83 protein-coding genes, 15 pseudogenes and 2 riboswitches (2 of these 100 cut by a window edge) are annotated in these 115,343 nt (G+C 43.8%); of the genes and pseudogenes, 60 read left to right on the forward strand and 38 right to left on the reverse strand.

Annotated elements, in window-relative coordinates:
• Positions 1-16: the 3' end of a tyrosine-type recombinase/integrase gene (locus CS022_RS03880; RefSeq protein ID WP_235869240.1), read on the forward strand. Its footprint begins 632 nt before the window's first position; the window shows 16 of its 648 coding nt (coding positions 633-648); the start codon falls outside the window, past its left edge; its stop codon occupies positions 14-16.
• Between the two features lie 87 nt (positions 17-103).
• Here CS022_RS03880 and CS022_RS25870 read toward each other — a convergent pair whose 3' ends face one another.
• A complete protein-coding gene (locus CS022_RS25870) occupies positions 104-250 on the reverse strand; it encodes a hypothetical protein (protein ID WP_235869241.1) in 147 nt (48 codons plus the stop codon).
• 517 nt (positions 251-767) lie between these two features.
• Between CS022_RS25870 and CS022_RS03885 the strand changes: the two genes are divergently transcribed.
• Both CS022_RS03885 and CS022_RS03890 read left to right on the forward strand, forming a co-directional pair.
• On the forward strand, positions 768-2,129 hold the full coding sequence (locus tag CS022_RS03885) for a hypothetical protein (protein ID WP_129121185.1): 1,362 nt from the start codon (positions 768-770) through the stop codon (positions 2,127-2,129).
• Positions 2,130-2,410: 281 nt separating this feature from the next.
• Positions 2,411-3,094, forward strand: coding sequence for a hypothetical protein (locus CS022_RS03890; protein WP_129121186.1), 684 nt, complete (start codon positions 2,411-2,413; stop codon positions 3,092-3,094).
• Positions 3,095-3,466: 372 nt separating this feature from the next.
• Here CS022_RS03890 and CS022_RS03895 read toward each other — a convergent pair.
• Positions 3,467-3,676, reverse strand: a pseudogene (locus tag CS022_RS03895) (DDE-type integrase/transposase/recombinase); the annotation flags it as partial.
• Positions 3,677-3,842: 166 nt separating this feature from the next.
• Between CS022_RS03895 and CS022_RS03900 the strand changes: the two are divergent.
• The 5 genes from CS022_RS03900 to CS022_RS03920 all read left to right on the forward strand — a co-directional run bounded on the left by CS022_RS03900 (position 3,843) and on the right by CS022_RS03920 (position 8,230).
• Positions 3,843-4,265: a DinB family protein gene (locus CS022_RS03900; protein WP_129121187.1), complete on the forward strand. Its 423-nt coding sequence runs from the start codon at positions 3,843-3,845 to the stop codon at positions 4,263-4,265.
• Between the two features lie 218 nt (positions 4,266-4,483).
• A complete protein-coding gene (locus CS022_RS03905; protein WP_129121188.1) occupies positions 4,484-4,960 on the forward strand; it encodes a hypothetical protein in 477 nt (158 codons plus the stop codon).
• Positions 4,961-5,115: 155 nt separating this feature from the next.
• Positions 5,116-6,171, forward strand: a complete 1,056-nt coding sequence (locus tag CS022_RS03910; RefSeq protein ID WP_408057210.1) for an MBL fold metallo-hydrolase — start codon at positions 5,116-5,118, stop codon at positions 6,169-6,171.
• 145 nt (positions 6,172-6,316) lie between these two features.
• Positions 6,317-6,694 carry a GNAT family N-acetyltransferase gene (locus tag CS022_RS03915; RefSeq protein WP_129121189.1) on the forward strand — a complete coding sequence of 126 codons (378 nt, stop codon included), beginning with the start codon at positions 6,317-6,319 and terminating at the stop codon, positions 6,692-6,694.
• 198 nt (positions 6,695-6,892) lie between these two features.
• A complete protein-coding gene (locus CS022_RS03920) occupies positions 6,893-8,230 on the forward strand; it encodes an MATE family efflux transporter (protein WP_129121190.1) in 1,338 nt (445 codons plus the stop codon).
• Between the two features lie 50 nt (positions 8,231-8,280).
• Here the strand turns inward: CS022_RS03920 and CS022_RS03925 are convergent, their stop codons facing one another.
• Positions 8,281-9,066: a siderophore-interacting protein gene (locus tag CS022_RS03925; protein ID WP_129121191.1), complete on the reverse strand. Its 786-nt coding sequence runs from the start codon at positions 9,064-9,066 to the stop codon at positions 8,281-8,283.
• 261 nt (positions 9,067-9,327) lie between these two features.
• On the opposite strand from CS022_RS03925, the gene CS022_RS03930 reads away from it, so the two are divergent.
• Both CS022_RS03930 and CS022_RS03935 read left to right on the forward strand, forming a co-directional pair.
• Entirely contained in the window at positions 9,328-10,116 is a 789-nt protein-coding gene (locus CS022_RS03930; protein WP_161569555.1) for a hypothetical protein, read from the forward strand.
• Positions 10,117-10,241: 125 nt separating this feature from the next.
• Positions 10,242-11,084 carry a TauD/TfdA dioxygenase family protein gene (locus tag CS022_RS03935; protein ID WP_201746203.1) on the forward strand — a complete coding sequence of 281 codons (843 nt, stop codon included), beginning with the start codon at positions 10,242-10,244 and terminating at the stop codon, positions 11,082-11,084.
• 25 nt (positions 11,085-11,109) lie between these two features.
• On the opposite strand, the gene CS022_RS03940 is transcribed toward CS022_RS03935, so the two are convergent.
• On the reverse strand, positions 11,110-11,685 hold the full coding sequence (locus tag CS022_RS03940) for a nucleotidyltransferase family protein (protein WP_201746204.1): 576 nt from the start codon (positions 11,683-11,685) through the stop codon (positions 11,110-11,112).
• 619 nt (positions 11,686-12,304) lie between these two features.
• Between CS022_RS03940 and CS022_RS03945 the strand changes: the two are divergent.
• The 7 genes and pseudogenes from CS022_RS03945 to CS022_RS03975 all read left to right on the forward strand — a co-directional run bounded on the left by CS022_RS03945 (position 12,305) and on the right by CS022_RS03975 (position 19,333).
• Positions 12,305-13,671 (forward strand): annotated as a pseudogene (locus tag CS022_RS03945) (peptide ABC transporter substrate-binding protein).
• A 9-nt stretch (positions 13,672-13,680) separates the two neighbouring features.
• A pseudogene (locus tag CS022_RS27615) lies at positions 13,681-14,627 on the forward strand (ABC transporter ATP-binding protein).
• An 11-nt stretch (positions 14,628-14,638) separates the two neighbouring features.
• Positions 14,639-15,658 (forward strand): ABC transporter ATP-binding protein, encoded by a 1,020-nt coding sequence (locus CS022_RS03955; protein ID WP_129121194.1) that lies wholly within the window; start codon positions 14,639-14,641, stop codon positions 15,656-15,658.
• Entirely contained in the window at positions 15,655-16,623 is a 969-nt protein-coding gene (locus tag CS022_RS03960; protein WP_129121195.1) for an ABC transporter permease, read from the forward strand. The genes CS022_RS03955 and CS022_RS03960 overlap by 4 nt, the downstream gene beginning before the upstream one ends.
• Complete coding sequence (locus CS022_RS03965) at positions 16,620-17,564, forward strand: ABC transporter permease (protein ID WP_129121196.1); 945 nt, start codon at positions 16,620-16,622, stop codon at positions 17,562-17,564. Before CS022_RS03960 ends, CS022_RS03965 begins: the two co-directional genes overlap by 4 nt.
• Before the next feature lie 164 nt (positions 17,565-17,728).
• Positions 17,729-18,505 (forward strand): class II glutamine amidotransferase, encoded by a 777-nt coding sequence (locus tag CS022_RS03970; RefSeq protein WP_129121197.1) that lies wholly within the window; start codon positions 17,729-17,731, stop codon positions 18,503-18,505.
• Between the two features lie 195 nt (positions 18,506-18,700).
• Positions 18,701-19,333, forward strand: coding sequence for a 2OG-Fe dioxygenase family protein (locus CS022_RS03975; RefSeq protein WP_129121198.1), 633 nt, complete (start codon positions 18,701-18,703; stop codon positions 19,331-19,333).
• A 56-nt stretch (positions 19,334-19,389) separates the two neighbouring features.
• Here CS022_RS03975 and CS022_RS03980 read toward each other — a convergent pair whose 3' ends face one another.
• The 3 genes and pseudogenes from CS022_RS03980 to CS022_RS27620 all read right to left on the reverse strand — a co-directional run bounded on the left by CS022_RS03980 (position 19,390) and on the right by CS022_RS27620 (position 23,720).
• Complete coding sequence (locus tag CS022_RS03980) at positions 19,390-20,661, reverse strand: hypothetical protein (protein ID WP_129121199.1); 1,272 nt, start codon at positions 20,659-20,661, stop codon at positions 19,390-19,392.
• Positions 20,662-20,847: 186 nt separating this feature from the next.
• Positions 20,848-21,534 carry a TSCPD domain-containing protein gene (locus tag CS022_RS03985; protein ID WP_129121200.1) on the reverse strand — a complete coding sequence of 229 codons (687 nt, stop codon included), beginning with the start codon at positions 21,532-21,534 and terminating at the stop codon, positions 20,848-20,850.
• A 31-nt stretch (positions 21,535-21,565) separates the two neighbouring features.
• Positions 21,566-23,720, reverse strand: a pseudogene (locus CS022_RS27620) (adenosylcobalamin-dependent ribonucleoside-diphosphate reductase).
• A 743-nt stretch (positions 23,721-24,463) separates the two neighbouring features.
• Here CS022_RS27620 and CS022_RS03995 point away from each other — a divergent pair.
• Positions 24,464-25,135: an HAD family hydrolase gene (locus tag CS022_RS03995; protein ID WP_129121201.1), complete on the forward strand. Its 672-nt coding sequence runs from the start codon at positions 24,464-24,466 to the stop codon at positions 25,133-25,135.
• A gap of 71 nt (positions 25,136-25,206) precedes the next feature.
• On the opposite strand, the gene CS022_RS04000 is transcribed toward CS022_RS03995, so the two are convergent.
• On the reverse strand, positions 25,207-26,586 hold the full coding sequence (locus CS022_RS04000; protein ID WP_129121202.1) for an alanine/glycine:cation symporter family protein: 1,380 nt from the start codon (positions 26,584-26,586) through the stop codon (positions 25,207-25,209).
• 74 nt (positions 26,587-26,660) lie between these two features.
• Positions 26,661-26,741, reverse strand: a riboswitch (glycine riboswitch).
• Between the two features lie 2 nt (positions 26,742-26,743).
• Positions 26,744-26,829: riboswitch (glycine riboswitch) on the reverse strand.
• 266 nt (positions 26,830-27,095) lie between these two features.
• Here CS022_RS04000 and CS022_RS04005 point away from each other — a divergent pair.
• The 4 genes from CS022_RS04005 (at position 27,096) to CS022_RS04020 (ending at position 30,981) form a co-directional block, all read left to right on the forward strand.
• Positions 27,096-28,232 carry a J domain-containing protein gene (locus tag CS022_RS04005; protein WP_129121203.1) on the forward strand — a complete coding sequence of 379 codons (1,137 nt, stop codon included), beginning with the start codon at positions 27,096-27,098 and terminating at the stop codon, positions 28,230-28,232.
• 81 nt (positions 28,233-28,313) lie between these two features.
• Positions 28,314-29,459, forward strand: coding sequence for an amidase family protein (locus CS022_RS04010; protein ID WP_129121204.1), 1,146 nt, complete (start codon positions 28,314-28,316; stop codon positions 29,457-29,459).
• A gap of 615 nt (positions 29,460-30,074) precedes the next feature.
• Positions 30,075-30,320 (forward strand): Rho-binding antiterminator, encoded by a 246-nt coding sequence (locus tag CS022_RS04015; RefSeq protein ID WP_129121205.1) that lies wholly within the window; start codon positions 30,075-30,077, stop codon positions 30,318-30,320.
• Between the two features lie 85 nt (positions 30,321-30,405).
• On the forward strand, positions 30,406-30,981 hold the full coding sequence (locus CS022_RS04020) for a gamma-glutamylcyclotransferase family protein (RefSeq protein ID WP_129121206.1): 576 nt from the start codon (positions 30,406-30,408) through the stop codon (positions 30,979-30,981).
• Positions 30,982-31,044: 63 nt separating this feature from the next.
• Here CS022_RS04020 and CS022_RS04025 read toward each other — a convergent pair whose 3' ends face one another.
• Entirely contained in the window at positions 31,045-32,067 is a 1,023-nt protein-coding gene (locus CS022_RS04025; RefSeq protein WP_129121207.1) for an OmpA family protein, read from the reverse strand.
• Positions 32,068-32,370: 303 nt separating this feature from the next.
• Positions 32,371-33,059: pseudogene (locus CS022_RS04030) on the reverse strand (DUF2786 domain-containing protein).
• 291 nt (positions 33,060-33,350) lie between these two features.
• Here CS022_RS04030 and CS022_RS04035 point away from each other — a divergent pair.
• The 3 genes and pseudogenes from CS022_RS04035 to CS022_RS04045 all read left to right on the forward strand — a co-directional run bounded on the left by CS022_RS04035 (position 33,351) and on the right by CS022_RS04045 (position 37,145).
• On the forward strand, positions 33,351-34,280 hold the full coding sequence (locus CS022_RS04035) for a DMT family transporter (protein ID WP_129121208.1): 930 nt from the start codon (positions 33,351-33,353) through the stop codon (positions 34,278-34,280).
• Positions 34,281-34,387: 107 nt separating this feature from the next.
• Positions 34,388-36,750: pseudogene (locus tag CS022_RS04040) on the forward strand (DNA polymerase II).
• Positions 36,751-36,881: 131 nt separating this feature from the next.
• Entirely contained in the window at positions 36,882-37,145 is a 264-nt protein-coding gene (locus CS022_RS04045; RefSeq protein WP_129121209.1) for a DUF1289 domain-containing protein, read from the forward strand.
• Positions 37,146-37,236: 91 nt separating this feature from the next.
• On the opposite strand, the gene rplY is transcribed toward CS022_RS04045, so the two are convergent.
• On the reverse strand, positions 37,237-37,515 hold the full coding sequence (gene rplY / locus CS022_RS04050) for a 50S ribosomal protein L25 (RefSeq protein ID WP_129121210.1): 279 nt from the start codon (positions 37,513-37,515) through the stop codon (positions 37,237-37,239).
• A 266-nt stretch (positions 37,516-37,781) separates the two neighbouring features.
• Here rplY and CS022_RS04055 point away from each other — a divergent pair, with 266 nt between their 5' ends.
• Entirely contained in the window at positions 37,782-38,189 is a 408-nt protein-coding gene (locus CS022_RS04055) for a hypothetical protein (protein ID WP_201746205.1), read from the forward strand.
• Positions 38,190-38,206: 17 nt separating this feature from the next.
• Here the strand turns inward: CS022_RS04055 and CS022_RS04060 are convergent.
• Both CS022_RS04060 and CS022_RS04065 read right to left on the reverse strand, forming a co-directional pair.
• A pseudogene (locus tag CS022_RS04060) lies at positions 38,207-39,930 on the reverse strand (DEAD/DEAH box helicase family protein).
• A 97-nt stretch (positions 39,931-40,027) separates the two neighbouring features.
• Positions 40,028-40,495 carry a GNAT family N-acetyltransferase gene (locus tag CS022_RS04065; protein ID WP_129121211.1) on the reverse strand — a complete coding sequence of 156 codons (468 nt, stop codon included), beginning with the start codon at positions 40,493-40,495 and terminating at the stop codon, positions 40,028-40,030.
• A gap of 437 nt (positions 40,496-40,932) precedes the next feature.
• On the opposite strand from CS022_RS04065, the gene rsuA reads away from it, so the two are divergent.
• The 9 genes and pseudogenes from rsuA (at position 40,933) to CS022_RS04110 (ending at position 50,007) form a co-directional block, all read left to right on the forward strand.
• Positions 40,933-41,637: a 16S rRNA pseudouridine(516) synthase RsuA gene (gene rsuA / locus CS022_RS04070; RefSeq protein WP_129121212.1), complete on the forward strand. Its 705-nt coding sequence runs from the start codon at positions 40,933-40,935 to the stop codon at positions 41,635-41,637.
• Positions 41,638-41,815: 178 nt separating this feature from the next.
• Positions 41,816-43,018: a Bcr/CflA family multidrug efflux MFS transporter gene (locus CS022_RS04075; protein ID WP_129121213.1), complete on the forward strand. Its 1,203-nt coding sequence runs from the start codon at positions 41,816-41,818 to the stop codon at positions 43,016-43,018.
• Between the two features lie 4 nt (positions 43,019-43,022).
• Entirely contained in the window at positions 43,023-43,676 is a 654-nt protein-coding gene (locus CS022_RS04080; RefSeq protein WP_129121214.1) for a DUF2913 family protein, read from the forward strand.
• A 217-nt stretch (positions 43,677-43,893) separates the two neighbouring features.
• Positions 43,894-44,564: pseudogene (locus CS022_RS04085) on the forward strand (ABC transporter ATP-binding protein).
• On the forward strand, positions 44,545-46,998 hold the full coding sequence (locus tag CS022_RS04090; protein WP_129121215.1) for an ABC transporter permease: 2,454 nt from the start codon (positions 44,545-44,547) through the stop codon (positions 46,996-46,998). Before CS022_RS04085 ends, CS022_RS04090 begins: the two are co-directional and overlap by 20 nt.
• Positions 46,998-48,101, forward strand: a complete 1,104-nt coding sequence (locus CS022_RS04095) for a lipocalin-like domain-containing protein (RefSeq protein WP_129121216.1) — start codon at positions 46,998-47,000, stop codon at positions 48,099-48,101. The genes CS022_RS04090 and CS022_RS04095 overlap by 1 nt, the downstream gene beginning before the upstream one ends.
• 345 nt (positions 48,102-48,446) lie before the next feature.
• Positions 48,447-49,319 carry an aldo/keto reductase gene (locus CS022_RS04100; protein ID WP_129121217.1) on the forward strand — a complete coding sequence of 291 codons (873 nt, stop codon included), beginning with the start codon at positions 48,447-48,449 and terminating at the stop codon, positions 49,317-49,319.
• Between the two features lie 114 nt (positions 49,320-49,433).
• A complete protein-coding gene (locus tag CS022_RS04105; RefSeq protein WP_129121218.1) occupies positions 49,434-49,757 on the forward strand; it encodes a hypothetical protein in 324 nt (107 codons plus the stop codon).
• A 13-nt stretch (positions 49,758-49,770) separates the two neighbouring features.
• Entirely contained in the window at positions 49,771-50,007 is a 237-nt protein-coding gene (locus CS022_RS04110) for a putative periplasmic lipoprotein (protein WP_129121219.1), read from the forward strand.
• Positions 50,008-50,283: 276 nt separating this feature from the next.
• Here the strand turns inward: CS022_RS04110 and CS022_RS04115 are convergent, their stop codons facing one another.
• The 9 genes from CS022_RS04115 to CS022_RS04160 all read right to left on the reverse strand — a co-directional run bounded on the left by CS022_RS04115 (position 50,284) and on the right by CS022_RS04160 (position 61,412).
• On the reverse strand, positions 50,284-51,378 hold the full coding sequence (locus tag CS022_RS04115; protein ID WP_129121220.1) for an extracellular catalytic domain type 2 short-chain-length polyhydroxyalkanoate depolymerase: 1,095 nt from the start codon (positions 51,376-51,378) through the stop codon (positions 50,284-50,286).
• Between the two features lie 781 nt (positions 51,379-52,159).
• The gene (locus CS022_RS04120; RefSeq protein WP_129121221.1) at positions 52,160-53,026 is read right to left on the reverse strand and encodes a patatin-like phospholipase family protein; all 867 of its coding nucleotides are present in this window, start codon (positions 53,024-53,026) and stop codon (positions 52,160-52,162) included.
• Between the two features lie 1,061 nt (positions 53,027-54,087).
• Positions 54,088-54,396, reverse strand: a complete 309-nt coding sequence (locus CS022_RS04130) for a helix-turn-helix transcriptional regulator (RefSeq protein ID WP_129121223.1) — start codon at positions 54,394-54,396, stop codon at positions 54,088-54,090.
• A 2-nt stretch (positions 54,397-54,398) separates the two neighbouring features.
• The gene (locus CS022_RS04135) at positions 54,399-54,824 is read right to left on the reverse strand and encodes a hypothetical protein (RefSeq protein WP_129121224.1); all 426 of its coding nucleotides are present in this window, start codon (positions 54,822-54,824) and stop codon (positions 54,399-54,401) included.
• 153 nt (positions 54,825-54,977) lie between these two features.
• A complete protein-coding gene (locus CS022_RS04140) occupies positions 54,978-55,712 on the reverse strand; it encodes a LytR/AlgR family response regulator transcription factor (protein WP_129121225.1) in 735 nt (244 codons plus the stop codon).
• A 1-nt stretch (position 55,713) separates the two neighbouring features.
• Positions 55,714-56,718 (reverse strand): sensor histidine kinase, encoded by a 1,005-nt coding sequence (locus tag CS022_RS04145; protein WP_129121226.1) that lies wholly within the window; start codon positions 56,716-56,718, stop codon positions 55,714-55,716.
• Between the two features lie 255 nt (positions 56,719-56,973).
• Positions 56,974-58,887 (reverse strand): amidohydrolase family protein, encoded by a 1,914-nt coding sequence (locus CS022_RS04150; RefSeq protein WP_129121227.1) that lies wholly within the window; start codon positions 58,885-58,887, stop codon positions 56,974-56,976.
• A gap of 212 nt (positions 58,888-59,099) precedes the next feature.
• Positions 59,100-60,077: a hypothetical protein gene (locus CS022_RS04155; RefSeq protein WP_145964502.1), complete on the reverse strand. Its 978-nt coding sequence runs from the start codon at positions 60,075-60,077 to the stop codon at positions 59,100-59,102.
• A 3-nt stretch (positions 60,078-60,080) separates the two neighbouring features.
• Positions 60,081-61,412: a sphingomyelin phosphodiesterase gene (locus CS022_RS04160; RefSeq protein ID WP_129121229.1), complete on the reverse strand. Its 1,332-nt coding sequence runs from the start codon at positions 61,410-61,412 to the stop codon at positions 60,081-60,083.
• A 757-nt stretch (positions 61,413-62,169) separates the two neighbouring features.
• Between CS022_RS04160 and CS022_RS27975 the strand changes: the two are divergent.
• The 3 genes and pseudogenes from CS022_RS27975 to CS022_RS04170 form a co-directional block, all read left to right on the forward strand.
• A pseudogene (locus CS022_RS27975) lies at positions 62,170-63,258 on the forward strand (PKD domain-containing protein); the annotation flags it as partial.
• 63 nt (positions 63,259-63,321) lie between these two features.
• Entirely contained in the window at positions 63,322-63,906 is a 585-nt protein-coding gene (locus tag CS022_RS27980) for a PPC domain-containing protein (RefSeq protein ID WP_408057211.1), read from the forward strand.
• A gap of 388 nt (positions 63,907-64,294) precedes the next feature.
• Positions 64,295-64,576 (forward strand): hypothetical protein, encoded by a 282-nt coding sequence (locus CS022_RS04170; protein WP_129121230.1) that lies wholly within the window; start codon positions 64,295-64,297, stop codon positions 64,574-64,576.
• A gap of 277 nt (positions 64,577-64,853) precedes the next feature.
• Here CS022_RS04170 and CS022_RS04175 read toward each other — a convergent pair whose 3' ends face one another.
• The gene (locus tag CS022_RS04175; protein WP_129121231.1) at positions 64,854-65,153 is read right to left on the reverse strand and encodes a hypothetical protein; all 300 of its coding nucleotides are present in this window, start codon (positions 65,151-65,153) and stop codon (positions 64,854-64,856) included.
• A 934-nt stretch (positions 65,154-66,087) separates the two neighbouring features.
• Between CS022_RS04175 and CS022_RS04185 the strand changes: the two are divergent.
• The 5 genes and pseudogenes from CS022_RS04185 (at position 66,088) to CS022_RS27990 (ending at position 71,405) form a co-directional block, all read left to right on the forward strand.
• A pseudogene (locus CS022_RS04185) lies at positions 66,088-66,518 on the forward strand (CIA30 family protein).
• A gap of 182 nt (positions 66,519-66,700) precedes the next feature.
• Positions 66,701-67,771, forward strand: coding sequence for a DUF418 domain-containing protein (locus CS022_RS04190; RefSeq protein ID WP_161569558.1), 1,071 nt, complete (start codon positions 66,701-66,703; stop codon positions 67,769-67,771).
• A 332-nt stretch (positions 67,772-68,103) separates the two neighbouring features.
• Positions 68,104-68,886, forward strand: coding sequence for a hypothetical protein (locus CS022_RS04195; protein WP_129121235.1), 783 nt, complete (start codon positions 68,104-68,106; stop codon positions 68,884-68,886).
• 372 nt (positions 68,887-69,258) lie between these two features.
• Positions 69,259-71,048, forward strand: a pseudogene (locus tag CS022_RS27985) (M4 family metallopeptidase); the annotation flags it as partial.
• Positions 71,037-71,405 (forward strand): proprotein convertase P-domain-containing protein, encoded by a 369-nt coding sequence (locus CS022_RS27990; RefSeq protein ID WP_408057212.1) that lies wholly within the window; start codon positions 71,037-71,039, stop codon positions 71,403-71,405. The pseudogene CS022_RS27985 and the gene CS022_RS27990, both read left to right, overlap by 12 nt.
• 37 nt (positions 71,406-71,442) lie before the next feature.
• Here CS022_RS27990 and CS022_RS04205 read toward each other — a convergent pair whose 3' ends face one another.
• Positions 71,443-71,595: a DUF2256 domain-containing protein gene (locus CS022_RS04205; protein ID WP_129121236.1), complete on the reverse strand. Its 153-nt coding sequence runs from the start codon at positions 71,593-71,595 to the stop codon at positions 71,443-71,445.
• Between the two features lie 254 nt (positions 71,596-71,849).
• Here CS022_RS04205 and CS022_RS04210 point away from each other — a divergent pair, with 254 nt between their 5' ends.
• From CS022_RS04210 to CS022_RS27150, 4 genes and pseudogenes are all read left to right on the forward strand, one after another.
• Positions 71,850-72,587: a MipA/OmpV family protein gene (locus CS022_RS04210; protein WP_129121237.1), complete on the forward strand. Its 738-nt coding sequence runs from the start codon at positions 71,850-71,852 to the stop codon at positions 72,585-72,587.
• Between the two features lie 486 nt (positions 72,588-73,073).
• Positions 73,074-74,216, forward strand: a complete 1,143-nt coding sequence (locus tag CS022_RS04215) for an efflux RND transporter periplasmic adaptor subunit (protein ID WP_129121238.1) — start codon at positions 73,074-73,076, stop codon at positions 74,214-74,216.
• Positions 74,217-74,306: 90 nt separating this feature from the next.
• A pseudogene (locus CS022_RS04220) lies at positions 74,307-76,877 on the forward strand (efflux RND transporter permease subunit).
• Complete coding sequence (locus CS022_RS27150; RefSeq protein ID WP_268967861.1) at positions 76,805-77,368, forward strand: efflux RND transporter permease subunit; 564 nt, start codon at positions 76,805-76,807, stop codon at positions 77,366-77,368. Before CS022_RS04220 ends, CS022_RS27150 begins: the two are co-directional and overlap by 73 nt.
• Before the next feature lie 30 nt (positions 77,369-77,398).
• Here CS022_RS27150 and CS022_RS04225 read toward each other — a convergent pair whose 3' ends face one another.
• Both CS022_RS04225 and CS022_RS04230 read right to left on the reverse strand, forming a co-directional pair.
• Complete coding sequence (locus CS022_RS04225) at positions 77,399-78,085, reverse strand: DUF3334 family protein (protein WP_129121239.1); 687 nt, start codon at positions 78,083-78,085, stop codon at positions 77,399-77,401.
• 134 nt (positions 78,086-78,219) lie between these two features.
• Positions 78,220-81,438 carry an ATP-binding protein gene (locus CS022_RS04230; protein ID WP_129121240.1) on the reverse strand — a complete coding sequence of 1,073 codons (3,219 nt, stop codon included), beginning with the start codon at positions 81,436-81,438 and terminating at the stop codon, positions 78,220-78,222.
• A 304-nt stretch (positions 81,439-81,742) separates the two neighbouring features.
• On the opposite strand from CS022_RS04230, the gene CS022_RS04235 reads away from it, so the two are divergent.
• From CS022_RS04235 to nagK, 3 genes and pseudogenes are all read left to right on the forward strand, one after another.
• Entirely contained in the window at positions 81,743-82,087 is a 345-nt protein-coding gene (locus tag CS022_RS04235) for a DUF3802 family protein (RefSeq protein WP_129121241.1), read from the forward strand.
• 75 nt (positions 82,088-82,162) lie between these two features.
• A complete protein-coding gene (locus tag CS022_RS04240) occupies positions 82,163-82,900 on the forward strand; it encodes a tRNA-uridine aminocarboxypropyltransferase (protein ID WP_129121242.1) in 738 nt (245 codons plus the stop codon).
• A gap of 136 nt (positions 82,901-83,036) precedes the next feature.
• A pseudogene (nagK, locus tag CS022_RS04245) lies at positions 83,037-83,941 on the forward strand (N-acetylglucosamine kinase).
• A gap of 117 nt (positions 83,942-84,058) precedes the next feature.
• Here the strand turns inward: nagK and CS022_RS04250 are convergent.
• Entirely contained in the window at positions 84,059-85,156 is a 1,098-nt protein-coding gene (locus CS022_RS04250) for a ketoacyl-ACP synthase III (RefSeq protein WP_201746206.1), read from the reverse strand.
• A gap of 298 nt (positions 85,157-85,454) precedes the next feature.
• Positions 85,455-86,111, reverse strand: a complete 657-nt coding sequence (locus tag CS022_RS04255) for a SanA/YdcF family protein (RefSeq protein WP_129121244.1) — start codon at positions 86,109-86,111, stop codon at positions 85,455-85,457.
• 411 nt (positions 86,112-86,522) lie between these two features.
• Here CS022_RS04255 and yiaA point away from each other — a divergent pair, with 411 nt between their 5' ends.
• On the forward strand, positions 86,523-87,017 hold the full coding sequence (gene yiaA / locus CS022_RS04260) for an inner membrane protein YiaA (RefSeq protein WP_129121245.1): 495 nt from the start codon (positions 86,523-86,525) through the stop codon (positions 87,015-87,017).
• A gap of 73 nt (positions 87,018-87,090) precedes the next feature.
• On the opposite strand, the gene CS022_RS04265 is transcribed toward yiaA, so the two are convergent.
• Positions 87,091-88,782: an NAD-dependent malic enzyme gene (locus CS022_RS04265; protein ID WP_129121246.1), complete on the reverse strand. Its 1,692-nt coding sequence runs from the start codon at positions 88,780-88,782 to the stop codon at positions 87,091-87,093.
• Positions 88,783-89,253: 471 nt separating this feature from the next.
• Between CS022_RS04265 and CS022_RS04270 the strand changes: the two genes are divergently transcribed.
• Positions 89,254-91,419 carry a helicase-related protein gene (locus CS022_RS04270; protein ID WP_235869249.1) on the forward strand — a complete coding sequence of 722 codons (2,166 nt, stop codon included), beginning with the start codon at positions 89,254-89,256 and terminating at the stop codon, positions 91,417-91,419.
• 61 nt (positions 91,420-91,480) lie between these two features.
• On the opposite strand, the gene CS022_RS04275 is transcribed toward CS022_RS04270, so the two are convergent.
• From CS022_RS04275 to CS022_RS04285, 3 genes and pseudogenes are all read right to left on the reverse strand, one after another.
• The gene (locus CS022_RS04275; RefSeq protein WP_129121247.1) at positions 91,481-91,963 is read right to left on the reverse strand and encodes a YajQ family cyclic di-GMP-binding protein; all 483 of its coding nucleotides are present in this window, start codon (positions 91,961-91,963) and stop codon (positions 91,481-91,483) included.
• Between the two features lie 48 nt (positions 91,964-92,011).
• The gene (locus CS022_RS04280) at positions 92,012-93,082 is read right to left on the reverse strand and encodes a 3-deoxy-7-phosphoheptulonate synthase (protein ID WP_129121248.1); all 1,071 of its coding nucleotides are present in this window, start codon (positions 93,080-93,082) and stop codon (positions 92,012-92,014) included.
• A gap of 266 nt (positions 93,083-93,348) precedes the next feature.
• Positions 93,349-94,817, reverse strand: a pseudogene (locus CS022_RS04285) (protein adenylyltransferase SelO).
• Between the two features lie 183 nt (positions 94,818-95,000).
• Between CS022_RS04285 and CS022_RS04290 the strand changes: the two are divergent.
• Positions 95,001-95,837, forward strand: a complete 837-nt coding sequence (locus CS022_RS04290) for a CvfB family protein (protein ID WP_129121249.1) — start codon at positions 95,001-95,003, stop codon at positions 95,835-95,837.
• Between the two features lie 320 nt (positions 95,838-96,157).
• Here CS022_RS04290 and rsmF read toward each other — a convergent pair.
• The 5 genes and pseudogenes from rsmF to CS022_RS04315 form a co-directional block, all read right to left on the reverse strand.
• Positions 96,158-97,584 (reverse strand): annotated as a pseudogene (gene rsmF / locus CS022_RS04295) (16S rRNA (cytosine(1407)-C(5))-methyltransferase RsmF).
• 172 nt (positions 97,585-97,756) lie between these two features.
• Positions 97,757-100,153: a hypothetical protein gene (locus tag CS022_RS04300; protein WP_129121250.1), complete on the reverse strand. Its 2,397-nt coding sequence runs from the start codon at positions 100,151-100,153 to the stop codon at positions 97,757-97,759.
• A 36-nt stretch (positions 100,154-100,189) separates the two neighbouring features.
• Complete coding sequence (locus CS022_RS04305; RefSeq protein ID WP_129121251.1) at positions 100,190-102,814, reverse strand: MlaD family protein; 2,625 nt, start codon at positions 102,812-102,814, stop codon at positions 100,190-100,192.
• Positions 102,804-104,012, reverse strand: a complete 1,209-nt coding sequence (locus CS022_RS04310) for a paraquat-inducible protein A (RefSeq protein ID WP_129121252.1) — start codon at positions 104,010-104,012, stop codon at positions 102,804-102,806. The genes CS022_RS04305 and CS022_RS04310 overlap by 11 nt, the downstream gene beginning before the upstream one ends.
• 10 nt (positions 104,013-104,022) lie before the next feature.
• Positions 104,023-105,825: an ABC transporter ATP-binding protein gene (locus CS022_RS04315; RefSeq protein ID WP_129121253.1), complete on the reverse strand. Its 1,803-nt coding sequence runs from the start codon at positions 105,823-105,825 to the stop codon at positions 104,023-104,025.
• Positions 105,826-105,904: 79 nt separating this feature from the next.
• Between CS022_RS04315 and CS022_RS04320 the strand changes: the two genes are divergently transcribed.
• The 4 genes from CS022_RS04320 (at position 105,905) to CS022_RS04335 (ending at position 109,981) form a co-directional block, all read left to right on the forward strand.
• A complete protein-coding gene (locus tag CS022_RS04320) occupies positions 105,905-106,369 on the forward strand; it encodes a GAF domain-containing protein (RefSeq protein ID WP_129121254.1) in 465 nt (154 codons plus the stop codon).
• Positions 106,370-106,478: 109 nt separating this feature from the next.
• Complete coding sequence (proQ, locus tag CS022_RS04325) at positions 106,479-107,126, forward strand: RNA chaperone ProQ (RefSeq protein ID WP_129121255.1); 648 nt, start codon at positions 106,479-106,481, stop codon at positions 107,124-107,126.
• A gap of 17 nt (positions 107,127-107,143) precedes the next feature.
• Positions 107,144-109,147 carry a carboxy terminal-processing peptidase gene (gene prc, locus CS022_RS04330; protein WP_129121256.1) on the forward strand — a complete coding sequence of 668 codons (2,004 nt, stop codon included), beginning with the start codon at positions 107,144-107,146 and terminating at the stop codon, positions 109,145-109,147.
• Between the two features lie 171 nt (positions 109,148-109,318).
• On the forward strand, positions 109,319-109,981 hold the full coding sequence (locus CS022_RS04335) for a hypothetical protein (RefSeq protein ID WP_129121257.1): 663 nt from the start codon (positions 109,319-109,321) through the stop codon (positions 109,979-109,981).
• A 55-nt stretch (positions 109,982-110,036) separates the two neighbouring features.
• Here the strand turns inward: CS022_RS04335 and pncB are convergent, their stop codons facing one another.
• Complete coding sequence (gene pncB, locus CS022_RS04340; protein WP_129121258.1) at positions 110,037-111,218, reverse strand: nicotinate phosphoribosyltransferase; 1,182 nt, start codon at positions 111,216-111,218, stop codon at positions 110,037-110,039.
• Positions 111,219-111,791: 573 nt separating this feature from the next.
• Here pncB and pepN point away from each other — a divergent pair.
• The 3 genes from pepN to CS022_RS04355 all read left to right on the forward strand — a co-directional run.
• Positions 111,792-114,398 (forward strand): aminopeptidase N, encoded by a 2,607-nt coding sequence (gene pepN, locus CS022_RS04345; RefSeq protein ID WP_129121259.1) that lies wholly within the window; start codon positions 111,792-111,794, stop codon positions 114,396-114,398.
• A 70-nt stretch (positions 114,399-114,468) separates the two neighbouring features.
• Positions 114,469-114,696: a DUF2835 domain-containing protein gene (locus CS022_RS04350; RefSeq protein ID WP_129121354.1), complete on the forward strand. Its 228-nt coding sequence runs from the start codon at positions 114,469-114,471 to the stop codon at positions 114,694-114,696.
• A gap of 158 nt (positions 114,697-114,854) precedes the next feature.
• Positions 114,855-115,343, forward strand: partial view of an NAD-glutamate dehydrogenase gene (locus CS022_RS04355; protein ID WP_129121260.1) — the beginning only. The gene runs 4,329 nt beyond the window's last position; only the first 489 of its 4,818 coding nucleotides appear in the window; the start codon lies at positions 114,855-114,857; its stop codon lies beyond the right edge, outside the window.

A 115,343-nucleotide genomic window follows, 5' to 3' on the forward strand; every position in this document is an offset into this window, starting at 1 on the left:
ATTAATGATGGCTTGAGATGACTATTTGTTCCCCGGCCAAAACTTCAATATTCCTATCACTATCTCTGGCGCCAATCGATATATCCGAAGAATAAGAGAGTCACTAGATATAGAGGATTGGCGCACCCATGATTTCCGCCGCCCATACCTGAGAATAACTCAGCGGCTTGTGCCCACGCGACGCCATCACTGGCACCGCCGCCAAGACTGAACAGACCAACCCAATACCTATACCAACAAACGTTTTCATCGTTTTTCCTTTTCCTTGATAAATAAAACAACCACCTGAGGGTGGTTAACAGAAATCTAGACATTTACCGCCCAAGGATACGTCACAAAGTGTGAAGTGTTAATTGCAGTTTGTAATTATTTATTGTGTGTTTAGTAGCTGTTTTTGCAGGTTTTTATGGGTAGATGATAGTCAGCATGTTCTGGGATGAGGTTTTCGAGTGATGTACGGTTTATTGGTGTAATGATGTGTAATTAACTAGGCATTGATTTGGGTTAATAGTTAAGGCGTCTTCAGACAAAACAAAGGGAACTGACATGAGCGAAGCAGTTTGATTATGGGGTAATTGAACGCTTTGTAAAAAGCAATAGCCACCCATCAGTTGGTTTCATTCTTGCTAGCTCCAGATATTTTCCGCCAACAGATGACGAGATTACCCTGTATCTATTGAGTTTCACATTGCGTTGTAAAGGTCAATCTACGTGAACCGAAAGATTATCATCATTGGATAAAACACTAGGAAATGAGGAACAAAAAATTGGGACAAGATACATCTGAAAAACAATCCAAGAAGTTTAACTTTACTTATGTTCCCGTTGTAGCCAATGGAGCTGCACTAAAAAATGACGCCGTAAAGGCTGTTCATGAAGCATATAAAAATGGTGGAGACTCTACATCTAAACTTCATAATCTAGTCAAAAACTCGAAGAATGACCTGAGTGATCTGCTAACCGTTATGCGAAAGGGTAATGATCAAGACTGGATTGACGGTGAGGTAGATGGAATGCCTGCCCGCTACATACAAGATGGGGATTGTTATTGCTCGTTTGTTACCTCTAAATTAGATGATGAATTGGCTAAAGTCGTTGGTGCAGACAAGGTTCACCATAATCGCGTTATTCACGTACAGTTTTCTTCTAGTTCTGGGCTTACTTGGTACCAGAAGTACCTTATTGAGGGTGGAGTTGACCTTGGTCTCAGTATTGCCGCAGAAAAATTACTGTTAGCCGGCGCCAAAATGTTTATTAATAAAATGAGTCGTTTGTTTGCTAATGATCGGATTCAACCTGGCATGCGAGAAATTGAACTCCAAAATATCGTACACGAAGATTTACATGCGCCACAGGGCTTAGAGGCAATTGAGCCCGATCAAGGGGCTTTACAGGATTTGTATCAAGAACTCGATGTTGCGGGAATTGAAATTGAGTTTGATTTAGAAGAAACGTTGATGGCTCAACTATTAAATGGTGCTGCATTTGGTGGAGAGCTAATAGTCGTAGCGGTTATAGCAATTGTAATTGATCTTTTAATCAATCAGCTATTTAAAGAATACCACTTTAGTTTTGAAGTTTATAATATTACTTCGAAACCTCTGACTGATCTTGGTTTCCCATATATGGATAACGTTGATAAATCAGCAGCAAAAGGCACATCTACAAATGTACTTGGACCTGCAACCATAGGAAATCCTCAGTGCTCTCCGATACCAGGATTTAAGACTAATGAACCTATTATTTCTATCGCTTCATATTATATGGTGAACGATAGTACCTTTTTTGAAGGATTAGGTATGATTTTTAATGCTAACTTGGATATTAAAAATATCAGTAATGTGTGTGCTGTTGCTGATATTCCTAGATTTTCCGACAACTCGATTTCAGCTCTATTTAACGTAGATAAGGAAAAATTTGAAAGCACATATAAACATCAAGAGGGAGCTAATAAGGTTCTCAGAGTCGAAAAAAATTGTGATGATTTTTCAGTTGTTATGACAATGAGTAAATTGTCTGGTGCTGATGAAAACAGCTATTGCTCGAATCTTTTTATCACTGATAACAACACAATGAATGATCTTCTTGCATACATAGAGAAGACCGAGGAAAAAGAACCCGTCACTTAACATTTTAGAGTTTTTTAGGTTTATAGAAAAGCCTTGCTTTTGGCCGGGGCTTGTTTGTTTGAGACACTTAGCCAACCTATACCGTGTTAGAGCTCTCCTAGAATGTTCGGAGCGTCTTCACTATTAGGTATATAAATCTATCTGGATAGTAATGTGAAGCAACCACACTGATTTTGATTTCATCTTTTTTCGACTCAAACCAATTTAATGAATTGAAATTATTAATAAATTGAGATTTATGTGTATGTTCAACGGTTGAGATTTTACTGCAAAGAGAATATATGACCAAGTTACTAAAAGTTGATAGCGCGATCCTCCTAGCCATCATAACTGTCTTTTTTTACCTTGTTGGTACCACTGGCTACCACGGGTATATTAACTCGATGGGGTTAGAATCGAGCCTGCTAGAAAAAAGCTATCGTGAGATTTTATATAAAGGATTATTGATATTTTTAGATTCATATATGGACCTTAATAACTACATCTATATATTAACCGCAGTTATTATATCAATGTTATTTATCCATGGAATGGCGTTGAAATATCTAAGTTCTCTTAAATTAAAATACTTTAATTTTTCAAAAGAAGCTGGGAAAAATACGATTTATGAAGGTGGAAAAAATGTTTTAAATACGGTTTTTCCTATTCTAATTGTATCTCTTTTAGTAGTGTTACTATTTTCTTACTTAGTCCATGTACATAAGGTAAATAACTTTAGTGCCAAGAGTACGATTAGTAACCATATCGATAATAGCTTTGAAAAACCAAGGCAGATTAATATTAAATTAGATGGAAAGAAACGGAAGATGACTCTTCTAGTTTGTGGCTCTAGTAATTGTGCTGCTATTGAAAATGATACTAATATAATATTTTATTTTCCAACAAGTATAGAGTTTAATCATATCCATGGACCAGAAATACTAAGCTACAAAATTGCAGCTGTTGATAAAGATGTAACCGAGTAAATTTACTACTTATCTTAATTTTATAAGCCCCAGCTAAAAGCTGGGGCTATCTTACAATTCATTTATATATTGCTATTTTTTAGTTTGTCTTCCAATGCCCTGTCCTCCAAGGAAACACACAATCGCAAGAAATATTTTTTCCGCCATAGATTAATTTTCTTTGTGGACGGCATAAAAGACTAAAAGTAAGATTACAATAACGATGTTAATTGAATAGTTGACAGTGGGTACATCCGCCAGTCACATGATATTACCAGAATAAGAGTAATGAGATTAAGATTAATCAATTACTTCCTCAATTTACATTGATATGGGCTAGTCAACCGAACTGAGTTGAATCCAAAAAATAGGTTAGACTCGCTCCCAATCTATTGGCGAGCGACGCCAAATTGCCATCAACAGAGCATCCAGAGCCAATTCTTTCGTTATTCGGCTTTTCATCGACCAACCAATCACACGCCTTCAGAACAAATCAATGACAATGGCCAGATATAATCAGCCTCCATACGTCATAATGTACGTTATGTCTGTTACCCATGACTGATTAGACTCTATAAGATTGAACGTCCGTGCCAGCTTATTGAAGGCTATTCACCTTTTTTAATCGTGTCAGTATCAGAGAACTCGACTCAAAACCAAATCTAGGTGTCACTCGTAAAGTGTCATCCAACTACCAATAATATCTCGTCGATTACTGTGTTATCACGCATGATTTGATTGATATTAAGAGATGCATTGAGATGTAAGAATGAGAGATACAGTCGTTAAAAACATCCGCCAAAGATTTAGAAGTTACTCCTTGTTGTTTGAACAAATTGCAGAGGACTCTCTGACGTTGCAATTGCCTGTTGCTATGAGCAAATCGGTTGGTGAGCACATGTGGTGTATCGTTGGCGCGAGGGAAAGTTATACTCGGGCTTTGCTGAATGGTAAATGGGATGGTTTTGCCTGCTCACTCAAATCAGATTCCAATTACTCAGAGATCAAAAAGGCATTAGACGATTCGTCACGCAGTTTCGATGATGCTCTTGCAGCAGTAAAGGTATGGACAGAAGAACGAGATGACTTACTCGTCCACTTACTCGAACATGAAACCATGCACGAAGGACAACTCATTCGACATCTTTACGCTTTGGGAGAAACTGTTCCATCTTCGATCAAGTGGGCATAGGTGAATGATTGGCTTTTCCCATGTTTCGTTCGTCCATCAACAACCCATTCATCAAAGTGAAATTTAGAGGCATATCTCAACTTATTGCTTCCAACCTTTGACACTAAAGACTCATATCCGCGCAAAAAGTATTATGGTTGGTACCTAAAACCCTACGCACTCAAGTTTATATAGCTAGGTGTGGCCGGATGTTTCTCTTTACTCTATAGGTACACCAAATGAAACTTGCAGGAATTTTGCTTTCCACGGCTATGGGGCTCGGTGCCTTTTCCGGCTCTGCCGCCGCGACAGAACACAACTTCGGATTGGGGATGGGTTCTAACTTCAACGGTGTTGGTGCGTATTATGGCATGAATGTGTCAGATGCGATGGTTTACGCATCAGCGGGTTGTTTGGCATTGGTTCAAACATCAGGTAACGACTTTAATTCGGATTGCGGAGTGGGTGCTGGCTATTTGAATACCGCACTTCTTTTCCCCGGTGAAGGAAAACACGCTGTCGGTGTCCATGTTGGTTCAGGTTATAACACGGTTAATGACGACAGTGAGTTTCAAGTCTTCGTTGCACCACAATATGTCTATTACGTTAATGGGCAGAACAAACCGGGTGCTCAGTTCGGAGGCTCAGTCATGCTGGCTGAAACTGACGGAGATATCGTTGAATCTCTAATGTTGAATATGGGTTATCAATTCTAACAGCGTCTATCTTTGTGAACTCATAGAAAGCCTCACTTTGTGAGGTTTTTTTCTTCTTGTCTCCTCGACTATCTTATTCGCATCTTTGATTAATTCCTTTCTGTTTAATTGCGATAACCTTAGCGTCTAATGGAATGAAGAATACGCATTGGATGATGAAAATAAATTTGTGGCTATCACCTTGGCCAATGATGTCATGTGCATTGATGCTATTGACTGCCTGTTCAGCGAATACGTCAGATCAGAGGCAATACCCGGATGTTTTTATAAACACTGAATATGTAGAAAGACCGGGTGCTGGTTCGCTTCTCGCTGTTGCTAAAGACTACTTGTCTTCTGAACGTTTACGCCCCGAACCCATAAAACCTCTTCCCGTTCAGACAATCACAGCCGATCAGTTAACGGTAGAAAAACAGAATGTTGTGTACCGAATCGGTCACTCTACGTTGTTGCTAAAACTTGATGGGCAGTTAATCCTTACCGATCCCATGTTCAGCGAACGCGCATCGCCTTCCCAATGGGTTGGGCCAAAGCGTTTTCATCCCGTACCCATTCGTCCCGAGGACTTACCTCCCATTGATGTTGTCGTGATCAGTCATGATCATTATGACCATCTTGACCAAGGTTCCGTCGAAGCGCTTGCTGATAAAACTGCGGTGTTTTTAGTGCCATTAAAAGTCAAGCCTTACCTCGTCGAGTGGGGGGTGAGGCCGGATAAAATCATTGAGCTGAACTGGTGGGAATCGGTATCAGTTAAAAACACTGAATTTGTGCTGACGCCAGCGCAACACTTTTCGGGCAGGGGCGTGCTTAAAAAAGACAACACGCTTTGGGGGAGTTGGGTCATGCTCGGTGAAAATGCAAGGGTTTTCTTCAGTGGTGACTCTGGCTACTTTGGCGGCTTCAAAAGGATCGGAAAAAAATATGGTCCATTTGATCTGACGCTAATTGAAACAGGTGCTTACAATAGTCGTTGGCCTTTTGTTCATATGTTTCCTGAACAAAGCGTACAGGCGCATATTGACCTCAATGGTAAGGTCATGATGCCGATTCATAATTGTACATTTGATCTCTCTACACATGATTGGAATGAACCATTGTTAAAAGCTTTCCAAAGCAGTAAGAAGAGAGATGTAACCATGGTAGCGCCGCAGATGGGCGAGCGACTTGTCATTGGCGAAGCCCCACCGATATCAAGCTGGTGGAAATAACAGACATCAAACTTCGCAATTGATTTGGCTTATTAGCTAACTAATGCGCCATAAATATTGCGAAAGAAACTTGATTTCAATGCTAATTACTCTCAGGCCGTGACTATTTCGTGTACTGTGAAGTAAACACCTACTCGTCATAATCATGAACCAAAACATAATAAAACTGAACCACAGAAATCATTCTGTTGCGTCCGACATTCTCGAGCTCTCACTTCAGTCATATCGTATTGAATGTGACTTGTTGGGGTTAGAAACATTCCCTCCGCTCAATGAATCAACTGATGACATTGAGAAAAGTGAAGGAATTTTCTGGGGCCTCTACGTTGAAAATACGTTAGTGGCAGTACTAGAAATATCCACTCTTGTATTGGAGCGCAATACAAATGCCAAAAACATTGATCGTTTAGTGGTATCGCCTGAACACTTCCGTCGTGGGTTTGGTCAGGCTATGCTCAGGTTCTGCTGCGGAGCGCGAGGCGTCTATTCTGTGTCAACGGGGAGGGTAATCTTCCTGCAGTGAGGCTTTACGAGAACTATGGGTTTGCATTGCAATCAAAACGTCAGTTGTCCGCCAATCTCACCATTTCCACTTTCCAAAAAGTGGTGGCATAAAAAAACGTTAAAGTAGCAAGAATTATCAATTATTTATGACCGAATAATGATAGCTTTTATTACGTTTGATTCTGTTTCTGTAAAAATGAGCGGTGAGAGAGAGTAAATGGATGCTTCAGGTTCAACGTTATCTAAATTTTTAAAAACTGCAATTCCTATTATCATTGGTACCTTGATTGTCGGTATTAACAATGTTGCTGACGGTATTTTTATCAGTCGATGGGTCGGCCCAACTGCGATGGGGGCAGTAACTGTTGTTCTACCTCTTCAACTTCTTATCGCAGCCATTGCAACAATGCTCTCAGCAGGAATGGCTGCAGCAATGAGCAAGCTGATCGGGCAAACAAACCTAAAACAAGCAGGAGAGACTGCGGGCCATACCATTCAATTTGGTATAGTGTTTTCGATCATATTCACTGTCGCTGGGATGTTTTTTCTCCCTGAAGTCCTCACTGCTATGTCAATCGAACCTGTGTTCTATGATTTTGCTGTTGAATATGCCAAACCGATCTTAATTGCTTCATCAGTTTTCTTTTTATTGCCAATATTGGCTGACTTTTATCGCGCTGAGGGTAAGGTGCAAATAATGATGATGATCCTTTTGTCATCGTCATTACTAAATATCTTGTTCAACTTCCTTTTTGTCACTGTTCTTGGCTGGGGTGTAACAGGTGCATCCTATGCAACGATCATCGCGGGTCTTATATCATCACTGATTGCTTTGGCTATGTATATGCGTGGCAAAGCAAACACCCAAATCCTTTTTTCATTTAACGTATTCGCATGGCCTGCGATTATGTTTTTAGGTTTCCCAACCTTGGTTGCGCAGATTGGGGTTGCCATTCAAACGTTCTTGGTGAATACGCAATTCTTACAATACGGCCACGAGAACTGGGTCATTGCTTACGGTGTGATCGGCCGATTATCTGTATTCATGATTCTCCCTGTTGTAGCAATGCTGATCGCTTTTCAAACCTTGTGCGGGTTCAGCCTTGGTGCAAAGCAATACGATGAGGTGAAAGCATTGATCAAAGTCGCCTTCTGCACCATGACAGTTTTTGCGTCGGGTTCAACCATACTGGTACTGTTCTTTCCTGAAGCATTAATGCGGCTGTTCATTGAGGAGGAGGCGCTGATTCAATACGGTGTCGACTTTGTTCATTATTGTATCTGGGGGCTTCCACTAATTGGGGTTGGCATGTTGGCGACAGGCTTCTACCAAGCAAATGGGCAGGCGAGGATGGCTACATTTTTCAGTAGTCTCCGGGTAATTTGCTTGTTTGTTCCACTTTCTCTGATACTGCCGGAATTGTTAGGTTTGAAAGGTGTATTTATCGCCATTGTGGCGGCGGATGTGATTGCTGCGGTGCTTACTATTGTAATTGTCCAATATCAGTATAAAAAGTATGTATCTAATTCACTCGACGTCGCTGTCGTTAGCTAACCATCATAGTAAAGCGGCTTGACCATAGTCATGGTCAAGCCAATGTTTCATTAGGCGTCTGCTAATGCTTTTTGGTCTTCCATATCCTGTCGCTTGATGACTTTATGGCCGTCTTCAGTGACACCACTTTTCCAATAGCTACTGATATAGATATTGTTTCTATCTACATCCTTCTCGTTTCTGAAGTAGTTTCTTAGGTCTCTCATGTCATCAAATTCGCAAGCTGTCCAGACGGACACTGTCCCTTCAAGCCATGGCATTGACCGAACTTGTTCAGAGAGATACTGTCCTTCTGTAAGCCAAACAACGGTCATACCATCTGGAGCAGAAAGCGGCTGAATATCTTCCTCTGTTAATACCTTTATTACCGCAAACCCCTTTGCATTTTTGGGTAACTGCTTAATCTTGGCCGTAAGTGCCGGTAAAGCGGTCATGTCGGCGGCGAGTGCGAACCAGTCGGCTTCGAGGTTTAAGCTCTGAATTAAGCCTGGACCAGCGATATTGATGGTTTCACCCGCTCTTACATTTTGCGCCCAACGCGCTGCGAATCCACAGCTGTGATCATCAATTTCATGACGGACAAAATCGACGTCTATTTGTCCTTGATTCTTGTTATACGACCGAATCGTGTAGGTACGCATAACAGGCCTTTGCTCTGCCTGTATGCATTCGCTGATATCCGTTCCACCTTGCTTATTGAACAGAAACTTTATATAGCCACCCTCACAATCGTCGGGAAAAGAGACAAGATCTTCACCGCGTAACGTTACGCGGTGCATGTTTGGTGTGATGGTGTCATTTGAAATAACAGTAACTTCTGAATAGTACTTCGACATAGATAAATTCTTGCAAATGATAATTATTATCAAAATACTATCAAAAATAATTGATTCGGGGTAGCCAATGAGATGTTTTTGGACTTTCCTCATTGTGATAACCGGACAGGGTCACATTCTAGACCCAATGTGTATTTCACTCTCGATGGCTTGATGTGCATGGTGGCATTAAACAAATTGTTAAATGGTATGTTTTCAGTGGAAATTTGCAGGAGATCAGGTTCGCAGTTAAATCAATAGAATAAAGCGATATGAAGGTAGATGGATAAAAAACTGCCTACTATATTCAACAGGCTGCCGTACGATTATTACAGAAATATGTTTCGGTTTTTACTGCGTTATTTATACGCCTTTAAAACAACACTTCCTTATGCTTTAGCCAATTGGCTTTTGGGGTTACATATGAAAAGACATCTTGTTCTCGCTTCCGCTCCCATTTTCTTTGTGCTGTCACAACCTGCTTTCGCCCTTGAGTCTAAAGCGGGATGGGAGGTATCTCTTGGGTTGGGTTATGTGCATAACGCGAAAGAGAAGATTGAAATTGAGAGAGAGGGTAAATCAAACATTATTTTCTCCGATGCAAAGTTTAAATCGACCGCATTAGAAGTCCCAATTTATTACTCATTAAAAGCAGGAAGGTGGGATAACTCATCAGCGTTTGAAGTTGAGTTCATTCACAACAAGCTTTTTATTGCACCTGAAAACTTAAGTCATGGGGTGAATCACTTTGAGATCAGTCATGGGTTTAATTTGGTGTATGTGAACTATGCTGTCGAAATGAACAACTGGATCGCAAGAGGTGGTGTGGGGCCTGTAATAGCCAGTCCGACTATATCGATTGATGGCGTTGAATCCAGTGAAGATTATCAGCTTGCTGGTATAACGACCCAGTTTGGCCTAGAGCGAGAGTTGCTGGCAGTTGACAGTTTTTCCTTGGGTGTCGAAGGCAAGGTTTCCTATTCATACACCAAACTGGACCTAGATGATGGTTCAGTGACGGTACCAAACACCGCCCTTCATCTTTTATTTAACCTGAAATACATGCTGTGATGTCAACATGATGCTCTTTCCATAGGTAGAGAGCATCACTATTCGATGTTGAAATTATTTCTGTGTTTGTCTTTCTGTTATCTTTAGCTCATCAAAAAACTAAGCGGTTAGCCTTGAGGATACATGTGATTAGCATAACCCCTTTGACAACTCACATTGGTGCTGAGATATCTGGTATTAAATTAACAGATGTGAATCATGATCAATTTACCCAAATCTACGCTGCATTCCTCAAATATAAAGTGATTTTTTTTAGAGATCAGTCTTTGACGCCAGAGCAGCAACTTGTATTTGCTGCACGGTTTGGAGAAATCGAAAAGCCTCATCCATTCTTTCCTCATGCTGAAGGCGCACCTCAGGTAAGTGTTATTGAGACGACGAGAGGAAACCCTCCGGGAGAAAGCTTTTGGCATACCGATATGACTTGGCAAAAATCCCCACCGAAATGTTCTATTTTGTACGGAGAAATTATTCCACCTGAGGGCGGAGATACAATTTGGGCGTCAATGGAGGCTGCGTTTGAACATTTATCTTTTGAGATGCAGCAAAAGCTTCTCGGACAACTTGCTACACACGGCCTTCATGCGTTTGAAGGGAGTCGCTATGATGATATTGATGCAGAGGGCAAGAGCAGTGTGGTTGAGAAATCAAAATCAATCGAATCAGTGCTGCACCCATTGATATCAAAGCACCCAGAAACTGGCCTGCTCAGTTTATATATAAACGAGCAATTTACGCTCAAGATTGAAGGAACGAACGAAACAAAGGACAGTAAACTGCTTAGCGATCTTTTCAGTCACGCGAGAAATCAAAAGTTTCAAGTCAGATTTAGCTGGCAAAAAGGCAGTGTAGCGATTTGGGATAACCGATGCACACAGCACTTTGCCGTCACAGATTACGGCGATACACCGCGTCGTCTTCATCGAGTGACAGTGATTGGTGATGAAATTTTTCCTCCTCAAGGATAATTTCTTCTGATGAAGTTTTTTGCTGCTAGTCCTTGAACACTAATTTTGGCCATTTTTTAAACCAACCTTTATCAGCAGCACGATTTTTCGCTGTATTTAGTTCGGGATGCTTACTATTGATGGTTACTGTTGTGTTGACTAATAGTGGGAGTGCAAACGGCGAAATGATTTCAATTTCTTGACGATGATTGATTTTAGCTCCTATTGCTGTTTCAACCTCAGGCCAGTAGCTCATCGCATCTACAACAGAGTGATAAGGTTTTACACCAATTTTCTTATGCATTCTGGCTTGGTTTTTCACCGACCAAGGGTGGTTACTCATAGAGCGCAAGACATGTTCAAAATCGCGGTCTCTCTCTTCGGATATTACGCCAGCGTCATAGTAAATTAAGTCAATGTCTTCCAGTGCTGAGGCGTATTCAAATCCATGCAGTGTATCCCAAATGAGATTTCTGACAAATCCTGCAGCAAGACACCATTGCGGTAAATCGAGTTTGGCAGCCGTTCTGAGTGCATGCATTCTTTCATCATCATTATGAAGCCAGCGTGTCAGTTTTTCTTCTAATGCTAAAGTTGTATTCAAATCTCGGTGTTCCATCATGCTATTTACCTACACTTTTTAAACATATTCTCGGTTAATTATTCACCAAGCCAGAATAAATAGGGCCTGTAGGGCTTTTTCTATGTGACGTTAAACCTCTTGAAATCACAATGAAATCATTTCAATTTTTTGGAGCAACTTCATGGTTTCATTTGATACTATATGAAGTCGCACCGATTTCTGACCTATTCCCACTCGACAATCCTCGTAATCTTTAAGATAACAACTGGGTAACATTTGCTGTGGCTGCGGTTGGATACGCACCCACAGAGCAAACCAACATGTTCATCTATTAAAACAACGGGAATAAAACCCGCACAATAGGGAAGTGAAAATGAAAAAAACTTTGATTGCATTAGCGATGGCTGCGCCACTGGCTATGGGTAGCGCTGCGGCGATGGCTGATACGCTGAAAATCGGTATGTCACAGTACCCAGAAAATCTGCATCCAACTTTGAACAACAGTGTGGCAGGTACTTATGTTCTTTCCTCAGTTTTACGAAGCGGTGTTGTATTCAACCCGGAGTGGGCACATGAGTGTCTTGCGTGTTTAGACGTTCCTACTTTCGAGAATGGGTTAGCTGAGCGTGTGAAAGTAAATGGTAAAGATGGCGTCAAAATGACTGTCACATTGCCAGATGATCTCTACTGGGGCGATGGCACACCTGTCACATCTAAAGATGCTGTTCTGGCGAGCGAGATTGCTAAAGATGCACGTGTACAGGGTAACCCGGGTGTATCTAACGCGAAGAAAGTGGAAAAAGTTGTTGTTCTCGATGAGAAGCGTTTCGAAGTTTACATGAACGTTGTTGATTACCAATACAGCACTTACGTGCCTGGGCTAATTCCTGATCATGTTGAGGGTGAACTTTATCGTAATGACCCGACTAGCTATCACAAAACGAGTAAATATCTAACTGCTCCAACCACTGCTGGATTGTATAATGGCCCATACATCCTAAAAGATGTTCAAACGGGTACTTTGGTAAAAGCAGTTAAGAACCCTCATTGGAAAGGCAAACAGTCAGACTTTGACGACTTGTTGTTTAAGATCGTAACTGATACATCTGCATTGGAAGCAAACCTACTTTCTGGTTCTGTTGATTACATCGCGGGTGAAATTGGCTTGACGCTTGACCAAGCATTGCAGTTCGAGAAGCGTCATGGCAGCAAATACAACGTTGTACACCAACCAGGTTTATTGTACGAGCACCTTGACACGAACCTAAGTAACGAACACTTGGCTATAAAGGAAGTGCGTAAAGCGCTAATGCATGCATGAACCGAGAAGAGTTGGTTGAGCAACTCTTCGGTGGTCAACAGCCTGTTGCTCACAGTAGCGCGAGTCCACTTGATGTGGTTTACACTGATGATGTGGCAAAATACGACTACAACCCAGAAAAAGCAAAAGAGTTGCTAAGTAAAGCTGGCTACAGTCTTAAAGGCGGTAAGATGGTCAACAAAGAGGGCAAAGCCCTCGAGTTTGACCTGATGACAACTGCTGGCAACAAGACCCGCGAACTTGTTCAGCAAGTTCTTCAATCACAATGGAAAAAAGTCGGTATTACCGCAAATATCAAGAACCAAACAGCGCGTGTATTCTTCGGTGAGACCCTGCCGAATGGTGACCACAACGGTTTAGCTATGTTCGCTTGGGCTTCATCACCTGAGAGCAATCCGAAGTATATGGTTCACTCAGTAAATATCCCATCTGAGGCCAATGGTAAGAGTGGTGGTAACTACTCTGGTTATAACAACCCTGTCATGGATAAACTGACTGTGCAGATCGAAACAGAGCTGGATGCTGAGAAGCGTGCTGAGCTGTTCGCCGAAGTGCAGAAAATCTATGCAGACGACCTACCAGTACTGCCACTTTACTTCCGTTCTAACAGTTACGTGATGCCAAAATGGCTGAAGGGTGTACAACCTACTGGCCACCAGTTTGCCTCTACAAACTGGGTAGAAAACTGGACGTCTAAGAAGTAAGGACAGTTCATGCAAAAGACGATTTTAGATGTACGTCGTTTACGGGTAGCCTTTCGGGGCTACCCTGCGGTTAACGATATTAGCTACCAGATCAAGCAAGGTGAGATCCTGGGAATCGTCGGTGAGTCAGGCTGCGGTAAAAGCCTGACTGCACTCACGACAATGGGATTACAGCCAAACGTAATGCAAGCCAGCGGTGAAGTCATCTTCGATGGCAAAAACCTGCTTGAAAATACTGAAAAGCAATGGCAGAAAGTTCGCGGCGAAGGCATTGCCATGATCTTCCAGGAGCCGATGACTGCATTAAACCCGGTAACTACTGTCGGTGAACAGGTTGCCGAAATGTTTGAACTTCATCAGGGTTGCAATAAGAAAGAGGCTGCAGAAAAAGCCATCGAAATGCTTAATGTGGTGCACATTCCTGACCCTGTTCGTCGTGCCAAAGCCTATCCTCACGAACTTTCTGGCGGTATGCGCCAACGTGTTGTCATTGCCATGGCTCTGGCGTGTAAGCTTCTCTTATCATCGCAGATGAACCTACAACGGCTTTAGATGTGACTGTTCAGGCGCAGGTACTCGACCTGCTCGAAGAGTTACGTGAAACCACAGGAACTGCTATTCAATTTATCAGCCACAACCTTGGTGTTGTTTCTCAGTTGGCTGAAAATGTAGTTGTTATGTATGCGGGACGTGTGGTTGAAAGAGCGACCGCTGAAGAGCTTTTTGCTAACCCACAGCATCCATATACCATTGGACTTCTTGGCACGCTGCCTCGGATAGGAATGCCTCGTGGAGCGCTACCTTCCATACCCGGCGCTGTGCCACCTCTTGATCAACGTGGTTCGGGTTGCCCGTTTGCTGACCGATGCACCAGAGCAACGCCGACCTGTATGGCAGAAATGCCCGAAGAAGTGGAACTGAGTGCAGTCCACAGTGTCGCCTGTCACCACCCTTGAGGATATCGTCTATGACACTAGTGAAATTAACAAACGTCTGCCAACGATACCCCGTAGGCAAAAAAGACTTTTTTGGCAAATCAACTCAGACGCTTCATGCAGTAAAAGATGTTTCTCTGACGATTGATGAAGCAGAGACTGTGGCTGTGGTGGGTGAATCCGGTTGTGGGAAGTCCACCTTAGGCCGAATTGTGTCGTTACTTGAGTCACCAAAAGACGGCGAATTGGAAATTGCAGGCGTTGACCCTCGAACATTATCAAAAAATGAACTCAAAGAACTCAGGAAGAAGCTTGGTCTTGTGTTTCAGGACCCGTTCTCAGCGTTAAACCCAAGAATGCCAATCTCTCAATTGGTTGCCGAGCCACTGGAAGTGTATAACATAGGCACCCAAGCTCAGCGTCAAGCCAAAGTGCTTGAATGCCTCAAAGCAGTTGGTTTGAGCGAAGATGCCCTTGACCGATATCCTCATGAATTCTCGGGTGGTCAACGTCAGCGTATTTGTATTGCCCGAGCACTTGTTCTTGACCCTAAGTTAATCATTGCAGATGAACCGCTGTCCGCTTTGGACGTCTCTGTGCAAAGCCAGATACTTAATTTATTTACCGAACTGAAACAAACACGAAATCTATCGTTCTTCTTTATTAGTCACGACATGGCGGTCGTTGATTATCTCGCTGACACTATAGTGGTTATGTATCTTGGCCAGGTGGTTGAAAGCGCACCTCGTACCGAGTTCTTCACTAATCCAGCTCACCCCTACAGCAGAGCATTGCTAAATGCAGTGCCGGAAGTAGGGACAGGTCGTCGCAAAAAGGGCCTAGCTCTCCAGGGCGATGTACCCAGCCCAATTAATCCTCCAGCGGGTTGTCCATTTAATCCCCGTTGCTCAAAAGCAACTGACCTTTGTCGTACCGAGAAGCCTGCCAGTGCTCCGGTTTCAGAAAGTAATTCGCATACTGTAAGTTGCCATTTTCCTGAGGTTGCAGCGCATACAGAAGTAACTGTTGACCGGGAGGTTGTTACACAATGATATTTTTACTTCACAGAACGCTTCACAGCCTTCTGATTTTGTTTCTGGTTATGTTCTGTACTTACGCATTGATGGGGTTAATGCCGGGTGACCCGATTGATTTAATGATAAGTTCGAATCCTGATATTAAACCCGAGGACATTGCACGTCTAAAAGCTCAACTGGGTCTCGATCAGCCAATTCTGGTGAGATTCTGGCATTGGTTTATCAATGGACTCCAAGGAGATTTCGGATACTCTCGCTTCTACTATCAGCCGGCAATCGATGTAATACTACCAGCAGCTTGGAATACCATTAAGCTGGTTGGTCTTTCTACTATTATTGCGATTCTTTTGGGTATTCCATTCGGCATTATTGCAGCTCTTAGGCCGAAATCTTTCCTAGACTATTTTACGAGCTTTATTGCATTTCTTGGCTTTTCGATACCCGCATTTTGGATGGGTTTGATGTTGATGCTGGTCTTTTCTGTGAGCTTCGGACTATTGCCTGCGGGCGGAACAGGAGCTGGAGAAGGTGACGACAGCTTCTGGTTTGCAGCAAAGCACTACATCTTACCCGCAACGACACTGTCTATTATTAGTATTGCTTCTATTTCACGTTACATGCGTGCTAGTACTATTGATGTACTGAGACAAGATTATGTTCGCACGGCAATCGCCAAAGGTGCATCAAAAAGCCGTGTTATCAGAAAACATGTGCTCAAGAATGCCTTAATTCCTGTTGTTACCATCATTGCTTTGGACTTTGGTACCGTCCTCGGCGGTGCTGTCCTTACGGAGACACTTTTCTCATGGCCAGGTATGGGGAAAGTGCTGCTTGATTCAATTAACGGTAGTGATTACAACGTCGCTTTATTGTGTATTATCGTTTTAACGATCAACATGTTACTAGGGAACCTCTTAGCCGATGTTGCATACAGCAAACTTGACCCACGTATCGATCTAACAAAAGGAGCTTCAGCATGACGACGATAACAAGTGCATCGGCGGCCACTGAGCAACCCAAGTCGAAGAAGGCGTTGACCCCAAGGCAATTGATGTTTAATCGCCTCCTCCAACATAAAGTTGGTGTTGCGGGTGGGATATTCATTTTATTTTTACTGATCATTTGCGTCTCAGCACCATTATTTTCTTCTTTTTTAGGTAATGATGCTTTTGAGGTAAGTTTCTTTAGCCGTTATGAACCTGCAGGGGCTGAGTTTTGGCTAGGGGCAGACGAATTGGGGCGGGATGTATTTTTAAGGTTGCTCTATGCGGGGCAAATTTCTCTTGGCTTTGCTGTCGTCACAGCCTTATTTATGTCGATAATTGGTACCACGATAGGTATCTGTGCTGGCTATTTTGGTGGTAAAACCGACTCAGTACTGATGCGTTTTGCTGATTTTGTGCTTTCACTACCTGGTCTGCCTGTACTCATTGTTTTATCAGCTATCGATCCGGAAAAACTGGGTGTGCCTGCTGACATCGCCCGTAGTGATTTTTTCGCAGTAGCTAAGTTAACAATTATTTTCTGTATCCTTGGCTGGCCTCAGACTGCTCGCCTTGTTCGTGCTGGTACGCTTTCGGTCCGAGAACGTGAATATGTAAAAGCAGCTGTCGGTTACGGCGCTTCGTCGGTAACTATTATTTTTAGACATGTTTTACCTAACGTTATTTCGCCTGTGATTGTCGCAACGACAATGGGGGTGGGTGGCGTTATTCTGGGTGAAGCAGCACTTTCTTTTTTAGGTATGGGTATTCAGCCTCCAACCCCATCATGGGGAAATATGCTGAATAACGCGAAAGAGACCATTTGGCAAGCTCCTGGTTTGGCGATTTACCCGGGTATAGCAATTACCATGACAGTTATGGCAATAAACTTCTTTGGTGATGCGCTCCAAGACGCAATTGATCCAAAGAGCCAGTAATCACTGAAACTTAAGTGATTTCAAAGCCACCCATGCGGGTGGCTTTTTTGTTTCTGTTGCTTTGGCATGCATTGCTCTGTGTAGGAAATGAAATAGAGAGTTTGTTATTACTTTGTGATAGTTTGGAGAAATTAATTTTTCGAATAGATAATGGATTAGTAACTATGTGTCGCTGGATGAGCTATATCGGTAAATCTGTCTTTCTAGATGAGCTTTTATATCAGCCAGCACATAGTTTGGTCAGTCAAAGTAAAGATGCAGTAAAAGCTGTCACAACAGTTAATGCTGATGGGTTTGGTCTTGCTTGGTATGGTGAAAAAGCGACACCAGCCACTTACCATGAAATTCTCCCCGCATGGGCTGATAAAAACCTTAAGTCGATTGCTGAGCACACGCGATCAGCCTGTTTTTTGGGCCACGTTAGAGCATCCACTGGTGCGACAACTTCCAGAGAAAACTGCCACCCATTTACATGGTCAAAATGGTCTTTTATGCACAATGGGCAAATCCCACACTTTGATACTTTGCGTATGGGATTAGAAAGACAACTTAAGGAAGAATGGTATCTATTAAGGCGTGGAACAACAGACAGCGAATTACTGTTTCTGCTTTTATTGCAAAACGGGCTTGATGCCAATCCGAGACAAGCCATGGTCGAAACATTGAGCATTGTTGAGCAAGCGATGGCCTCAAAAAACATAGATGAACCTTTCAAAGCCTGTATTGCCTTGTCTAATGGCAATAAAATATTCGGCGTGCGTTATTCCAGCGATAGCAAACCACCAACACTTTTCTATAAAACAACGCCTGATGCAGTTGTAATGGCTTCTGAGCCGTTTGATGAAAACCGCTCGGGTTGGCGAAGTGTATCCCCTCAATCCTTTTTAGAGATTTCAGAGAGTGATGTGAAGGTCACCGCTTTATCAGACCTCAATGACTAGGTGTTAAATCACAGTTTTTATCCTGCTTACATACTTCTAATATGACGTTATCCAGTGATTCATTCTGTTTTTGTCAAATTGATAGCTTTAACAATATGGTGAACCTTGGTCAGTCCAACAGATGCTACTAATCTTTTTATTAATACAAAGAGGTTTCATTTTGTAACCTCTGATTGATGTGAAGAGGAGATGCATATGTCCCAAGCCGACTATATGATGCAGCTTTGTCATATCAGTGAACAAAGCGTGAGAGAACTCGAACCATCCTTTGCGCAATTGCCAACCACACCTTATGCAGACGGACAATACAGACTGAGGCGCTATTCGGTCGTTCGTTGTCACCATGATGAGCTGGAGCATCTTGCTCATAAGTCGTTTTGCCAATCTGAAAACATTAATCACCATCAGGGAGGCGTTGTAAGAAATTTTGAAGAATTAGAAGAGGGTGTTATTGGCTCGACGGGGCTTTTTGAGCTTTGTCAGCTCTTCAAAGAGCATAATGAGCTCAATGACGATAATCCAATTGAAATCCATCAGATGCGCGTCATTACCTTTGATGAAATCACGCCTGTTTCTCCTGAGGGTATTCATCAGGATGGATTCGATCATATCGCCATCGCGTCGATAGACAGGGCAAATGTGCAGGGAGGAGAAATTCTTGTTTATAAAGACAAGACGGAAAGGCCATTTTTTACCTTAGCCCTTGATGATGGTGACGTCGCTTTATTGGATGACCACCAACTTTGGCACAATGCTAACCCCATAAGACCAATGGACCCAAGACACCAAGGTCATATCGACCTGTTTGTTTTGACGGCCAAACACTGAATCAAAAAGGGCATCGTGATGATGCCATTTTGTCGCTTGGCCAGTCAGTTGTGAAATTAATTAATCGCTAAGTCTACCTTCAGTTGATCAACCTCGTTAGCCAGTTGCTGGTTGTCGAAGTACTCTTGTTGAGATTTTCCGCTATACAGCGTCGTTGTCTTTGAAAATTTATCTACGGAGGTTTCGAGCGCTCGAACTCCGTTATCAACGAAGTTTTTCTGGCCTATCTCAGTGATAGGTTGACCCGTTAGGTCGTAATATTGTGTCTTGCTGTTTTCGGATTTAATAGGATCACAGTACGCTGCCCCCATATCACCGCTTTCACGAATGCTGTTAAAGGTATTTTGTGGCAGATGATCGGATTTGTTTCCGGTCCCCACAGTACACCAGCTAACTTTAGTACCCACTCCGTCGACAAATGCTGACACCATGTTCACGGCATAGTAGGTCGTTTCTTTGTCTTCCGGGCTTTTACCGTATGCTGAAATGATATTACCACCGACTATTTGGTAATTATGATTATCCAAGACGCCTTCGGAGAAATAGCTTTTAGATAGGTGTTGCCAATCTTTGTTGTTTTCTCCAGTTGATTGGTAGATGTCATCAACCAAATCAACTGACTTAACATCTTCAGTCTTGAAGCTGCGAAGCTTGTGATTGTAAACGAGCCCACCTTTTGTCGATGACTTTGTCATGCCTGCTACTTCATTGTTCTTGGTGTCATTTTGCCAACCAGTATATTTAACCCTGTTGAACTGAATACCGTCATCGTCTTTAGCGCTGAAAGCCAGACGAAGGTTGACTATGCCATTTTTTTCCCTCTCAACAGAATCATAATGAGTACCCGTTCTTGAATCACAGTCGTAATTGTTGGCTTTGTAGTAAAAGTGTGAAATCCAATCTTTAGCTTCAACCCCGTTTTGATTCACAAACCCGTCTGCGCCACTAATACCCTTAGCATACCGGAATTGCTCAATGAGTTGTTGGGATAAATATTTTGAATACTCTTGCTCTTTGTCCGCATCATAGCCATTTGCGGTAACATTCGTTAGGTGCATGTATGCAATACAGGTATTCATGTTGTCTTGACCAAAGAAGTTATGATCCTGATTGTCGATGTTGCCCCGCGCGTCAGCGGGGTCTTCATATGCCGGATAACTGTCGATAGCGTTAAGCGATTTTTGCGTATTCGCTACCGTCCCCTTTAATGGTGTTAGCGACATTTTGGGCACTGCTGGTATGTCAGTTTTTTGTGTTGGAGATGAGTCTCCACCCCCACCGCATCCAACAAGACTGACGATGATTGATGTTAATAAAATCTTTTTCATTGAATTAACCTATAAAATACACTGTTCAAAATTTGTGCGCATCTTATAGAAAGAACCTGATAAAATCAAACGCTGTTCATAATAATTTTTTAATAAGTTGCTAAGTGAATGTTGTAAAAAGAAGTATTTAGTAAATTGTTGGGGAAGAAGAAGCCAGTCGGTAACGACTGGCTAGAAAAACGCCGTTTAACCGCACTTAGAATCGCCGCAGTTCAGGCAGGTTTGGCAGCCGTCTTTAACAATCACTGATTTGTTATGGCACTTATTACACAGGGTTGCGCTGGGCGGGAAACCCGTGTTTTGAGCTTTTTCGTCAGAAGCTTTAGCGTCACTTTCTGCGCGTTTGGCCTGAAGAAATGCCTTTTGATGTTCATCCATTTCCGGATTTTTTAGCATCCCAATTTCCATCAAGTGCTGCTCGATAACGTTACCAATCTCGGCGATAAGCGAGGGGACATATTTGCCGTTATTCCAGTAACCACCTTTTGGGTCAAAAACCGAGCGTAGTTCTTCAACAAGAAAAGCGATATCGCCACCTTTGCGAAAAACAGCAGAGATGATGCGGGTCAGTGCAACAATCCACTGGTAGTGCTCGAGGCTCTTGCTGTTTATGAAAATTTCAAATGGTCGGCGGACTTCATGTTCGTTGCCCTCATTCAATATCACGTCATTGATGGTTATAAACAGTGAATGCTCTGAAACATGTTCAGGGGTTTTCAATTTGTAGGTTGTGCCCATGAGTTTTTCAGGACGCTGCATCGCATCGTGCATAGTCTCAATGTCTGGTTGCGGTAGCTCGACCAGTTCGACGGGAGCTTGCTCTTTACTCTTAACTTTGTAGGCAACAATTTTACTTTCAATTTTACGTGTCATTTTCGTCACTTCTATGCTGACAGCCGCTCTATTAGAACTTGCCGTAGTAACCTTCTTTTAGTGCGTCATACAGGTTAGCTGCTGTGTGCTCTTCACCATCATATTCCACTTTTTCGTTGCCTTTGGCTTCGAACGTAGAGCCGTCCTCAAGGGTAAAGACGTAAGTGGTATTTTCGAGATCTTCTTCTTTCACCAAGACACCTTGAAACACTTCCGGGTTAAATCGGAACGTTGTGCAGCCTTTCAGGCCTTTGTCGTATGCATCATATAAATGTCTTTGAAGTTCTCAAACGGGAAATCAGTAGGGACGTTTGCCGTCTTTGAAATAGAAGAATCTATCCAACGCTGAGCAGCGGCCTGAACTTCAACATGCTGACTTGGCGTAATATCATCGGCGGTGATGAAATACTCGGGTAGCTGCTCATCTTTGTCTGTGCTGTAAGGCATCGCTTTTTGATTGACCAGTTCACGGTAAGCCAGTAATTCAAAACTGAATACATCAACACTTTCTTTAGACTTCTTGCCTTCTTTGATGACATTGCGCGTGTAATGGTGTGCGAAGCTTGGTTCGATACCGTTACTCGCGTTGTTGGCAAGCGAGAGTGAAATTGTACCCGTTGGCGCAATAGAGCTGTGGTGTGTGAAACGAGCACCAACTTGTGCCAGCTTCTCGACCAGTTCGGGGTTAACCTCCGCGATTTGCTGCATGTAACGACTATATTTTGCATGCAACGCTTTACCCTTCACTTTATCACCAAGTTTGATTCCGTCTTTGGCCATTTCTGGTCGCTGACGGAGCATTTTGGCAGTGATTGTGTATTCCTGCTCAAGTGCGGGTGCGACGCCTTTTTCTTCAGCTAATTGCAGTGCCTGTTCCCAACCGGTAAGTGCCATTTCCTGTGCAACTTGTTCTGTGAAAGCAACAGAAGCAGGACTACCATATTTATGACGAAGCATGGTTAACGTTGAACCTAGGCCAAGGAAACCCATGCCGTGACGGCGCTTGTTTTGGATTTCCCCACGTTGCTTCTCGAGTGGAAGCTGATTAATTTCAACTACGTTATCCAACATACGAGTGAATACAGAGACAACCTTGCGGTACATCTCCCAGTCAAAGCGCGCTTTTTCGGTGAAAGGGTCGCGAACAAATTTTGTCAAATTCACAGAGCCTAATAAACAAGCGCCATAAGGGGGTAGAGGCTGCTCGCCACAGGGGTTTGTGGCACGAATGTCTTCACAGAACCAGTTGTTGTTCATCTGATTAACTTTATCAATCAAGATAAACCCAGGCTCAGCATAATCGTATGTGGAGGTCATGATGATATTCCACAAATTACGCGCTTGCATGGTGCGGTATACCTTACACGCAACACGGCCTTGATCATCTTCAACCAAGCCCTCTTTAACTGGCCAGTCGGCCCAAACAATGTCTTGGGCAGTTGCAAAATCAAGGTTATCTTGCTTCGACTCTTTTGCTGTCACAGGGAAGATGAGTTTCCATTCCTCGTCTTGTTTGACGGCTTCAATGAATTCTTCTGTGATCAGAAGAGACAGGTTGAATTGTCGCAGACGGCCATCTTCACGCTTTGCTCGGATAAACTCCATAACATCAGGATGGCGAATATCCATGGTACCATCTGTGCGCCACGTCGACCGCCAGCCGATGAGACGGTAAAGCACATCTTGTCATAGATATCCATGAAAGAGAGTGGGCCAGACGTATACGCACCAGCACCTGAAACGAATGCTCCACGCGGACGTAGGGTTGAGAAATCATAGCCAATTCCACAGCCAGCCTTCAGCGTTAAGCCTGCTTCATGCACTTTTCCAAGAATGTCATCCATCGAATCTTCGATGCTTCCGCTCACTGTGCAGTTGATTGTGGATGTAGCGGGTTTGTGCTCGAACGCGCCTGCATTGGAGGTGATACGGCCAGCTGGAATCGCACCATTCCTGAGTGCCCACAGGAATTCCTGATACCATTTTGATTGGTCCGATTTTTTTTCAAGATCAGCAAGGGCACGAGCCACACGCTTGAAGGTGTCATCAAGTGTCGAATCGACGGCGTCACCGTGTTTTGTCTTCAATCGATATTTGCTATCCCAAATCTCCATTGACGTATCCTGATAGGGAATGTTTAACGCGTCAGAATATTTGATATCTGCTGTTGACTGGGTTCTGGCCATTATGAATTGCACCTCATGTAATGCCGTCTGGAAAGTGAAAAATTCCAGATACTCGCGAAGGGCGCAGATCAAACCACTATATCTTGTGATCTTCAAGTCTTGACACCCGCCTTTGACACACAAAACTTTGTACTGATTTCTGAACTGTTATTGCTGTATATCGGGGGTTTAAACTATGTAAACGAAATGAATCAGCGAGTTTTCTATTTGTTCCACTAGGCAGTTAAGAAATGAAATTAAAACTCGGTCAGGATGACATGCTGTTGGTCTATCACCTAGTAAGATTGCAGCTGTATTGGTGACGAATGCAAGGATAAGACCCGTCTATAAATATGAGACACAAACCACGATGCTATGGGCTTACTTGAACGCCAGCTGATAAACTCATGTTTGCTTTCAAACAAAGTGTTTGACTCTTGCTCATGATTTTTTATTCACGAGCGACCTGCTCATTTGTCTTAGCGACAAGAAGCTGAAGTGCAATTAAACAAATTATCAACTTATTGTTGTTAGATAGGGGCGATGGCTCACAGGTCTCTTACTTAGTGGGCTTTCATGTGAAGAAACTGTGCCTTGTCACGGTGCCGTAACTTTGAGACGACTACAATTATGAAGTTTAGATATTAAGATGAACCGGCTCGTAGGGATTGACGAGCTGATCGATGGATCGACAAGCGTATTACAAGCGCATATCAAATCAGCTTTCAGGGCTGGAGAAATAGAGATTTGAGGACAGAGCGCTGATGAATTTATTCATGTTAGATGTCGACGGGACATTAATTGATAGTGTTGACTTTGACGCGGAGTGTTTCCGCAGTGCCGTTGAGGAAGTCATGGGCATTAAACTGGCCGATAATTGGTCAGAGTTTAAAAACATTACTGATATTGGCATTTTAGAGGAGCTGATTGAAGTAAACGGCATGCGTGCAGATCGTATGCGGATCATTCGAGACGTTAAGTCTACGTTTTTGAAAAACCTCCGAGAGCATATCGCACACCCCGAAAATGAAATCGTTGCAACGAATGGGGCGATTGGATTTGTCAATGACATGAAAAACAACCCGAATGTGGTGTTGGCGATTGCCACTGGCGGATGGGAAGAATCTGCAAAGCTGAAATTGAAAGCGGCGGGTTTTGATATATCGGGCGTTGTTTTCTCATCATGTTCAGATGCTATGACGCGAAGTGAGATAATGGCGTTGGCGGCGTTTCGTGCAAAGCAAGACACTGGTGTTACCTTTGACCGACGAGTGTATTTCGGCGATGGTGAGTGGGATAAAATGGCGACTAACACACTTGGATATGAGTTTGTTGCGGTGGGTGAAAACGTAAAGCACTTCACCCAGATACCCAACTTTGTCCACTATGAGGCGATTTTCGGTAAGCTTGGTATATCTGAGATGCTTAATGTCTGACAAAATATCGTCAAACACAAAAAAGCCGCCATTGTGGGCGGCTTTTTTGTGTTTGTTGGCTAATACAAGACTCACACCGATGAGCAACTACGCTGCGATAGTGTCAGGCGTCGTTGTTCAAAAAAGAGTGTGGTCTCGTCTGCGACAACATGTCGAAGCAAAATAAGCCCAATCAGATTAGGTACAGCCATCAGTCCATTGACGATATCAGCCAGTAACCAAATAACATCAAGGTGAAGAAATGCGCCGGAAAAAACCAGACCGATAAAGAACATTCGATAGGGCTTAATTGCGCGTATCCCCCATAAATACTGAACGCATTGCTCCCCATAAAAATTCCAACCCAGAATCGTCGTAAACGCGAAAAATACCAGTCCTACGGTGACGACTATTGGTGCGAAATCTGATGCTAAACCCTGTGAGAATGCTGCAGTTGTCATCGCTGCGCCTTCTGAGTTACCAGACCAGACACCAGTAAGAATGAGCGCAAGCCCTGTCATCGAGCATATTATGATGGTATCGAGAAAGGTTCCCACCATCGATACCAGACCTTGCTCAACGCATGAGTCGGTTTTTGCAGATGCAGCGGCCATAGGTGCACTGCCAAGCCCTGACTCATTTGAAAATACGCCTCGGGCAATGCCAGACTGAATGGCGAGCATCATGCTTGCGCCAACAAAGCCACCTGTTGCTGCCGTTCCTGTAAAGGCGGAAGTAACGATTAATGTGATTGCTTTAGGAATTTCTTCGCTGAAGTTCAATAGGATAATTGCGCATGCTGATACATAGAGGATTGTCATAGCCGGAACAACTTTGCTCGCGACAGATGAAATAGATTTGATGCCTCCCATTGTTACGGCAGCAACAAGTATGGTTAACAATATTGCGACAGTCAGGGGCGGTAGATTCAATGTCAGCTGACTGGCTTCAGATATAGCATTGACTTGTGGAAAGGTACCAATACCGAAACATGCTACGCAGATAGTGAAAAAAGCGAACGTTTTTGCTAGAAGTGGCTTCTGCGCGCCTTTCTCTAAATACACCATCGGCCCCCCGATATAGCTGTCATCTGACGTTTTTTCACGAAACTTAACGGCCAGAAGACACTCAGCATATTTGGTTGCCATACCGAATAGTGCAGCAATCCACATCCAAAACAATGCGCCGGGACCACCTAGTTTAATGGCTGTTGCGACACCTACAATGTTACCCGTGCCTATTGTGGCTGATAATGCGGTACAAAGAGCTGCAAAACTGGAAACGTCACCGTTTTCATTCCCCCCGCGGTCTTTAGAAAACAGATAGCGGAGCGCCAACGGTAATTTAAATATCTGTATGAGGCCCAGTCTGCATGAGAAATAAATACCGGATCCGACCAGTAAAATGAGAAGTGGTGGTCCCCAAACCAAACGGTCTGCAGCCTCAAGAATTGAAAGTAGAGTGTGATTCATTTATCCCCCTTTAAACATCAAAGGCGGAGATTAGTCGGGAGTGACTGTCAAGCGCAGTATAAACACGATTATCTCCTCTGTCCTTTTGCCTGAGAGTTTCACCGGGTAATCCCGCTTGCTCCTTCGGCGCCCGATTTAACGGATCTCTCCAGAGGCTCCTCCAACAACAGTCCATACAAAAGTGCCTGAAAGATTTACTTCGTCGGCGGATGGCGAAGGCCATCACTCTCCTGCTGTCTTCACGGGAACATCAAAATGGATGGACATCATATTTACTTGAAATATTAATGCAATAAAATCGTAGAAAAAAAGGCATAAAAACTATGTACAGAATCAGAGTGCTCGAGTACGCTCCAATCCGTGATGATTATGATCAAATATAATGATTTATTTAGGTTTTTCGTTAATGGCTACAAAAAAGTTTCAACCAATTTGTCTATGATTAAAGTCAGCACTCCACTGAATGTCATCAATGCTTCATCACCTCTTTGAGAAAAAACGACAGAATCATGACCACCTATCACGAATTGCTCGGAACTTCTGAAGAAGATTCAGCCAGAAACATAAAGCAACGTTATCGGTTGTTATCAGCCCGCCTTCACCCTGATAAGGGGGGATCCAAGGCGATGATGCAATTGTTAAGCTTTGCCTATGAAAAAGTGCAAAGTGGTTTTGGTAATGACAGCATGGAAATGTTGAGAGTCGACTTCGCCAGTGAGCAGCATTTGAAGTCAATGACCATAGAACTTGCACGCCTCAAACGAGAACTCGAGGGCCTGCGTTCTGAGAATCAAAGTCTCAAGCGTGATGGTAGAAAAGCTGAAAATAACTCGAGCAATGGTTCTGAAGCTGTCGAACGGCTTAATCGTGAACTTGCTCAGGCGCGTGTCGAGTTGAGTGTGCTTAAGGAGCACCGACAAAAATTACGCACTGAGAAAGATGGTGCTGATAAGGAAATTACGCGGTTAACCCAAGAGTTACATCGCGCACTGACAAATAACGAGTTATTGGAAACAGAGTTGACTGAAGCCGGTGTGAAGAATCAAATTGGACTTCTTCACTGGGCGAGAAAGTTTTGGTTTCCTGCCTTTTTTATCTTGTTCCTCATGGCGTTTACATCAGTCATCATTAGCCTTACAACATCTCATCTCACCAGCAATAACGAGTTTTCGCCAGACTCTGGGGCCCAGAAGTCGGAGGCTCAACATCAGAAATTATCCGAGGAGAGGGTGAGTGCGTCAGACGATAATCAAAAGCTTGCAAAAACCAAGAGTGGAGCCGATGCAGTTTTGGTTCCCGTTCCTGACTTTTCAAATGTTGATGTGAAGTACTGGACATTGATTCATGATAAGGCACTGGAAAAGCCTTATATCGCGCTGTCTAATCTTGAGGGCTCAGTGGTTGTGCTTGATTGCGATGAAAAGTTCCGCCTCTATCTCTACGAAGAAGCAAAACCCGTCAAGCTGTCAGCCAATCTTGAATTCAGCCACGAAGCTGATGACTATTTTGTTTACGATATTCGATATGGCAATGGGACGAACCTTGAGCAGTGGCGACAGGATCGTGCACAGATTATCCTGAATCAACGTTTTGCAGGCCTTGGTTTCACCACCACTCTTTTGGAACTGAAAGCATTCTGCTCTTAATCATTTCTTTGAACCCAATCACCTTTTAAGTATTACACTGATAACAAACACAATTAAATTGCGTGGATCAGTGAGGGGAAGATGATTGGTGATAATTTTCTGGTTGCGGCCTTTGAACGGCAAGATGTACCAAATGGGATTTTCTCCAAGCAGAAAATGGTTGTTTCAGACCACATAAATGTCAGAGAGCACGTGTCGGGGATAGGTATTCCTGCATGGTCAGAAAATGCGCAAAAATCTGATGTTGATGCTTCAATTGTTACCCAACTGATGGCTTCTGGCATGGTGATGATCGGTAAGGGGCAGGTCGATGATTTTGGTGTCAGTATCAGCGGTAAGAATGCCTTTTACAGTGATCTGAGAAACCCGATTAACAGAAAATGCCGCGTAGGTGGTGCTTCTAGTGGCATCGCTGTCGCTGTCGCAAGCGGCAAAGCGACATTAGGCGTGGGAAACGCAAGTAATGGTGGTGTTACTGTCCCCGCCGCATATTGCAACTTGTACGGTTATCGACCGACACCAGGGATGTTAGATATGTTGGGTGTTAAGCCACTTAGTGCGACGTTTGATTCCGTTGGGTTCATGTCGAAATCCATACCCCTTTTACAACAAGTTTTCGAGAAATGCTCTGGCCCACGCCAGATGTTAGCCTTGTCCGGCATTCAATATGCAACGAATCTATTCAAAAGTTTATTGACAGAGGAACAGCAAAACAAGGTTTCGGAAAAGCTGACATCTGTGAACTGTCCACTTGAAGAGAACACATCGCTTTCAAAGATTTTACTCACGCAGTCAGCACAGATTCATGCAGTGATCATGGGTAGAGAAGTCGAAATGGAGTATGGAGAGTGGTTGGATAGCCACAAGCCATCGCTAGATGAAGAGACACAACAGTATCTCGACAGTATTCGTGGCTTTGATTTTAAGGAGCTCGTGGAGGCGAAAAAGAAAAAGGCAGTATTCAGTGAGACATTATGCAGCATCTTTAAATCTGGTGAACTTTTGATGGTCCCGACAATGCCGGGTACAGCACCGCCAAGGACAGGTGATTTGGCTGAAAGTTATTTTCAGAATCAAAAGCGATTGATTGCAATTGGAGAAGTTGCAGGTCTTCCACAATTAACTATCCCTTTTTTACAAATCGATGAGTTTCCGTTTGGTATCTCGTTGCTCGCACAACCAAACGAAGACAAATTGTTATTTGATGCTGCAATGAGGTGGTTTTGATCTATGGGAATTGCATAGTTAAATAAAACGGACCTTTATTCTGAGCAGTACCTGTAATTTTGTGATGTTGCGCATATTTTATACAGAGAGGGAAGTCGGTTTATTTGCACAATTAAGACTACAAAATTCTCTGCAACGTCAAGAAAAAATTAAAAAAACAGTAATATTGTAATAAGTTACTGTTTTTATTTGGTTATTTCCCGTTTACCACTAAGCTGACCTATCAACAGAAACTGTGGATAACTCGTTGAATTAGTCATTGAGTGAGGCAGTTAAGTGACTGAATAATCGAAGATTATCGCATTGATAAGACGTTAAAAGCTTCGAACCTTGAATATCAATGCGAGATGTTAATGGCATATTACGTTGTTTTGGTCAGGTTGTTTCTGTTTTAGCCAGCCTTATTGAGGGTAACCGCCAACGTGTAAAAACTGTGTGGGCTGCACCTGCATGGCTAATAATTTTAATGCGCTGTCAATGCCTCGTTTCAAAGGGTGCTAACGCAGATAGTTGTCATAGATTCAAGACTTGAGTTCGCTCGTTGTCGTTGCATATTGTGAGCTGTTTTTTACTCACCTAATGTAACGAGATAAGTTGTTACGATAGGAGCATTTTATGATTAACTGTGACGTTCACGATATTGTCGAAGTGGCATGTGTTTATAAAATTAAGGTAGAACTTTCACTCAGTGGCGGAAAGCAGATAATAGGTGTCGCTACAGATACCAAGGTCACCGATGAAAAGCGAGAGTATATGGTTATAAACTCGGGCAAGCAGTTAGTAGACATAGAGATGGACAGTATAAATAAAATGAAAGCTGTAGAAGTTAATCCCCATTTTGATGAGGTTGAATTTACTTAATCGATATATAGCGAAAATACAGCCAGCGACGCTAAGATCCTATGTTATTGTTAACTGGTAAGTATTGACAAGGATGTTGTGTTGTATGTCAGAAGAACAGATCGGTTGTTATGTATTTGGTTATGGGAGTTTGATTAATTCAGCATCTCGCGCATTGACCGGGCAGACCAGTAAAGCGGTGCCTGTTTACGTCGAAGGTTTGATTCGTCATTGGGGGTATACAGGATCACCTGTTATGTCTCATTTGGTTGTCGAAGTCGGAGAGGGAAGGTGTAATGGTGTGCTAATCGGAATGTCAGCATTGACCCTAAATGAATTCGATATCCGCGAGAAAGGGTACCAGCGCATTAAGCTTTCTCCCGATCAAATTAAGACGCTTGACGCAGATACAGTGATAGATCAACCCGTATACGTCTACGTGACATCTGAAATTTCTCCGCCGTCCTCTCGATATCCGATTGCGAAGAGCTACATTGATACAGTCATCGCAGGTTGCCTAGAATTTGGTGAGGAGTTTGCATCAGCATTTGTGGATTTGACTGAGGGATGGCGATGTCCCTGTGCTGATGACAGGCTTAGCCCATTATATTCACGTGTTGCCGGTGTTGACGATCAGGTTATGTCACGAGTAGATCAAATCCTTGGGTCTCAACTGCCCTAGAGTAACAAAAACCTGAAATTAAAAAACCGCCAATTTCGGCGGTTTTTTAATGCGTAAACGGGTTTACTTTACGTCTTCTTCATACGAAAACTCAGGCGATGTAATTTCTACACGTCTGTTTTTCGCTCGACCTTGAGCAGTATCGTTAGATGCTACTGGATCGGCTTCACCTTTACCTACAACGGTAATTCGATTTGGATCAATCCCGTTAGAAGTGAAGTATTCGGCGACTGTAGTTGCACGCTTCTCAGAAAGTTTCTGGTTAAAACTAGCTTTACCTGTGCTATCTGTGTAGCCAGTAATCGTAATAGTTGACTCGGCAAACGTTTGAAGGCGACGAAGTAGTGGTAGTAGCTCGTCAAGCGCGTTTTTAGAGAGTGAAGAGCTGCTGGTTTTGAACATTTCAACACCGGATGCTGAACTCAGTACAACGCGCTTTTTCTTAATTTCTGGTTTCTTCGGTGGTTCTGGTTTTTTGATTGGTGCAACAACAACCGGCTGAGGTGCTGGTGGCTCTTCCGTTGTTCTTCCAAAGTGTACCGTCATACCGAGATTTACAAAGTGATTATCAACACCGCGGAAGTAATCATCCGTCAGGTCTCTCATCAATTGGTATTCCAATCGAAGGTTGATAAGATCGGTTAGCTGACGGTCATAACCTAGAGCAGCAAGTAACGATGTGCCTTCCTGATCAGCGCCTGAGCCGCCATTCCAATCCCAGCGGCTCACACCCACTTTGGCATAAACATCGCTGACATCATTAATTGGGAAATCTAGTTTAGGGGCAAGTGTAATAGCGGATAATTTGCCGTCTGATTTTACTGCGCCTGCTGTGGTGTTAAATCCAGTTTTGAAACTACCCAAAATATCATAAGACCCTTCAACAGATAATCTGTCATCGAATCCATAACCTAAAAGTAAACCTGCACCCACTTTTTTATCTTTGCAAGGAAGACCAGAAATACAGGCGTCGTCGAGCATAGACATGCCAACCCTTGGCCCGAGATAAAACCCTTCACTGTCGGCAATCGTTGACAGTGGAGTCATAGCGAGAGCCAAGCTCAGGCTAATTACCGATTTATTCATCAATGTTTCTCCGTTTTAATAGCGTGAGATGCCTGCTCTGAAATTTTATTGCATGCGCAAGAAACTATTACAATGATAGCAACTTCCTGAAAAAAAGCTCAGAGCAGCCGTAAAGCTATGTCTTTTCTATCCCATCTACAAGTCGAGTTACTGACAAGGGTTGTTTTTTAACAGAAAAACACTCGCCCTGAGACGAGTGTTTCAGATGTAATAGCAACTTTTTGATTCAAGCGTTGTCGGAGGGGGCTTTTGAGCTTCCGAAGAATGTTTGGTAAATCGTTAATTATGTTAGCAGAAGTTAAATTAACCGATCCTTTTGACGTCTTTGGTGCCAGAAACTGGCCTACTGACAGAGACTTGCCGGCCTTTTTTCATTCCTTTTTCATAGTCGTCCGTGATCGCACCCATAGCTTCTTTCAACTGTTTCTTAAATGTTTCACGGTCTATGTTTTTGAATTCGTTATCAATGTAGTTCTTGATCTTCTTATCAGAGCCTTCATCGTTTGCAATGTTTGGTAATTTTTCCAATGCACCTTCAAGCCAACCGATAGTGTAAGATCTAACACGCCTCGCTAGCTCGCTTTGTGATGTCCCAGACCCAGCAAAGCTGTTTCGAAACTGACCAACATTTTCGTTCATTTCACGATAAACGATATCAAACGCAAATGCGGCAAAAATGGCTTTATCAGCATCACCAATAAATTCGGCAATTTTTAAGCTTTATGATTGATCAAGACACATTCAACGCCAAAACGGCTATTAATACCACGAATTATCTTTAGAATTGCGTCACTTATACTCGAGGGAAGTAAGGTTTCAGAGCGGGTTTTTCCCATGCTGATAAAATCAATATCGTCTTGATCAAGACCATATTTCTTCATCAACCTTTGTGCCATTTTGATAGCCTGAGCAGCTTCATTGATATTGGCAGAATTACCAAGTTCCAAACACTTAGCAATTTTTTTCAAGGCTTTACGTTTAGCTTCTGACATCTATATTCCCAAGAAAAATTCAGGGGGAACATTTTACCCCCAATACTAAAAATTACAAAGCCTGTAGGTTAAACAATACAGCGATGGAAGCGAAAAATTACTGATATAGCGTGTTGTGGTTGGAGCATTTGCAAGATGGGAATTGCGCAATATCTCCAAACTAAACTCACGATGTCTCAATCCTTTGAGTATATGATGATGCGTATTTATTTATAAATTAGTGAATAGAAAATTGTTCGGGTCGGTCAATTAAGTGGGACAATAAAAATATTATTAGTAAGGATACAAATTATGTTTGGGGAAGTAGGCTGGCAACTCAAAAAATTTTTTATGGCATTGCTGGCTTTGGTTTTTTTCGCCGCAAACTCAGTTCTTTGTCGGATGGCTCTTACTGACGAGGCTATAGATCCAGCGACCTTTACATCAATTCGGTTGGTTGCTGGCGCATTAGTTTTGTATGTCATCTTACTTTTCTTCCCTGTCGCAGAAGGAGGTGGTGCTGCAGTTGCGAACCACCAATCTGGACGACGAAACATCTTTCAGTCACCTGTAGAATCGTGGCTCGCTGCCGCTATGCTGTTTTTATACGCATCATCGTTTTCCTTCGCATATATGTATCTTGATACTGCGCTGGGAGCGCTGATCCTATTTACTTTTGTTCAGCTAACCATGCTTACATATGGCCATTATCGAGAAGGCGGGATTACAGGCCTCGAAATTATTGGAGTCCTGATATCAATAAGTGGCCTGGGCTACCTTGTGTCTCCCGGCATTCAGTCTCCTGATCCTCGAGGAATTGTGCTAATGGCCGTGTCAGGAATAGCTTGGGGCGGCTATAGCATACTAGGCAAAAAGACCTCAGACAGTCAGGTTTCTTCAAGTAGCATTAATTTTCGTCTGAGTCTGGCTTTTGTTCTTCCTATGTTTTTGCTTTGTCTTCCAGCAATGAAAATGACGATGGAAGGGATCTTTCTCGCGATTGTGTCCGGAGCGTTGGCGTCAGCGGTTGGGTACGTTATCTGGTATTGGGTCGTAAAGCAGTTTAAGGCTGCACAGTCTGGCGTGATGCAATTGTTGGTACCAATTTTTGCTGCGGTTGCGGGCTACATGTTGATGGACGAAATGATCAGTCAGCGTTTAATGATTGCGGCTTCAGTCATCTTGTTAGGTATCTTGGCTACCTTTCTCGGTAAACGCCAAGTGAAGGAGTCGTTGGAATGATTCGCTTCATTTGCAGGCATTAAGCCGTTCAAAGCACCTAAATTCATAGTAACTCAGTACATATTTTCATAAACTTAGTACGTTAACTATTGAGTTTTGAGGTTGTTTTGTCGTTTGAAAAAGGCTTTGTCATTAGTCGTCACAGCAGAGATTTGGGTCGAGTCACCGAAATCGTACTGTGGCTTCAGACCGACGTGGGACCTGTAAAGCTTGTCGTCACTGGAGAAAAGCCCGTCTTTTTTGTCCCATCGATAGATACAGATGCAGCGCTGGATACGCTAAGTCATATCAATATCTACCCTGAACGAAAACAACTCGAGTTATGTGATTTTGCTTATCAGGCTGTCACTGCTTTGTACTTTTCGACGATTGGAGACGCGCAGCGGGCGTCCAGACATTTGATCAGTGAAGGCTTTGATCCGTTTGAAGCTGATGTGCGTTTGACTGACCGCTTCCTTATGGAACGATTTGTCTGCGGGGGAGTGATGTTTGCTGGCGAAAGAGTGGTTAAAAATGGCTTTACAGAAATACGTAACACCAAGATTAAGGCCGCTGATTATCAAACGTCCCTGACCCGTGTGTCGCTTGATATTGAGTGTTCAGAAAAAGGCGTTTTATATTCTATAGGCTTGGATAGCCTAATGGATAGCCGTGTAATTATGATCGGCAAACCGCCTGAAGATACCTCAGAACTTTCATGGATTGAATGGGTAGAGTCTGAAACTGCATTGTTGAAAGCGTTGTGCCGTTGGTTTGCTACTTACGACCCTGATGTTGTCGTAGGTTGGAGTGTAATTGATTTTGATTTTCGTCTGCTAATGAAACGGTCAGCCGTTAATCGCGTCCCACTGACGTTAGGGCGAGGTAAAGAGAAAGCACATTGGCGTGATAGTAATACGGGTAGGCAAGGTTTCATAACGATTCCAGGTAGAGTCGTTATTGATGGTATTGATGCGCTTAAAACGGCCACCTATAACTTCAGTTCATGGTCCCTCGAATCTGTCTCTCAGCAAATGTTCGGAGAAGGAAAAGCGATTGACAACCCTCACGATAGAATGGCCTCAATCAATCGTATGTTTGCTGAGGATAAACCTGCGCTTGCGAAATATAACCTGCAAGACTGTGTTTTGGTCAATCGAATTTTCGATGAAACCAATTTACTGGATTTTTTAGTTCAAAGAACGCGATTAACGGGTATCGAGCTTGATAAAGTGGGTGGCTCAGTCGCTGCGTTTACCAACCTCTACCTCCCGAGACTGCATCGCGCAGGCTACGTTGCACCGACACTTGCGAGTGAGAATTGGATAGCCAGCCCTGGCGGTTATGTAATGGACAGTAAACCCGGGATATATGACTCCGTGGTTGTACTCGATTTTAAGTCTCTTTACCCCTCTATTATTCGTACATTTCTGATAGACCCATTAGGCTTATTGAGGGCCTCAAATCTGAGGAGGACGGAGAGGCCGTTCCGGGATTTAGAGGAGGGGTTTTCCATCGCACGAAACATTTCCTCCCAGCCATGATTGAAGACTTGTGGCGAGCAAGAGATGAGGCTAAGCGTCAGGGAGAAAAGGCGTTTTCGCAGGCGATAAAGATCATTATGAACTCCTTTTATGGTGTGTTGGGTTCCTCAGGATGTCGCTTCTTTGATCATCGCTTGGCATCTTCCATCACAATGCGTGGCCACGAAATCATGAAAAAAACCCGAGAGCTGATTGAGAGCAGAGGCTATGAGGTCATATATGGCGATACGGATTCAACGTTCGTTTCTTTCGGCAGAGCATACTCGCAAGAAGAAGCTGACGAGGTCGGCGCAGAACTTTCAGAGTTCATAAATGGCTGGTGGGAAGAGCATCTGAAAAGAGATTTTCAATTAGATTCGGCGCTCGAAATAGAGTACGAAACACATTACCGTCAGTTTTTAATGCCAAAAATTCGCGGTCAGGATACAGGCAGTAAAAAAAGATACGCTGGCTTAATAGATAAGGATGGCAAGCGTGAAATTATCTTTAAAGGGCTTGAGACAGTAAGAACGGACTGGACACTGTTGGCACAGGAGTTTCAGCAAACCCTATATAAAAAAGTCTTTGATAAAGAAGATATCGACGAGTATGTTCGCCAAATGGTGGAGGACACGCTCAATGGGCACATGGATGACAAGCTGGTCTATCGCAAGCGTCTCCGTAGAAAGCTGGATGAATATCAAAAGAACGTACCTCCACACGTTAGAGCAGCACGGAAAGCAGACGAGATCAATAAAAGACTCGGTCGACAGTTACAGTATCAAAAGGGTGGCTGGATTGAGTATGTTATTACACTCCAAGGCCCAGAGCCGAAAGAGGGCCTTGAAAGTGGTATCGACTATCAGCACTACGTTGATAAGCAACTTAAGCCAATAGCTGACGGCATTCTTCCTTTTATCGGGAAAGACTTCGCTTCTTTATCCTTGCCACAGCTGGGGCTCTTTTGAACACACGAAAATGGTTGAAAGAAGCATTAGCGTGAGTTGGGATAGCGAGTGATTTAGCTTTTTCCGCCAATTTGCATTGCTTTCTTCTTAAATTGTGGCTTGAATGAAATTAAGAGGACGAAGGAGTACGTGTGGAGCAGTTAGATTTTTTCGATGTTCCCAGCCCATGTGTGGGAGTTTGTCAGGTCAACAATAAAGGCTACTGTAAAGGATGCTTTCGCAGTCGCGACGAAAGATTTCATTGGAATGACTTCAACAATGACCAGCGACGACATGTTGTTAGGCTTTGCCGCCAGCGCTATAACCGAATTTTGAGATCGAAACAGGCCAAACAAAACGCCATTAAAGTTGTTGAAGAAGTGTCACCGCAACAATCGTTGTTTGATGATCTCTGAATAGTTTTAATGACTACATATAAAAAAAGCGCCCTTGGGCGCTTTTTTTATTCAGACACAAAAGTGTTGAATGAATTGGTGTCAAACGCAATTAGATGCGGATAAAGTCCATGTGCATAACTTTTGGCTTGAACGGGTGACGTTGAATGTCCTGAGGCTTCACGTTCACTTCTTTGCCATCGATAACCAGAGTGATCGCATCGTAGAAACCAGGCTTGTCCATCTGGTTGATCACTGCGCTGTGGTCCAGAGCGATTGCAACTGCTGCTTCTTTACCGCCGTATACTACAGCTGGGAATTGTTCAGCGTGACGCAGGCGGCGGCTCGCACCCTTACCCTGCTCAGTACGTACTACTGCTTCGAATTTCATAATCAATACTCTTAAAGTAGAGTTAAAAACAAGTACCAAATTTAGCGACCTAACTCGGTACCACACAAATTGAGCGCGGATACTAACATCAGTATTTTTGAATGACAAGTATATTGAGGCTCTGCGTCTGTTTTTTACTTACAAAGCATTTGTTTGGCGTAAAAGTGTCCAACTTTATTACGCTTTTCTTCCTAAACCTGTTACATCAGTCTTTGCTGCGTTTAGGCGAGAATACTGCGGATAGTGCGTCCGAGAGAGTCTAAACCGTGGCAAAAACAAAAGTCTGGCTATTTCGCCTTGATCACATGTATCGGTATTCACACCCGGAATTTGAAGGTGTCATTTTCAAAAACGACTGGTTAATGATTAAGGACACGACGCTAACGATTAACGCTGGCTATGCATGGGACGGAGCAACGCCAAAGTGGCAGCCGTTTGGTCTGTTTACTGTCGGCACGCCAGATGGTGCTTTGAGATTCAACCTACCTTGGACGTATCAGGCAACACTGGTTCATGACGCGTTAACGCAATTTAGGGACACATTGCCTCTCTCAAAGCGACAAGTAACCCAAATTTTTGATGACCAGTTGTACGAGCTTAAATGGCCACTTCGAAAGCTTTATGTCTGGGCCGTTGATAGATTTGGACCACAAGACTTTGCGGGCGATAGATGACGTTGTTATTGTGTTTCCTACGTCACGTCGAAAATCTTGTCGCGGATTGCCCAGAACCTGCCATTCTTTCTTGCGACCACAAAATCAGGTTGCCGCAATCGATGCTCGGACTTCACCACTTTTGATGGTGCAGTGTCGGTGAATGGACGGTGACGATCAACGAGGTGTAGATTGATAAATTTGGCTAAAAAGTCTTTCTTCTGGCGTTGTGTTGCCAATTGCCATACTTCGTGTACTTCAGCGCCTTCATTACCAGTATAAGTCACTTTAAGTTGTGGTTTTCCGTGCTTATTTTTCCCGGCCGTTAATGACATATCTGTGCAGGCAAGGATGAGCGCGTCTTTCAGTTTTAGCGCATCTCGAAGTTTTTTATCTGGATCGACCAACGTATGGTCGCATTGGTGGCATCTCCGCGCTGCAATATCGTTATCGGCTCCGCATTCGTCACAAAACTTTGCTCTGAAGCGGTATCCGCAGATCTCCCGCTCTCCGTCCTGTTCGAAGAAACCCTGACAGCGTCTTCCGTAATGTTCAATCAGAAAGCCATTGTCGTCCAATTTCCCCCAAAAGTTATTGTTAAATCCACAGCCAGGGCAGGGTACGGTGACAATTTCGCTGTCACTGTCGGGCTTGGGTTCACCTATTTCGGGTTGATACAGATCGTAGACGTTGCCAGCGTAGTCGAGGATAAGGCAGTCTTCTTTGCCAGGCGACAACCTGAGCCCGCGACCAGCGATTTGTTGATAAAGGCTGATAGACTCTGTGGGCCTTAAAATGGCAATTAAATCTACATGTGGTGCATCAAACCCTGTGGTCAACACAGAGACATTGACTAGATATTTTATTTTCCGCTGCTTAAAGCTCTGGATTATTCTATCGCGCTCATCTTGTGGTGTGTCACCAATCACCAAAGCTGATTCCTTTTCGGGCAACAGCGCCAAGATTTCCTGCGCATGCCTGACTGTTGCTGCAAACACCATGACGCCTTGTCGGTCTTTAGCGTAATTTAAAACCTGCTCAGTGATTTGAGGCGTTGCGCGTGGAGCATTCGCAATGACTTTATCGAGTTCCGCTTCTTTATAATGCCCGGAAGACGAGGCCTTTAGCGCTGAAAAGTCATAGCTGAGTACTGGTGCGTCGAGCAGTTTTGCTTCAGTCAGAAAGCCTTCATCGAGTAAATAGCGAATCGGAAGTTCAAAAATACAATCGTGGAAAAATCTGGGCTGCTCGCTTCTCACTCTGCCTGCAGTATGGAATTGATAAATCCATCCCATACCAAGCCGGTAAGGGGTTGCAGTCAGCCCTAGTACTTTTATTCCACCATTGACCTCTTGCAAATGAGAGATGACCTTTCGATAACTGCTGTCTTTGTCATCCGGTACGCGATGACACTCATCAATGACCAAAAGTGAAAACTTCTCTTTGAAGGCATCGAGGTTTCTTACCACTGACTGCACGGAGGCAAACACCACTTTGTGATGGCTTTCTTTGCGGCCTAAACCGGCGGAGAATATGCCTGCCTCTAAGCCATATCCCTCATACTTTTCGTGATTCTGTTCAACGAGTTCTTTTACATGGGCCAAGACCAATACACGACCACGAGCCAGTTTTGCTAACTCAGCGATGACAAGGCTCTTCCTGCTCCCGTGGGCAATACGGCGACTGCGGGACGGTGGTGTTGACGGAAATAATGAACAACAGCTTTGACAGCATCGGACTGATAAGGGCGAAGGGTATACATAATTGATTTATCAAAAGGCAGCGCAAAGGCTGCCAAGTTTATCTTTCCAGGGGCTTTCTTACCAACAATAATGCTAACGAATTATTGGCTGGGGGCACTAAGAATTGATGCGTTTTGACATAATGCAATGCTGCCGACGAGGTATATAATTGAACTGCTCGTAAAATTCTCTGGCACCACCGTTGCCGATATTCACCTCAAGTACAATCGCGTTGCAATTTTTCTGTTTTACTTGTTCTTCAAGCATAGGTAACACGTGAGAGCCGACGCCTTGTCGCCGCCAGTCTTTGTTGAGAAATATTTGATCGATAACTGCTATCAATCCACCAAATTCAATGCTGAAACTGTAGCAAATGACGACGAAACCAGCGATATCTTCGTGTCCATCTTGATTGACATGGACCAGAAAAACGTCGCCATGCGTAGGGGTATTGATCAAGTATTCAAATGCTTTCTGGGAATGCTCAGGGTTGAAAGCAAGTACTTCATGGTCATGCTGCTCTTGCGCTAGTTTTATTAGTGAGTGCATGGTGTCCACAGAAGGCCGTTTCAAAGAAATATTCATAAACTATTCCTGCTAATAAGTTTAGATGTCAGATATGTGCAAAGTGCACAGAAAATATGACTTCCTGTCAAAACTTCAAGTAAATCTGACATTCATAAGTTATAGAAACTTGATTGCTGTACTGCAAGATTGCGAACCATTTCTTTCGTTTCACTCACTATCCAAAATCGCTAATTGTGACCTAAATTTCATATGGTTAGTTATTGAGCAATCGAGTGCTGTGCTTTTAACGTAAGATTCTCTCTCATCCAGAGATATAAGAGCAACACATAGTGAATTAGTTTCAATACCCCATGTAAATATGAGGTTGATCTAGTAAATGTTACGTCTTCATGCATCGAAAGAGCGTTCTTTACAGCGGCGATATTATTGATTCAGTCTGCCTATTTGAAATTTTATGTATATAATGCCGCGTCAATTTTACATGCGGAAACACAATGATAAGACTGGATAAATTTCTCTGCGAAACGCTGGGCGTGACAAGAAAACAGGCGGGTAAGGTATTAAAAGAAGAGCGAGTCTGCGTTGACGGAGCTCCGGTAAAAAATGGTGCGCTGAAAATTCAGAATGATGCTGACGTCGAGTTTGATGGTATGCCACTCACGTTAAGCGGACCAAAGTATTTTATGATGAACAAGCCGACAGGCTATGTTTGTTCTCATGATGATGCTTTCAATCCAACTATCTTTGTTCTGCTTGATGAGATTGGCGCAGAAAAACTGCATATTGCTGGTCGACTTGACGGTGATACAACGGGCCTTTTACTGCTGACCGATGATGGTCAATGGTCTCACAGAGTGACATCGCCAAAACATAAATGCGATAAAACCTATCGAGTCTGGTTGGCAGACGCAGTGAGCCAAGACACTCAGAGTCAGTTCATAGAAGGGGTGCAGCTCAGAGGCGAGAAAGATTTAACCTTGCCCGCCCAGATGGAAAAAGTCGCAGATGATGAAGTGTTGTTAACAATCCATGAAGGAAAATACCACCAAGTAAAACGCATGTTTGCCGCTGTTGGAAACAAGGTTGTGGGCCTACACAGAGAGCAAGTGGGAGATTTGATTCTTGATCCTGATTTGGAGCCGGGCGAATACCGACCATTGACTGAAGAAGAAATCGCTTCATTTCTGCCTAAAAATTAGCTATTTCGGTGCTTTTTGACGGCAAGTGTAAAATATGTGTTTACAATTTCACTTTACAGGCCGTCATCTTACCCATCGAGAAACGTATTCTTTCCTAATTGGAATTAATGGCGTGTTAACATCCTTATGAGTCAGTAGTGAGAGATAACTCACGTCTTTTGTCATTATAAGGGTAGTCATGACAACGAAAACGTTAAATCAACCGATGGAGCAGTTCAGCACGCTTCTTATCATCATTCTTGGGTCTTTGGCTGCTATCACACCCTTGGCTATTGATATGTATTTGCCTGCCATGCCGGACATCGCCAATGATTTGGGCGTAATGTCCGGTTCGGTTCAGGGTACTTTGGCGTCTTACACCGCCGGATTTGCGGTCGGCCAGCTTGTACACGGACCGCTTTCAGACAGCTACGGCAGACGCAAGATCATGCTTGGTGGTGTCTTCCTGTTTATGGTGGGTGCAATATTCTGTGCCATGACAGAAAGCATTGAGCAACTCACCATTGTTAGGACAATTCAAGGCTTTGCAGGTGCAGCGGCGGCTGTTGTCGTTCAGGCATTGGTTCGAGACCTTTTTGATCGTGAACAATTTTCACGAACCATGTCATTTATTACATTGGTAATGACGGTAGCGCCTTTGGTCGCACCTATGCTGGGTGGTCATTTATCGGTTTGGTTTGGCTGGCGTTCTATTTTCTGGGTACTGGCCGGATTTGCGTTGTTTGTCATTGTCATGGTGGCAATATTTATTCCTGAAACACTGAAGCCTGAAGCACGTAGGTCACTAAATTTTAAAAGTGTTATGCGCAATTATGGCAGCCTACTTTCCAATCGTGCTGTTCTCGGATATTTGTTGTGCTCGGGCTTCTCGTTTGCAGGTATGTTTGCTTTTCTTACGGCAGGTTCATTTGTCTACATTACCTACTACGGATTAAGTCCTGACGATTTTGGCTATGTATTTGGTCTGAACGTTGTTTGTCTGATTATTATGACCATGGTTAATGGCAAGTTTGTCACACGTATGGGATGTCAGGCGATGTTGCAGTTTGGCCTTGGTGTTCAGCTTTTTGCGGGTATTATTTTGCTGGCGGCGCAGTTTCTGGAGCTGGGTTTCTGGGGAACGGCAATTCCGGTAATGATGTTTGTTGGCGGTATTTCAATGGTTGCAAGTAACATCTCCGCGAGTGTGATGTCCGAATACCCGGAAATAGCTGGTACGGCTGCGTCATTAATGGGGACAATGCGTTTTGGAGTGGGTACAATCATCGGCCTTATTTTGTCCCTGATCGCAGTTGACTCTCCTTGGCCAATGGTGCTTGCCATCACAGCATGTAGTGTCTTGTCATCGGGTTTTTATTGGTTCCTAGCAAGAAACTCTTAATCGAATGAACTACGTTGAGGAAATTCAGCGCCTCGTAGATACGGCGCTGAATGAATTAGAAAAAGCCATTAGCGAAAAAAAAATCCAATCAGGGCCTGTGAGCGAAGAAGCCTTTCTGTGCCGTTGGATTGCACAAGCTATTAAGAAGCAACGATTTGGCAACATCGTTGCGCGAGAAATGACAACCTGGTTACAACAGGGACGGAGCATGGGTAAACATGCGAACGTTAAAGGGCATTTACTGCATATTCAAAATGTTTATCAGCACTTTTTTCCGGATGGTGAGCCGCCAGCACCAGTTACTCATCGTCAATTTGAAGAACTTATCGCGAGTTTAGACAATGAAGAATGGATGGTTCATACCGAGTATGAAATTAACCGTAAAGTACGGGTGATTTCTGATGGTTTGTATTCGTTCGCAGTCTGCAGTGAAACTATGGTGAAGGCATTCGACGGGCGAGGCGTGTTGGTCAAACCGCTGAGTCTTTTTGTTCGATGCCCTGAACCAATGTTCGTTAAGCTAGCCACAAAGCAGAACCTGTTGGTATCTAAAGTCTCTGATTACAAATCGATTGTTAAATATCACGCTGAGTATATGCTTTGGCCTGAGAATCGTGCGACCTGTCTCGCAGTTCTCCCCGAAGAGATGAAAGTGTGATTAAAATCGCATAAAATCCCCACCTAATATAAGCCGCCTAGTATACCTAGCTGGCTTTCTTGCTAGATATCTCAAACCGTGATGGAAAATCACCTCTACAAAGTGTAAAAATTAGAACACTAGCATGTCATCTAGAGGTTGCAACAATGAGCAAGGAATGCCAAACGTCGACCCTAGGTTGAAATCAACGCCATCAAAAGCAAATACAGAGGACGTCATGTTAAAGCTGGCCCGCCTTTGCAAAGGGTATCAGGATGGAGAGGAGTACCATTCTGTCTTGCAAGGAACCACATTTGAATGCCAAAGGGGCGACAAAATTGCGTTGATGGGTGAGAGCGGTTCTGGCAAAAGTACCCTACTCAATCTGATCGGCGGTCTCGATTTTGCCGATAGCGGTGAGATATGGATTGATAACCAGTCAATGCATGATTTATCAGAGCGAGCCCGAACCCGCTTTCGTCGCAAAAATATCGGGTTTATTTTCCAACAATTTAACCTCTTACCCACACTGACCATTAACGACAACATTCGCTTTTCACGACAACTCAAGGGACTAGCTGAAAATGATGCGCTATGGCGAAAGATCATTTCTGCGCTTGATCTTCGCCCTCTCCTCAGTCGTTACCCGGAAGAAATTTCCGGTGGGCAACAGCAAAGAGCAGCAATCGCACGTGCGCTGTATATGGAGCCTAAACTGCTGCTGGCAGATGAGCCGACAGGCAGCTTGATGAACGAAATGCTGATGTTGTCATGAGCTTGCTTCTGTCACTGACTGAATCATTAAATGCCACTTTGGTTGTGGTAACACACAGTCCGGTAGTCGCAGAGAACTTTGACACCAAATATCTCTTGCAAGGCGGTACATTGAATGTTCGGCACAGTAGCTAAAGCACTGTGGGGGCATTATCGCCGCCACCCGATGCAAATTATCCTTGTGCTTCTTGGACTGACTCTTGGCGTTGCTTTGCTGGTGGGGGTAATGTCAATCAATGAACACGCGCAACAAAGCTATAAACGCGGCGAGCGAATGTTCTCCAATCCGTTCCCTTACGTTCTTCATCCTATTAACCGCGGCGACAGGATCAGTGAAGACTTCTATATTTCGTTGCGATTGCAAGGCTTTAAACAGTGCGTACCCGTCGACTCCATTGAGGTGATGACCAAAGAGGGAAGGGATATGCGTCTTACTGGATTGGATTATATTGCTTTTCTCAACCTCGACAGCTTCCAGAAAAACGGCCCTCGTCTGTTCGACCTCAATCGTGGAAATGACACGATTTGGGTGAGCCATGAGCTTGCTAATCACTTTAGCTGGCAGCAAGGCGAGTACATCCAGCTGATTAATGGACAGAGAATAGGCCCGCTTGAGTTAATGAGCGAAGATAGCCTGACCTCTGGAATACGATTGTTTACAGACATTTCAGTACTTAGAAAGTTGAGCCCACACAGTGGGTTTAGCCAGATATATTGCGGCAAGCTTTCTGAGGAAGAAAGACAACAGATTAAGCATCAGGCTCAGAATGGAGTGACCCTGTCACGCACTGAGTCTGCAGAATTGGCACCCCTTACTCGAGCATTCCACCTAAATTTATTGGCTATGGGACTGCTTGCCTTTGTTGTGGGCTTATTTATTTTTTATCAGGCGATATCTCTGTCGTTAACGCAAAGGCAACCACTAGTAGGTACCTTACGCCAGCTTGGGGTTTACCGTTCTGTCTTGGCTTGGGTCATTATTGTAGAAATGGCGCTTCTACTGATTGTTGGGCTTGGCCTCGGTAATGTGATTGGCGTCTTTCTTGCCAGCAAACTGCTACCGACGGTAGCGACCACGCTCAATGATCTTTATGGCGCCAATATCTCTTTAGCGATGCATTGGCAGTGGGAGTGGGGCGCATATAGCTTGCTTTTAGCTCTCTCAGGCATTGGCCTCGCGTCGTTTTGGCCTTCATTAAGGTTGTTACGCACTGAGCCTTCGAGGCTAGCCAAATCAGTGTATGTCGTCGGCTCTTTGTTTACGGAGTTTAAGTGGCAAGCATTACTGGCATTTGTTCTCCTTTGTGTCACGTTGGTCATTAATGTTCTGCCAGAAAGTCTTGAACAGGGATTTTTGCTGGTTGGGTTAACACTACTTTGCGGAGGCCTATCTCTACCATTTTTCATGGGTAAATCCTTCCAGTTTTTTGCTCGCTTCACACGTTCAGCCAAGCTAACGTGGTTCTTTTCTGACGCATCGGCAAGCCTCAGCTTCCGCGGTATTGCTGCTATGGCATTCATGATGGCAATTGCAGTCAATATCGGTATGGAGACAATGATCGGTAGCTTTAGACATGCCACGGAATCTTGGCTCGAAAAGCGTCTGGTTGCTGATGTATACGTACGTTCTGAAAAAGCCAAAATGCGTGAGTTGAATTTATGGATGAAATCTCAACCTGAAATTTATAAGAGCTGGGTGACGTGGAAGAACGAACTTGAGTACGGTGACGGTGCAATAGAGGTGGTATCTCTAGGTACAAGTATAGAAGAGCGAGAGTCTCTGGTGTTAAAGGATCGACAGGCAGACTTCTGGACTGTGTTTCATACCGAAAAGTCGCTGCTTATCAGCGAGTCTTTGGCGCAGAGACTAGACGTTAATGTGGGCAGTAATATCGAATTACCTCCTCCTTTTGGTCCGGGCTGGCAGGTCAGTGGTATTTATTTGGATTACGGTAATCCGCGTGGTCAGGTAATGGTATCTGTTCGCTCCAAACTGATACCTTGGATCTCTAATGGCAGTGGAGACTTTGCCATTCTGTTCAAAGAGGGCATTGAGCCTGATGAGGTTATTGCACGCATGCAAAAAACCTTTGATTTACGTGATAACCAGATAAAACATCAACACGATATCCTTGAACGTGCCATGGTGATATTTGACCGCACTTTCTCCGTCACAAATACCTTGAGTACATTAACTCTCATCATCGCCTTATGTGGCCTGTTTTTCGCAACACTTGCAACTGAATTCTCCCGGCAACGGCAATACGCATTGCTCAGATTCTTAGGTATTTCCGGTCGTAACCTTGCCTTCCTTGGAGGCGGTCAGCTGGCGGTCATCGGATTGTTCTCTGCGTTGTTTGCTCTACCGCTTGGTCTTCTTATTTCCGAATTATTACTTAATGTGGTTATCAAATATTCCTTTGGCTGGACGATGTCTCTGACGTACTTTTTGTCATCCTACGCGATAACACTCGTCGCAACGATTATTACGCTGTTAGCGGCTGGTGCTTGGCCAGTCTGGCGGCTCATCAAACGGTCAGCGGTATCGTCGATGCGTGAGGCATTGTAGTGAAATTTAGTTTTTCCGATCTAAAACGTTTAATGATTGGTGTGGTGTTCAGCCTTTCGGTTATTCTGCTGATTTTGCTTATCCGCTCGTTCGAGCCGCCTAAAACAAATCAAATTGCCAGTTTACTTTCCAGTTCCTCTGCAGAGGGATTTTCTGCTGTTACGCCGGGTTACGTAATGACTTTCCCCGATGATTTTGGCGCACATCCATCATTTCGGCATGAATGGTGGTATGTCACGGCAAATCTCAAAGATGAAAGTGGCAACAGATATGGAATACAGTGGACCTTGTTTCGCTATGCGTCATCACCAGACACTGGTGAAAGGTGGAACAGCAATCAGGTCTACATGGCACATTCAGTGTTGACCACTGAAAAAGAGGTCTATGCCTTTGAGCGCTATGGCCGTGGGGGGATCGGACAAGCAGGAACACAGGCTAAACCGTTTGCGATTTGGCTTGATGATTGGCGTATGCAATCTGAGAGTGAGCAGCCATTTCCAGCAGCAGTAACAGCAGGGGAAGATGACGTCAGCTACCGATTATCACTCACACAAACACTGCCGCCCGTTCTCAATGGTGACAAAGGGTATAGCAAGAAGCATGTGGACGACTTTGCATCTTACTATTTCAGTGTGCCAAGGATAAACATTAAGGGAACCATCAATATCGGAGGTCAATCCGTTGATGTCTCTGGCTTAGGTTGGTTTGATCGTGAATGGGGAACACGAGAAATGTCACCTTCACAAAGAGGGTGGAGCTGGTTCTCAATGCATTTGGATGACGGCAGCTCGTTAATGATTGCTGAATTGAGGGGAGAACCTGACAATTTTGCGTTCGGAACCTACATATCATCGAATAGCGACGTTTCAATACTGGGGACGGAAGATATTCTGTTGACGCCAGTAACCTACAGAAAGGTCAAAAAAGACAAGCATGTTCCACTCACTTGGAAGATAACACTCAAAAACCTTGATAAACAATGGGAAGTTCGAGCACTCAATCACCAGAATTGGCTGGATTTCTACTTTCCATATTGGGAGGGGCCAACGGTTATCTCTGGTAGTAGCACAGGGACAGGCTTTATGGAGCTAACTGGATACTGAATGAGTTAACCGTTTAAAATTTAAAGTGAATTTAATGTAATTCAGAGCACTATATTGGAATTATTATTCTGTACGGTATCCAATCAAGCGTTCCAATGATCACAATTCTGAATACTGACACAGGCTTGGCCATATCTCTTCAACACCCTCAAAAAACTCATAAGGCCTATATTTTAGCGCCTGATGTCGTATGCGTCGGTAAAATCAGCATTAACCTCCGCCGGACAATGTAAGCTTGAACACTTATCCTGAATATGCCCAAGTTTGTATTCGAGCCCCTGACGACTAGCTTTAATCTATGTCAGAAATGGGCTTGTTAAAGATAACCTCAGCAAGGAGCGTTCAATGTTGCCGATAGTGCTTGGAACTGCCAAATTCGATACATTTCAAGACAAAGAGTCCAGCTTCCGATTACTTGACACATTTGTTGAGGCAGGAGGCCGACGTGTTGATACTGCAAATAACTATGCTTGCTGGCACCCAGAGGGCCATGGTGGTGAGAGCGAGTCATTGATTGGTGAGTGGCAGACTGAGCGTGGAAGAGACAATATTGAGATTATGACCAAAATTGGTGCGCTTCCTCTTGATGGACTGACATATCAACACCTTGATGGTCTCTCCGCCAGCAACATTAATGCGTCTGTTGATGGATGCTTAAATCGTTTGAGAACAGACTTTATCGATGTGTTGTATGCACATGTCGATGATAAAAGCACGTCGCTGGAAGAAAGTTGGATGGCGTTGTCAAACTTGGTCAAACAGGGGGTTGTAGGGCAGTTAGGGATATCAAACTATTCCGCAGAACGGGTAATCGAACTTGAGAACCTGATTAATGAGAAAGATCTCGTGCCTTTCAAGTTTGCTCAATACCGTTATAGTCTGATCAGCCCAAACTACGATCGAGACTTCGCCCCTCAGATACTGCTCAATGAAAAGCTGAATGATGTGCTCCACCAATCAGCATTTAACCCCGAAATTCTTACCTATTCAGCCCTGCTAGATGGACATCTTGAAGATGATCCTGACGAGCTGCCATCAGACTACGATAATTTGCTAAATAGTATTATGGTTGAAGAGTTGCAAGCTGAAGCTCAGCAGCTCAATGTCTCTGTTGCTGCACTGATTTTAAAAACAATTAGTGATTATGGGTACACACCGATTACAGTCTCATCAAAACCAGAGCGTATGTTAGACAATCTCGCACTATTTAAAATTTAAGGCTGATTTTGAGCTCAATTGGATGCGGTTTTATTAATCGTATGATAGTGTTCAATGCCATAATGAAAGTGCAGAAACTTCTGTATATCATCAAATTGAGACAGGGCTAATATAATGAAAAATGTACTGATGTCTCTGGCTGCTATTCTTGCATTGTCTGGCTGTTCTTCATCACCAGACCCCGTTGATGCGAGGATTGAAGCTGCTATTAAGCTCTGTCAAAGCGATAGCGCGAAAGCCTTTTCACAAACACAAGATGGATTTAGGGTGATGTGCCACGATGGGAGTTCTTATATACTTCGTGGAGGCGTGGGTATTGAACGCGTTACTGAGCTAGACAAGGTTTATTGCTCAAGCATGGGGATTAGAAACTTGGAGTCTGATAAAGACGGCGACATAAAGTTGTCCTGTAAAGACGGCTCCAACTACGTATTATAATTGGGAGATACCAATGAAAAAAGTCATTTTGGCGCTAACCACTGCGGTAGTAATAGCAGGCTGCTCAGGTCTTGAGACTGCAGAATCAATGCCAAACCCTGATCAGCGTGTTGTTGACGGCCGATTAAATATCTCTACTGACCTTAACGCCACATATTGTGAAGGCAAAGGCTTTGAGAAATTTTTAGAAAGAGAGAAATTTTATACGTTTACATGTAAGGGCGGTACATTCTTTAATATCCCTAAATAGACTCTCAATATTCCAATTCTTTTCTAAAACGCTGGGTTTTCCCGGCGTTTTTTGCTTCTTTGGTTTACCTTTTTGATTGAGTAGACAGAGCTAGGATAAATAATTAAAAGCTTAGATTGGAACGGTTTAGGCTAACTATCCAGAATCGCGTAATTTATCACTTTGAAAATACAGGAAGATATGAGTGCCACTGGTTTTGATTATTTGCAGGATAGAGGGCGGGCGACCAATTGCACGTCAAAATCTTCAACGTGCAATTGCCCATAATAAAGCAGATCAAAATTGAAGCGTTTTCTTTGCCGTTAAGTGTGAAACCATGTTGTTGACAGCCTTGAGCTGGCGACCTGATTTTAAAGTGAAATCAGCATCAGTGTATCCCCACCAATCCCAACAACTATGAGGGTTTAGGCTCACGTAGCTAATTTTTGCTTGGGGATAGAGAACAACAATGTCATTTGCTTCTGCCCATTCATTGTATCCTGTCAGTCTGGGATAGCTGTCCTTAGGTGAGCCGCTCTGCAAGAATTGATCTGCGCTTTGTTTACAACCATGAAAAGCAATATGAAGCCTACATCCTGCTTTTTCTGCGCATCCCTTAGGTACATAGATAAAACCTTCGTCGGCCATGTATGGGTAAGTGTCGAAAAATGGCTTTTGATCGAATTTGAACAATCGATTTGACGTGTTTTCCTGCGAGGCTCTCATATTGAGAGACCCATACAGATGAGCAAAAATTTCTTTAGCAGTATCGAAGTCATCGGCACAATGATTGACGAAGGGTCGATCTGTCTCATCGCATGAGTTGGTATTGTCCTTGATAAATGAAACGAATCCATGGCCAGCGGGTTGATTATACTCATAAGCCAGATTGCTCTCTTTGACTCCAAGCTCTTGATAGTATTCAAAGAGGGAGTCCATAACCTGACGTTTGACTTTCTTGTCCTCGGTTCCGCTGAATAGCCAAACCTTCTGTTCTGCAATGTGGCGTGTGCTATCTATCTTGCCTGCTTTAGCATTACTGAGTGTGATTTCATGGAGGTCACTAACGTTGGCTTTTTCATTCATGCAGTTATTAGCTTGCTGAATTTGGCCATTAATACTGAAATACCATCCCAGTTCGGTAGAGTAGGGCTTAACGCAAGAATAAGGTACCCCTGCAATGACACCAATGCCCTTTACAGAAGCTGAAAAAGCCACACCATACTGAACAGCCATGGCACCACCAGATGAAAGCCCTGATACGGTAACTGAATGCGTATCAGCGCCTAATCGAGGCAGGCAGTCCTCACAAGGCAGCTCCTCTGTAGCATGTATCGTTTGTACGTTGACCAATATACTGACGAAGGCAAGCGCTTTAAATCTATTATTCATTTTATGTCCATTTATTAACAAATAAGAAAATAAAAAGATGTCTATTTATAAGCTAGACGAAAGAGGACATACAATTTTTATGCCTAATACGATGCAGAGATGCAAATTTTTTATTTAAAGTTGTTCAAAAATATATCTGGATAAATATCTCATAGATTTATTGATATGTGGTTTTTAACTTCATCTACAGGGTGAAAATCGAACAATAATGCTTGATTTTAATTATATGTGAGGTTTGTTATTTAAAAAGTAATAGTGTTATTGTAAAAAGAGAATACGGTTAGGTGTAAATCACTTCCGTATTGTTAAAAGAGATGTGGTCAATTTAAATCAGTCTGATAAGTGAGAGTGTTACACACATTAAAATGTCCAGTTTATCTTAAAATTATTTATTTTTGGACGGAACTGTCCTTGTAATAAAATAGTTCCCTACAGAATTTTATTTTGCACTAAGTTGTTTCACGTTGTTTAGCCTCAATGATTAGAGTATCGGGTCATCTATCAAAAATGATAAAAATAACTGAGTTGTAATTAATGAGATCATGCAACAGTTAAATATCTTTTTTGTAGAATATATGCCTGCTATATTCGGTTAACAAGGCGGAGAAGCACAATTTTAATGCGTACAGGAGAAGCATCCATTGTTTATGACATGTTACTTTGGCAAATTAACATCTCCGTTTATGCTTCTATCAGCCTTCTTTTATTGAGTGTTCACTGAAAATATCAGCATTACAAAGTAGAGAGCGTTGTCACGAGGACACCATAAGCGAAATTTAGCTCACATAGTGGTAAGTAACTGATTCCATTTAGTAATAGCCGTCTTACCTGCATCGAGTCCGAGCTGATAAGCTTTTTTGAGTTGTTCGGTTGACGTGCTCAAGCGGGTTAATTTGAATGCATCAGGGGGACAAATCTGCAGAATTTGCACTCCATTTGGTGGACTTTTGATTAGATCAATGGCCTGATTATATCGGATATAGCGTGTCATCATTGGTTCGATAAGAGCGGGTGTTTTGTTGAGCATAGGTTTCATAATGCAATCAAGTTTTCCTCTTGATTTTCGGTAGCTATCTGGACGACTGCGTAATACCATGATTTTTGATGCGCCACGTTTGATGGCTTCTGCTACTGGAATGGCATCTGAAACGCCGCCGTCAACATACCCATGCCCTTTTTCAAGCGTCACTCCATTTCTATATAGAATAGGTACTGCACTGCTTGCTTTCATTGTCTTAAGCAGACTGTCTACGGCGGGAGTTAGGTATTCAGCTTTACCCGTATCTTTTCTTGTGACACCAAGGAAAAAAGGGCGTTTTTCTGTCTCCAACTGTTTCTTATCTATACCCAGTTCACTGTCCGTAATATCCCACATCCAGTCAAGATCAATACCGTGTCCACCACGGATAAACTTTCGTACGGAAATAAATTCTCTTCGTAGGCTGTAATCAAGATAAATTTTTGCGTTTCTTCCGGGCATATTCGCTAAATATGCGGCCAGATTGTTTGCGCCAGCCGACACACCCCAAAAGCTGTCAAAGGGCGAAAATTCCTGATGGAGAAAATGATCGAGAATTCCACATGAAAAAACGCCACGCATTGCACCACCTTCAACGATTAAAGCTGCGGCACCAATTTTTTCTGTCATTTATTTTCACTTCCTTTACTTACTTTTCTAGTGCCTATCATATTCTCTTCATTCAAAATTAAATAGCTCAATTGCGATACGAATAATTATGCATTTAAGTGTTATTCATTTGGTTGCAAAAATTGATGTTAAACCTCTATCAGAAATATATATTTAAAAATTATACATACTCCTTCACTCAGGCTTGTGCACATTAGCTCATCTGACATATTGGTAGTTATGTTATGGATAAAGTCGACCTGGATTAGGTAAAGTCAACACATCAACTGTATTGTAAATAAATCGAAAAGACATGATCAAAGAAGGGAGTGACATAATATTTTTTTATTTATTTTCTATTGAATTTAAATTAAATATTAGTTCGGTAAAGAAGTTGAAAACTAATCATGAAATAAATATCGATGACGGCATGCGTTGGATAGAGCATTTGATTGCTAGATATCTTGATAATAGAGGGTTTTTACAGCTTATGTACTAATTTAAGATTAAGTCATTTTAGTTTTTTAGATGCTATTATGCCGTTTACATAATGCACCATTTATAAATACGGTACATTATGATCGAAATGATACTTCGCTTTATCACGACAATTAACTACGTTCTATTTCGTCCATACGTGTTTCATGGGCTAAGATCGCATCTGCTTGTTCTCTAGGCGTATTTAGCTTTTTCAAGGCGCCGTCCAACATCAGGTCCAAAGTGTCAATAGTCTTCGCTCGCCTGAAATAAATAAGCCAGTCAGTGCGGCTGGTGGGTAAAGTACTTTCCATACGTCCATTTAAATTATAAAGAAGGAATGATTTGGTGGTTGTTGCTCAGATAACGGGAGCATAGAACATGCCGAACAGATAGTAAACAAAAAATTACTAATGGGTATTTATGCGGACTATTTTTATATGAATTTTTTATTTTTGAAACTGACATTTTCGCTTTCAGGCAAATGTCTAGATTCGATATTCTATTGGTGATCCCGGATTAAGATTTTGTCTTACTGTGCTGAGAGTATGCAATAAGCTAACCCTGATATGCACTTTGGGCCTGATTGATTCAGACCCGTTGGTTTAGAATGTAATCAGTATCAAAGTGATTGATATTCCAGTGATGGCACCCAGTAGAAATATCACGAGCGCTACATTTAAAGAGATGTCAGTAGTGCCTTTTACGGATTTTTTATCTCGTGTCGGCACGATGCTTTCAATGTTGGTTTCAAAAACGGCACTGAGACTTAGAGCCGTTTCCTTTGATGCTACTCCCTGGTTCTCAACACGTTGAATTGTTCTCAGGCTTAAGCCACAGGCCTCTGCAAGGTGCTGTTGCGTCCATGCTTTCGAAGATCGAAGGTGCTTTATTTTCTCGGCACATATTTCCATCGCTACAGAATGCCCTCAAGAAATGGCACAAGAAAGTAGCTACCTATAAATCCACCGATTAATCCGCAGAAAAAGAACCATGTGATAGCTTTCCAGCCTTTTATTTCAAAGCCTAACACCGATAATGTCGTGGTTTTTATTTCTTCATCTACGTACTCGTCATCTATAAATAATTTACAGTGATAAGTGAGATTCATGAGGTTGACTTTAAATTCTATCCGGATATCTGTGCTTTTAAATGAAAAGCGATGTAATGTCAGGAGTCGGCATGCACCTTTCTTACTCATCAATTTTCCATTGACATACACGGTTTGATTGCCCGATGTGTGACTATGAAAAACGCGAACATCTAGGTTCTCTAAGCAGTATTGATACCAGAGCCCTTTGACCGAATCGCTAGGTAAGGCAGTGCTGTCTGAGTATTCCATAATTTGCTCCAAGCTCGTTTGTAGTGACGTTGAAACAAACTAAACCTCGTTCGACGTTGCTAAACCACGCCTCAATGATGACAGTCCTCTCCATGTCGTATGACAGTCAATGTGTCATTTGTATAAGTATCTGAAATAAATAATAAAAAACTATCAAGTGTCGAGAGTTGCCTTTAGTTTTTCAGCGCCGCTTCGGCTTGTCGAAAGTTCTGTACTGCTGTTGTCGTTTAAGATGACCATCAACTTTCCGTTAAACCAACGCTGCACTTCTTTTATTTTGTCGATATTGACGAGATAACTGCGGTGAATTCTCACGAACTGGTTAGCATCAAGTTTTCGTTCAAGTTGATCGAGCGAATCACTCAGGGGTTTTTCGCTACTTTCAAGGCAAGCAAATGTGACGCCTTGTTCAGCTTTGATGTAGTCAACATCAGCCGGGTCGAGGAGAGTCATCCTTTCTCCGGCTTTGCTAACCAGCCTCCGGGGTGGCAGAGGTAATGCAGGCTGAGCCTTTTCTATCGATTGAGGTTGAGCATCTGCTGTACCCGAAACTTTCTCGATAGCTGCTTTTAGCCGCGATAGCGGGTAAGGCTTGAGAAGGTAGTCGACCGCATTCTGTGAAAATGCATCAACGGCATGATCTGAATAGGCCGTGGTGAAAATTATTTTGGGTTGATGTTCAAGTAGCGCCAGTACGTCCATGCCGTTGATCAGCGGCATTTGGATGTCTAACAATGCTAGGTCCGGTTTTAGCTGATTGATCATTTCAATAGCTTCCTTACCGTTGGTGGCTTCCCCGACAAGTTTGATGCCGCTCAGCACGGATAACTGGCCTTTTAGTTTTTCAAGAGCGGGTTTTTCATCTTCCGCAATGACAATTGAAATCATGTTATACCTGCATAGCGATGTTTACGATTGCGCCATTTTTACTGGAAAGCGATACCCGTCCGCCGGGCTGCATCTCAATGCGACGCTTGAGGTTGTGCATTCCGATACCGTTTTTGTGGCTGAAGGTCAGTGTTTCATCAGTAAAACCCAGGCCGTTATCGGAGATGTTGATGTTGAGTTTCCCACCCGAGATCCATGCCTTTATCGATATCTCCAGCATTTCCTGTGCTGCACATTGCTTGAAGCTATTTTCAACAATCGGCTGAAGCAGGAAGGGAGGGATCTGGCAACCACGGGCATCTTGCGCAATCTCATAGTTAACTATCAGACGTTCACCAAAGCGAGCTTGTTCAATCGCCAAGTAGTTCTCTATCAGGGTTAACTCCTCGTTAAGAGATACTTTTTCTTTTTCGCCATTATTGAGGGAATACCTTAGGACATCGGCCAATTTGTGCACGGCTTCATCTGCAAGCATTGGGTCTTGATAAATATAAGCGGAAATCGTGTTGAGGCTGTTGAACATAAAGTGTGGATTTAGCTGATACCTCAACGCTTGTAACTGAGCTTTTTGTGCTGCTTGTTTTTCTGCAGCAGCCTTTTTACGGTACTCAATGAATGAGACTATTCCGTATGCACTGGTGCCCCAGACCAAGCCATTGGTGATGACAAACAGCCCCATGTTCAATCCACCGGGGATCTGCCAGCCAAACTCGAAAACCCATGACAACAACTGGTTTCCCGTTGTGAATGCTGACACAGTGACTAACCACTCTTTAAAAGGAGCGCTTATTCCGTATCGACGCAAGCGAAAAACAACGAGCAGGCTCACCCAAGATGGCATCAAATAGAAGAAGATAAACCATTGAAATGATGCAAGAATCCCTGCAGCGTTCAACTCAGTCAGCCCTTGCATAACCAAAAGGAAAGTATAGGCGATATCGATGCCTAACAATGCAACGAATGATTGGAGAAATATGGGATGTTTAAAATCGTTTATCAGGCTCACCACTACAACTCGTCTACGTTTGTTGCTATGACAATACACCCAACTAATAAGCAAAGGGTTAAAGGCATTACGATAAGGAGATCTGCTCCGAGAAAAGGCGTTGAAAATAAGTGTCTTATGAGAAGGTAAGTGCTGAGTGAAGCGAAGGATGCCATCGTGAATTGGGCTGGCGATAAGTGCATAATAGACCTCCTAAAGCCTGCTTTTCAGCAGACTTGTCGATATTATTTATGAGGGTTCAATTTGGTTAACGCATTAGTAGAAGCTGATGCTTTCAATCTCTGCGGTTATGATGTCATCCACAGCTTTACCCCCTGGCGCGTTTCGCCACAGTAGGCTGAGACCTTTTAAGTTTTTGCCGGACCAAACGATTTTTTGGCCAAAGCTCATTTGAGTTAACTTCGTGAAAGGAATCGTCACCGTCACATGGCTGTCCGATTCGTTAAGCATGGTGTTGTGGTAGTTCCAGTCCTTTACTTCATCCATATATAAAGAGAGAAATACCGGATGTGAGCTTTTATACGTAATGCTGATGCCCTCAAAATGGGTGGCATCACTTAGTGAATCAAACAGCATTTGTGAGCCGGTAAACGCGCCAAACTGACCGCCACCCGCTAAGGTAGAGTTGAGAACCAGAGAGCCTTTGTCTTTCGTTTGCGCTGTTGTCGATGTGCCGCCAAACATGCTGTCATTGAGCGTCACCCAATCCGCGTCTTTTTCTTTGTCAAAGATTCTTGCGGACAACGCTTCTTCTTGACTGACACACTTTGTACCGAATGCTTTTTTAGCCTGATTCGACGTTACAAGGGCTTGTCGGTTCACCCATGATCCTTTGTGGTAAATCCGAGATGGCGTCTTGATGCTTTCTATATTTTCAATTGGATTGGTGTCTAATAGGGTGAAACTTGCTGCCGCACCTTTGATAAGTTCACCACGTTGGCTGGCTTCACCCAGTGTTTTTGCTGCAATAAGGGTGGCAGCGTTTAGCGCTTCAGGATTACTCAATCCCGCTTTACTGAGAGACACAATCTCCCCGATTAAGCCCGCGCCATGCAAAGTGAAAGGGTTTCCTGCATCTGAGCCTGCACCAATCTTGACGCCAGCTTCTGCCAGCAAGGCTACATTCTTTTTAGCGACCGATTTTTTTTCCCAGCTTGCAGCTTGCCACCCAGAAGGCTTGCTTACATTTTTAAACAGGCAATCAGTGATATCCTGATGAACGGGAGCTAAGTCCATGTTGCTGACAAGACCTGACTCTGCTTCGTCGCCTGGGTTGTGGTAAACACTCAGAGTCGGAATATAGGTGACATTGTTTTCCAACATAAGACGAATGAATTCTTCGTCTATTTCTTCTTGATTAATGCCATGCGCAAGTGCATCTGCTCCGGCTTTTATTGCACGTTTGCCGTCTTCCAGCGTGCTGACATGAATAAATAGCGGTAACCCCGCTTCTTTAGAGCGTTTACCTATTTCCGTCAGCGCTTCATCTGTAATGCTTGGGCGACTGCCGCCAAAGTCCTCAATAATTGCTTTCGTAACCGATGGTTTCATCGACAGATGCATTGACCAATTCGCTTCAACATCGGCTTTGGTAACCACCTCATAGGCACCTTGAGGTCCAAACTGAGTGCCATGTCCGCCTGGGTTGGTAAACGCCGGGCCAGATAAGAAGACATCGGGTTCCTTGCCTTCGAGCGTATGGATTTGCTTCACCATTTGCGTTGACATAAGAAGGTCTGTAACCCCCGTTACACCATAGTAAAGCGCACTGTTGAGGTGTGACTGTACTGGGACATGAATGTAGTTATCGTAGTTACTTCCTGATGCTGACAAATGCACATGAAGATCAATGAGACCCGGCAGTGCATACTGGCCTTCTGCGTCATAAACCTCTTCGACGGCCATTGGCTTATCTGTCATCGTTGTGACCTTGACGATTTTTCCATCATCAATATACATTCTGCTTGGCGTTGAGAATGAACCCAGATGAGGCTGGTATATGCTGACATTTTCAACCATTAAAGTGTGTATTGCCACTTCGCTGGCAAGCGAAGAACTCGCAGCAAACATACCAAGTGCTGCAAGTGATAAAGTGAAACCCTTTGCCGTGAAAAAGCCTGATGTTCTGACGTTGATGTTTTTTTTGTTACGCAAAAACTTACTTTGCATGGATGACTCCGTTCATTTCTAATGCGAGAGCAGCTTCAGTGCTGCTTGCTTTTGTTCGATGGGGAAAGACTAATGGGAAGATATCGTTTCAGCAGTGTAAAACTCATGAAGTGACACATTCAGCGTTGAATCGACAAATATGCAAGATGAATAAATGCTGGCCAAAAGGGTTATGCCGATTGGCCTGACATATAAGATTAGGCTGGGTGGGATTATCCAAAGAACTGCTGTCGGAATTGACGGATTTTGTCTTGGTAATATGCCTGCCACTCATCGTCACTCAGGTGAGCGTATTGAGATAAGCGTGCCGTATTCAATTGAGCCTTAAGTCGAGCTAGCTGAGTCTGGTAATCTTCAACAATAATGGTTTGCTGTTGTCTGCGTTGATTATCCTGGTGAATATCATATCGTTGAGCGGGTGTTAGATAATGGTTGGCTAACTCCGAACGAAATGTCTCCTGCTCGCGATCAGTGAGTGATTCCGGTATCAGGGCTTCAGCCTTTTCATATTTGATGACGCCGTTTGATGCTGTGTTATTTTTCTCTTTTGCCTGCCATTTATCCACGTGCGAAATAATATTAGTAACCAAAGTGTCGGGTGACATAGCCAGCTCATTGCGAAGCCTATCACTCTCCAGTTGATAATCGAGATAGGCATATTGATCGGCTAGTATGCGCTCGGCATATTCTCCCCAAGCAATAGCAGCAGCGTCTTTAAATGCATTTACTTTAGACGCCAAATCATCCGAACTATTGACGACAAGTTCTGCTTGCTGCTTTTTCCATTGTGTAGAAAGGTAGGGATATTGGCCGACAAGAACAAATAGTGATGGATCTATTTCGATTTCCAATGCGTTCAGACTTTGTTCACAGTCTTCTCGTAGCTCACACTGGAACCAGAAATCTTTAAGCAACGCTAACAAAGCCTTACCTTCGGCAGATGACAGTGGATGCGATTCGTTGTCGGCCTCTTTGATTGTTCTGGGAAACGAGGCCTTAAATGGAATGCTTTGCCGGACTTGGTTATCGATTGCTGGCGTTTGGTAACCGTCTTTATCGCCCATGCCATCGTCCGCCTGTGTCTTGGGGAACTGATTCGTGTTTCTTTCAACATCATGATGCGAAATGACTAGGTAACCACTCAGAGTAAGAGCGGCCAACAGGCCGCCCGTAATGATAAATCTCACCACCCTCTAGTTACCGACAACTGAGACAACTGGCTGGTGATCGGATAAGTTCCAGTCTCCCCAGACTGATGAATCTGTCGTTCTTGGCACATCGACGCGGTTAAAAATCTGTTGATTCTGACCATAGTCATTATCGAGCAGAATGTAGTCTAAATATTCGATATGTGAGCCACCTGAAAACGCAGCGCCTGCGTAGTTGTTGATGCGTGGGTCGAATGTTCCGCTGGTATAACCGGTGTAAGTCGGCTCAGAAGCATTTAGGTTACTCAGCATTTGCTTGTAGTCGCCTTCAAACTTGAGTTTGTTGACATTCAGGTCGCCGCTGTAAATCACTGTTTCGTTTGTAGGGATGTTCAGTGATTTTGCCATTGCACGCATTTGCTTGAATTGGCGTTGACGGTTCTCACGGGCAGCATCGGTGTCAAACGAGGCGGCATGCGTAGCAAAGACATGATAAGCCTCACCGTTTTTGATGACTTCAGCATAATTTATCCCTTTGTCAGCAAAGCAGTCCGTGCCACTGCAATCAGGGTAGACAAACTGAGCCTGATTAACGATCGGGTAGCGACTCACTATTGTCACACCACCATCATGCACATTCGCACCCGGTGCATTCAGCATTTTTGTCTGGTATGGGTATTCTGTGGCCAAATCACGAAGAAAGCTGTCACGACCACCCGCAAAGACTTCTTGAAGCGCGATAACGTCGTAACCTTTCAGGTATTCAGGCAAAAGTTGAAATCTTTCTGAGATATTCGACGCAACTGCCGGTAATGCCCAGATGTTATAGGTCATTAATGAAAGAGCTTCAGGAGTCGGGGTAGGGGCATTGTCCTGAGATGTCGGTGTAACGGTGTAATGCAAGTCGTCATAGCGCCATGTGAAGTCAGCTTTGTAAGCCAGTTCAACGCGCTTATCACCAAACGTATCGCTACTAACACGGTGAATATTGCGGTCATCTTTCCAGCTTAACCCTTTGTCATCAGCTGATACGCTGTGCTTTATTGACGAGTTATGCCAGCTACCTCGCATTTGCTGGTGCAGCTTGATTGTGTCTCCTGATTGGTTACTTACCAACGTTTCAAAATTGTATGTCTTTCCTGCTTTTACGCCTTGCCATCTGTTAAAGCTAAGAACTTCACGTGTCGTCCAGGGTGGTACTTCGACTTCGTGTTGTAACCATTCATCCCCTTTTTGCAAGATGTCTGTACCGAAATGACTGACATCAATAAACAGCGTTTCTCCTGAATTATTTGTTAAGTACACATCGGTGTCGGCAAAGGAGGAAGACGAGAAGGCAACAGATAGCAAAATTGCCGCGCGTGAGAGTGAAAACATCAATATTCCCTTAGTGATTGGTTAGTCAGCGGCGTAGGCTAATGAGAATAGATGTCATTTATGTTATGGAAAGATGTCAGTTTAAAAACTGCGGCTGATGTCTAACTTGTTGACTATTAAAATAGACACAATCGATTTTTTTAAAATTCAAACCTTTTCATCAACTGGCGAAGTCAATATCTAATTTCCACTATCAAAATAACGATCAATGTTATTAAGTCACTATTTGTAATCGATAACATTAGGTAATGATCAGGTTTTGATTATGAGTAGATGGTCTTAAATATATCCTTTGGTTCTATTGCATGTTCGCGTTTGACTAAATAAATATACACATGTAAATCACTATGCTCTTGTCAGTTTTAAATACGAAAGGAATCTACACATGCAAAACCAAAGAATAAAATGGTCTGCACTTGCTCTTAGCGTAGCCATTTCGTCTGCTGTATCAGCGAACAACATGACACAAGATTTAAAACCGCTGGTGATCTCTGATACCGTTTCTTATCAGAAGACGCTTGATGCGGCTCAGTTCGCCGTTAATGCGCTAGGTGATGCCCGTATTTCAGAAGATGTGATCTCGGTAGATGGCGCAACATTTGTAAAAGTTCACTTCAAGCGTTTTGTGTTACCAGAAGGCGCGTATGTTGAAGTTTCTGACCCAGCGGGAACAGAGAAATATACCTACTCCGGTGAATCATCACAGAAAGTGACGTTTGATACTGCAGCTGGCGAGGATGGTTTCAGTCGTTTTTCTGCGATGTCGATTACGGGTGAAACAGCAGTTGTTCGATTGGTTGTTCCGGCGGGCGTTAGTTGGAACGCAGAGCATGGTGTTGAGATCGACAAATATTTTGCTGGTAACGAGAACGTAGCGGCTGTCGATGATGCCAATCAGGAAAACACCGCATCACCATTCTCCACATGTGGCGAGAATGAGCGATATGATGTGGCATGTTGGCAAGACAGTCACCCGGTAGAATTCGAAAGAACACGTCCGGTTGCTCGCCTGCTAATGGCTGGTAGCGGTCTTTGTACCGGCTGGCGTGTCGGCGAAGACAACCATATGTTCACGAATAACCACTGTGTGGCATCTGAGTCACGTCTTCAAGACACAGAAGTTTGGTTTAACTACCAACGCACCGCGTGTAACGGCGCTGAGTTTGAGCAAGTGGTGAAAGTCACAGGTGCTCAAATCTTAAAAACTGATTACGACCTCGATTACACCCTGTTCACGGTTAACGGTTTCAGCGATATTGCTAGTTTTGGTCACTTCGGTCTCGATGTCAGAGCGCCTGAATATGGTGAACGCATTTATATCCCTCAACATGGCTCGGGTAACCCGAAAGAATTGTCTATTGAAAGTGACCAAAATAATGGTGGCTTATGTCAGATAGACATTGTTAGTGCGCAAGGACGAGCAAATGGTGTTGATACAGGTTACTTCTGTGACACCATTGGTGGCTCTTCCGGTTCACCTGTTCTTGCTGCGAATAGCAACAACGTCATTGCGCTCCACCACTTCGGTGGTTGTGAAAACCAGGGGGTTCGAATCGACAAGATCTGGCCACAGGTCTCGAGCTACTTTAACGGTGTTCCTCCTGTCGGCGACAACGACACCGATGGCAACCGTCCACCGTTAGCTGCCTTTGACAGCGTATGTGAAGGGCTGGAGTGTACATTTGACGCGACTGCAAGTACTGATGTTGATGGTAATATCGACAGCTATATATGGCAGCTGGGCGACGGTTCACAAGCTACTGGTGATGTTGTTACACACAACTATTCAGCAGCAGGTAGTTACGATGTCACGCTCACTGTGACTGATAACGAAGGTGCGACAGCGTCGCGTTCTGACAGCATTAAAGCGGGCGATCTGGGGCCTGTAAAACTGGAATCTGGTGTGGCAGTGGGTGGACTGTTTGGTGAGAAAGATGAGGAGCTGGTCTTCTTCATCGATGTGACTGAAGATCAACCTAAGTTAAACGTTCGTATTTCTGGTGGCAGTGGTGATGCAGACCTTTATGTCAAAGGTGGCTTAGAGCCAGCGAAAAACGACTGGGACTGCCGTCCTTATGCCAGCGGAAATACCGAGAGTTGCTCTGGTATCTACAGTGGTCGTGTCTATGTGAAACTGATTGGATTCTCTACGTTTGCCGATGTCACGATTATTGCTGAGACCAGCGAACTGGTTGGTGGTGATTTCCCGAAAACGGATTTGTCTGCTGGCACAGGTGAGTGGTTATTCTACGAGTACACGGTAGGACAGGGCGTGTCAGACGTTAACGTTGCGATGTTCGGTGGTAGTGGTGATGCAGACTTGTATGTGAAGAAAAATCAACAGCCAACTAAAAGTAGCTACGATTGCCGTCCGTTTGCTGGTGGTAACACCGAAAACTGTCGTGTTTCAGTATCAGAAGGCGATGTTGTCCATATCGGTGTTCATGGTTATCAAGCATTCTCTTCTGTCACCTTAGATGTAGAGACATTCTAATGTCATTTTGGGCTGCCATGTTGTATTGGCAGCCTTATTTCGTTACTCAAAGCGTGAGCAAAGTAGAAGCAACAGTGTTTCTAAGAGCAAGAAAGCGTAAAAAAGCAGACAGTTTGATTAGAGATCAGTAACTTTAGCTTCTTTTTTTCATTAGTTGAACGACGTCACTTTACTTCACAAAATTTCCAAATCTTGTTTCATTTAATTCATCTCATGTCGCAAAATGACTGGTCCGATTTGACTTGCAGCCGCAAAAAAGAGATTCCATGTACCGTAAACAAAGTAAGTATGCTTTATGTCATTTTCGTTTAAGGTCAGCGGTCCTCGTTGACAGTCGTCAAGAAGGCATAGTGTGTGCTGCTGTATGGAAGGATACCTTGGGGGTTTTATGGAAGAAAGCCTAGTTCAGCGGAAATACAAGGTAACCGATCCTCGCCTCAGAAGTCGTGCAGTTTGGATCAAACGAGGCGAGCACGTTGGTAAATCTGGAGTTATCGCGAAGCAAAAAGACGGCAAGTTTCTTGTAGGTGGTATGGATTTCGAGAGTCCGGTTTGGTTACCGACTTCCGCTGTCGTTTATATCGGGCAACCGAGAAAAAAAATAATGAAGATTGACACTCCGATGTTACCTGAACACCTCAGACCTAAGGGATGTTCGCGTTCGTCCTAATCTAACACGTGTAGTCAATAACCGAAAAAAGCCGCTAAATTTAGCGGCTTTTTTGTTACCAAAAATAGTATTCTTCTCCGGCGAGGGATCTCTACCGATACCAGAGTATCACTTTGAGCGCGACGCCATAAAAGCTCTTGTCTTCGGTCATTGATACCTAATCAGGTATACCATCAGAACACGACGGATACTCGACGAGTCTGGTTTCGAGCCAAAGGAAGCACATGCTTGGGTAGCGGCAACGATACTTTTATCGGTTGACGCTACGGTTCGGTATTTAGAGATGCTGTTCTGTTGCTCGTGCCTTCTTAGCTTCGTTCTTTAGAAAATTGGTGTGTAATGATGTTGCTTGGTCACTTGCAATTGCTGCTTTGGCTTTTAGATGTTCAGATAATGCTTTATCTGCCTCAATTTTGCTTTGCATTTGTATGCGCTGCATGGTGTTTTGATGGTTATTAGCCATTTGAGCTTGCATAGCGACTGCATTTTGCTGGTTTTGTTGCTGTTGTATAGCTGCTTGCTGGTGACCCATGCCACCCTGCATTTGATTGATCTGCGCTGCCTGATTAACTGGCATAATCCACCTCTTTCATATTTCACTAACCTTTTGTAAGTGTTTATTATGAAATAAAGGTTCCAAAAGCAGGTTGCATATAAAGATGTCTGTTTTACTTTTGAGAATGTCAATTGTGTATTTAGGTGCTTTGTATGGTTATTCAGTTGTTAGAAAAGTGAGTGGTATTTTGCGAAACAAAAAGGCCTGCCAGAGCGATGCTCTAGCAGGCCTTTGGTCAGTTGGTTGACCGAGTGAGAGAGAAGCCATTCCCCTAAGCCCAAACGTCCGCTGTTTTGTGCTTTCTTATGTTTGTGAAAACATCAATGACAGAGGAGTCTCCCTTCGTGTTTTTGTTATTCTTGCTGCGAGAGCTCTATTTGTCGTCGCAGTCGTTACTTTGTGCCCAATAGAAGCCCTTGGTTCCCTCATTAAATAAAAAAACAATCAGAGCTAACCGTTTTAAGATGAGGGAAAATATATAATTTTCAATGTGATATAAATTCTGTTATTAATGGCTCTCCTCTCTTCCGTTTGAATTTCAAACGAGTGGCCCTTGTAAGTATTAGCATTGATTGAATGATAAAATTATATTATTCAGTCGATTAAAATTATCTGTTTTATACTTGCAGGTTTCTCTTAATAATTATTTTTGTTTGAAAATATTTTTTATTTTTTACCCCTAAAGTGATTAAAACTTACTTTGCCCACACTGCGATTTGCTCATTTATGATTGTTATATCGTTTCCGATCCAATGCGCGAAGAAAGGAGTATCAATGATTTAGGCATATAAGTTTAGGGTTTATCATGTTGACTCGTTTTGCTTCGCTACTGTTACTATGCACAACGGTTTTTATAAATGGTGCACATGGAATGACAAAAGAAAAAACGGACAACAAGCTGCTGTTCGATAATGGCTGGGACAGTGATACGTGGCTAGTCGTTAATGACGGCGTAATGGGAGGACGTTCATCATCAGCAGTGTGGACTGAATCTGGGATTTTACATTTCAGAGGAAACCTTTCACTGGAAAACAACGGTGGCTTTGCTCGGTAAGGCGTTTTGCGCCCTTAGACCTCCGATCTGTAAAACAATACATATCCCTTAAAGTAAAAGGCGATGGCCGACAATATCAATTTCGCGTGAGAACGACGAAAAGCTGGGACGGGGTGAGTTATCGGGCAGTCTTTCAAACAGTAAAAGACCAATGGGTCACGATTACGATCGGTGAGGATGACTTCGTACCTGTGTTTAGAGGACGTCGGGTTATTAACGTGCCTGAATTTAACTTTGCTGATAGTAGACAGATGGGCCTTATGTTGGCTGACAAAACTCCCGGCGCATTCCATCTTGAGTTGGCAGAAATTGGACTGGATTCACAGCTCTGAGCCGTATCAGATGTAGTCAAACATAACATATTGAGAATTCTAGCTTTTGGACTGATAGTGGGTGACGAGAACCCGATAATACGTCGTATGCTAGGAGAATTAATGAGAATTCAATCACTTGATGTTCTAAGAGGCGTAGCATTTTAGGCATCCTATTCATGAACATTTATCACCATGGCGAATTGCTCAATGGTTATGTCAGATTCCAGAATCCCCCCCTTTTAGACGAGATTATCGATACATTTAACCTCTTCTTTGCTGACGGACGCTTTAGAAGCCTTTTCTGTCTGCTCTTTGGTGCAGGTCTTGCGATTCAGTATGAGTCAAGCAATAAAAAAGACATCGACCCTATGATGTTTATCAAAACGCGCCTCAACTGGTTGCTCCTTTTTGGTTTTATCCACGCCGTTTTCATTTTTGGTGGTGATATTCTAATGCTCTATGCCGTCATCGGGTTCTTTGTGTATAAGAAACTGGCACTTGAACAGAATGTTTTGCGTAATAAAGCCATTATTTGGTACGTGGTTGGTGCTGTTGTAGTCTCTGCTGTAGCAGGTGGTTTATTGCTTATCCCACAAGAGGAGTTGATGGTTCGTGGTTCTCCGGCATATCTGGAAGCTTACGGCAATTGGTTCGGCAATTACGGCTATCAGGTTTTAGTGCAAGGGGGGGTTGCTCTCGGAATGGTTGTTCTCGCTCCTATGATAGGGGGGATCCAAATTGCTGCTTTGATAATGTTTGGCGCGTTTTTATACCGCTCAGGGTTCTTCGAGCGCGGACTAAGTAATATCCAGCTTATATTTGCATTTGTCACTGGCATGACGTTGTCTGCCCTGCTTTTTGTTATGACAAATAATTTTGATATCGAGCTTTCAATAATCAATATAGTTTCCTCTATACCGGCAGTGTTTATTGCACTGGTGTATGCTCACATTTTGATTAAGTTCTCCCAGGGTTCCTCGCGAGTCATAAAAGCGCTGGCAAACACGGGTCGAGTGGCGTTTTCGTTGTACATACTGCAGTCCGTTGTAATGGCGATAGCGCTAAGATGGATTTTCCCTGAATTTCACTTTGAAGCGACACGCTTGGATTACCTATTGATAGTAATTTCTTACACGATATTTCAAATTTTTCTTGCCAATGTCTATCTTTCTCTCTTCCGACAGGGACCTTTGGAACTTCTCTGGCGTAAAGCTTACCTAGGCAGTGTAAAGAGAAAGCAAGGCAAGCAACTAAAAGTAAAGGTTGCCTAAAACGCATTGAAATTGCCGAACAGAGAGGCGCTAGCTGACTAGTGCTTCTCCCTTTTTGTTTTCCTGTTCGTATTTCGAATTTGAGAATTTGAACAAAAGATGGCAATTAACGGAAGAGATGCGTTCAATAAGCCTAGTCCGTAAGGCTAAAAGTAATCTTCAGCGTTGACTATCAGCTAAACGAGATACAACACTGGTCGAATATTGTTTTCCGCTGATTGAAACCACTTAGAATTTCATTGATTTGGTCAGGCAGCAGGCGTCAAATATAAACGAAAAAGCCTGTTACGCGCTGTAACGGAAAGTGTCTGAAAGGCTCCACGGAGGGAGGTATGCAGCAATTGGGTTTATTTCTTACCTTGCTCGTTTTTATCGTTGCTTGCCGCAGTGACACGCCGACCATGGTTGATCCCTCATTTCAACACGAAAAGTCAGAGCGCTATATTGTTGATGACAATAATTTATCTGCCTTTGCCTATCTCTCTTACACCGGAAAAGGTGAAGTCAGACTCGATGTGAATGTGGTCCCAGAGACAAAGCTTGGAACGGATGCAAGTGAGCCAAAGATGACTGACAAGATATTCCTTTCTGTCGATGGTGTCATAAGCCAGCTGAATAAAACTGAGACTCAGGGCTATACTTCTTATCACAAAATTCTCGATCCTAACTCGACACAGTATGAACTTTACATCGTTAGAAATGGGGCCAGAGTCCAGTCTGGTAGTATCAGTATTCTTCCTGTCCCCTTTGATGTTAAGGCTGCTCTCTCAGACAACGTAATAAGTATTGAGTGGCCCATAGAGGCTGAACATCAATATGAATTCGATAGAAAGTTGTTGAATTGCGTAGATAAAGCCAAGAGAGATAAACGCTTCGAGTCGAGACCGGACGTTGGAAAAAACGAACATCTCGTCAACTCTGGTCGAATGCATATCGTGATTAGCGACTTCATCCGTGAGTTTCAATTTGTCGCCTTGTCTGAATTACGTGCTCGCTATGAGTGGTGTGAGTTCAACGTCAGCATTTCCGCCCTGCGTCCAGATGTTTATGACCTTGATTCAAACATCGATTTTTTGGTCCGCCAAGTTAGAGAAATACGCGTCCCTCTCTGGTAAATGAAACACCACCAACTATAGATGACCCCTGAGTGCATTATGGCTCAGGCTGTCTGGTTTTCTATATTCTGGAAATACAGTCATTCTCATCGTACCAGTGATCGCTCGACACACTTTTTGGTTAAAAAGACTTACATTTCTTTCATTTATAGTGATCGAGCCTGATATGCCGACCTGAGTCAGAGTTTTGATCTTCTTCAAATATATCAATAACCCTGCCCGGCAAAGTGTGCAGTATGTCTTGTAAAAAAGACAATTTTGACTTCTGGCGTTTACAGCAATATCAAAAATCCTCTAATACTGGATTACCCCGATGTGGCCTGGGATGGCTGGGGTAATCATTAGAAAAGTAACTGTAATTAAAGGATTTTTATGAACAGAGTACTCACCATGACACCGTTAGCTCTCGCAATTGCATTCAGTGTCAATACACAGGCAGCACAGTGGGAATCAATCGAAAATATTGAGCAGCAAACAAACTCTGTGATGAGCATGAGTTTGAATCAACAGTTGCAACTCAGCAGCAACCACGATTTTAAAGAAGTGAAGCGTGTTATTTTACCCAATGGTGTACAAAAAGTCCGTCTTCAACAAACCTATCAAGGCATCCCTGTCTATGGCAGTAACCTGGTTGCTGATGTCTCGCAGCAAGGCTTTATGACAGCACAGGAAGCGCAAATCTTGACGGGGGTTGACGTTGATTTATCCTCTGTCAAACCAACGCTGTCAGCCGATGATGTGCTCAAACAGGTTCTTAACCAATCGCTCTTGGCACCCAAGGTAGAAAACGAGCAAGTTCAGTTATATGTGATGCTGGATGACGAGAGCAATGCGCGTTTGGTCTATCAAGTCTCTTATTTCGATGCAGGACAAACGCCCAGTCGTCCTTTTACCATCCTTGATGCGAACACGGGTGAAGTGCTCCAGCAATGGGAGGGCCTAAACCATGCTGATGTTGGTACAGGGCCTGGTGGCAATATCAAAACCGGAAAGTATCAGTACGGAACCGATTACGGGCACATGGACGTTGCCGTATCAGGCAGCACCTGTACGATGGAAAATGAAAACGTAAAAACCGTCAACCTCAATCATGGGACCAGCGGCAGTGCGGCGTTTTCTTATGATTGTCCTGAAAACACGGTGAAGCCTATCAACGGTGCACATTCACCACTCAACGATGCGCATTATTTCGGCGGTGTTGTCTTCGATATGTTCAAAGATTGGTATGGCACCGAGCCTCTGTCATTCAAGCTGACAATGCGCGTACATTATCAGTCTGATTATGAGAATGCATTCTGGAATGGCCGCGAGATGACCTTTGGTGATGGTAAAAACTACTTCCACCCGTTGGTGAGTCTTGATGTTTCGGCCCATGAAGTCAGTCACGGCTTTACTGAACAAAACTCTGGTCTAAAGTATCGGGAAATGTCGGGCGGTATTAATGAAGCTTCTCTGATATGGCGGGCGAAGCCGCAGAGTACTATATGAAGGGCACAAACGACTGGCTGGTTGGAGCTCAAATATTCAAAGCTGATGGTGCATTACGCTACTTTGAAGACCCGACGAGAGACGGTAAATCAATTGGCCATGCTTCTGACTACACCGACTCAATGGATGTTCACTACAGCAGTGGTGTATTCAACCGTGCCTTTTATCTGCTGGCTAACACATCAGGGTGGGACGTTCGCAAAGCCTTTGAAGTTATGGTTAGGGCAAACCAACTGTATTGGACACCTGAATCAACCTTTGATGAAGGTGCCTGCGGGGTGAAGAAAGCGGCTATAGATGCAGGCTACAATGCCGATGATGTGGTTGCGGCATTTGACACTGTGGGTGTTAACGCGTGTAAAGTCTTTACCGATGAGGAGCTTCTCGATGGTGTTGTTGTTAATGGTCTGAGCGGAGCCAAAGACAGCCAGACACACTATTTCGTTGATGTGCCGGCAGAAGCAACGAATCTGGTTGTCACTATGGCCGGGGGAACGGGCGATGCAGACCTGTATGTCAGAACAGGTCAGAAACCAACATCAAGCACCTATGACTGTCGCCCGTATGTCGGTGGCAATGATGAAGTGTGCCGCCTGAATGTTTCCGGTGCGCAGCGTTACCATGTCATGTTGGAAGGTTATTCCGCCTACGGTAATACCTCACTGGTTGCAGACTACGATGTGGCCTCGGGCAATGTCTATTCGAATACGGCCCGCTACCCAATTCCTGACAATAACCCAACAGGTGCGAGCAGTGTTATTGATGTGACTGAAAGCGCCGTTCCGGGCTCGGTCAAGATTGAAGTCAATGTATCCCATACTTATGTGGGTGATCTGAACGTATCGGTTATCAGCCCGGCTGGCACAGTTCATACCGTTCACAAGAACACAGGCGGGAGCAGTGACGATATCGTGGAAACTTACACCGTTAATACGGGAAGTGAAGACGTGAAGGGTAACTGGACACTAAAAGTGGTTGATTCGGCAAACTACGACACCGGTGCTATCAACAGTTGGAAGCTATCGTTTTAACTGAAAAGCGACCTTGATAAAAATATCAGCCCAGCACTTAGCTGGGCTTTTCTGGACTGGATGTTTTGTTTCTTCGGCAACGCTCAGAACAATAAATTACGTTATCCCAATTCTTTTCCCACTTTTTGCGCCAATTGAACGGAAAGCCACATACGGGACATCTTTTGCAGGGGAGATGCGCTTTTTTCAAAGAGTAACCCTTTTAGACCTGATGTAGGTACGGGTACGTAATGGCCGTACATTTAGACTTTCCTTTGTTATAAATAGTCGTTTGGAGGAGCGTATGCGTGAAAGACGCGATTGTGCCCTTGACGATATAGTGCCTAGCGTTAAAGCTCTATTTAGTGTGAAGATGACTGAACGAGCTAAAAAGAGTAAAAAATTGTAAGTAAATACCTTAGTTCGGGTCTGTTTAAGGATGAATATGGAGGGACAGGAATGAAAATGAATAAATCGATTGCTGCATCAGTCGTTTTGTCGGGAATGGCATGGTCTCAAATTGCTAGTGCGGAGTTGTTTCAAGATTACGGTTTTGTTGGTGTCAGTGGCGTTGCTGAGCAATCCGTGTATTCATCTGATAATAAGGTGAAATTCAGAGCTTCTCCGAGCCTTTTCTATAACAGTGAGTATGGTTTTGTTGACGGGACTTTAGCGAATGTAGCCGTCCTGCCATGGCTTGGTGTGAGTGCAAACTGGCGTTTTGCTGAGGTGTCGGAGGACGTCACAAATCTACCAACTGGGATAAAGGAACGGGATGCCAGCGGGGAATTGGGTGTAACATTAGGCACCGTTGGTGCTCGCATCACTTTTTTACATGATGTAACCAGTAAACATGATGGTTACGAGCTTCAGATGTACCTCTCAAAGGCTTTTGAAACGCCAGTCGATGGGTTGGCATTTGCACCATTCTTAGAGGCAGACTTTCGAGATAAGAAGCTTTCTAATCACCTTTATGGTGTGTCTTCATCAGAGGCTGCGGCATCTGGATTAAAGCAATTTCAAGAAGCGAATACGCGTTCATTTAAGGCGGGAATAACTGGCATTTATGAATTCTATCCTGACTGGAACCTTCTGGTGAAAGTCAGGATTAATTACCACGATACCGACAGCCCTCTGATTAGACAAGATCTCGGCGTCGCAGGAAGTCTAGGTGTAGTGTATAGCTTCGGCGATTGGGAGTAATTACCCTCGCTAAGATGTAAGTAAACCAGAGACTCTCAAAGAATTGATCATGCGGCAGTCTCTGGTTATCAGTTAACCGCGCCATTATTACTCTTTCGTTTCTATTTGATTTTTACTCTATCGTCTCTTTTCTTTCAAACATTTCTCATTATCTATGAGAAGGTAACGAGGAAAAGTGCATAGTGTTCTATTTTCGCGACATGTAATAAATGATAAACCTGCTAATTTTTAATGACTGACACTTTTATTACGCCAGCTAAAATAATAATTAGATTATTTTCATACATTTTTTTGAATATAAAAATTATAAAGACATCGAAAATCTTTGAATATTTTTGTAAGACGAGGGATCCGGGATCATGTCTAATAAAATTTTGATAATCCGCGCCACTTTTCAGCCGTTATTTGCTTATTTCAGGTAAATAACTCCCACCATTAAACGCGAACTGCTGACTCATATTTCTTCGTAATTTGAAAGGAAAAAGCATGCCTGCAAAGAATGCTAGATACATTTTGCCATTTCTTGTTTTTCTGGCGAGTTGTGCCGGCTATGTGGCAATGTCTGATGTACCCCAAGAGGTAGAAAAAGTAGATGACGGAGTAACCCTAGCATCCGTTCGTGTTGTGGACATGAAGCCAACCTCACATCAGATAAAGCTGACCAGTTATGGTGAAGTCCGGTCGTTTGAGACAACCCACCTTGCTGCAAGAGTATCGGGTACCGTCATAAAACGTAATCCCAAATTTGCTATCGGTGGCTTGGTTAAACGAGGTGAGGTCCTCTTCACCCTCGATAAGGGGAACTACATAGCTGCTGTCTCCGAGTCTGAAGCGCAAGTTGTTGCGGCGCGAGCGGTATTGATTGAAGAGCGAGCACTCGCAAGAGTTGCAGCACGTCAGGCAAGGAAAATGGACAAAAAGCGAGTCACGGATTTGTTTCTAAGAAAGCCTCAGTTACTCAGTGCAGAGGCGAGAGTCACGTCCACTGAAGCGGCGCTAACCCGAGCTCGAAGCCATCTCTCTAATTGCGTTGTTCGTGCCCCTTTCGATGCACTTATTGTATCGAGAAATATCGGTATTGGTCAGTATGTGATGGCGGGAACACAAGTCGCTGTGCTCGACAATATAGAAACTGCTGAAATCCATATTCCTATTGCTGGTTTTGATGCGGAGTTTTTGCCTAACGACCTATCCAATCTTGCAGCAGAGGTTGTGCTCAAAGACATTACTAAATTGACTCGAAGAGAGGGGAAAATAGTCAGAGATCTGGGTGTGGTTGACTCTGAGACAAGAATGACGAATTTGGTAGTGCGTTTTGATGATCCGTATGGGCTGAATTCGAATCATCCCCCAATAAAGTTTGGCTCTTTCGTGAGTGTCGCCTTTGATGGTAAGAAGTTAAAAGATGCGTATAGAATTCGCCAGGATTTACTGCGGGATAACCTCATTTGGGTAGTCAACAGCGAAAATAAGCTTGAATCGAGGGTCACCAATATATTGAGACAAGAAGGCGAATTTGTCTACATTCGTGGTGGAGTAAAAAGTGAAGACGCCTTTGTGCTATCAGTACCTGACTATCCGAAAAAAGGGCTTACCGTTAAAGCCATCCGACTAGAAGCCTTTAACTAAAAGCGTTTTGATGAATAAAGAAAACGAGTTTTCCAGTAACAAAGCCTTATCGGATATTTTGCAAATAATATCGTTACGGCGAATTTGATGATGATATTCATCATTATCATCGGGTCGATGACTTATTCAGCGTTACAGCGACAGATATTCCCAAGTCAACAATCTAACTTTGTTGAAATAAAAATTGCTTACCCGAGTGCATCGCCAGAAGAAATTGAAACGTCAGTAATAATGAAAATTGAAGATAATATAACTGATATTACAGGCATTGATAAATTTGTTTCAAACGCTCAGCGAGGTTTTGGGGTCATTTCGTTAACGATAAATAGGGAGTATTCTCCCGCCGAGTTAGTAACGCGCGTCAAAGAAAAGGTGGATTCGATTACCAGCTTTCCTGATGGAATGGAGTCTTTCAGTGTAAGTCAGGTCATCAAAAATCAATTGGTATTTGAGTTGGTGGTCGTCGGGCATTTACCTCTTGCGGAACTGGTTCCATTTGCGAAGGAAGCAGGTGCGGAAATTAGAAAGCTTGATAAGGTATCTGATGTCAAAGTGACTAACCCTGAGCCCGAAATTGCCTTTGAAATTGACCCAGAAACACTTCGAAAATACAACCTCACCTTATCATCTATAAGCCAGTCAATTAGACGGTTTTCCGCTAACCATTCAGCCGGGTTTGTCAGCACGGAAAGTGGCAACGTTTCCGTCCGTATAGAGAATCAATACTACGAGGGAACTGAATTTGGTCAAATTCCGGTCAAGATAGGTGCTAATGGTGCTGAGCTTTTGCTTCGTGACATTTCTGTCATCAAAGACGGTTTTACTGAGAGGGAGCGTTATTTTAAGTACTCAGGTGTAAATGCCATAAACATCACCATCAGAGCTACGGACAATGAAAATACCCTTGAGGTTGCTAAAGCAGTAAAAGAATACATTCAGACGAAAAATCAGGCTTTACCCGACGGTGTCAGTTTGGATGTGGTCATTGATATGACGTATTACCTGAACCAGCGCTTAGAAATGATGCTGAAAAATCTGGCTGAGGGTGCCTTTATTGTTGCTGTTATTCTCGCGCTTTTTCTTAATACTAACCTCGCGATATGGGCTATCCTGGGCCTGCCTGTTAGTTTTCTCGGCGGCGTAATAATGATGTACGCACTCGGTCTGAGCTTGAATGTTATTACCCTATTTGCGTTCATCATGGTACTGGGTATTGTTGTTGATAACGCCATTATAATCGGTGAGAGCGTGTGGAGTCAGATCGAACGATATGGCGAGGGTGCAGACAGTGTTATCAGAGGAGTTCAGCGGGTCGCGACCCCCGCGATTTTTGGTGTACTAACAACGGTAGCTATGTTTGTTCCCTTTCTGATGACCAGTAGTGGTGGAAACCTGTATTTTCACGATATCGCTGCGGTCTCAATCTGTTGCTTGTTGTTTAGCCTACTGCAGTCAAAGCTTATTCTTCCTGCTAATCTCGTTCAGGGGTTGTCGGAAAAGAAAAAAAAGAATGTTGTAAGAGCGTGTTTCACAACACGCAGCACGAAATTCATACATGGCCCATTTAGAGACCTTCTGACTCGTTGTGTTCACTATCGCTGGACCATTCTTTCCTTGTTTGGCTCTGCGATGTTGCTGACCGTTGCGTTACTTCAGTTTGGATATGTAAAGACAACCTTGATGCCCAAAGTGCCTCAAGACTATCCCAATATTCACATCAACATGCACAAAAATACATCGAGTGAGCAGACCATCAATGTGCTCAAAGATGTGGAAGAAAGAATCATAGCGCAAGATATTCAGATAGAAAGCGAACATGGCCATAGGATGGTCAAGGATATTCTTACCTTGAATTTGAGTAGAAATAATGCAGTTTTGATTATAAAGCTTGTCGACGAGCACCTAAGGCCAATGACTGCTTTTGAGTTGTCACGCCGTTGGCGAAAAGTCATTCCGGACTACCCGGGAGTGCGTTCTTTGTTCATCGTCGACAGTGTGCTCGGGGAAACGAGCTTGCATGAAATTGGCGTAACCTTGGCTGGTGATGACATTGATAAGCTCAATCAGGCTGGCTCAAGCCTAATAGGACTCCTAAAAAATCAATAGGGTATGTTCGATGTGTCGTCAACGCTGGATATCAGTAGTCAGGAAATTCAGTTGACACTTTTGCCCATTGCTTACAAGTTGGGGCTTGATCTCTCTTCAGTGGCTTCTCAGGTTGGAAATGGTTTCTACGGCGGAGAGGCACAACGCATCTCACGACATGGAGAAGAGGTCAGGGTGATTGTTAGGTACCCTCGGTATACCCGTGAGGCGCTTTCCTCATTAGTTTATACGGTAATAAAGACCCCACAGGGGCGGCAAGTTATGCTGGGTGACATTGCAAACATTCACTTTAAGCCCGGGCACAACGAGATTCGAAGAGACAATGGTTCACGCAGTGTGTACGTGTTTAGCTCAGTTGATGAGCAAGTTTTAACGTCAGACTCGGCGCTTAAGATCCTGAAAGACACGATGTTGCCCGAACTTAGGCAGTGGTACCCCGAAATCGATATCAAGATAAGCGGCGAAGCCACGACGATGCTGATATGCAAAAACGGCAGGGCTATTATTTTATTTTCGGACTTATCGCAGTTTATGTGCTGCTTGCCATCCCGCTGAGAAGTTACACACAGCCCATTCTCATTATGTCTGTTATTCCCTTCAGTTTTATTTTGCCTGTCTGGGTTCATGTGGCGCTTGATTTGGAATTGAGCATGATGTCCACATTCGGACTTGTTGCGGCAGCAGGCGTTGTCATTAACGATTCTCTCGTCATGATGGATTTTATAAACCGTCGTATACACAAAGGGTATTCGATTTTTACGTCAGTGATCGATGCAGGCTGTGAGAGGTTTCGTGCGATCACCTTGACGTCAATCACTACGTTTGCAGGGCTTCTTCCGATTATGTTTGAGACCAGTTTACAAGCAAAGTTTGTTATCCCCATGGCTATTTCGCTTGGCTTTGCTGTTCTGTTCGCCACTTTTGTCAGTCTCTTGCTTGTTCCTTGCACGTTTGTGGTTTGGCAGGATTTGAGGACTCTATTTGAAAAAAGAGTGCATGAAAAGAAGACGGTTGGTTTCAACAAGGAAGAGGGAAAGGAGCGATAACGCGGAATAAACGCATCGCTCATATTATTTTCAGGATACTTTAGATTTCGAGGTTCTTCGCGGCGCTCTTTTTCTCGCCGCTGGTTTTGCCGTTTTCACTGGTTCATGTTTTGCCATTTCTTCTTCGAGAATGGCATCTGGGTCAAGCTCCTTTTCTTTCTTGAATGTCTCGAGTTGAATAAACTCGGTCGCTTCAACAGCGAATTCAAGGAAGAAATTGTGGCAATCTTCCGTGTGGAAGCAAACACGGCGAGATTCAGGATGCTCTACATGTCCGTCGATAGTCACGCTAATTTTTTTGTTAAAAGCCATCATTTTAGGCTGGTTTTGCGTGATGCTGATGTGGAGTGAGCGTTGAATTTTCCCTGAAAAATCACCAAGCATTTGGTTCATCAATTCACCGAGCACATCGCCGACTTCGTCTGATGTGTGGACCGAGGTGAGTTCTTCTTTGGGAATACCCATGTTTAGCATGTATTTTTGGTAGATCTCGAGGGCTGCCTTTGCCTCGAAGTTGATGACTACCCAACCTGAAAAGCCACCATCAAACAAAACAAAACAACCAATGTCAGGCTTCAGGCTTGTTTTTTCAATTTTCTGAACAAACCCGGAGTGTGTCACTTCCGAGTTGGTACCCATTGTGAGCACGTCTGTCACGGACTGGCATAGCTTCAGTAAAATATCATCTGAGGTCACGATCGTTGTTTTCTTTGTCATAGTCATACCCGCAATCAATATACAGCGATGCCTGCTCTGGCAATTTAAGTGGGAAGTGAATTAATTTTGAGACTGTGTTTCTTAATGATTGTAGCCAACCGTTAAAAATTTGCTCATTAAAGACTTTCCCTTGTTTACTGTTGATCTGATTCTGCAGAGGCTTCTAGCTCGCTTCTTTTCTCTTCAACGACCTTTAGGCACTCGGGTAGTACCCTTTTTAACTCGGTGATCATTTTATCAAGCTCATTGGACTCTTCGCGACTGGCAAGTTCGATGCGTTTACAAAGTTCAGACAGATAATCCGCACCGACACTGCTGGTGGATGTTTTTAGTTTATGTGCGGCTTGACGAACCTCCTCAAATTCAAAAGGTATTGAATAGTCCGCAAGTCTTGATAATTCTGGAACGCAGTGTCGATTGAACTCGTTGAGCACAGCAAGGTAAGTAGATTCATCACCCCAAAATAGTTTCTCAAGGACATTTTCCCGCAACGCAAATTTTGACTGGTTGTTATTGGTGGGAGCCAAGTCGATGAGTGGCTTTTGATCTACTTGTGTTTCTAATAATGCTGATGTGTCATCCGTTCTCTCTTTCGCTGCCTTTAGCCACTTATCAAGAACACCCTGTATGTCATCCATTTCGACCGGTTTACTGATGAAATCGTCCATTCCGGCTGCTTCACACTTCTCAGCTTCACCGACAAGCGCATTAGCAGTCAGTGCGACAATAGGTACCCAACGTTTATCCTTTTTTTGAATGTTTCGCAGATGCTTTGTCAGCTGATAACCATCTAACTCAGGCATGTGACAGTCTGTCAAAACGATATCAAACTTCTCCTTCTGATAGGCGTCCTCTGCCTCCACACCATTTTCGGTCATGGTCACTTGATAGCCAAGGTAGGTGAGCTGTTTTTCAATAACGATTTGGTTGGTGAGATTATCCTCAGCAACTAATATACGAGCTCGATTAGTGACTTTGGGCTCGCGTAGTTTCGCTTTGGGTTGGCTATGGAATACTGGGAAATCAGGTGATTTCACGCCAGCACAAATCTGCAGTCCCTCAATGAGCCTTGATAGTTTGAGTGGCGATGCATGAATAGAGAATACATCTGTTGCGCCGTACTTATGGACGGGAAGACGAGTATCCATCTCCAGATATTTAATGTTGAGATGCTTGTGCTGTTCAAGCTGTTTTTTGGTGAACAGATAATCATCACATAAAACAATATAGTGCTCATCAGCACTGAACCCTGAGGCGTCTTTTTCCAACTGGTGTATTGGAATGGTAACGGGTAGAAGGTCGAGATAGGGCAGGTATTTATCAACCATGGAGTGAAGAGGGCCTGAGCCAAGTGTATTGATCAACGAGAAGGTTTTAAGTTTCTCAACTTGCGATTTGAAATCAGGAGCATCCTCTGTCGTTTCGGCACAAGGAAGAGCAAAATTAACCACAAATGTCGTCCCAAACCCTTCTTCACTTGAAACCGATATGTTGCCGTTTAACATGTTGATGATATTACGTGAAATTGCCAGTCCCAACCCTGAGCCGCCAAAGCGCCGGGTTGTAGAGTACTCGGCCTGAGTGAACGGCTGGAATATTGCAGCAAGCTTCTCCTGACTTATGCCGATACCGTTATCGCGTACTTCAATTTTTATTTCAGTGTGTTCGCTGGCATGCTCAGTATCGACGGCGAAAACCCAGACTTGAACGATACCGGTATGGCCTTTTCTGCTAGAGAACTTAATGCCATTTCCGATTAAATTAAAGAGTATCTGTTTGATACGAATGGGATCCCCGATTAAGGATGAGGATAACTTCGGGTCGACAAAAAGTGAGAGTTTGACGTTTTTGCTCATTGCTTCAGCTGCGAAGTTGTCCATGACTTGTTCAGCAATATTTCGAATAGCAAACGGCACTTGATCGAGACTCATCTTTCCTGCCTCGATCCTCGAGAAATCGAGTATGTCGTTGATGATACCGAGAAGTGTCAACGCCGATTCTCTCACGGTATTTGCAAGGCCCAATTGAGTGGCATCAAGATTAGAACGTCGAAGGATATCTATCATACCAATCACGCCATTCATCGGTGTTCTTATTTCGTGGCTCATTGCGGCAAGGAACTGTGCTTTAGCAAGTGAAGCGGACTCGGCTCGCTCTTTTTGATAAACCAATTGTTCACGAGCCTGATTGCGGGAAATGATATGGTCGCGGAACAAGCTCAGCGCATAAGAAATTTGTCCCACCTCATCGCGTCGGTTTCTGAACATTATTGGGACTTCAGTATTCCCTTGCGAGAGTTGAAACATGGTGTCAGCCAATTTTGCGATAGGCCGGGTAACATTTCGATACACCGATAAGGTAATCAAGACACTGGCCAGAGCAATAATCGCGAATAATGCCATGAAAGAGGTCTGGTTGGTTTGAAGCACGCTTTGTTGCTTGTTGATAGTGTCAAAGGCATCGATATTTCCGTTTTCAGCAAAAGATGTCAGATTCTCTATTAGCTCTTTGTAAATGGTATCTGTGAGCTCAGCGACAGCGCGAGACGCCTCTACCTTTTTAGAAGGGTCATAATCATTGAAAATTGATATTGCGCTGTCATAAAGTGCCTTATGACGCATTTGCAACTGTTCAAGGAGATCGCTTTGACCGAAAGCGCCTTGATATAAACCAAGGTATTGGAAAAACTCGACGTTGTTTGAATTAACAAACTCAAGTCCGCCGGGAATGCCATTGATGTGCGATTTGACCGCGGTCAGCATCGATCTTGACTTAATCAGCATTTCCTCAAGATAAAGCTTGGCTCTCTCGTCTGAGCTCTCAGTCACACTTAGCGATGACATCATTTCGTTAACGAGATTAAGCAAATCATTATATTGCTCTGACTGGAGTGTTTCGTATTTTTTGCGAATCCGAACCTCATCTTGCGGGTTGAAAGGCAAGATAACTGTGCTGTCTGCTTGTCTTGTGTAGGAAACAAATAAGGTCTGTAAGACCCTGATAGTCTCATTGTTTTTTCCGTAATATTCCTCAAGGTCTTCGAAAGCTTGTACTATTTTTGCCTTTTTTTCATTGAACATTGCCTGTGTATTACTTTGGCCAGTTGAATATCTGTACAAGGCAATATTCATTTCGGCGCTATAACGAAGCATCGAGGAGGAGAGCAGGGAAGTCAGTACCTGACGTTGAAGCTTCTTGCCAGAATCATCATTGGCATTTTTAAGCATCACATAACTTGATGCTGAGATAATGGTGACCAGTAAGGTCATGATCGCCATTGCAAGAGCAACTTTTGCCACAATCCCTTTTAGGTAAGGTTTGCCTGTGTAGCGCTCAAAATGTTTACCGCTCATTCGATTCCTTAAGTAAAGCAAGGTTTTATGACCCTGAGGCTGCTGGCTGGGTTTATATTTCTAATATCAGCGACTAACCTTTATGAGTAATGATTTTTTGTCTGTGAAGCAGAAAACCAGAGTCATTGTATTGTCATAGGATGTATGTCTAAACATCCTATTCGACCAAGTACAATTAATGTAGTTACTGATGAAAAAGACTCAGTGTATCGGGGCAAAAATAGTGAACTAATACTCCAATTTGCATCATTTTTTGTTGTCTTTGAGACATTGTATACTTTTCATCTCATCTGGGAGCCCAAGCATGGTCGTTGATACTGATGGTTACAACGCGTTAGTTGATTACTTCATAGAAAACATGGACAAGTTCAAAGATGCTGACGACCCCATAGAAGGCGAGACGGTTGATGAGTTTATCCACGAGTTACTGGTCGATCAATTGATGGCGATCTGCGATCAAAATAAAAACATGAAAGCAGAAATTCGCTTTATGGTGATGAGAGAGGCGGATGTGATTATTTCTGACCTTGAACAGGCGCTATGCGAAGTATGGGTAAAAACACCTACCAAGAGTCAGAAGGATTTCCTCGAGGAGTTCATTAGCCTCATTAAAAACATGTTTGACGCTGCATTGTCTGATTTCCGCTAACGACCATCCGGGCTCTTTGATATTAATGCCGATCTCTCTACAATGCGCGTTTGTTGTTTTCAGGCGCGCTCTTTTATGCAAATACATTCGATTCATAAACTCTATCAACAGCGCCTTGCACGCTCAACTCGACCATTTCGTGCCCGAGGTGCGAACGTAAAGCGTTGTGGCTATTGCATGGTTGCTGAGCATCTTTGTATCTGTCAGCACAAAGTCACGCTCAAAACCGATTGTGCGTTCATGCTGGTTATGTATGACGACGAAATTTTAAAACCGAGTAATACAGGTAGGTTGATTGCTGATACTGTAGAAGATACGGTGTGTTTCATATGGTCGAGAACCAAGCCTGATAGGGATATGTTGCGGATGCTTAGTGATTCTAAATGGCAACCCTATGTGGTATTTCCCGCACAATACGCAATGCCAGAGAGAGTGGTGGAGGCGCCAACCAACGATGGAAATAAGCGACCTTTGTTCATTGTCATAGATGGTACATGGCAAGAAGCGAAGAAGATCTTTCGAAAAAGCCAATGGTTGACACAGTTTCCTGTCCTCAGTATTCAAACAGACGCAGCTTCTCGGTATAAAGTTCGCTCAGCGAACGGTGAAAATCAGTTAGCAACAGCAGAAGTTGCAGCCAAAGTTCTGGATCTTGCTGGCGAAAAACAAGCAAGCATATGCCTTGATGCATGGTTTGATGTATTCAAAGAACACTATCTTGCGGGCAAGCGTCAAAAGCAACTTCCAGAGTGCAGTGCGTTGGATACGTTTAAAAAATTGTCAGCAAGCGGCTTCGCACCAGATTGCGATTAGGTTCGAGTTTCCTCAGTAAACTCCAACTGTTCTGGGACAAATCCCCCGTTCTGCTAGACATTGATGGCAAAAACTGGTTTTTTGAGCCTAAAGGCGAGCTCAGACAAAGATTGATTAAATTAAGGCGGAGAAACGGATGTATTACGGCTTCGATGTGGGCGGCACCAAAATTGAGTTCGGTGCTTTCAACCAAAAATTAGAACGAGTTGCAACTGAGCGAGTACCAACGCCGAAAACCGATTATGAAGAACTGATTTCAACGTTGGCAGAGTTGGTGGAAAAGCACGATAAAACGTTTGAATGTGAGGGCTTGGTTGGCTTGGGTATTCCAGGCTTTGAAAATTCAACTGATGGGACAGTTTTGACTGTCAACATTCCAGCGGCATCCGGCAATACGTTACGTAAAGATCTCGAATCGCGCTTAGGGCGAAAAGTCGCGCTAAATAACGATGCAAATTGCTTTGCTCTGTCAGAAGCGTGGGATGAAGAATTAAAAGACGAAAAAAGTGTGTTGGGGCTTATTCTTGGCACTGGCGTTGGTGGCGGTTTTATTCTTGATGGCAAAGTAATCTCTGGCAAAAACAATGTTGCTGGCGAAATTGGTCATATGAGAATGCCGCTTGATGCATGGTTGTACATGGGAGAAAAAGCGCCGTTATTTGACTGTGGATGCGGTAACAAAGGTTGTGCAGACAATTACTTGTCGGGCAGAGGCTTCGAGCAGCTTTATCATCATTCTACGAAGAAAAAAAATCAGCCGTAGAAATTATCTCAAGCTTCAAAGAAGGTGAGGACAAGGCAACCGAATTTGTCGATATGTTCCTCGAAATATTAGCTATCTATCTTGCTGGCCCGTTGACGGCCTTTGACCCTGATGTGGTTGTTATTGGTGGCGGTTTGTCGAACTTCGATACTATTTATGATGAATTGCCTACGCGTTTGGAGAAACATATTTTGTCCCTCTCATCGGTACCTAAAATTGTTAAAGCGAAACACGGGGATGCTGGTGGTGTGCGCGGTGCGGCTTTCTTGAATATCTAGTGTTTGAAGGGGAGGAGGTTTAATGTTTGTTGACGGTCAAATACTCCTCTCTAAAAAGTACAAAAAAGGCAGGGTTTGACACCCTGCCTTTTTTTCATTTTCGAGTCAATAAAATGTTTATTGGTTCTGTTGTTCTGCTCTTGCTTTACTTGCACGGATAGCTTTATCAAGAAGACCCAAAGCGTTTTGCTCCGGCTCCGGCAATGCTGCATCTGACTCACTGATAGGTTGTACCCTGTTACCCCATTTAACAACGGAAGCGCCCCAGGTAAGACCGGCACCAAACGCTGCCATCAGGATATTAGCGCCAGGCTTTACCTTGCCTTGCTCAAGCGCTTCGCACAATGCAATAGGAACGGTTGCTGCCGATGTGTTCCCGTATTTTTCAATGTTGACAAATGCTTTCTCGAGCGGAATTCCTGAGTGCTCACACAAGGCTTCAATGATGCGCTTGTTGGCCTGATGAGGGATAACGATATCTATATCATCCGCGGTAAAACTCAGATGCGAAAGTACATTGGTGGCTGCTGCCCCCATACCTCTGACGGCACGACGAAATATTTCGCGGCCAACAAAATGGAAATCGAAGTAGCCATTGTCAGGGTCATACCTGTCCATAGATGTACCGAAGTCCGGCACAGACAGCACGTCTCTTCCTTCGGAATCACAGCCCAAGCGAGCATGAATGAGGCCAGATTCCTGCTCAGTTTTGCTCAGAACGACAGCACCAGCGCCATCACCGAAAAGAACGGCAATATCTCTACGACTCCAATCGACATACCAGGTAATACGCTCTGCACCAATGATGATGGCGTGACGGTAGCAGCCAGCTTGTATCATACGGGTTGCAGTTTCCAACCCGTAGAGAAAACCAGTACATGCAGCATTCATATCAAATGCAGCGGCATTTTTGGCTCCAAGATCCCGTTGAACTTTTGAAGCAATGTTTGGTATCAGAGAGTCCGGAGAGCAGGTCATGACGATAATCAAATCAACCTCGTCAGCGGTGATTCCTGCACAAGAGATGGCATGCTTTGCAGCAACCGTTGCCATGTCAGACGTATTAACATGGCTGATTCTTCTTTCTTTTATACCGGTACGAGACGAGATCCATTCGTCAGATGTATCGATGAATGTGCTTAGGTCTTCATTAGTAAGCTTGGCTTGAGGGAGGCATTTTCCCCAGCCTGTAATTTCTGCAAAATACATGAACATCTCTTAGGTTTCGATAGTATTGCAATTTAACCAACATTTATGGAATTTAACAACAATGAGAGCCACATAAAAAGCGGTGAAAACAGAAAAAAAACCTGTAAAGACCGTAAGACATAGCCGGTAATTGCTCCCTTATAAAGATGTATAAAAAGAATTAGATAAATGTAAGGTTTTGGAATATTTTTATGTCTAAAATACTGATAAATCTTAATATTATATATGTTTGAAACATGGTTTTTCTTGGAGGGAGGATGTTTCAAGCACTACCGAGAGGACAGTAAATGTGCAGAGTCTTTCTTTATCTTCTCATTATATGCCTGAATGATGGACTCTTTGGTCCCAAAAACTTAGGTTCTACATCAAAGACATAGATATCAAGGATAGCTTTAGCTCGAGCAAGTGTTTCTCTGATGCGTACCGATAGACCTGCCTTACCATCAGGGCCTGGGACGGCCATGCAAATTGCATCGATGTTGTAGGTTTGTGCAATAAATAAAGCGCGTTCGCAATGAAAGCGTTGAGTGATAATGGTGAATTGGTCGACATCAAACACTTTCTTGGCCCTGATGACAGAATCTAACGTTCGAAAGCCGGCATAATCGAGGTAGATATTGCTTTCAGGGATTTGTGCTTTGAGCAGATCTCTTTTCATTGTCCATGGTTCATTGTAAGACCGGTGAGCATTGTCACCGCTCAATAAAAAGAGATCGACCTTCTTTTTTTGAAAAAGCTCTTTTGCTGCATTTATACGATAGGTGTAGAAGGGGTTGAGTTGACGACCAATATATTTACTGGTTCCCAGCACTAATCCGATGCTACGTTTGGGAATATTGGAGACATCACTATATATTTTGTGTTTGGTCTGATTGCCAATCCAAAAGTCTATAAACGCAACTGTACTAACGAGAGCCGTCAATGAAGCTAGAACAACGATTAAAATACGCTTTGTGGTCATAAACCTTTCAGAACATACAGCAGGTTAGCCAAGTATTTAGGCAGATTACCCGATCGTAAGTTAAATCACAAAGACTGAAAGCGGCAAATGGGACAATGAAAAATAGCGGGTTACTTTTTCATCTCTATCTAAGTCACTACAATTCAATATAAATCAACATGCTGATCAATGAATTTTATATCTCTGAAACTAACTCCCTTACATCTCAACATTAAAAAAACTGAGCCATGAAACGTTGAAAGAAACACTGTTTTAAATTTGTGGGCCAAATCTAGCTTCCAGTAGTTTAATTTTAAAAACACCGTTCGATTAATGTAAGCTCATTTGCAACTCAGTAAGTAAAAAACAGATTAATGGAAATAGAGTCCTAGTAAATACTCGGCTCTCACCACAACTATCAGAGGTGGAAAAATGGAAAAGTCAGTAAACAAACCAACGAGTGCATTTATGGCGGCATCATGGGCATCACTCATCTTAGGTGTCAGTGCATACGCTCTAGGCCTATGGAATTCAGAAATGATGCTTAATGAAAAAGGCTACTATCTCATTACTCTATTGTTTGGCCTTTTTTCTGCTATATCATTACAAAAGACCGTTCGAGATAAGATGGAAGGCATTGAAGTGACCAGCTTATACTTCAATATGTGCTGGTTCGCTGTGGTTGCATCACTTTCGTTCCTCAGTATTGGCCTTTGGAATGCTGAACTTCTGTTGAGTGAGAAGGGGTTTTATGGCATGTCCTATGTTCTTAGCCTCTTTGCATCCATTGCGGTACAAAAAAATGTTCGGGACATCGCAGGGGACAGTGAAAACCTTGAAAAGACGGACTCGGTGAAAAAACGCTTTTTCGATAGGAAGTCATTAAACGCAGATGATACAGATGTAAACAGCTCAAACAGAGACTAGGCTGTGAGAAAACGCCAAACAAAAAGAAGCCGCTTTACAGCGGCTTCTTTTTTTCGTTTCTATGGAGGGAGGCTTAGAAAGAAGTTCGCTTATAATCGCGGTAGCGTGGCTCCCAGAAGATAGCCTCTATACGTTCTCTCAATGCTTCATCAGACAGTTGATTTGCGATACCTTGCTCAATCGCCTTCTTGGCAACTGCAAAGGCAATCTGTTTCGATACATCCTGAATTTTTTCAAGTGGTGGAAGAAGCGGACCTCGGCCATCTTGCGCTAAAGGTGAACAGTCCGCTAGAGCACGGCTGGATTGCATCAGCATTTCCGTTGTTACACGTTTTGCATCGACGGCAAGAACACCTAAGCCGATCCCCGGGAAGATGTAACTGTTATTACACTGTGCAATCGGGAAGGTCTTACCCTGTTCCAGTACAACTGGCTCAAAAGGGCTACCTGTAGCAACAAGCGCTTGTCCATCTGTCCATCGAAGAATATCAGCAGGCGTTGCTTCAACACGGCTTGTTGGATTCGAGAGTGGGAAGACAATTGGCTTACTGCAGTTCTCGTGCATAGCTTTGATGACTTCTTCACTAAACAACCCAGGCGCACCAGACACACCGATGAGCACTGTTGGCTTCGCGTTCTTCACGACATCAAGCAGGGAAACGTTCTGAGCGTCCTGCTCCCATTCAGCGAGAACACCAGATTTTTGGACGAGCCTTTGTTGGAAATCGAGCAGGTTAGGCATGTTGTCTGCGAGCAGACCCCAACGATCGACCATAAAGACGCGCTCGCGCGCTTCCGAGTCTGAAATGCCCTCTGAGACCATCTGAGCAATAATCGCTTCTGCGATACCACAACCTGCTGAGCCGGCGCCAAGGAAGGTGATACGTTGGTCTGACAGCTTGGTACCAGCCGCTTTACACGCAGCCAGAAGGGAGCCGACGGTTACTGCTGCAGTGCCCTGAATGTCATCGTTAAAACAACACACTTTATCTTTGTAACGCTCCAGAAGCGGCATTGCATTCTTTTGTGCAAAATCTTCAAATTGGATCAAAGCGTCTGGCCATCTGCGCTGAACAGCTTGAATAAAGTTCTCAATAAAGTCATCGTACTCTTGGCCTGAAATACGGGTATGTCTCCAACCCATGTACATAGGATCGGATAAACGTTGCGGGTTATTTGTACCGACATCAAGCACGATAGGAAGCGTGTATGCCGGGCTAATACCGCCACATGCGGTATACAGTGCCAACTTACCGATTGGAATACCCATGCCGCCGATGCCTTGGTCGCCCAAACCCAGAATTCTCTCACCGTCGGTGACAACGATAACTTTCACATTGTGGCGCGGCGTATTGTTGAGCATGTCATCAATGCGGAAACGGTTGGGGTAGGAGATAAACAACCCGCGACCACGACGATAGATATTCGAGAAGTTTTCACATGCTGCGCCTACAGTCGGTGTGTAGATGATAGGCATCATCTCAGTAACATGTTTGTTGACCAGTTTGTAAAATAAAGTTTCGTTAGTGTCTTGAATATTTCTCAGGTAGATATGTTTGTCCATATCTGAGTCAAACTGCTTATACTGCTGATAAGCACGTTCAGCCTGTTCATCAATGGTTTCAATTGCTTCTGGTAGCAAGCCTTCAAGGTTAAAGTACATGCGCTCTTCGAGTGTAAACGCACTGCCTTTATTAAGTAGAGGGGTTTCCAGTAGTGCTGGACCAGCATACGGAATATAGAGTGGACGTTTTTGATTATTCATGGGGATGTGTGTTGTTTCTCTATTAGCCAAGAGGTGATCAAATTACTGTCACCGAGTTTTATATTCAAAAGGGTGACGAGTCTAGTCTTGTAAAAAACCTTAATAAAACTCTATTTGATAAATAATTCAAAAATGTGAACTTTAGTAGTCAAACGGCAGATCTATATCCGGAAAGTCTATTGCTGGAGGAGATCGTAGCGTAAAGTTCTGTTCAAACAGGTTTAGTGCGATGAATAATATCAGTTTGCTTACAAATATGTGAGTGACTTTTGCACATTTTCTAACGTCAAAAGCGAAAATGAATAACTTTCCAATTGAAAAGATTAGAGAACAATTTCTCAAGGCTCTTCCGAACACCAACCTTGTGATTGAGGCTGAAACGGGAACCGGTAAATCAACACATCTACCGTATGGGCAAGTGCTCAAGGACGCGTCCTTGTTGTAGAGCCAAGGCGTATTGCTTGTAACTCGTTGGCCAGCTTTATTGCCGACAATCTGTCTACAGAAATCGGCGAGAGAGTAGGCTACGCCATTAAGTTTGATCAAGCATTCAACGAAGAGACAAACATCGTATTTGTTACTCCCGGTGTTGCACTGCGTTGGTTCAGTGAAAACAAGCTAGCTGAGTTCGATATTCTAATGTTGGATGAGTTTCACGAGAGGCGGACAGAGTCTGATCTTTTAGCTGGCTTGTTGCTAAAGAACGGAAGTCATCGACTTATCATCACATCTGCAACTCTTGATAGTCCGGTATTAAGTGCGTATTTCGACGCTGAATCGATTAAGGCCGAGGGGAGTAGTTACGGCGTCACTACTTCTTACATGTCGAGAGAGAGCAGTAACTCTCCATCAACACGTGATTTAGAACAGAGGGTAAAACTCGCTGTTGAAGTCGCGCTCTTGAAGGGTGGCGATGTTCTTGTATTTTTACCGGGTCGAAAAGAAATTTCAGCCTGCAAAGGGCAACTAAAACACTGTAGTGCTGATGTGATAGAGCTGCATGCTGGCGTCAGCGATGATGAGCGGGAGCGGGCGCTCAAGATTGGTGAGAGTCAAAAAGTGGTCCTCGCAACAAATGTCGCCGAGACATCTCTCACTATTCCCAATATCGTTACTGTCATCGATTCTGGTTTGGAGCGCAGAACGCATCAACGCAATGGTAGAACAGTGCTTGCTTTGCATGCAATCTCAAAAGCCAGTGCCAGACAACGTGCAGGTCGAGCCGGTCGGGTAAGAGAAGGGTTTTGTGTGCGGCTTTATGGGGAATTTGCACCGCTGGAGTCTTTCACGCCACCTGAGCTGGAAAGAGAAGAACTGACCGATACCCTTTTAGCTGCTGCATGTTGCGGCCACAGATTACAAGATTTACCTTTGCTTAGCCGTTTACCGGAGAAAAGTGTTAATAAAGGTGTTGAGCAGCTTTTGGCGATGAGAGCCATTGATAGCGAAGGTAATGCTACCGAGCATGGCAAGACATTGTACCCATTACCCATAGACTCATTATTCGCACACTTAATTTCCGGTATGACGACCAAAAGCCACCGAGAAGCCATGGTTGACCTCGCCTCGGTCATTCAAACACCACAAAAACTCTGGCAGCTTTCCCGTGGTGAAGAGGTAATCGATAGCTATCAGGTATGGAATAAATACTCTTGTGACGCTGTCACTCATATATCAGCGCTGCGAGGGGAAGAGGGAGATATGGTCGACGTCTTTTCCGATGTAAGAGATGAAGCGCGCAAGCTATCGTCCTCGATCAGAGAAGCGCTCGAACTTCCGCATTGGCAGGCTCCGACACGAATCCAAAGAGAGTCTTGGTTAAAAGAGGTTATGAAACTCGCGCCCGAGCTGGTTTATGTGAGGCGTGAAAAGAGACCGCAGGCCTTTGGGAATGGTTTTGGCGAGGTGCTACTCGGACGCGATAGCTTTTTCCCTGATGAGCCTCAAGCTGCAGTCGTTTTCGACCAGTTTCACCTCGCGGGTAAACGGGGGGCGAAACAGACGTCCTCTTATGCGACGTGTATGGCACCGATCCCTTTGCAGTGGATTGTTGAGCTGTCGTTATGTGAAACTACCTCCGTAGGCACAAAAAATGTTGATGGCACAATGATGGAAGTGATCGAACATCGCTATGGTGGACGAGTTATTCATAAGGATTACTGCACACCCTTTGGTGTCAGTCTCATCAAAGCACTCGCGCAGGCCATTCTTGATAACCATCACTTCGATATTGGAACAGAGCTGGTTGAACAATTAGCATACTGGAATCTGTATCAACAACTTGAAGTTGATCCTGTAGATCAATCCCCAATCGAGGCTCCGATACACTGGCTCACTCGACGGCTTGAAGAGTTAGGGGTCGAAACAGAGGATGATCTGGCGCTGATTGATGGCGCGGATCTCTGTTTCGATGGTATACCTTCATGGGAGTATGATGGCTTTCGAGAAAAATACCCCTTGACGGTTTCTTTGTCAGATCTGCATTTATCTGTGGAGTATTTTAAAGCGAAACGTTTGGTGGTGATTCATCACCAAAGCGGTAAGCGCAAAGCCGATCCTAAACGCTGGGAGTTACCGCGCTGGAACGGCTGGAAAGTTCAATACCGAAAAGCCAGTAGGCTGATTGATATAAAGTAAAAAAACCAGCCGAAAGGCTGGTTTTTTAGTTACCGATATTAGGGTGAGGACATTTGGTTAATTAGTCACGGAAGTTTTCAAACTGGAAGGGCTGCCCCAAGTCAGTTTCGCGCATAAGTTGCATAACAGATTGTAAATCATCACGTTTTTTACCCGTCACGCGAACTTGCTCGCCCTGAATTTGGCTTTGAACTTTGATTTTTGATTCCTTTATCGCTTTAACTACTTTTTTGGCAACATCGGTTTCGATACCGTTTTTGAAGTGGACATCCTGTGAGCAGGTTTTACCGGAGAATGCTGGCGATTTTGTTTCCATTGCACGCGCATCAACACCACGCTTGGTGAGGTTGCCACGTAAAATGTCGAGTAATTGGTTAAGTTGAAATTCAGCTTCCGCTGACACTTTCACGACTTCTTTATTCAGCTCAAAGCTGGCTTCCACTCCACGAAAATCAAAGCGGGTTGAGAGCTCACGGTTCGAGTTATCTACCGCGTTCTTCAGTTCAACCAGATCGATTTCAGAGATAATGTCAAAAGAAGGCATAGTGATTTCCTGATCAAAATTAATTTAGTAAGGAGCCTAACATAAGAGTTAGGCGGTCTTCGAATTATTACGCTGGCGAACGGCGTTTGCCAACGTATCAAGCATATTGCAGGTATCTTGCCAGCCAAGGCATGGGTCAGTCACTGATTTTCCGTAAACCAAATCATTGGAATCACCCTGCGACAGGGCCTGATTGCCCTCTTCGATAAAGCTTTCGGCCATGATGCCTGCAATGTGTGTGTCGCCAGCAATGATCTGTTCGGCGATATCAGCAGCAACATTAAGCTGAAGCTTATGTTGTTTCTGGCAGTTGGCATGACTGAAATCGATCACGACTCTTGGTGTCAGACCTACGCCATCAAGCTGGGCTGCGACAGCGTCGACATCCTGCTTATGGTAGTTGGGTTGCTTACCGCCTCGTAAAATAACATGGCCATAAGGATTACCAGAGGTACGGTATATGGTCATGACTCCCTGTTTATCTGGCGAACAAAACAAGTGTGAGGCCTGACTTGCGCGAATAGCATCAACTGCAATCTTTACGTTACCATCGGTCCCGTTTTTGAAGCCGACAGGGCAAGACAGCGCTGATGCCATTTCACGGTGAATCTGTGACTCAGTCGTGCGGGCACCAATTGCGCCCCAAGTGATTAAGTCAGCAATGTACTGACCTGCAATCATATCAAGAAATTCTGTGGCTGTTGGTAAACCCAACTTGTTAATTTCCAACAGCAGTTTTCGCGCTTTGTGGAGGCCTTCTTTAAGGTCACAAGAGCCGTCCATATGGGGGTCGTTGATAAGACCTTTCCAGCCGACAACCGTTCTTGGTTTTTCAAAGTAAGTTCGCATAACAATGTGCAGCGCATCATTGTATTGTGTGGCGATTTCTTTGAGTTTCTTTGCGTAATCAATGGCTGCGTCGGGGTCATGAATAGAGCATGGCCCCACGACGACCAGCAGTCGGTCATCCTGACCTGAGAGAATATCTTCCGTACGTTGTCTGCCTTGTGCAATCAGTTCGGCGACGTCGTCCGTCAGTGTATGAACCGCTTCCAGCTCAGCAGGAGTAGGTAGCGTGCCGACTGCTTCGGTTCTTAATTCATCTGTTTTAATGGGCATGAACTATGCCTTCCTTACATCGTCTCTGCTGTGAAGTCAGTAAGATAGCAAAAAAAGCAGATGAATAAAGCAATCACGCGCAGTTAGTGAGAGTTCTTGACTGCCATCGCTCAAGAAAGCAGCGAACAATGGCTAAAAGCAGGGACCTTGCGGATGAATTAACAATCAAAAAGATAACAAAAAGCGGTTCGAGTGCTCTTTGTGTCAGTAGAAATGGGCAGGAAGGGGAAACAGCGATATGTGTTTCCCAACTTCAAAATGTTACATCAAGAAGAACATGTCAATACCATGCCTTTACCTTCTTCACCCGGTGGCAAAGACAACGATTCATGAACTGGATGCTCTTCAAAAGGAGATGCAAGAACCTCCATGAGTGCTTCCACTTTTTCCATGTTTCCAGCCTCGGCATCCTCTATCGCTTGCTGAGCCAGATAGGTACGAAGTGTATATTTTGGGTTATGCATCAGCATTGTCTGGCGTCGGACCTGATGCTCATCTTCAGAGTAGTCAGCGACACGTTGCTGATAGTCAGAAAGCCACTCAGACACTCTTTCAGGGTTATCGCCCAAACGTGTCAACGAACACGCGCTGACAAATTCGTCAGCCTCCAACAGGGAAAGTTGACGGAGGAAGTAGTTGTAATCGATATGTTGATTTTCCATGGTCTCGAAAAGGCCGTCAAACAGGGCTGAATCAGACTCTTGAATGGTATCTAGGCCCAGTCGCGCCTGCATCAATCGACTGTATTCGCGCACCATTGCGGTGGAAAACTCAGAAAGAGCCTCGTTAATCTCATCGGCTTCTATCAACGGAGACAGTGCGTACCCAAGCGCAGAGAGGTTCCAAAGAGCTATGTCAGGTTGTTTGTTGAATGCATAGCGACCCGTATGGTCTGAATGGTTACAAATGAAGCCCGACTGATAATCATCGAGGAAAGCATACGGTCCATAATCAAAGGTCAGGCCAAGGATTGACATGTTGTCGGTATTCATCACACCGTGACAGAACCCATACGCTTGCCATTTTGCAATTGTCATCGCGGTGCGCTTCACCACTTGGTGGAAAAAAGCAAGATAGGGTCGTTCAGTATCGCCCAGATCAGGGAAGTGACGCTGGATCAGATGGTCAGCGAGCTTCGCCAAGTCATCGTGTTGTTTTGTATAAAAGAGGTACTCGAAATGACCAAAACGCACATGGCTTGGTGCAACACGCAACAGTGTAGCCGCCGTTTCTTGTTTTTCACGCCATACAGGGGTGTTACTGCCTGCGATCGCAAGGGCGTCTGTTGTAGCGATGCCAAGCCTTTCATGGCCACGCTACACAAAAACTCCCTGATTGATGACCTTAATACGGCGCGACCATCGGCCTGGCGAGAGTAGGGGGTTTGCCCTGAACCTTTCAAGTGAAAATCTTGCCAGCTTCCCTCGTTATCTTGAATTTCACCGAGAAGCACACCCCTTCCATCGCCAAGGAAAGGATTATAAGTACCGAATTGATGGCCCGTGTATTTCATTGCAAAAGGCTTAACACCGGGTAAGCCGCATTCAGCAGCCATGATTTGACGAAACTCGTCTCTGTTGAGTTGTTCTGGGCTAAAGCCAAGCTGCTGAGCGAGACGAGTATTCACAGTGAGTACCGTCGCGTCTTCGAGAGGCTCAGGGGTGACATGTGAACCAAATACGTTGCCCAATGAGGCGAATGCTTGTGATACAGAGTGATTATCAAACATTGTCATTATGGTTGTTCCTTAACATTTTTGTAAGAGTAACCAGCAACCCGGCGGCTAGCAAGGGACTAAAAGTAGGGGTATTACTGCCGATGGGCTGAAATTACAGCGGCATCAGCCAAATTTCAGCCGCAGAGGCGTGTCATATGCCGTATACTGCGCGGTAATTATGTATAAATGAGCGAAACATCAATGATTAAAATTGGCCAGCGAAATACTTTGCCCGTGGTAAAGGAAGTTGATTTTGGCGTGTTTTTGGACGGCGGCGATGAATATGGAAACATATTATTGCCAAAACGTTATGTTCCAAAAGGCACCCAGCTTGACGACGAACTGGATGTCTTTATCTATTTTGATTCGGAAGATGATGTTATTGCAACGACCGAAGAGCCACTCGCTCAGGTGGGACAGTTTGCGTTACTGCGCTGTGTGAATACCAACAGAGTGGGCGCATTTCTTAACTGGGGCTTGCCAAAAGATTTGCTGGTTCCCTTTAGTGAGCAACGCATCAAAATGCAAGAAGGTCGTGAGTATCTTGTGTTTCTCTATCTCGATAACGCCTCCGGCCGAATTGTTGGTTCGACAAAGTTTAATAAATTCCTGGATAAGATGCCGGCAAGTTATAAGCAAGGCGAACAGGTTGACCTTGTTGTTGCGGAAAGCACAGACCTTGGTTTTAAGTGCGCTGTAAATGGTCAGCACTGGGGCTTGCTATACCGGGCTGAGACGTTTGGCAAACTTTTCATTGGTAAAAAACTAAAGGGCTTTATCAGAAATCTCAGGGATGACGGCAAGATTGATTTGTCACTGCAAAAGGCAGGTAAAGGTAAGGTCGATGACTTGTCAGATAAAATTCTGACGGCGCTTGATAAAAAAGGTGGTTTTCTTCCTGTTACGGATAAAAGTAGCCCTGACCAAATATTCTCTCTATTTAGAACGAGCAAGGCGACCTTCAAACGCACTATTGGTGCACTGTATAAGCAACGCAAAATCAGAATTGAAAACGATGGTATTTACCTCGTCAAATAGGTGTCACCTTCTTTGTGACTGAAAGTGCCGGTGCTGACCACGTTTAAAACGCACAGGTTCATAATGTGAATTAATATTCATATTAGCGTGATATTTATTAGATTTTGTTCACATGTATAACTAGGTGGGTAATGCCGACTGCTCTGCATGTAAAATCAGACAATTCAGGCAAAAAAAGAGCCCGGGACGATTCCTGTTCCGGGCTTAGGGGAATGGCTCCTAAGAGCCTTGCGCTAACTGGTTAAATTGTTTTTCAAACTGATTTAACAATAGACACGTCCCATTTTTCCTGCCTGTTTCATGAGTGAGAAAAGAACAAATCAATCGGAAAATAAATTCGAATCTTTTACTAAATCACGTGGAAAGTTATTTTTTATTCGACTACCGACCCACTTACCGATACCAATTGGGTGTCTTCGGTAGCAGACAATGACCTCTCCAGTACCAGTCGTTCCTTCAGGCCTTATATCCCTTCCTTTATACCACTCCACAGCTTCATCTTTATTCAGCTCATAAGCGGACGATTGTGTTGCATCCGACAGTGCAATGATGGCTTCATGCTGCCAGCGGAACCCCTTCTTGTGTGTTTCAGCAAGCTTAAGGCCAATCCTCTCAAAACGAAGTTCACCAATTAAGGTTTCAGCATTGTTAGGAAATAACCAAACTTCTTTATCTCGGATCCATATTGACGTGTCAGAAGGCAGTAATAATGCGAGCGTTTTATTTAATGCGTCAGCAATTGCCTCACTGTCTTTGGGGGCCGCTTTTTGGAATGGGAATTTGCCCATGCGCTTTTTGACCATTTTACTGCCAACACTTTTTGTTTTGCACAGGCGGGCAACGAAGAAGCCTTCGCTGTCGAATATTTGAGGGAACACATGAAGGAAACCTTCATCGGTGCAAGATGCGTCAGCCCCGTGAAACAGAGAATTCAATGAGTCAAACTCTACCGCATCGCCAAATGTGTCTTTCAGGAAATAGCAGACATTTTGGTTCTCTATTGGGTTCAGTGTGCACGTCGAGTAAACCATGGTGCCGCCGGGTTTGAGGGCATGAAATGCACTGAGGATTAATTCCTTCTGGGTTTCTCCAATCTCATTGACGGATTCCAATGTCCAATTAGCCATGGCATCGGCATCCTTTCGGATTGCACCTTCACCAGAACAGGGCGCATCGAGCAAAATGGAATCAAACGTTTCTGGCAGCCAACCGCCAAATACACGACCATCAAAATGGGTTAGCGCTGTATTCCGAACCCCACAACGGAGAATGTTAGCATGCAAAACTTTTACTCGGCTTGCGGACAATTCATTTGCAACAAGCAAGCCTGATTGTTCATAGCTGCTGCCAATTGCGTTGTTTTAGATCCCGGTGCTGATGCAACATCTAATACGTATTCCAGCTGTTCGTTGCCTTCGAGCAGAGCGGTCACGGGCAACATTGAGCTTGCCTCTTGAATGTAAAACAGACCGGCAAGATGCTCAGACGTATTACCCAGTGAAACACTTTCGTCCTCTCTTTTAATCCAGAAACCTGTGTCACACCATGGCACGGGCTCTAGCTGCCAGCCTTTTGTCTTGGCATGTACGAGAAATTCCTCAACGGAGTTTTTGAGCGTATTCACCCGGATACTTTTTCTGAGAGGCCGTTTGCAACTATCGACGAAGTCATCTATCGATAAGTGGGAAGGCATGATTTTCTCGATTTCTTGAAGGAATAACTCAGGGAGTTTGATGTTTGCGTGCACCGTGTCTGCCTCTCTCGTTTTACAGAGCTGGCAAGTCTAAATGGAAAAGGACGAAGTATCTACCGCTCACTATACACCGAGTGATAAATAGAGCGTGGGGATGGGATATGTATGACTGTGGTAGCTCTCTGGAACGTGAGTCCAGAGAGCTAGGAGCTGAAAGAAAAAAAGTTTACCGCTCAACCCTTATTTTGAGGCTTTCTCCAGCTTTAACCGTGATATCTGTGCATTCATTTACCATATCGTAAGGAAGTGGCACTTTACGTTGTTCACTGCTCTCCGCCAATAAGCGTGTATGACTGTCGTATTGGGTTGGATTGGTGATACTTAGCTCGATGCTGCTTTCATCTGAGCCCGAAATGACGACATCGAGATGGTCGAAAGTAAATAAACGTTGTTCGTCAGTAACAAGGTAGATGCCTGGCAGCTCGACAATTGATAACAGGTTGGCCACCTCGGTCCAGCTCGTTGGGTATTCATAAGGTATTTCCCCTGGAGGGCCTGACCAGTCTCCTGTCTGGATACACTCGTGTATTGTGCCTTCCTGTAATACTTCCCCCGTCATGGTTACGATGGGGTTATCTTTGCGCGATAAGTATTGCTGGGTGTTATGAACACATTCCTGAATGATCTGAAGGAGGGATGTGTCACCGGTTTGCCTGAATAGCTTGAGGAAAACATCGCCCGAAAGGGTGCAAAGATTAGGCACGGCACAACGATTTTGGGATGATGCCATGACAGAGCCAGTCGTTTGCACGTTAAGTTTGTTATAAATTGCGTTGTCAGGGAAAGACACGTCGTAGGTATAAAACCATGTACGAATATAATCGCAGTAGGAGAGTGCCTTTTCAGTCCATTGTGAGTCTCCAGTGTGTTGGTGAAGAACAACCAAAGATTCAAGAAGATTAGCCGCAGACTCACAGTCAGGGGCATTAAGAACTTCCAATGGCCCGCCGCATGTAAAGCCTTGTTTAACGTAATTTTGGAAATAGAACTCTGCACTTTCTTTCGCAACATCCATATAATCACTGTCACCAAAATAGGCAGCACAGTCGGCTAACGCTGCGGGAATGATATTACCGGCATCGCTGTTTCCTATGCGTATATCAAGCGTATTTGGGTTGATGTATTGGCCGAAATGTTTGTTACTTTTCCATATTTTGCAAAGTGCACTTGCGCATTTTCTTGTTTTCTCCAACCACTCAGGCCGTATGAGATCAGACTGGTTTCTGGCATCCAGCACTCTGATATGTTTCATCGCAAAGTACAGGTAATCTCCACAACGTCTTACGTGCAACCATGAATTGTTTCCAAGGCCATAATCTTTGAAATAATCATCACCACCCCAGCTTTTCCCGTCGCTGGTGGCGTAAAATATTCCCTGTGCTGATTGTCCACCATCACTGAAGAAAAATTCGAGGTTTTTGATCGCACGCTCTTGAGACAAGGAATTTCCATTGGCAAGTAGCGCAAAGGAAAGTGCTAATCCTCCTGTCCAGCCAGCGCTCCAAGCTTCGGCATCAATAAATGGTGGCAGAAAGCCTGCGTGGTAATAACCGTGCTCGGACCATTTTTGCTGGTTATAGAGTTTTTCAATATATTGCCATGATGCGGAAAGTGGCAGTTTTTTCTCGACCAGCGTGGGGTTGTGACGCTTAGACTGTAAGAGAGAAGTGAGTTGTTGGTAGAAATCATGGATATTGCAGCAATCGGAGCTATGGACAGCCAGTGAGAGAGTGACAGTGTCACCTTTTTTTAATTGTCCCCCCTGATCCCAAGACGGCATCGCCGAGGCTCCGTGCGAACTGGTTTTTTGACGAACGGGAGGGGTCATGAGTTCGACGGTGAGTTGGTTGTTTTGTTGATTTTCCTTTATTGTGAATCCTGTCGATTGACCAGATATGTCGATATCGGCATCAATCCACAAGCACTGCTGTTGTTCTTTCAACCAAACACCGACGATGGGTGATGTCATCTCAGTCAGCAAAAGGTCCATTTGTGATGATTTGGCCTCTATGTCCAAACCCGGAATAACCGAAGTGATGATTGGTATATCTTTCTTTTGTTTTTCTGGTGGCATAAACGGTGGGTAGGTTGTGGCCAGTTTTTCAAAACGCCCCGCGTTGTATGAGGCACCGGGCGCGCAGAGAAAGTCTGTCTTCTGCCAATCATCAATAGAGATTCCCAGGTTAAGCGTTGCCTGAGAGGTACTCCCAGAGACAACGTGATAGTCAGCCGTTATTCTGAGTGTGTTTCGGTCGATATTAGTGTGTGTGGTGGAGACATCAATTTCACAACCGTCTAACGAGAGTCTCGATGTTTGATTCGTTTCTGACGGAGAAACGGACTTGACCGTTTCTCCTTTGAGAGAGGTTGAGACAAAAGATGAGATAGCCTCGATGCTGAAGACTTTGTTCCAGAACTTTTGGACAGCTAAGGTTTTCTTTATCTCTTTACTGGTGGTGTTTTTGATGAATTCTTTTTTTGCAATGTTGGCATATATAGGGTTTACCCTAAAATGCTTCGCTGTAAGAAATGTCTTTATCCCAAAATTGTTTTGCGTAGTCATTGTCATCGTTCCTGCACTAGTGCAGCGCAGCAACGATTAAAACCCGGGAATCGCTGTGCGCCACTTTCTCCACTCGGGTTTTGGCTCTGCATTGAGCAAAAAGTGTTGCCCATTCTCTGCAAGCTCTTTTAGTGGCGTCTCTTCAGGTATAGCAAATGCTATACCTCCTTTAATTATACTTTCCACCGTACCCGACTTTATTTGTGCCCCGGTTAGGCCTATAGAAACATCGAGACCCGAGGAATTCCAGAAGATTGTATTTTTCCTTACTAAATAGCGATATTTATTATCTATGTTCGCTTTTATGATAACTCTGTCCGAAAATCGACCCAAATCAATGCCGGAAACATGGCCAACTTCCATCTCTCTGAAAAGCAACGGTGTGCCTACTTTGACAGAGCCTTTTGACTCGCTTTCCAGATAAATTATGAAACTTTTCAGATCTTTAGGGTTATCATGTAGTGCAAATGATTGCGTAATTTTTCCTTTACCCGGATTCACTGAAATATACGGGATAAGTATAGTATCTAGGTTTTTCGCGCCAGATAGACTGATTGATGGCTTAACCCGCCAAAAGTAACTGTCAGACCTCGATATTACTGCAGAATAAGGTGGGTATATTCTTGCTGATACGATAATTTTATTTTTATCAAAAACGGGCATCATGGCGGTGATTTCGCCAACATCAATACCCTGAAAACGTATCTTTGACCCTTTGGATAGGCCGTCAGTCGCTTTTGTCGTCAGGCTGATATCAATACCGTAATTTTCTGCGTCTTTCAGGCTGTTATACAGTTTCCATTTTCCTTCGCGTTTGTTCTGAACCCCTTTTAGGGTGCCGAACGAAATACCTCCACTAACAATAGATTTGACGGAGCCGGTGTTAACTATCAAACCATTGTTAAGGCTGGCTTCAACTTGAACGCCTGACTGGCTCCAAAACACGGTTTCTTTTGTAATTAAGTGGCTGAAGCTATTCTCGATTTTAAGCTTGATCTCTGCCTTTCCTTTACGAAGACGGAAACTATCAATTGTTCCAACCGAAAAGTTTTTGTGTAGCACAGGAGCGCCGACCGACATAGAAGGGAGCTCATCGGCAAGCAATGTGTAAATTTGTACGCCTTTTTGCGCCTCTTTAGCGTTTCGAGCACTGATCTCTGACTTATAAAGGTTATATGACTTCGATATGTCTTTTTTCCCCTCGCTAGTAAAGCTAATCGCGGGGTCCGCGATTTGTGAAACTGCAGGGACAATAACCTCAATACCGTCGTCACTCAGTTGACCCGTTATTCCTCCCACCATAAAGAAGCGAGATGCGGACTTAACCAGATGCTTAAATTCTTTTTCGACAACAAGAGAAAGCTCTACCTTTCCATTTTGTAATTTAACATCGTCAACAAAGCCGACTTGGACACCACGGTGCAGTACTTTGGTGTTCTCACCGATTCCCCATGCATTATCTGCTTCAACAGTGACACGCAAAGAATCAGGGTCCATTGCTATGTGCTGTCTCTGAGTACGTGCGGTAAAGTCGACGGTAGGTTCACCTTCTTTGGGGTGTATCGTGAGAAAGTCCCCGAAGACAAAGTTAGCGACGTTTTTGAGGCCGTCCAGTCCTAACTGTGGCTTTTCGATAATCATTTCGGATTTATCGGTAAGCAACCATTTCATTGATGGATCGATAGATGCTGTTGCTGTCATTCCCTGACGATCATCGTCCAATGCGATGTCAGACAGACGCCCAACTTCCATCCCTTCAAACAATATGGCTGAATGAGGATCGGTAATGCCATGATCGAGGGGGAGTTTAATATTGATATGAATGCCGCGTTCAGCATGATTTATATCTCGAAAAAGCGGATATTTCGTGAAGTCGTCTGCGGCAGAATTACTGGGTGGGGAGTCAAAAGCGATACCTCCAGCGACTAATGCCCCGAGGTTTTGGAGCTGAACGTCAACGCCAGTTGGACCTAACCGAGCTCGCACGCCACTAACATTCCAAAAGCGTGTCGATGTATTTACAAGCCCAGAATATTCAGGATTGATCAGCAAAGAAAGGACCACTTTTTGGTTGTCGGGGCTCAAGCGATAATCATAAACCTCACCAACTGGGATTTTTTTGTAATAAACCTGTGAGCCGACTGATAATGATCCCAAGTCGTCAGAGGTGAGTTTGAGATGAAGGCCTGCTTGTGTCAGCGCGTCAGTGGGCGCGTCTTCCAGCGCAGTAAAGATCATATTGTCACGCTCACCCGAGCCGGGTTGAATCGCAATATAGTTGCCTGATACCAGAGCATCTAAGCCACTTATTCCGGCCAACGAAGCTGTTGGTTTGACTAACCAAAAAGCAGTGTTTTGACCCAAAAGTACTGCGGCTTCAGGATAGATATCTGCGTCTACAAATATGCTGCTTAAATCCTCGGAGAGATTGATTTTACGGACAGTACCTACCTCAAGGCCGTTGTAACGTATTGTCGTCCTTCCCGCTTCAATCCCTTGAGCATTGCTGAAGTATATCTGAATTCTCTGGCCCGCTTCGTTGACCGTTTTAAAAAGAAGCCACCCTGATAGAAGAAAGGCAATAAGGGTAAATAGCCATAATGGAGAAATAGCCCGATCTTTTTTTATTTCGGGCTTATTTATGTTTTTATTATCGCTCATATTTTTCCCATATTAATCGAGAGTCAAGCGCGTCTGCTGAAATCATAGTGAGGACAACCACTAAGCCAAATGCGATTGCACCGGGCCCAGGTGTGAAATCGAGAATTTGGCCACGGTCAACCAGTGAAACCATTATTGCAATAACGCATAAATCAACCATTGACCATTTACCTATCCATTTTACGAAACGATATAGTGTCATCCTGTGCCGTTGGCCTGTCAGTCTACCGATGTGAATACATATGAGTAGGTAGTAAAGTGCAAATATCTTTAATGCCGGAACGAGAATACTCGCTGTAAAAATAATGATGGCAATGCCAATCATTCCTTGGTTAATCAGTCCAGCCACACCGGATATAATGGTGTCTTCGAGCCTCTGACCATTGGTGATCAGTACCGAAATGGTAAAAATATTGGCAGGAATCATGAAAGCAGTCGCCGCCAGCAAACTTGCCCACGTTTTTTGCAGGCTTTGGTCAATTCGACGATGTATTTTACTGTTGCAACGTCGGCAGTGAGTTTCGCCTACCGGTTGAACTGCTTTGCAATGAAGACAGCCAACCGTATTGTCAGATGTTTCTGTATTAATGGCATAGTCGCCATCATGTGTTAAGTCAGACAAATGATCCCAATAGCGTTTTGGGGTCACCCGAGACAAAAGGATAGCGACAAAAATTTGCAATGCGACAAGACACGCGAGACCAATACCCGGGGAGACATCCGCAAAATCTCTCAGCTTGAAGCCTGCAATTAACAAGCTCACCAGCATCACATCGATCATTACCCAGTGACGGCAAAAGTGAATGACACGGGTAAACCTGAGTAGCCATTTACGATTTCTGGCCATAACGGAAAGGTTAGCCCCAATCACAGAGAGCAGATAAACAAGAGGAGCAATCAACGTTGTGTAGATAACCAGAGCACTGATGAATGGGAAACTATCAAAAAGCTCAACAGCCCCTTGAATCGCTGTTGCTGATATATTCACCGCTAACAAATTAATGTCGATTAAAGGGAATGCATGTGCAGGGATGAACAATAGGAGGGCAGTGAATGCGAGAGCAAGCTCTCCGGAAAAGGAAAGAGATGTTCCCTTAATCAGTCTGGTTCCACACCCCGGGCAACAAGCAACATGTCCACGTGAAACGTGGACGACTTCCATCATTGAATCGCAGCCATTACAACGAAAGACATGCATGGTTTTTTAGTTACCTTTGTTTGGCGAGAGGTCCGTCTTCAGGACTTTGAGCGCTTCCGTAAAGTGTTTGATAGAGCCCATCTTTATTTACTAGGTCAATATGCGTTCCCTGCTGACTAACTTCACCATCTTCAAGCACATAAATCAAATCTGCTTGTTTTACCGCAGATAGGCGGTGGGCAACAATCAGTGTTGTCCTGCCTGAGAGGAATGTTTTTAAAGCATGGTGTAATGCAGCCTCTGTTGCAGTATCCAGTGCCGAGGTTGCTTCATCGAGAATGACGAAATCCGGGTCTGTAAGAATCATCCTCGCGATCGCTAAACGTTGTCGCTGCCCGCCAGAAAGGCGTATACCTTGCCTACCAATCGGTGTGTCTAGTCCATTAGTCAGCTTGTCAGTGACGTCTTGAAGCTGAGCAATCTCTAAAGCATGCCAGAGTTGGTCATCAGCGTATGCTCTTCCGAGTGATAAATTGTTTCGAAGTGTATCGTTAAACAACATGGGTTGTTGAAGTACCACCGCGACGCGGCTTCTCGCTTCTTCGAAGTTGATATCCTCGATAGCAGTGTTGTTGAAACGTATGTCGCCACTGTCTTTCTGATAGAGGCCTAAAAGAAGCTGAATGAGCGTCGATTTTCCTCCTCCGCTGGCTCCGACCAACGCAATGCGCTTACCCGCAGCTATATGAAGGCTTAGTCCGTTCAGTACTTTCTTATCCTCGTCATAAGAGAAAGTTAAGTTCTCGACAGTAACATCAAACTGCCTCTTGCTGTTGAACGGATTCAATCCATCAGAGTTACGTGGTTCCTCATCGATCTCTAGTAAGTTATTCAAACGCTGCATGGCCGCTTTAGCGCTAAACCATGCGAATTGAATACCGAGTAGTTCTTGTACTGGGCTTAGCATAAACCAAAGATAACCGAAGACGGCGAACATCTGTCCAATCGTCAGGTCGCTGAACACCACCATTAACATGGCCATGGCTCTGAAAAGCTCGAAGCCAATAAGAAACATAAGGAAAGAAAGCCTGCTGGCCGCTTCAGATTGCCAAGCATATTTGTCGGCGTTGTGTCTGATGGCTTCAGCGCTGTCTTTCAGTTTCGCCAGATATTCTCTTTCTCGGTTTGCTGCTCGCAATTGATAGAGGCCATCCAGCGTGTCAACAAGACGTTGTTGAAACTTTTCAAATGCCTGATTCTCGCGTTTCTTGAGATCTTTTACTCGAGAACCCAGAGCTCGACTTAGCGCAACAACGATAGGGTTAACCAATAAAATAAATAGCCCGAGTCGCCAATCAAGCCACAATAAAATGATGGCCGTGCCCGTAATGGTAAGAAGGCCAACTATGAATTTACTCAGAGTGGAGCCGATAAAGCTATCGATGGTTTCGACATCCGTGACCAGATGTGAGCTTATTCCGCCACTGCCTCTGACTTCATACTCTCTCATGCTTATCAAGCCGAGCTTGTCGATTAACTTCAATCTGATGGAGTAGGTGATAGACTTTGCTGCGAGCGTAAATTGCCTGCTTTGATAAATGTTAAGTGCTTGAGCGACGGCACGCATAAGCACGACCAAACCAAGCACAAGCAGAATGTAACCCGTTGGATTTTGCCATGCTTCAGGCAGTATGTTGTTGAGTATCTTGATACCTTGCCCAGGATCATCTAGTAAAACCTCATCGACCATCAGTGGCATCAATAGAGGGATAGGGACATTTACCAATGTTGCCAATACGGCAACAATATTTGCGATAACCAGTCGTTTTTTATGGGTTTTAGCCTGTTCTACCAGCCAGCGCCAATTTAGCATCTATATGTTTTTCCAATAGTTGATTCCAAAGTCTAATATCCCTATTGTAATGCGATTAACAGCAAGGATGCAGTTCTTCATGAATAATAAACCTGACTTTTATGCACTTCTCACCCGCCAAATGATCGCACTTATCGAAGATGAGAGTAATCGAATTGCCAATTTGTCCAATGTCAGTGCGTTATTGTTTCAGGAACTAGCGCTAATTAACTGGGCAGGCTTCTATCTTTTCGAAAGTGAGTCTGAGCAGCTTGTTCTTGGTCCTTTTCAAGGGAAACCAGCCTGTGTTCGAATTGGTATCGGAAAGGGCGTTTGTGGCACCTCGTTTGAAAAACAAAAAACGGTGTTGGTTGAAGATGTTCACGCGTATCCGGGTCACATTGCTTGTGATGCCGCTAGCAATTCTGAAATCGTTCTTCCTCTGATGGTAGATAATGTCTGTATCGGCGTACTTGATATAGACAGCCCACAAATTGGACGATTTGATAAAGAAGATGCGCAGGGTTTAGAAATGTTGGTAAATGAGTTGCAAAAACATCTTTGATTTCCGCACAGAGAGTGGTTTTTCAGTAACAGGTCTTTATAATAGCGCCCACTTTTATTGTTAAACGAATAGCGCTTGTCGAACATTATCCGACGAGACAGGAAGAAAAATGGAAAAGACTGAAAAACTGGCTAGCAGTAAACAAGTTATCGCGTACATTGCTGAGCTGTTCCCGAAATGTTTCACTATCGAAGGCGAAGCTCGTCCACTAAAAATTGGTATCTTTCAAGATTTGGCAGAGCGCTTGGGCGAAGATCCAAAAGTGAGCAAAACGCAACTTCGTGCGGCTTTAAGACAGTACACTTCTTCCTGGCGTTACCTCCACGGTGTTAAGCCTGGAGCGTCTCGTGTTGACCTTGATGGCAATAGCTGTGGTGAACTTGAGCAAGAACACGTAGAACATGCTCAAAAAGAGCTTGCTGAAAGCAAAGCTCGCGTTGCTGAACGTCGTAAACAGCAACAAGCAGAAAAAAATGCTGACGACAAATCAAAAAAAGCATTTAAACAACAAAAATCAATAGGTAACGGCCAAAAACCTAAAGCAAACAAACCAAAAAATACTAAAGTTAAACAGAAACCAGTACAGCCACGTCGTGCGCTGAAAGCTGATGAGGTTATCGTAGGTAAAGACGTTAACGTCAACATGGGCAATGGAAACATGCCTGCTACGATTGTTGAGATTAATAAGGACGAGGTTCGTGTACGTTTGAACAATGGCTTGACCATGTTAGTGAAAGCGGAGCACCTCTGTTCATAAAGGAGACTTATCCACGTATGATTTGTCGATTCCGCTTTACCGCGATTGCTGCCAGCATGCTGCTGGCAGTTCCCGCTCTCGCATTGGACGCGAAGTTCAGCTCTGAGGAGTTACCTAACTTAACGTCTGAACCCCAACATAAAACTGCAACCATCAGAACAACGTCTAAGTTTACAGAGTCTCATTACAAGCGTTTTTCTCTTGACGACAAATTTTCGTCCGAGATGTTTGACCGTTATCTGCAGTCGCTGGACTATAACCGCCTTTTCTTGACGCAGAAAGATGTCAACAAACTGGATAAGTGGCGAACGAAACTTGATAACCAATTGAAAGCGGGTGATACATCTGCAGCGTATAGTATCTTCAATACTGTCCTCAAAAAGCGCTTCGAACGCTATGAATTCGCACTGAGCTTGCTTGACAAGGAAATTACCTTCGACAGCAAAGAAAGTATGGAAGTCGATCGAAGTGAAGCTGAGTGGGCGAAGGACGATCGTGCTCTCGACGAGCTTTGGCGTCTTCGTGTCAAAAGCGATGCCTTGAACCTTAAACTTGCGGGTAAGGACTGGGATGATATACGTTCTACTCTCGAAAAACGCTATAACAATGCGCTGAAGCGGCTTACACAGACCAAGAGTGAAGATGTTTTTCAGGTATATCTAAACGCTTTCGCAAGAGAAGTCGACCCGCATACTAGCTATTTGTCACCGCGTAACGCTGAACAATTCCAATCTGAAATGAATCTTTCGCTTGAAGGTATTGGTGCGGTGCTCCAGTTGGAAGATGATTATACAGTGATTCGTTCGCTGGTCGCTGGTGGGCCAGCCTCTAAGTCCAAAAAACTCTCTCCCGGAGATCGAATTATTGGCGTGGCGCAGGAAAACAGTAATGTTATTGATGTTATCGGATGGCGCCTTGACGACGTAGTTCAGCTCATCAAAGGCCCGAAAGGCAGCAAAGTTAAACTTGAGATACTGCCTGATGGTTCGAATGCCAAAAGTTTCAAAGTGACTATCGTTCGCGACAAGATTCGATTGGAAGATCGCGCGGTGAAATCTGAAGTCATTGAGAAAGATGGCGAAAAGATTGGATTGCTTACCGTACCAAGTTTCTATGTTGGTTTGACAGAAGACTCCAAGAAAGAAATACAGAGCCTCAACGAACAAGATGTCAAAGGCATTATCATTGATCTCCGAAACAATGGTGGTGGCGCGTTAAGTGAGGCCACAACTCTCACTGGACTGTTCGTTAAAAATGGCCCGATCGTTCAGGTCAGAGACAGTTATGGTAGGGTCCGAGTCAACACTGATAATGATAACCGGATTTTCTACGACGGACCTCTGACTGTGATGATAAATCGCTACAGCGCGTCTGCATCCGAGATATTTGCTGCCGCATTGCAGGATTACGGTCGTGCATTAATTGTTGGTGAGCAGTCTTTCGGGAAAGGTACGGTTCAGCAGCATAAGTCACTTAACAAGATCTATGACTTATTTGATAAGCCAGTAGGGCATATTCAATACACGATCCAGAAGTTCTACAGAATCGATGGAGGGAGTACTCAGCACTTAGGCGTTATTCCTGATATTTCTTTCCCGTCGCCAGTCGATCCGGAAGAAACTGGCGAAAGTGTTGAAGATAACGCATTGCCTTGGGACAGCATAGATCCAGCGGCTTACAGTAAAGTCGGGGACGTTACGCCATTAGTTGATAAGCTAACGCTTAGGCATCAAAAACGCATCAGTAGTGATATGGAGTTTAGTTTTATCTTTGAGGACATCGAAACCTTCAAAAAAGATAAAGACAATAACCAACTGTCGCTTGTTGAGAAAGAGCGTATTGCGGAGCGAAATGAGGCTGAGACAGAACGTTTAGCACGTCTTAATGCTCGCCAGAAAGAAAAGGGTGAAGAAATATTTAAGTCGTTGGACGATGTTCCAAATGATTATGAAGAGCCTGACGCTTACCTAAACGAAGCTGTCGAAATTACTCTTGAGTACGGCAAATTACTGAAATCGTAAAAACTCATTCCAGTTGAAACCAAAACGGGCCTTATGGCCCGTTTTTTTATAATTTACTGAAACTAAAAGAAAATTCGATCAAAAAAATAATCGTAATTGGCTCCCTATTGCCTGATTTTATGGGATATGCGTCTAAACTTTTAGAAAGTATATAAAAAATGGTAGGTAGAGATGCGATTAATTATTTCAGTTTTATTGTTTTGTTTTTTGATTCCGGCCTCTTACGCAGACAGGTTGTCAGAGTTTGATTATCCGTTGTTGGTAGGGGAATGGTATTGGTTTAGCCCTGAGCAAGAAGCGCCGGTAAGTGAACGTGGCGAATACAAAGCCATCAGCTTGTCATTCACGTCGGAATATACGTTTAAGGTAAAACTGCTAAAACGGTCCGGGGAAGTAGAAGAGGCAAAGGGTACGTACAACATGGATGATAACGCTTTGGTTCTAGAAGACGATCAAGGTGGTAAGCAGCAACACCCATATAGGCTCAACCATAACCAACTCCTCCTTCAAGGCTTACAGTTTACAAAATTACTCAGAGAAGACCTGAGTGGTACATGGCATTCTGTGAAAATCACTGGCATGGATGTAGACAGCAAGGTCAGTAAACTCTCTCTTAGGCTACAGCCTGACTTTCTTTTTGCATCGAAAGTGTCAGATAGTGACGGCAATTCGGTATCACACAGGGGTGTTTACTTCTTAGAAAATGATATTCTTGTACTTGTGTACAAAAGCGGTCAGCAATACTCAACATATAAGCTAGTTGAAGATACGCTGACATTAACGGACAAAAAAATCGGTATGCGCGCTGTGATGCGACGACAAGTCGCTCGATAATGGAAAGGTTTATAAGAGAAAAGGAGGGGATCAGCCCTCCTTTTTTACATGCAGCTTAAACTATCTTGAAAGCTACCTTCAGATCGTTGAGGTAATTTTGGTCGCGACAAATCGACTTCTCAGGTTCATCCGATATTTTCGCAACAGGTTTTCCGTTGCATGATGTTAGCTTCAAAACCACATTCAGTGTAGGGACGCCCGGTAAATCACAAGTTAACTGAGTGCCTATACCAAAAGACGTATTGATACGACCTTGAAAATGACAGAAAATTTTCCATGCTTTTTCAAGAGTTAGGCTGTCTGAAAAGACTAAAACCTTAGTCAGCGCGTCGATGCCAATACTCTCATAGTGTTTTATTGCTTTCTCTCCCCAGGAAATTGGGTTGCCACTATCATGTCGCAAGCCGGAAAATTGTTCTGATAGGTGGGAATTGAAGTCGTTGAGAAAAGCATCCATATTGATACAGTCAGTAAGCGCAATGCCAAGTTTGTTTGGGTATTCCTGCAACCAGCGGTGCAATGCTAGTTGCTGTGAGTCAGCTAAATCTCCTGCCAATTGTTGATGTGCCTGGAACCATTCATGCGCTTGGGTTCCGACAGCAGGCAAGTCGAATGTTTTCGCTAGTAACAGATTCGATGTCCCAACAAAAAAGCGACAATTTTCTTTCAAGTACTGAACGATTGAGTGCTGAACTGATTTTGAAAAACGTCGGCGAGTGCCAAAGTCTACAACCTTGAAATCCTGGCTATTATCTTCTGAGCCTATTTTATCTTTAATATGTCTAAGTTTGCGACTTAAATGTGTGACAGCGTCACTTTCATTGAGTTCAGGATAGGATTTACGGCAGCGTAGTTCGCAAATGATTGCGAGAAGGGGGACTTCCCACAAAATAACGTCTATCCATTTCCCAGTGATTTTCACTGCTAGTTGACCGTCTGAAGACGATATTTCGATGTTCGATTTTTTTAGTTGAAATTCAGATAGGAACTCTAAGTAGTCTTGTTGATAATGGCCTATGCCGTCCAAATAGGCTAGCTCGTCACTCGTAAACCTCAGTTGCGATAATGTTTCGACCTCATTATCCAACTCTGACATCAAATGACTGAGGCTTTCACCTGATCGGCAATGAAATTCTGCAGATACTTCAACATCTCGGTAGTGATGGAAAATAGCCTGTTGCATGTTGAGTTTGTATGCATCGGTATCGAGTAGAGATGTAATGATAGGTTTAAGCATGCCTGAAGAGACCTTGTAACCAACTAAGTTCTTTTAATTTCCGCAACAATAGCGGTGGATTAGTTAACGATATTAACCCAAAAGCGTCAATGTTTTAGCATGCCTAGCTAGTCAAAAACTGAATTAAAAAAAGGTATTAAAACCTGCTTAAACCTAATTCAATGAAAGAGCAACACAGTGTCTACAAGGGCGTGATAATTATTATTACACTGTAACATATTTCGACACCAGCAACGCAAGATGAGGCACTTTGCTCAAAGCTACATTGAATCTGCTTCGTTATATGTCTCAGTGATGTCGCGGGCTTCTTTGTCGCGTATAGTCTTTTGAAACGACGTAGCCTTCATACTACACACTGCCGATAAGCGTGATTTTGAGCTAATGTCTCAGACTAGGATCTGTGCCTGACAATTTCTTATCAAACAGTGTTTATATTTGCATTTGCACAGTCATTTCTGTTCAAATCGTCGTATATCGTTGCTAATCCAGAGATATTAACTAGATTAGCCAGTTCTATGCCAATCGGGTCTTCCTGTCCGGTTTGGCAATCGTTATGCACATAAGGAAACAGACATGACGCAACAACCACAGGCCAAGTATCGCAAAGATTATACCGCGCCAGCATTCACTATCTCCCATATCGATTTAACCTTTGATCTGAATGACACTGAAACCCGTGTTATTGCCCGTTCAAAAGTTCAACAGAATGTTGATGGCGCTCAGACGCTGACGCTCGATGGTGAGGGAATGAAACTTGTCCGTCTTGAAGTGGATGGTAAGAGTTGGTCGAATTACTCTGTGGAAGAGACTCAGCTGGTTATTAGTGGTGTACCAGCAACGTTTGAGCTGGAGATTGAAACGGAAATCAATCCAGAAGCAAACACCTCGTTGGAAGGCCTTTATAAATCTGACGGCGCATACTGCACGCAGTGTGAAGCTGAAGGTTTCCGCCGCATCACCTATTACCTTGACCGCCCAGATGTACTTGCAAAATTCACGACAAAAGTGATTGCAGACAAAGGTGCATATCCTTACCTATTGAGTAACGGAAACAAAATCGGGTCTGGTGATCTGGAAAATGGTAAACACTGGGTACAGTGGGAAGACCCATTTGCAAAGCCATGTTATCTGTTTGCCCTGGTTGCCGGTGATTTTGATTGCCTGAGTGACGTATTCGTAACGAAAAGTGGCCGTGAAGTCGCCCTAGAGATCTTTGTTGATAAAGGCAACCTTGACCGTGCGGACTACGCAATGTTGTCTCTGAAAAACTCAATGAAGTGGGATGAAGACCGTTTCGGCCTTGAGTATGACCTAGATATCTACATGATTGTGGCCGTGGATTTCTTCAACATGGGTGCAATGGAGAACAAAGGCCTTAATGTTTTCAATTCCAAGTTTGTTCTGGCTAACTCAGATACTGCGACTGATGCTGACTACCACGGCATTGAGCGTGTTATCGGCCACGAATACTTCCATAACTGGAGTGGTAACCGAGTTACTTGTCGCGACTGGTTCCAGTTGAGCCTGAAAGAAGGTTTGACTGTTTTCCGCGATCAGGAATTTTCTTCAGACATGGGTTCGCGCGCAGTAAATCGAATTGGCAACGTTCGCATTATGAGAAGTGCCCAGTTCGCAGAAGACAGAAGCCCGATGGCTCACCCGATCAGACCTGAGAAAGTTATTGAAATGAATAACTTCTATACGGTAACAGTCTACGAGAAGGGCAGTGAAGTCATTCGAATGATGCACACCTTACTGGGTGAAGAAACGTTCCAGAAAGGTATCGAGCTTTACTTCGATCGCCACGATGGCACAGCAGCGACTTGTGATGAATTTGTTCAAGCGATGGAAGAAGCGTCTGGCTTCAATTTGTCTCAGTTCCGCCTGTGGTACAGCCAGTCCGGCACGCCGACTCTTAAGGTTGTGAGTGACTATGATGCTGAGGCTAAAACGCTGTCACTGACAGTCAGCCAAAAAACCTTACCGACTGCAGATCAAGCTAAGAAACAAGCATTATTGATCCCTCTTGATGTAGAGCTTTATGCCGCAGATGGCTCTGTGGTTGCGTTACAACGTAATGGTGAAGCGCTAAATAATGTACTGCAAGTAACTGCTGAAGAGCAGGTATTTGTTTTCGATAATGTTGATGACAAACCTGTCGTATCTCTCTTGAGAGAATTCTCTGCACCAGTGAACTTGGAGTATGACTATTCGGATGACGAGCTTGCATTCTTAATGGTTTATGCACGCAATGAGTTCGCTCGTTGGGACGCTAGCCAGATGCTGCTTGGTAAGCACATCAAAGAGAATGTGTCTCGTATTCAGCAAGGCGGTGAGTTCTCATTGCCAGAATCTGTTGTTGATGCATTCCGTGGCGTTCTGCTTAACAAAGAACTTGACCGAGCCTTGATTGCTGAGGTTCTGGATTTACCAACAGAAAATGAGGTAGGCGGCTGGTACACGACGATTGATGTTGACGCTATACACATTGTTGTTGCTGCGATTCGTAATACTTTTGCTCAAGAGATGGCAGACGAGTTCGTTGCGGTTTATCAAGCGTGTAAGGCCGACAAGTACGAGCTTACGCATTCAGCGGCAGCAGACAGAACACTCAAGAATGTGTGTTTGTCATATATCGCGCTCTCAGAGGGTGGCGAGAAAATCGTTGCCGCTCAGTATGATTCAGCAGACAACATGACAGATACCTTTGCCGCGTTAGCTGCCGCGAATATTGCTGAATTGCCATCTCGCGATCAAATGATGCAAAGCTTCAGCGATGAGTGGCATCAGGATGGTCTCGTCATGGACAAGTGGTTCATGCTGCAAGGCACCAGCCCGATGGAAGGCGCACTGGAAAATGTGAAGAAACAAATGTCTCATCCATCTTTCAGCCTGAAAAACCCAAATCGCCTACGAAGCCTCATTGGTGCCTTCGCACAGAACACAGTGCATTTCCATGCGAAAGACGGTTTAGGGTATGAGTTCCTGACTGATATTCTTATTGAGCTAAACGAAATTAACCCGCAGGTCGCGTCACGCTTAATTGACCCGTTATTGAAGTTAAAATATTTCGATGCTGAAAGGCAGCAATTAATTCGTAAGCAATTGTCTCGTTTGGTTGAAATGGAAAACCTAGCAAAAGACTTGTACGAGAAAGTGAACAAAGCACTGGAAGTTTGATTAAATATTTGTAATCTTGTAATCAAGCAAATTAAAGAGAAAGCCGTCAGAAATGGCGGCTTTTTATTATATGGACAAATTAACATATTTATTTACAGTACGAATATCTTATGCCGAATATATGCAATATTATTCGGGTGCAGCATCAACAGTTATTGTTAAAACAGACGCTGGTCATACACTTCAATTACCTGCAGAAAAGTTTCGCCCATTCCTTACTCACAGTGGGATTCGAGGTCGTTTCCGGTTAACGGCAGACGAGAATAAGCGCTTTAAACAGCTGGAGTTAATAAACTAAATATAACAGGGGTCACAATACTAAAAACTTCTCTCAATTCAATCAATTTTGCTGTAACAGTTTTCTTTCAATCCACTTAAACTACTTCCCGCGTCGCAAAGACAAAAATGCCTCTATACTCATAGCGATAACACTAAAACTTAATTTGGAGTAATACCATGACCGCGCGTGACCCTATTGTGCCGGTGTTGCTGGAAAAGGTTTATTCATTAATTGAAGAAAAACTCGACAGCACGCAGCAACCACTGGTTGAAACATTAGCCAAAAGGATTTTGGGTCCAATATCTGATGATGATCTCCAGGAAAGGAATGAGTCGGATTTATACGGTGCAGTAATTAGTCTGTGGCACCACATCAATCATTTTGATCAATCGAAAATCTTCGTTAAGGTCTTCAATCCGACGCTCAGCGGTAATGGCTGGCAGTCAACCCACACTATCGTTGAAATTGTTACTCCAGACGCTCCTTTCTTAGTCGACTCTGTTCGAATGGCTTTAAACCGTCTGGATATCACAACACACTTAATGCTCAACGGTCCGCACAATATCGTTAAAAACGCGAAAGGTCAGGTGACTGAAATCGGCAGTGAAAATGGCTTTAGACAAGCTGTGTTCCATGTCGAAATCGACCGCATGACAGATAAAAAA

This window comes from Veronia nyctiphanis (assembly GCF_004116385.1).
GTDB lineage: Bacteria > Pseudomonadota > Gammaproteobacteria > Enterobacterales > Vibrionaceae > Veronia > Veronia nyctiphanis.

Coding starts and splice junctions, on each gene's coding strand:
- CS022_RS25870 (WP_235869241.1), bottom strand. CDS start 250: ATGAAAACGTTTGTTGGTATAGGTATTGGGTTGGTCTGTTCAGTCTTG.
- CS022_RS03890 (WP_129121186.1), top strand. CDS start 2,411: ATGACCAAGTTACTAAAAGTTGATAGCGCGATCCTCCTAGCCATCATA.
- CS022_RS03900 (WP_129121187.1), top strand. CDS start 3,843: ATGAGAGATACAGTCGTTAAAAACATCCGCCAAAGATTTAGAAGTTAC.
- CS022_RS03905 (WP_129121188.1), top strand. CDS start 4,484: ATGAAACTTGCAGGAATTTTGCTTTCCACGGCTATGGGGCTCGGTGCC.
- CS022_RS03910 (WP_408057210.1), top strand. CDS start 5,116: ATGAAAATAAATTTGTGGCTATCACCTTGGCCAATGATGTCATGTGCA.
- CS022_RS03915 (WP_129121189.1), top strand. CDS start 6,317: ATGAACCAAAACATAATAAAACTGAACCACAGAAATCATTCTGTTGCG.
- CS022_RS03920 (WP_129121190.1), top strand. CDS start 6,893: ATGGATGCTTCAGGTTCAACGTTATCTAAATTTTTAAAAACTGCAATT.
- CS022_RS03925 (WP_129121191.1), bottom strand. CDS start 9,066: ATGTCGAAGTACTATTCAGAAGTTACTGTTATTTCAAATGACACCATC.
- CS022_RS03930 (WP_161569555.1), top strand. CDS start 9,328: ATGGATAAAAAACTGCCTACTATATTCAACAGGCTGCCGTACGATTAT.
- CS022_RS03940 (WP_201746204.1), bottom strand. CDS start 11,685: ATGATGGAACACCGAGATTTGAATACAACTTTAGCATTAGAAGAAAAA.
- CS022_RS03955 (WP_129121194.1), top strand. CDS start 14,639: ATGACACTAGTGAAATTAACAAACGTCTGCCAACGATACCCCGTAGGC.
- CS022_RS03960 (WP_129121195.1), top strand. CDS start 15,655: ATGATATTTTTACTTCACAGAACGCTTCACAGCCTTCTGATTTTGTTT.
- CS022_RS03965 (WP_129121196.1), top strand. CDS start 16,620: ATGACGACGATAACAAGTGCATCGGCGGCCACTGAGCAACCCAAGTCG.
- CS022_RS03970 (WP_129121197.1), top strand. CDS start 17,729: ATGTGTCGCTGGATGAGCTATATCGGTAAATCTGTCTTTCTAGATGAG.
- CS022_RS03975 (WP_129121198.1), top strand. CDS start 18,701: ATGTCCCAAGCCGACTATATGATGCAGCTTTGTCATATCAGTGAACAA.
- CS022_RS03980 (WP_129121199.1), bottom strand. CDS start 20,661: ATGAAAAAGATTTTATTAACATCAATCATCGTCAGTCTTGTTGGATGC.
- CS022_RS03985 (WP_129121200.1), bottom strand. CDS start 21,534: ATGACACGTAAAATTGAAAGTAAAATTGTTGCCTACAAAGTTAAGAGT.
- CS022_RS03995 (WP_129121201.1), top strand. CDS start 24,464: ATGAATTTATTCATGTTAGATGTCGACGGGACATTAATTGATAGTGTT.
- CS022_RS04000 (WP_129121202.1), bottom strand. CDS start 26,586: ATGAATCACACTCTACTTTCAATTCTTGAGGCTGCAGACCGTTTGGTT.
- CS022_RS04005 (WP_129121203.1), top strand. CDS start 27,096: ATGACCACCTATCACGAATTGCTCGGAACTTCTGAAGAAGATTCAGCC.
- CS022_RS04010 (WP_129121204.1), top strand. CDS start 28,314: ATGATTGGTGATAATTTTCTGGTTGCGGCCTTTGAACGGCAAGATGTA.
- CS022_RS04015 (WP_129121205.1), top strand. CDS start 30,075: ATGATTAACTGTGACGTTCACGATATTGTCGAAGTGGCATGTGTTTAT.
- CS022_RS04020 (WP_129121206.1), top strand. CDS start 30,406: ATGTCAGAAGAACAGATCGGTTGTTATGTATTTGGTTATGGGAGTTTG.
- CS022_RS04025 (WP_129121207.1), bottom strand. CDS start 32,067: ATGAATAAATCGGTAATTAGCCTGAGCTTGGCTCTCGCTATGACTCCA.
- CS022_RS04035 (WP_129121208.1), top strand. CDS start 33,351: ATGTTTGGGGAAGTAGGCTGGCAACTCAAAAAATTTTTTATGGCATTG.
- rplY (WP_129121210.1), bottom strand. CDS start 37,515: ATGAAATTCGAAGCAGTAGTACGTACTGAGCAGGGTAAGGGTGCGAGC.
- CS022_RS04065 (WP_129121211.1), bottom strand. CDS start 40,495: ATGAATATTTCTTTGAAACGGCCTTCTGTGGACACCATGCACTCACTA.
- rsuA (WP_129121212.1), top strand. CDS start 40,933: ATGATAAGACTGGATAAATTTCTCTGCGAAACGCTGGGCGTGACAAGA.
- CS022_RS04075 (WP_129121213.1), top strand. CDS start 41,816: ATGACAACGAAAACGTTAAATCAACCGATGGAGCAGTTCAGCACGCTT.
- CS022_RS04080 (WP_129121214.1), top strand. CDS start 43,023: ATGAACTACGTTGAGGAAATTCAGCGCCTCGTAGATACGGCGCTGAAT.
- CS022_RS04090 (WP_129121215.1), top strand. CDS start 44,545: ATGTTCGGCACAGTAGCTAAAGCACTGTGGGGGCATTATCGCCGCCAC.
- CS022_RS04100 (WP_129121217.1), top strand. CDS start 48,447: ATGTTGCCGATAGTGCTTGGAACTGCCAAATTCGATACATTTCAAGAC.
- CS022_RS04105 (WP_129121218.1), top strand. CDS start 49,434: ATGAAAAATGTACTGATGTCTCTGGCTGCTATTCTTGCATTGTCTGGC.
- CS022_RS04110 (WP_129121219.1), top strand. CDS start 49,771: ATGAAAAAAGTCATTTTGGCGCTAACCACTGCGGTAGTAATAGCAGGC.
- CS022_RS04115 (WP_129121220.1), bottom strand. CDS start 51,378: ATGAATAATAGATTTAAAGCGCTTGCCTTCGTCAGTATATTGGTCAAC.
- CS022_RS04120 (WP_129121221.1), bottom strand. CDS start 53,026: ATGACAGAAAAAATTGGTGCCGCAGCTTTAATCGTTGAAGGTGGTGCA.
- CS022_RS04130 (WP_129121223.1), bottom strand. CDS start 54,396: ATGGAAATATGTGCCGAGAAAATAAAGCACCTTCGATCTTCGAAAGCA.
- CS022_RS04135 (WP_129121224.1), bottom strand. CDS start 54,824: ATGGAATACTCAGACAGCACTGCCTTACCTAGCGATTCGGTCAAAGGG.
- CS022_RS04140 (WP_129121225.1), bottom strand. CDS start 55,712: ATGATTTCAATTGTCATTGCGGAAGATGAAAAACCCGCTCTTGAAAAA.
- CS022_RS04150 (WP_129121227.1), bottom strand. CDS start 58,887: ATGCAAAGTAAGTTTTTGCGTAACAAAAAAAACATCAACGTCAGAACA.
- CS022_RS04160 (WP_129121229.1), bottom strand. CDS start 61,412: ATGTTTTCACTCTCACGCGCGGCAATTTTGCTATCTGTTGCCTTCTCG.
- CS022_RS04170 (WP_129121230.1), top strand. CDS start 64,295: ATGGAAGAAAGCCTAGTTCAGCGGAAATACAAGGTAACCGATCCTCGC.
- CS022_RS04175 (WP_129121231.1), bottom strand. CDS start 65,153: ATGCCAGTTAATCAGGCAGCGCAGATCAATCAAATGCAGGGTGGCATG.
- CS022_RS04195 (WP_129121235.1), top strand. CDS start 68,104: ATGCAGCAATTGGGTTTATTTCTTACCTTGCTCGTTTTTATCGTTGCT.
- CS022_RS04210 (WP_129121237.1), top strand. CDS start 71,850: ATGAATAAATCGATTGCTGCATCAGTCGTTTTGTCGGGAATGGCATGG.
- CS022_RS04215 (WP_129121238.1), top strand. CDS start 73,074: ATGCCTGCAAAGAATGCTAGATACATTTTGCCATTTCTTGTTTTTCTG.
- CS022_RS27150 (WP_268967861.1), top strand. CDS start 76,805: ATGCAAAAACGGCAGGGCTATTATTTTATTTTCGGACTTATCGCAGTT.
- CS022_RS04225 (WP_129121239.1), bottom strand. CDS start 78,085: ATGACAAAGAAAACAACGATCGTGACCTCAGATGATATTTTACTGAAG.
- CS022_RS04230 (WP_129121240.1), bottom strand. CDS start 81,438: ATGAGCGGTAAACATTTTGAGCGCTACACAGGCAAACCTTACCTAAAA.
- CS022_RS04235 (WP_129121241.1), top strand. CDS start 81,743: ATGGTCGTTGATACTGATGGTTACAACGCGTTAGTTGATTACTTCATA.
- CS022_RS04240 (WP_129121242.1), top strand. CDS start 82,163: ATGCAAATACATTCGATTCATAAACTCTATCAACAGCGCCTTGCACGC.
- CS022_RS04250 (WP_201746206.1), bottom strand. CDS start 85,156: ATGTTCATGTATTTTGCAGAAATTACAGGCTGGGGAAAATGCCTCCCT.
- CS022_RS04255 (WP_129121244.1), bottom strand. CDS start 86,111: ATGACCACAAAGCGTATTTTAATCGTTGTTCTAGCTTCATTGACGGCT.
- yiaA (WP_129121245.1), top strand. CDS start 86,523: ATGGAAAAGTCAGTAAACAAACCAACGAGTGCATTTATGGCGGCATCA.
- CS022_RS04265 (WP_129121246.1), bottom strand. CDS start 88,782: ATGAATAATCAAAAACGTCCACTCTATATTCCGTATGCTGGTCCAGCA.
- CS022_RS04275 (WP_129121247.1), bottom strand. CDS start 91,963: ATGCCTTCTTTTGACATTATCTCTGAAATCGATCTGGTTGAACTGAAG.
- CS022_RS04280 (WP_129121248.1), bottom strand. CDS start 93,082: ATGCCCATTAAAACAGATGAATTAAGAACCGAAGCAGTCGGCACGCTA.
- CS022_RS04290 (WP_129121249.1), top strand. CDS start 95,001: ATGATTAAAATTGGCCAGCGAAATACTTTGCCCGTGGTAAAGGAAGTT.
- CS022_RS04300 (WP_129121250.1), bottom strand. CDS start 100,153: ATGACTACGCAAAACAATTTTGGGATAAAGACATTTCTTACAGCGAAG.
- CS022_RS04305 (WP_129121251.1), bottom strand. CDS start 102,814: ATGAGCGATAATAAAAACATAAATAAGCCCGAAATAAAAAAAGATCGG.
- CS022_RS04310 (WP_129121252.1), bottom strand. CDS start 104,012: ATGCATGTCTTTCGTTGTAATGGCTGCGATTCAATGATGGAAGTCGTC.
- CS022_RS04315 (WP_129121253.1), bottom strand. CDS start 105,825: ATGCTAAATTGGCGCTGGCTGGTAGAACAGGCTAAAACCCATAAAAAA.
- CS022_RS04320 (WP_129121254.1), top strand. CDS start 105,905: ATGAATAATAAACCTGACTTTTATGCACTTCTCACCCGCCAAATGATC.
- proQ (WP_129121255.1), top strand. CDS start 106,479: ATGGAAAAGACTGAAAAACTGGCTAGCAGTAAACAAGTTATCGCGTAC.
- prc (WP_129121256.1), top strand. CDS start 107,144: ATGATTTGTCGATTCCGCTTTACCGCGATTGCTGCCAGCATGCTGCTG.
- CS022_RS04335 (WP_129121257.1), top strand. CDS start 109,319: ATGCGATTAATTATTTCAGTTTTATTGTTTTGTTTTTTGATTCCGGCC.
- pncB (WP_129121258.1), bottom strand. CDS start 111,218: ATGCTTAAACCTATCATTACATCTCTACTCGATACCGATGCATACAAA.
- pepN (WP_129121259.1), top strand. CDS start 111,792: ATGACGCAACAACCACAGGCCAAGTATCGCAAAGATTATACCGCGCCA.
- CS022_RS04350 (WP_129121354.1), top strand. CDS start 114,469: ATGGACAAATTAACATATTTATTTACAGTACGAATATCTTATGCCGAA.